Origin of the sequence: Aeromonas veronii (genome assembly GCF_040215105.1) — a bacterium.
Lineage (GTDB): Bacteria > Pseudomonadota > Gammaproteobacteria > Enterobacterales > Aeromonadaceae > Aeromonas > Aeromonas veronii_G.
The window spans coordinates 3,367,100-3,480,607 of sequence record NZ_CP157875.1 but is presented as its reverse complement, the minus strand read 5'-3'; the positions used below and the strand labels follow the sequence as shown (position 1 = coordinate 3,480,607).

Here is a 113,508-nt window from a genome sequence, read left to right as displayed (position 1 = left end):
CTGGACTACCTGAAGCGTAAAGACGTTCAGCGTTACGCTGCTCTGATCGCCAAGCTGGGTCTGCGTCGTTAATCGACCATCAGATTTCGCGAAAAAGGGGAACCTCAGGGTTCCCCTTTTTTCTTGCCTGATTTTCAGGTGCCGCAAGCCGTTGCCTGCCTCACAGAATTTGTCTCTCCGCTTACCTTTTGATTCGAATCAAGTATACTTGCACGCGAATTTAAAGCGCCAAATTGTAAAAAGGAAATTCACGTGAATCCTATTGTAAAGTCATTCCAGTACGGTCAACACACCGTTACCCTGGAAACCGGTGTGATGGCCCGTCAAGCCACTGCGGCCGTCATGGTCAGCATGGACGATACCTGCGTATTTGTGACCGTTGTCGGCAAGAAAGAGGCCGACCACGGCCGTGATTTCTTCCCGCTGACCGTCAACTATCAGGAGCGTACCTATGCTGCTGGTCGTATCCCGGGTGGTTTCTTCCGTCGTGAAGGTCGTCCGAGTGAAGGCGAGACCCTGATCTCCCGTCTGATCGACCGTCCTATTCGCCCGCTGTTCCCGGAAGGCTTCCTCAATGAGGTTCAGGTGGTTGCCACCGTCATGTCCGTGAATCCGCTGGTTTCCCCGGACATCGTCGCCATGATCGGTGCCTCCGCGGCCCTGGCCATCTCCGGCATCCCGTTCGGCGGTCCCATCGGCGCAGCCCGCGTGGGTTACATGAACGGTCAGTATGTGCTGAACCCGACCACCAAGGAACTGCCAGAGAGCGATCTGGATCTGGTGGTTGCCGGTACCGCCAATGCGGTGCTGATGGTGGAATCCGAAGCGGCCATCCTGTCTGAAGAGACCATGCTGGGCGCCGTTGTCTACGGTCACGATCAGATGCAGACCGTCATCAACGCCATCAACGAATTCGCCGCCGAAGTCGGCACCAAGCCCTGGGCCTGGACTGCGCCTGCCGTCAACGAAGCCCTGAAAGCCAAGGTGGCCGAACTGGCCTCTGCCGAGCTGGGCGAAGCCTACCGCATCACCGAGAAGGCCGTGCGCTACGAAGCCATCGGTGCCATCAAGGCCCGTGTGGTCGAGCAAGTCATCGCCTCCGGCGTGGAAGAAGATGCCAAGAAGATCGGCGAAGAGTTCCACAGCCTGGAAAGCCGCATCGTCCGTGGCCGTGTGGTCCGTGGCGAGCCGCGCATCGATGGCCGCGATCCGGAGATGATCCGCGCCCTGTCCGTTGGTACCGGCATCCTGCCGCGCGCCCACGGTTCCGCCCTGTTCACCCGTGGTGAGACTCAGGCCATCGTGGTTGCGACCCTGGGTACCGAGCGTGACGCCCAGAACATCGACGAGCTGTCCGGCCACCGTGCCGACCGCTTCATGCTGCACTACAACTTCCCGCCGTACTGTGTCGGTGAGACCGGCATGATGGGCAGCCCCAAGCGTCGCGAAATCGGTCACGGCCGTCTGGCCAAGCGCGGCGTTGCTGCCGTAATGCCGAGCGCCGCCGAGTTCCCGTACGTGGTGCGTGTGGTTTCTGAAATCACCGAATCCAACGGTTCCTCCTCCATGGCTTCTGTCTGTGGTTCCTCCCTGGCGCTGATGGATGCCGGTGTGCCGATCAAGGCCTCCGTCGCCGGTATCGCCATGGGTCTGGTGAAGGAAGAAGAGGGCTTCGTCGTGCTGTCCGACATCCTGGGTGACGAAGACCACCTGGGTGACATGGACTTCAAGGTTGCCGGTACCACCGAGGGTGTGACCGCCCTGCAGATGGATATCAAGATCGAAGGCATCACCAAAGAGATCATGGAGATTGCCCTCAAGCAAGCCCGTGGCGCTCGCCTGCACATCCTGAAGGTGATGGACGAAGCCATCCAGGCGCCGCGTGCCGAGATCTCCGATTTCGCCCCGCGCATCCACACCATCAAGATCAATCCTGAGAAGATCAAGGACGTGATCGGCAAGGGTGGTTCCGTGATCCGCGCCCTGACCGAAGAGACCGGCACCAACATCGAGCTGGATGATGACGGTACCGTCCGCATCTCCGCCGTTGACAACGATGCCGCCAAGGAAGCAATCCGTCGCATCGAGGCCATCACCGCCGAGATCGAAGTGAACCGCATCTACGAAGGCAAGGTCGTGCGTCTAGCCGACTTCGGCGCCTTCGTCAACATCCTGCCGGGTAAAGACGGTCTGGTACACATCTCCCAGATCACCGATGCCCGCGTGCAGAACGTGGCCGACTTCCTGAAGATCGGTGACGTGGTGAAGGTGAAGGTACTGGAAGTGGATCGTCAGGGCCGCGTGCGCCTCTCCATCAAGGAAGCGAACGCACCGACCGAAGCCGCCGCACCGGCAGCCGAAGCCGTCGAGGCACCTGCCGCCGAATAAGGCCGCAGCAGAATGAAAAAGCCGACCCCTGGGTCGGCTTTTTTTATGCGTCATGGCATCGCAGTGATGTTCCGTCGACAAAGGGCATTGTTCCTTTCGGCGCCACTTGTTATAAGGGACGATTCCCCGCCTCGCTGTCAAAAGGAATTGCAGTATGTCATGGGCCTATCTCAGGCAATTTACTCCTCTGGTCTGGATCGTCATCCTGGGCACCTTCATGGTGCGCACCACCTTCTTCATGGTCTGGCCCTTCCTCTCCATCCTGCTCTACCGTGACTACGGCCTCTCGGCGACCCTGATCGGCCTCATCCTGGGGGCGACGGCGGCGCTCTCCACCCTGGTCAGCTTCTATGGCGGCTGGCTGTCGGACAAATGGGGACGGCGCAACATCCTGCTGTTCGGCTGTCTGGTCTCCGCCCTGAGCGTCGCGCTGCTCGGGCTCTCCCATCAGGTATTCTGGCTGGCGTTCGGGGTGATCGGCAGCGGTCTCTCCTATGGTCTCATCGACTCGCCGGGCAAGGCCTTGATGGCCGATAGCCTGGCCGAGCCCAAGGCGCGGGAACTGGCGTTGCATCTGCGCTATTTCCTGCTGAACCTGGGGGCGGCCATCGGTCCCTTGCTCGGGGTCAGCTATGGCCTGAGTGCGCGCCAGGAGACCTTCCTGCTGCTCAGCGCCAGCTATCTGCTGCTCGGTCTCATCTTCATCGTCGGCTTCCGGTTGGCGGGGTGTCAGGCGAGCCGCGCCGCCGGCCCCGACATGCGTGCCGTACTGCGGGTGCTCTGGCTGGATCGGGGCTTTCTGTTGCTGACCCTGGCCAACCTGCTGCTGATGCTGGTCTATGCCCAGTTCGAGTCACCCCTCATCCAGTACCTGACGCGGGCGGGGACCCCGGAGGTGGAACACCTCATCGGCTGGCTGGTCGCGACCAATGCGCTGACCATAGTGATACTGCAATTCCCCCTGCTGCACCTGACGGCCAGCTGGTCCATCAAGCGGCGGTTGCAGCTCGGGGTGGCCTTCTTCCTCGGTGCCCAGCTGCAATTCGCCCTCGGGGATACCGCCATCTGGTGGCACTGGATTGTCGCGGTGATCCTGCTCAGCATCGGCGAGTGCATTCTTTTCCCGCTGCTCAACGTGCTGGTCGATCAGATGGCACCGGAGCACCTCAAGGGCAGTTACTTCGGGGCGGCCTCCATGTCCGGACTCGGGATCGCCATCGGGGCCCTGCTGGGGGGCTGGATCCTGACCCACTGGGGAGGCAGCTTGCTTTACGGTGTGATGGCCCTGCTGTGTCTGGCCATCCTGCAACTCTATGGATGGGGCACCCGGGCGCCGCGAGCGGCCCGGATCCGGGCCGAGACCTAGAAGTTAGAAGGTCAGCACCTTGTCGGCTGCCAGGGTCCACTGGGCCAGCAGGGGCAGAGTGCCTATCTCGATGCCCTCGATGAGGGGGAGGGGGCTGATGCCACGGGCATCGGTGCAGGTCTTGCACAGCCGGATGAGGGTACCCTGTGCCAACAGGATCTCCAGCATCTGGCGCAGGTTGTAACCTTCGGCCGGTGCCTGGCCTGCCAGCGCCGCGCTGACGGCATCGGACATCAGGAACAGCTTCAACACGACACCGCCTTGTTCGTTGAGGGCGATCCCCAGGCGCAGGGCGTTGAACAGGGATTCGCTGCCGTAGGGGGCGCCGTTGGCGATGATGACGACTTGCTGCTTCATGGGTCTCTCCACAGGGAAAAGCCTCATTGTAGCGCCAGACGGATTCGCTCAGCATGACCTGGTGCAAAACTCTGTCGTAACCCAGAGGGGGTTGACTTGACCTGGTGGCATGAGTGAGGTCTCATGGGCGGCCATCCAGTATGAAAGCACTATGAGGTTGTTATGTTGAAAGTTGCCGGGATTGGCATATTACTGTTGGCCGGACAGGCCTATGGCAGTGAAAACATCGGTTGCAAGGCCAAGCATCAGGCGGTGTCGGAGCAACTCGTGATCGCCAAGGCCCACAACAATGCCGATCAGGTGGCCGGGCTTGAGCAGGCCCTGCGCAATATTGAGGCCCACTGCACCGATGCCAAGCTTGTCGAGGAGCAGCAGCGGAAGGTCGCGGATCAGAAAGAAGAAGTGGAAGAGCGGCTGGCGGATCTGCAGAGTGCGCGGGTATCTGGCAAGCCGGACAAGATCGCCAAGAAGCAGGTCAAGCTGGAAGAATCCCAGGCTGAGCTGCTGGAAGGCCAGCGTGAACTCGAGGCGTTGCAGAAATTGATCAAGCCCTGAGGGTGAGCAGCGCAATAGAAAAAGCCGGGCATGCCCGGCTTTTTCTATGGTGACACTGCAGATCCTGGTGAGGAGTGCCAGAACATCCTGTCTAGGATGCCCGGCAGCGGATCTGCCGCCTCGTTACTGCCTGTGCATCCGGACGAACTTGTCCAGCAACTGATCTTCCGTCTCCACATGGGCGGGATCCCAGATGATGCAGTCGATGGGGCAGACGCTGATGCAGGTCGGCTTCTCATAGTGACCGACGCATTCGGTGCAGCGATCCGGATCTATCTCGTAGATCTTGGCCCCCAGGGTGATGGCCTGGTTCGGGCACTCGGGATCGCACATGTCACAGTTGATGCATTTGCTGGTGATGAGCAGGGCCATCTCAGGCAGCCGAGTGGGGCTGACGGGTGTCCTGGCGCTCGCCGAGGTTGCGCAGCAGGATGCCGTAGTTGATGTCGACCTCTTTGGGCACCGGCACATAGACCACGTGACCGTTGCCCGGCGCTGTATCGATGAGCTCGCCCTTGCGGTTCTGCATCTGCTCCAGGTTGAAGCTGAGGTTGCCCTGCGGGGTCATCAGCTCCAGGCTGTTGCCCACCAGGAACTTGTTCTTCACCTCCACTTCCACCATGTCGCCGTTGCGACCGGTGATCTCGCCGACAAACTGCTGGGTGTCGGAGACGGAGTAGCCGTAGTCGTAGTTCTGGTACTCGCTGTGGTTGTGGCGACGCAGGAAGCCCTCGGTGTAGCCGCGGTGGGCCAGGTTCTCGAGGGTGCCCATCAGGGTCGGATCGAACGGACGACCGGCAACGGCATCATCGATGGCCTTGCGATAGACCTGGGCGGTGCGGGCGCAGTAGTAGAAGGATTTGGTCCGGCCTTCGATCTTGAGCGAATGCACGCCCATCTTGGTCAGGCGCTCCACGTGCTCGACGGCGCGCAAGTCCTTGGAGTTCATGATGTAGGTGCCGTGCTCGTCCTCGAACGCGGTCATGAACTCACCGGGGCGGTTGGACTCCTCCAGCAGCACCAGGGCGTCGGTGGGCTTGCCGGCGCCCAGGGTCGGGTCGACCTTCTGCACGGCAATAGGCTCCTGACGGTGAACGATCTGGCCCACTTCGTCCTCTTTGCCCTCGTGCACCTTGTACTCCCAGCGGCAGGAGTTGGTGCAGGTACCCTGGTTGGGGTCGCGCTTGTTGATGTAGCCGGAGAGCAGGCAGCGACCGGAGTAGGCCATGCACAGGGCGCCGTGGACGAAGACTTCCAGTTCCATCTCCGGCACCTGCATGCGGATCTCCTCGATCTCGTCCAGGGAGAGCTCGCGGGAGAGGATGGCGCGGGTCAGCCCCATCTGATGCCAGAATTTCACCGTGGCCCAGTTGACCGCGTTGGCCTGCACCGACAGGTGAATGGGCATGTCCGGGAAGGCTTCGCGCATCATCATGATGAGACCGGGGTCGGACATGATCAGCGCATCCGGCTTCATGTCCACCACGGGGCGCATGTCGCGGATGAAGGTCTTCAACTTGGAGTTGTGGGGCTGGATGTTGGCCACCACGTAGAACTGCTTGCCGAGGGCGTGGGCCTCGTTGATGCCAAGCTGCAGGTTTTCGTGATCGAATTCGTTGTTGCGTACCCGCAGGCTGTAGCGCGGCTGGCCCGCATAGACGGCGTCGGCACCATAGGCGTAGGCGTAACGCATATTCTTGAGGGTCCCGGCGGGGGAGAGCAATTCTGGTTTGAACATGTTGGACTCTTCGTATCTGATTGCAAATCAGGACGGCGCCACCTGATGGCGTCGTATAGGTTCATCGGCACTGCGCGACCAGACTCGACGCACAGCCTCCGACGACGGTTCACCCGGAGCACGAAATGGTTCGATACTCCCGATATAAAGGGTGCGAGATTGTACTCGCCACCGGCCCATCATGCAATTTGAGCGGGTATTTCAAGGTCACATTGCTGTTCATTTTACGCTCAGACTGGCGATGTTAGGGTATCGAAGGCGCTGCGTAACCGAGAGTTGACTGGAGAATGGATCTTTTCCGTGAAAAAGCCACCGCTTCAAGTTGAAATTTTGGCCGACTCGGGAAAGAATGCGCGCTCGGTGATTGGTCTCGAGCGCAGGCAACGCGCAGCCAGGCCCACCGAGGACAACATGGTCTCAGGCCCACAGGTACAGGAACTACACAGGAATTTTATGAATCCCCTTCGCATTGCCGCTTCGGCCCTTTTTTGTACTCTGACCCTGGTCAGCCAGCAGGCCGCCGCCGTTGAATACGTGCTGCCCGCCGCCAACAGCCGCCTGATCGGAGAAAACCAGGAGTACGTGGTGCCTGCGGACAACCGTCCGCTGGAGCAGATCGCCTCCGACTTCCAGCTGGGCCTGACCAACATCATGGAAGCCAACCCGGGCGTGGATCCCTATCTGCCGACCCCGGGCAGCAAGCTGATCATCCCCCATCAGCTGATCCTGCCGAATGCGCCCCGCGAAGGGATCGTCATCAACGTGGCCGAGATGCGTCTCTACTACTACCCGAAAGGTCAGAACGTGGTGCAGGTGCTGCCCATCGGTATCGGCCAGTTGGGGGTGAATACCCCGGAGAACTGGATCACCAAGGTGGAGCGCAAGCGCGCCAACCCGACCTGGACCCCGACCGAGAACATTCGTCGCCGTTACGCCGCCCAGGGCAAGACCCTGCCCGCGGTCTGGCCGGCCGGCCCGGACAACCCCATGGGTCTGCACGCCCTCTACATCGGCAACCTGTACGCCATCCACGGCACCAACGCCACCTTCGGCATCGGTCTGCGGGTGAGCAGCGGCTGCGTGCGTCTGCGCGCCGATGACATCAAGTACCTGTTCGACAAGGTACCGGTCGGTACCCGTGTCCAGTTCGTGAACCAGCCGGTCAAATCCACCGTCGAGCCGGATGGCGGTCGTTACATGGAAGTGCATGAGCCCCTGTCCCGTACCGAGGCGGAGTTCAACTCCACCGCCTCCGTGCCGCTCCCCATGACCCCGGCCATCACCCGCTTCATCGCTCACGCCGACAGCGACTCCAACCTGGTCAAACAGGTACTGGAACAGCGCAGCGGCTTGCCGACCCGCCTCAATCCCGAGGCCTGATCCGGCAAGGCAGTTAACACAACAACGGCGACCCCAGGGTCGCCGTTGTTGTTTTCAGCCATGGCTGACGGTCGTTTAGTTGTGGTTGAGGGTGATGATGGCTCTGGTGTGTTGTGGGTCAATCCATTGGTGGATGAGTTGCACCCGGGTCAGGTCGCGGGAGGGCTCCTGCGCCAGTTGTGTCAGGTTGACCGACTGTGTGCCCGAGTCGCAGGTGACTTGCATGCTCTCTCTTTGCTGACTGGCGTCGCAGCTTGCTGCCACGATGGCGCCCCTGATCGTCAGCTGACCACCGTTGGCCGCCGAGGCCGACAGTGTTGGCAAGCCTCCCAATGCGACAAGGGTGAGGGTCATGGTGGTGGCTTTCATGGTGATCTCCCGATCTCTTGCCTGTTTGTAGGACGCTGCGCATTGCAGTGTCATCAAGGTCGTTATCGACCACCTGGGGGGATGACAAGAGCACAATTTTTCTGGATGGCTTTCGGGTTGCCAGTGCCGAGGGCCGTCTGGCGTCAGTCGCCTGAGCAGAGGAAATAAAGGGGGGGAGGGGTCATGATGCCGACATTGCAATACGCAAGGGGCCGGGTTGCGTGTTGTGGGCAGAAAATGGTTCATGAAAAGCGGCGCCTGATGGCGCCGCATTCATATCGGGGAGGGGATGCGAAGGTCGTCCAGGCAGGCCGATAGCGACGCGCAACAGCACCTCTTCCCGGGTCATTTGCCTGCGATGCTGAGGCCGCCGAAGCGGATCAGGGGAGCATAGAAGCCCTTGCCATCATCGTGATGGAGCACATCGTCGACCGCCTCCAGATCGCCCAGCAGGCGGTAGAAGTTGCCCGCCACCGTGATGCCCCGCACTGGCTGTATCCGCTCACCGTCCCGGCACAGGAAGCCAGAGGCACCAAACGAGAAGTCGCCGCTCACCGCATCGGCGCCGGAGTGCAGACCATCCAGCTTGACCAGTTCCAGGTATTCACCTGCCTTGACCTCGGCCTGCGTGTGGGGGCCGAGACCGAATACCAGATGGCGAGGGGCCACATCCAGTGCGCCGCGAGCACTGCGGGCCGCCGCGCCATTGCTGGCCACGCCGAAGTGGTGGGCGCTGGCGCTGTTGTGCAGCAGGGTCTTGAGTTCCCCCTCACCGATGAGCAGCACGTCCTGGGTCGGCGTGCCTTCTCCGTCGAAGCCCTTGATCCGCATGCCTTCCGGCATATGGACCCGGCTCTCCAGGGTGAGCCAGCGGGAGGCCACGCTCTGGCCGAGCTTGCCACGCCAGGGGTTGATCCCCTGCTGGGCCCACTTGCCCGAGAGCGCCGCCTGGAAGCAGCCAAACAGGCTGGCCAGGCAGTCGAGCGTGAAGATCGCGCTGTAGCGACCGCTTGGCACGGCTTCACCGGGCAGAAGGTCAGCGGCCATGGCATGGATCTGGGTGACGAGGGCACCCGGGTTCAGCTCATCGAAGCGGCGGGCCTGCTGCCCCTGATAGTGCATCGAGTGGCGGCCATCGCGCTCGATCAGGGCCGAGCTGTAGCAGCCGACGCTGAACTCCTTGTGCTGGCAGAGGGTGCCCAGGCTGTTGGCGAGCCAGAGCTGGCTCTCCCCTTCATAGACGCTGTTGTAAGGGGCGCCGGTCACATCCGGCAGGGCCAGGATGTCTGACTCGAGGCGCAGGGCCAGGGCAATCTTCTCTTCCACCGGGGTGTTGTCTGGTTGATAAATCTCGGGACAATCCGTGCTAAGACGGCTTCCCTGCACCGAGATGCGCTGATCCGGATCTACCTTGGCGAAACGGCAGGCATCGAGGGCATCCTGCACCATGGCATCCAGCGCCGATTCATCCAGAGATTCGGAGTAGGCGAGGCCGACCCGACCATCTTTGATGAGACGAATGCCGAGTTGCTGGCTGCTGGTGACCTTGTATTCGCTGAGCTCACCTTTGTCCGCCTTGAGGGAGAAGGCTTTGTCCTGATTGGCGATGATGTCTGCCTCGGCGCCAAGGTCTGCGACCTTGTCCAGCAGGCGGTGGAGCAATGGTGTCATGTCGATGGTGCTCATCAGGCGTTACCTCCCACCAGAATGTTGTCGACCTTGAGCGGCGGCTGGCCGACGGAGGCGGGGATGGAGCCCGAGACGGAACCGCACATGCCGGCCGAGATGGCCAAATCCCGGCCCACCATGGAGATCTCCTGCAGAACTTGCGGGCCCGTGCCGATCAGGGTCGCCGACTTGAGGGGACGGGTGACCTTGCCCTTCTCGATGAGGTAGGCCTCCTGAACGTTGAAGTTGAATTCGCCGGTGCCCGGTTGCACCGAACCGCCTCCCATGCGTCTGGCATAGATGCCGTGCTCCACGCTCGCCAGCATCTCATCCAGGCTGTGGTGGCCCGCCTCTATGTAGGTGTTGCGCATGCGCGACGCCGGCGCGAAGCGGTAGGACTCGCGCCGACCTGAGCCGGTGCGGGCATAGCCGGTCTTGAGGGCCCCCATTCTGTCCACCAGAAAACCGGTGAGCACGCCGTCCTTGATGAGCTGGGTATGCTGAACCGCCATCCCCTCGTCATCGACGTTGATGGAGCCCCAGGCGTTGCCCTGCAGCCCTTCATCCACCGCGTTGACCACGGGGTTGGCGATGAGTTGGCCCATCTTGTCGTGGAATACAGAGGCCTTCTTGGCCACCGAGGTGGTCTCCAGCAGGTGACCGCACGCTTCATGGAAGATGACGCCGCCAAAGCCGCTCTCCAGAATGACCGGCAGGTTGCCGCTCGGGCAGGGCGCCGCGCCAAGTTTCACCAGCGCCTGGCGGGTGGAAGAGAGGGCCAGTTCCCGGGGATCGATGAGGGCGGCATGCTCCCAGCCCATCATGGCGCCAGGGGCTTCATAGCCCACGCTCTGCTCACCGCCATCCAGGGCGATGGTCTGGGCGGTGATGCGGTTGTAGTGGCGACGATCGCTCACCTGCAAGCCTTCGCTGTTGAAGATCTCCACCTCCTGCTCCCAGCCAAGGGTGCTGCCGGAGAACTGGCTCACCTTAGCACTCTCGGCGCGGGCGGCGGCATCCATGGCATGGAGGTAGGCGATCTTCTGCTCCAGCTGCTTGTCGGCCGACAGGGGCAGGGCCACCGGATTACGATCATTCAGACGGATGAAATCAAAGGCGGTGGCGGTCACCACGGGATCCCGCCTGTCCTTGGCCGCCAGGAGGCTGACGATGCGCAGCAGTTCGCTGCGATCGGCCAGGTTGGTGTAGCCATAGAGCACCTTGTGGCCGTAACACAGGCGCACCCCGATACCGAAATCGAGGCCACCGCTGATGGCTTCGATCTGGCTGGAGAGCAGGCTGAGCTGGCTGCGGCGCTTGCGCTCCACGAACAGCTCGGCGAAGTCGGCACCCAGCGCCAGGGCGTGATCGAGCACGTCACGGGCGATGGCGGGGGCCAACAGGGAGAATGGCGTCATAGAATATCCTTTTCTGGTCTGTTTCCTGTTTGCTTCCGACGCTCTGGTTGGGATTGTTATGGAGCGTCGCCTGCATTGTTGCAGACCAGCATGAAATTGTCGCTACTCGGCAGGCGATGAGCCCGATTGAAAAAACAGGTGTGCCATATACGTCCGAGCCGCCAGCTGGCCGCTCGGAACGGGGGAATTCTGGGGTCAGGCAGGGGACGAGGTGATGCTCACTGCCGGGCGCTGCGCTGGATTACAGCAGCTCGTGGATCTCACCCAGGATCTGGTCGACCCACTGCTCGATGCGGGAATCCGTCTGGTCGTACTGGTTGGCATCGTCGAGGGCGAGGCCGACGAAGTGACGGCCATCGTCGATCAGTGCCTTGGAGGCGTCGAACTCGTAGCCTTCATTGGGCCAGTAGCCCACCAGCTTGACCCCCTTGGGCAGCAGCTGATCGTGCAGCATGCCGAGGGCATCCTGATACCACTCCCCATAGCCGAGCTGATCCCCCATGCCGAACAGGGCGATGATGCGACCCTCCAGTTCGAGGTCCTGGATGTCTTCCCAGCGGGATTCCCAGTCTTCCTGCAGCTCGCCGAAATCCCAGGTGGAGATACCGAGGATCAGGATGTCGTACTCCTGCATGCGGGCCAGCGGCACATCCTTGATGTTATGGAGATCGACCAGCTCCGGGCCGATGAGGGCACGGATCTTCTCGGCAGCCATCTCGGTGTAGCAGGTGGTGGAGCCGTAAAACAAACCTATCTTCATCGTACTTCTCTTGAACGCTGTAGGCCGCCGGTGGGGCTGCCGGTGCCGGGACCCTGAGGGTGGCCCGGGGGAAGAGCGCCAGTCTAGCAGATTGCCGGCCGCCCTTCATCGGGCAAGAGGCGTCTGTCATGACCTGTGCCTAGGGCGGCGGGTCGCGCTACAATGGCCCCTCGTTTGCCAAAGACAGTAGCCCCATGACCAAGCCAGCCCCCGCCCAGCACGATCACCCCCTGATAGAGCCGTTCCTCGACGCCCTCTGGCTGGAGCGTGGACTGTCGGACAACACGGTCAGCTCCTATCGCACCGATCTGGAGAAGTTTGCGCTCTGGCTCGACAAGGCGGGCAGCTCCCTGCTGCTGGCGAACATCGACGATATCCAGCACTACCTCGCCTGGCGGGTAGATCAGCAGTTTGCCCCGAGCTCTACGGCCCGTTTCTTGTCGGCCCTGCGCCGTTTTTATCAGTACCTCAATCGGGAGAAACTGAGAACCGACGATCCCACCGTGCTGCTGGAGGGGCCCAAGCTGCCCAAGAAGCTGCCCGCCGACTTGAGCGAGGCCGAGGTGGAGGCCCTGTTGCAATCCCCCCTGGTGGACGACCCGCTGGAGCTGCGGGACAGGGCCATGCTGGAGCTGCTCTACGCCACCGGCCTGCGGGTCTCCGAGCTGGTGGGGCTCACCGCCGAACACGTCAGCCTGCGCCAGGGGCTGGTGCGGGTCGTCGGCAAGGGCAACAAGGAGCGGCTGGTGCCCATGGGAGAGGAGGCCATTCACTGGCTAGAGCGCTACTTCAGGGAGGGGCGCACCCTGCTGCTCGGCGGCACCAGCTCGGATGTGGTTTTCCCCTCCAAGCAGGCGAGGATGATGACCCGTCAGACCTTCTGGCACCGCATCAAGATCTATGCCCAGCGCGCCGGGATCCGGGGTGAGCTCTCCCCCCATACCCTGCGTCACGCCTTCGCCACTCACCTGCTCAATCACGGCGCCGACCTGCGGGTGGTGCAGATGCTGCTGGGGCACGCGGATCTCTCCACCACCCAGATCTACACCCATGTGGCCAATGAGCGGCTCAAGGCGTTGCACGGTGAGCACCATCCCAGGGCCTGAGCACCAGGGTTATGCCCATAAAAAAACCGCCAGCAGGCGGTTTTTTCAATGCACGACAGGAGGCGGGCTTACTTGCCCTGCTGGGATTTGAGCAGATCCCGGATCTCGGTCAGCAGCTCCTGATCCTTGGTGGGACCGGCGGGGGCCGCGGCCTCTTCCTGCTTCTTCTTCAGGGTATTGATGGCCTTGAGCCCCATGAAGATGGCGAAGGAGATGATCAGGAAGTCGATGATGGTCTGGATGAACTTGCCGTAGGCGATCACCACGGCGGGCACATCCCCTTCGGCGGCTTTCAGGGTCACGGCGAGATCGCTGAAATCCACCCCGCCCAGGATGAGGCCGATGGGGGGCATGATGACGTCTCCCACGAAGGAGGAGACTATCTTGCCGAAGGCGGCACCTATGATGATACCGACCGCCATATCGATGACGTTACCTCTGGCCGCAAAGGCCTTGAACTCTTGAATCAGACTCATGTTCCCCTCCAAAAATGGGATGTGGGCGGCCGCTACCGCCCCTCGATTTGAATAATAAAGCATCAGGAAAACAGAGGGATGACCATCGTGTTTCCTGTCGTCCCGATAAGCTTGCGGGGCCTCGGTCCAATTGGCAACCTTCCTGAATAGGAATTTTTAACATCCGGCATTATTAACTCATTGCTGATTAACCATTTGCACACAGTTCGCCTGTCGGGGGAATGGGTCACCGCAGAGGAGATTGTTGGCCCCTGTCGGGTTGCACTGTGGCGGCCGATGATGCGATCCTCTCTCTCCTATGTGTCGGCCCGAGCCAGGGCTCGGCCTCAAGGCAGGCTCGGGGAGGTCTTCCCCTCATGCTGCCCTGAACCATTGCTCACGCTACTGGATGTTATCGATGCCCCTGCAAATTCGTCGTCGTCCCCGGGTGGATGACTCCCACCTTCCCGCCAACCTGCATCCGTTGCTGCGCCAGATCTTCGCGAGTCGCGGGGTCGTGGATCCCGCTCTGCTGGAGCGCCGTGCCAGCCATCTGCTGCCCCCCCAGCGCCTGTTTGGCATGGCGCAGGCGGTGCCCCTGCTGGCGGCGGCGCTGACGGCCCAAAAGCGGATCCTGATCGTCGGCGATTTCGACTGTGACGGCGCCACCAGCTCGGCTCTCTGCGTATTGGCGCTGCGGGCCATGGGCGCGGAACATGTCGACTTTCTGGTCCCCAACCGCTTTGAATTCGGCTATGGCCTCACGCCAGAGATAGTTGAACTGGCAATAGCTCGCCGGGCAGAGTTTCTTGTTACGGTGGACAACGGTATCTCCAGCATCGCCGGGGTCGCGGCGGCCAAGGCCGCCGGCATGCAGGTTCTGGTCACCGATCATCACCTGCCGGGTCAGGATCTGCCGGATGCCGACGCCATCGTGAACCCCAACCAGCGTGGCTGCGACTTCCCTTCGAAATCCCTGGCCGGGGTCGGCGTTGCCTTCTACCTGATGGCGGCCCTCAACACCCACCTGCGGCAGAGCGGCTGGTACGAGCGTCTGGGCATTCGCCCTCCCAATGTGGCGGATTACCTGGATCTGGTGGCCCTTGGCACCGTCGCCGACGTGGTGGCGCTCGATGGCAACAACCGCATCCTAGTGCATCAGGGTCTGCAGCGGATCCGGGCCGGTCGCTGTCGCCCCGGCATCCAGGCGCTGGTGGACGTGTCGGGCCGGGATGGCCGGCGCCTCTGTGCCGCCGATCTCGGCTTTGCACTCGGGCCGCGCCTCAATGCGGTGGGTCGCCTCGATGACATGTCCCTCGGGGTCGCCTGTTTGCTGTGCGATGACATCAATCTGGCGCGCCAGCTTGCCGCCGAGATGGACAGTCTCAACCAGGAGCGCAAGGAGATAGAGCAGGGCATGCAGCAGGAGGCCCTCGCCACCCTGGAACAGATCCGTTTCCGGGATGGCGAGGTGCCAAACGGCATAGTGCTGCACCGGGACGAATGGCATCAGGGGGTGGTGGGGCTGGTGGCGTCCAAGATCAAGGAGAAGTACTACCGACCGGTGATCGCCTTCGCCGAGAGCAGCGATAGCGAGCTCAAGGGGTCGGGGCGCTCCATCCCGGGTGTGCACCTGCGCGACGCGCTGGAGCTGCTCGATACTCGCCATCCCGGCCTGATGGGCAAGTTCGGCGGCCACGCCATGGCGGCGGGGCTGACCCTGCCCAAGGCCAATGTCGAGGCCTTTGGCCGCGCCTTCGAGGCCATCATCGGCGAGCTGGTGACCCCGGAGCTGCTGACCGGGGTACTGCTCACCGATGGCGAGCTGCTCTCCGATGAACTGAGCCTGGAGCTGGCGGAGCTCATCCGTGCCTCCGGCCCCTGGGGACAGGCCTTCCCCGAACCGTTGTTCGACGGTGAATTCGTGCTGGTACAGCAGCGGCTGGTGGGGGAGAAGCACCTCAAGATGATGCTGACCACGGACTCCGGCCACGCGGTGGATGCCATCGCCTTCGGGGTCGATCTCAAACGCTGGCCCGATGCGTCGGTGAAGCGGGTGCGGCTGGTCTATCGCCTCGATGTGAACGAGTGGCGGGGCAATCGCAGCGTGCAACTGCTGGTGGAGCATCTGGAAGCCGCCGGCAGCTAGTCGTCGTCAGTTCAATGCACTTCTCGCAAAACGGCCACCCCTGGGTGGCCGTTTTGTTATGGGAAATGGCTAGACCGGGCTGACCTGTCTATCCGTGGCGGGGCTGATGTCGCTGGGCTTCACGTCTTTGACTGGGTCTCGCTGTGAGCGTCGGCTCACCATGACATGACGAAAGAGAGTGGATGGCGGGGGCCATCAACTCAGAGTCTTGGCCATGTTGTAACCCGTGATGTGAAAGCCAATCTCCTGGTAGAGCGCCCTGGCTCTGGGGTTGTCATAAGCGACCCTCAGCTTGATCAGGCTGATGCCAAGGCGCTTCAACTCGGCCTCCAGTGCCGCCATGGCGGCCTTGCCATACCCCAGTTTGCGATGAGTTGGCAGTATGTAGAAGTCATAGATAAAGGTGGTGTGAGCGGCGGTGTCGATGCGGTGCCAGAGATAGCCGGCGATGGTCGCTGTCGATGCGATAGCGCTCTCGGCACTGTCACTGACAGGGATGATGCAGAGCAGGCTCTCGCCCGGCGTGGCGGCACCTTGCGGCAGGTACTGTTGCAAAGCGTCCCCGGCCTGCTGATGGGCTTCTGCGAGGGACAACCTGTGATTGCTGGCGAGATCCTGGGCGTAGTCGTCGATGAAGTAGTCGCGATAGGCGGGGAAATCCGCCTCACTCATGGGGATCAGATGAACGATAGGGATGGGCATCCTGTGCCTCGCTCAAAGAAAAGGAGTCGCTACCTTAACCCCGGAACCCGGCACCCGCCAAGGGGGACGGGAGTGCCAAGTCCGAAGTCCTCAATGAAAAAGAGCGCCATAAGGCGCTCTTTTTTATCATGGGGAGTGCTCCCCTGGCGTGAGAGGTTATTTGACCTCTTCGCCCTTGGCTTGCAGATCCGCGTGATAGGAGGAGCGCACGAAGGGGCCACAGGCGGCGTGGGAGAAGCCCAGCCCCATGGCGACCTCTTTGAGCTCGTCGAACTCTGCGGGCGGCACGTAGCGCTTGACCGGCAGGTGGTGACGGCTCGGCTGCAGATACTGGCCCAGGGTCAGCATATTGACGCCGTGCTCGCGCAGGTCGGTCAGCACCTGCACTATCTCCTCGTTGGTCTCACCCAGACCCATCATGACGCCGGACTTGGTCGGCACATGGGGGTGCATCTCCTTGATGCGACGCAAGAGCTCCAGGGACCACTTGTAGTCGGCGCCCGGGCGGGCGACCCGGTACATGCGCGGGGCGGTTTCCAGGTTGTGGTTGAAGACGTCCGGCGGGGTCTCGCGGAATACCTCCAGCGCCTGCTCCATCCGGCCACGGAAGTCCGGGGTCAGGATCTCGATGCGGGTCTGGGGGCTGTGCTCGCGGATCTGCTTGATGCAGTCGGCGAAGTGCTGGGCACCGCCGTCACGCAAGTCATCGCGGTCCACCGAGGTGATCACCACGTACTTGAGGCCCATCTCCTTGATGGTCAGTGCCAGCTTCTTCGGCTCATCGGGATCCAGCGCCAGCGGGCGACCGTGGGCGACGTCGCAGAAGGGGCAGCGACGGGTACAGATGGCGCCCATGATCATGAAGGTGGCGGTGCCGTGGTTGAAGCACTCCGCCAGGTTGGGGCAGGAGGCCTCTTCACACACCGAGTGCAGCTTGTTCTTGCGCAGGGTGCTCTTGATGTGCTCGATTTTCTGGCTGGACGGCGGCAGCTTGATCCGCATCCAGTCCGGCTTGCGCAGCACTTCTTCGTCGGGATCCGGCATGAATTTCACCGGGATCAGGGCCATCTTGTCGCCATCGCGCAGCTTGACGCCCGGCTCCATACGAACGGGTTTGCTCATGATTCACTCTCGGTGTTTGTTATTGTCTGATTGATGGTCATCGGGCCCAGGCCCTCATGACCGCGCAGCATGGGTCTGTTCATGCCGCCGCTTCGGTATTGGTGATCGTCTGGTAGCCGATCAGCCTGGCCAGCTCCACCACCAGCAGGGATTGCGCCTCGGCTACGCTCTTCGGGCCGCCGAGGGCACTGGTCTGGGTCATGCTCATGCCCGCATAGCCGCACGGGTTGATGCGCAGGAAGGGGGTCATGTCCATGTCAACGTTCAGTGCCAGCCCGTGGAAGGAGCAGCCCTTGCGAATACGCAGCCCCAGGGAGGCCAGCTTGGCTTCCATCCCCTGTGCATTCTTCACATAGACACCCGGCGCATCCGGTTTGGCATAGGCCGAAATATCGCTCTTGGCCAGGGTATTGATGATGGCGGTCTCGAGGCAGGTGACCAGCTCGCGTACCGTCAGCTTGCTGCGACGCACGTCCACCAGCACGTAGAGCACCAGCTGGCCCGGGCCGTGATAGGTCACCTGGCCCCCGCGATCGCTCTGCACCACGGGAATGTCACCGGGGGCGAGCAGATGCTCGGCCTTGCCGGCCTGCCCCTGGGTGTAGACGGGATCGTGCTCCACCACCCAGAACTCGTCCGGGGTATCGGGGGTGCGACTGTCGGTGAAAGCCTTCATGGCATCCCACACCGGCTGGTAGGGGCGGCGACCAAGCTGTCTGACGAGCAGCGCTGGCTGAGCAGGCGTTTGAAGTGACATCTTTCCTCACTGACGGGCGCTTTAACCGGAAAACCGGACACGCAATAATCACTCGCCCCTGGGCGGGGCGAGAGAGGCGATTTACAGGACGTAGCGAACCAGCTCAATCTTGCCAAGGGCGGCGTACATGGTCTCGATGTGTTCCTTGCTCTGGGCGGTAACGGTCACCCGGACCGAGTGATAGTTGCCCTTGGAGCTGGGTTGAACGGTCGGGCTGTAGGTGCCGGGAGCGTGCTGCTGCAGCACTTCGACCACCATGTCTGGCAGGGCAGGGTCGGCCACGCCGAGCACCTTGAACGGGAACTTGCAGGGGAACTCCAGCAGTTCATCAAACTTGGTATTCATTTGCTCACCTTTTTCGTCGTCCACGAGGCGACGTTATCTTTGATCTTGCATGGCCCCTTGGGGCCGCCAGTTCCTGTCAATATGGGCACGGCCCACGCCGGGATCAAGGCCCGGGGGAGGTGACAAGTCGTGGAAGTGCTGCTTTTTACCACAAATCCCTTGTCGGCGGAACCTGCAGTTTGCAGGGTTATTGACTGGTTGGACAGGCCAAAGGCAGCAGCGGCGCCTGTTGGCGCCGCTGTTTGGTCAATATTGTGCGTGGATCACTTGAACCAGCTGGAAACCAGCAACACCACGTAATCCCACAGGCGACTCATCAGGCCACCTTCCTGTACCTCTTCCAGGGCGACCAGGGGAACCTGCTTGATCTCCTTGTCACCCTGCTTGAGGAAGACGGTACCGACGCGTTGACCCTTGGCCAGCGGTGCCTTCAGCTCGCTCTCGAGCTGGAAGTCGGCCTTGAGGTTGTTGCCCTGACCACGGGTCACCAGTACGGAGACGTCCTGATCCACACCGAGTTTCACCTCGGACTTGTCACCCATCCAGATCTTCTGGGTCACCAGCTCGGTGCCGGCCTTGTACGGGGTCAGGCTCTGGAAGAAGCGGAAACCGTAGGTGAGCAGCTTCTTGCTCTCGGCGGCGCGGGTGGCTTCGCTGCCGGCGCCCAGCACCACGGCGATCAGGCGCATGCCTTCATTGTTGGTGGCGGAGGAGACCAGGTTGTAGCCGACCTGGCTGACGTGACCGGTCTTGATGCCATCCACCTGCAGGGATTGATCCCACAGCAGACGGTTGCGGTTGTGCTGGGTGATGCCATTGAAGACGAAGGACTTCTGGGCGTAGATCTTGTACTCCTCCGGCAGATCGCGGATGAGGGCCTGACCCAGGCGCGCCATGTCGTGGGCGGTACTGTAGTGCCCTTCGGCATCCAGGCCGTGGGGGTTCATGAAGTGGCTGTCGTTCATGCCGAGCTTGGCGGCCCAGCTGTTCATCAGGCTGGCGAAGGAGTCGGTGCTGCCTGCCAGGTATTCGGCCATGGCGACGCAGGCGTCGTTGCCGGACTGGATGATGATGCCCTTGTTGAGATCATCGACGGAGACCTGCTTGCCCACCTCGATGAACATCTTGGAGGAGTCGGAGTAGTTCTTGGACCAGGCGTTCTGGCTGATGGTCACCATGTCGGTACGCTTGATGTTCCCCTTGGCCAGCTCCTGGCCAATGATGTAGGAGGTCATCATCTTGGTCAGACTGGCGGGCGGCAGACGCTCTTCGGCGTTCTGCTCGGCCAGTACCTGACCGGAGTAGTAGTCGATCAGGATGTGAGCCTTGGCGGCGATTTCCGGCGCGGCAGGCACGACCATGGGGGCGGAGTTCAGGGTCGGGACCGGCTGGGCAGACGGCAGAGCTGAATCCGGTGTCGGCACTGGCTGATTGGCCTGGGCGGTGGCGCTTAACAGGGAGGCCAGAATGACGGAGCGGGCAAATTTGGACATCTTGAAATTCCTGGTGCCTGGATGGGGTAGACCCAATGTTAAAAAAAGCGGGCTTCACTATACCAGATGTGCCCGTCGGTCATAGCCCGACATGCGATCTGGCCGGGATTTTCTGGCCCGATGGGCGGCATCACGCCGGGATACGACGTGATGCCGCGCTCATCAGGGAACGATAAAGGCCTGCTCCAGCCCACCCTGGCGGATCTGCTCAAGCAGGGCGGCTTGCTGGTCGCTGGCAACCGGCCCCAGCAGGACCCGGAAGATGGCGTCATGGGCCACCACCTGATAGGGCACCCCGTAGCGCTGGGTCATCACCTTGCCCATGGCCTCGGCTCTGGGCTGGGAGCCGCTCGCCAGCACCTGGATCATCTTGCCCTGACCGCCGGTGGCCTGAGTCGCCGTGACCGAGGTGGTCGCCGTGGCGACCGGCTTGATGGTCGCGGCAGGCACGGCCTTGGGGGCGGGCGCCGGTGCGGCAGGTGTGGGTTCCAGGAGTGCATTGTCGGCCTGCGCGGCCGGTTGCATGGGCTGCATCGGCGTCATGGGCACCATCTCCACCATCTGATCCGGGGTGTCGCTGATGAGCTCAAGTCGCACCCGGGCCTCTCCCCCTTCCACCATGTCGAGCTGCTTGGCGGCGGCGTGGGAGAGGTCGATGAGGCGATCGCTGCCGAAGGGGCCGCGATCGTTGATGCGCACGATCGTCTCCAGCCCGTTGCCGAGGTTGGTGACCCGCACATAGCTCGGCAGCGGCAGGTTGCGATGGGCGGCGCTGAACAGTTTGCTGTCTTGCAAATCGCCGTTGGCGGTCTTCTGGCCATCCAGATCCTGGGAGAGCCAGCTGGCTGTCCCCTCTTCCTGATAGTGCTTGATGTCGCGCCACACCTCGTACTTCTGCTTGCCGATCCAGTAGTCACGGTTGCCGCTCGCACTCAGGGGCTCGGGGCGCGGGATGGCGCCGGTGGCCTGGGGGATCTCGATGACTTGCGGCTTTTCCTGCTGGACGGGCGCTTCGGGAAGGGGCTGTGGCTCTGGCTGGCTGCTACAGGCGGCCAGCAACAAGGTCAGGCTGAGGGGAAGAAGTCTGTGGCTGTAATGCATAAGCGTCCTGGATTGCTTGGCTGAGTTGATGCACCGCCATCGCATAGAGAGGGCTGCGGTTATAGCGGGTGATCACATAAAAATTGTGGCGCGCGACCCAGTATTCGGGCCCGTCCGCCTGCTCCAATGCCAGCAGCTTGACTGGCGTGTCCGGGGCCGGTGGGGCGGCGAGTTCGATGCCGGCGGCGGCAAGCTCCTGCCACTGCTGGCTGAACTCGGGGCCGGGTGTCAGCAGAGTACTCACAGGCGCCAGCCCGATCAAGGCGGGTTCGACCACGGGTTCTCCCCAGCGCCATTTATGTTCGGCAAAGTAGTTGGCCACGCTGCCGATGGCGTCAGCCGGATTGGCAAACAGGTCCCGCTTGCCATCCCCGTCAAAATCGACGGCGTAGTGGCGATAGCTGGAGGGCATGAACTGCCCCATGCCCATGGCCCCGGCGTAGGAGCCCTTCAATGAGGTGAGCGGCCACTTCTCTTCCCGCGCCAGCAAAACCAGCTGGGCAAACTCCTTGGCAAAGAAATCGCTGCGCTCCGGGTAGTGAAAACCCAGGGTATAGAGGCTGTCGAGCACCGAGTGGCGGCCCATCTGGCGGCCATAGAAGGTCTCGATACCGATGATGGCGACGATGACCGGTGCCGGTACCCTGTAAGTCTGCTCCGCCTGGGTCAGCAGGGCGGCGTGGCGCTGCCAGAACGCGAGCCCGTCCCGGATCCGTTCGGGGGTGACGAACAGCGGCCGGTAGCGATGCCAGGGTTTGGCCTCCCAGGGGCGGGCTATGGTATCGAGGATCTCCTGACGCAGCTGGGCCTTGGCGGTGGCATCCTGCAGTGCCGCGAGGGGGACCTGCTGCTGGCTGGCCAGCTCGGCCAGCCGCTCGGGAGAGACGTTCGCCCCTGCCGCGAGCGAAAAGAGGCAGAGCGCCAGCCAGCAGGTTCTCATCAGGCGAGCAATCGTCTGTGGGTCTGGATGGACATCAGGATGCCGAAGCCCGCCATCAGGGTCACCATTGAGGTACCGCCGTAACTCACCAGAGGCAGGGGTACCCCCACCACCGGCAGGATGCCGCTCACCATGCCCATGTTGACGAACACATAGACGAAGAAGGTGAGGGTCAGGGCGCCGCCGAGCAGGCGTTCGAAGCTGTTCTGGGCCTGCATGGAGATGAACAGGCAACGGCTGATGATGTAGAGATAGATCACCAGCAGCAGGGCAACCCCCACCAGGCCAAACTCCTCGCTGAATACCGCGAAGATAAAGTCGGTGTGACGCTCAGGCAGAAATTCCAGCTGGGACTGGGTGCCCTGCAGCCAGCCCTTGCCGAATACGCCGCCGGAGCCGATGGCTATCTTGGACTGGATGATGTGATAGCCGCGGCCGAGGGGGTCTTTCTCCGGATCCAGCAGCATCAGCACCCGCTGGCGCTGGTAGTCGTGCATCAGGAAGAACCAGAGTACCGGCATGAAGGCGGCGATGAGCACGGCCGCCAGTCCGATGAGCCACCAGCTGATCCCTGCCAGGAAGATGACGAAGAAGCCGGAAGCGGCCACCAGGATGGAGGTGCCGAGATCGGGCTGGGCCGCGATGAGCAGGGTGGGCAGCAACACCATCACCAGAGCGATCAACACGTGGCTGAATTTGGGAGGCAGGGAGTGACGACTGAGCCAGGCGGCCACCATGATGGGCATGGAGAGCTTCATCACCTCGGAGGGCTGGAACTTCATGAAGCCGAGATCGAGCCAGCGCTGCGCCCCCTTGCCGATGTGGCCGAATACGTCCACCGCGATGAGCAGCACCACCACCACGACGAACAGCGGCACGGACCAGCGCGCATAGAGGGACGGCGGCAACTGGGCCAGGCCTATCATCAGGGCGAACGCCAGGCCACCGCGCACCAGCTGGCGCACGATGGAATCAAAATCCTGACCCGAGGCGGAGTAGAGCACCACCATGGAGAGGGTCATCAGGGCCAGCAGGCCGAGCAGCAGCGGCAGGTCGATATGCAGCCGGTACCAGATGCTCTGCTGGCGGGCGGAGTTACTCATGGGAGGAGACCTCGTTCTGCATCAATGAGGGGGTGAGAAGAGCCAGTGGCAAGCTGATCTGCCACTGGGGGTCAAGGCGTTGTCCCTGCATTGTCTTACTCACTGGGGGTTGCTCCGCTGGGGGCCGCGCCAGGGGCTGACGGCTGGGGAGCCGGTGGCAACTGGGGCTCGGGCGGCAGCAGGTAGGCGTCCAGCATGTGGCGGGCGACCGGCGCCCCCATGGCGCTGCCGCCACCGGCGTTCTCCAGCACCAGGGCGACCACGGCCTTGGGAGCATCGAAGGGGGCGAAGGCGACGAACAGGGCGTTGTCACGGTGCTCCACCTTGGTGGTGGCCGCGTTGTAGACCTGATTCTCTTTCAGCCCCACGACCTGGGCGGTGCCTGACTTGCCCGCCGCCACATAGGGGGTGTTGGCAAAGGCGCGCCGACCCGTCCCCTCGTGGCCGTTGATGACGCGCCACATACCGTCCTTGGCCACTTGCCAGTAGGTGTCGCTCTTGGCCTTGATCGCGATGTTCGGATTGATGGGGGCATTGACCACGCCCTCTGCCGAGGCGGTGCTCTTGAGCAGGTGCGGTGTCACGTCGTGGCCGTTCTGGGTCAATATGCTGATCGCCTTGGCCAGCTGGATCGGGGTCGAGCTCCAGTAGCCCTGACCGATGCCGATGGAGATGGTGTCCCCCTGATACCAGGGTTGACGCCAGCGTGCCATCTTCCAGTCACGGGACGGCATGACCCCCTTGGTCTCTTCGTAGAGATCGACACCGCTGTATTGACCGAAGCCGAACTTGGTCATGTAGCTGTTGATCTTGTCGATGCCGACCCGGTAGGCGAGATCGTAGAAGTAAGTGTCCGCTGACACCTCGATGGCGCGATAGACATCGAGCCAGCCGTGACCCCAGCGCCGCCAGTCCCGGAACTTCTTGGTGGTGCCCGGGATGGAGAAACTGGGTCCGCCGAAGTAGCGGTAGTTCGGGGTGATGGCCCCCTCGTTGAGCCCCATCACCGCCATCATGGGTTTGACGGTGGAGGCGGGGGCGTAGATCCCCTGGGTGGTACGGTTCACCAGCGGACGAGCGGGGTCATTGAGCAGCGCCGAGTAGTTGGTGCTGGAGATACCGGTCACGAACAGGTTGGGGTCATAGCTCGGGCTCGACTCCATGGCCAGAATGGCGCCGGTGTTCGGCTCCATCATGACGATGGCGCCACGGCGACCGGCCAAGAGCTCCTGGGCCTTCAACTGCAGGCGGATATCGATGTTGAGGTAGATGTCCTTGCCGGGCTCGGGAGGCTGGAACTTGAGGGTGCGCACCACCCGGCCGCGGTTGTTGACCTCGACCTCCTGATAACCCGCCACGCCGTGCAGCTGATCCTCATAGAATTTCTCCACCCCCTGCTTGCCGATGTCCTTGGTGGCGGCATAGTTGGCGAGCTTGTCCTCCTTCTCGAGGCGCTCCACATCGCGGGTGTTGATCTTGGCCACATAACCGAGGGCGTGGGTGAGGGTATCCCCAAACGGATAGTAACGCTTGAGGTAGGCCTCGATGCTGGCCCCCGGATAGTTGTGCTGATTGACCGAGAAGAGGGCGACCTGATACTCGGTCAGCTTCTCGAACAGGGGCACCGGCTTGAAGCGGCGCTGGCGCTTGACCTCGGCCAGGAACTTCTCCTTGGTTCCTTCCGGCAGCTTCAGCAGCTCGATGAGGGCGTCCGCGGTCTTCTCCAGATCGTCGGTCTCTTCTGGCACTATTTCCAGGCTGTAGACGGGGCGGTTCTCCGCCAGTAGCACGCCGTTGGCGTCATAGATGAGGCCCCGCGGCGGCGCCACGGGTACGACCCGGATCCGGTTGTCGTTGGAACGGGTCTGATAGGTATCGTAAGACTCTACTTGCAGGTAATAGAGGTTGCCGAGCAGCACCAGCATGAGTACCACCATGCCGATGTAGGCGACCAGGGTGCGCCGGAAGAACAGCCGTCCTTCGGCGCTGTGATCGCGCATCTCGATGCGATTCTTCATCTTCAGCATGCCGCTACCTTATGAGCGATGGCACCAGACCGGAGTCTGGTGCCATGAATACAACGGGAGAGGCGGTGCAGGGAAAACATGCTTCACTCTCTGTGATATGGATGACATGGTAGGGTGATGCGCCAGCTGTACATGCTTCATTCCCTGTGATACGGATGGTTGGTGGTGATGCTCCAGGCGCGATAGAGACTCTCGGCCACCAGCACCCGCACCAGCGGGTGGGGCAGGGTGAGCGGCGACAGGGACCAGCTCTGCTCGGCAGCGGCCTTGCATTCGGGCGAAAGCCCCTCGGGGCCTCCCACCAGCAAGGCCACATCGCGACCATCCAGTTTCCAGGCCTCCAGTTGCACGGCCAGCTGCTCCGTGGTCCAGGGCTTGCCGGGAATGTCCAGGGTCACGATGCGGGAGCGGCCTGCGGCGGCCAGCATGGCTTCCCCTTCCTTCTGCAGGATGCGGGGAATGTCGGCATTCTTGCCCCGTTTGCCCGCTCCGATCTCGACGAGTTCAAACGGCATGTCTTTGGGGAAACGGCGGCGATACTCTTCGAAGCCATGCTCTACCCAGGCGGGCATCTTGGTGCCCACCGCAATCAACTGGATCTTCATCGTTCTTTACACTTGCACCCTTATTGCACCTGTACTTGGGCACCGCCCCAGAGCTTTTCCAGTTGGTAGAAATCGCGAAATTCATCCTGCATCACGTGCACGATGACGGATCCCATGTCCACCAGTACCCACTCACCGGTGAGTTCTCCTTCCACACTGAGCAGATCCAGCCCGGCGTGGCGTGCTTCGCTTGCCAGGTTATGGGCGATGGCGGTGACGTGGCGATTGGAGTTGCCGGAGCAGATGATCATGGTGTCCGTGATGCTGGACTTGCCGCGCACATCCAGGGTGATGATGTCGCGACCCTTCATGTCATCGATCTTGTCGACGATAAAGGCGAGTAATTCTTGGCCTTGCAATGTCTTCTCCTACTCTGTCCGGCGCGCTGCGTAACTGCAGGGCGGCGGATTATATCATGGTCATTCCCGTTTCCCAGTCCGGCAAAGGGGATGGCATCTTGGGCTGCCTCAAGGGAGGCGGGCCCTGTTGATCACTATAGTGCGCAACCTGCGTGGGCAATAGTCGCCCAGGCTCTCGCTGCGCCTCAGGGTGTCGGCTGATAGAGCCCGTGCTTGGCGATATGACTCGCAACCGAGGCCGGCAGCAGATACCTGGGATCCCGCCCTTCTGCCAGCAAGGTCCGCAGCCGGGTGGCTGAGAGCTCGATGGGCAGGTTGTCGCAAAGCCAGACTCGGCCATGGCGATGGCGATGGAAATCCTGTTTGTCCCGGCTTAGGCGGCGGCGGAGCAGATCCTCTATTTCGGCCGGGTAATCCGGCTGCCAGCCTGGACGGACGCTGACTACCAGATGGGCGTAAGCGAGCAGCTCCTGCCAGCGATGCCAGCTCGGCAGGCCGAGCAGGGAATCCATGCCCATCAGGAAGCAGAGCGGGGTATCAGGCAGTTCCTTTCGCAGCGCGATGAGGGTGTCGATGGTGTATGAGGGCTTGTCTCGTCCAAGCTCCCGCTCATCCACCACGAATCCCGGCGTCTCTGCCGCCGCCAGCCTGACCATGGCGAGGCGCTGTTCACTCGAGCAGAGAGGGCTGGCCCTGTGGGGCGGAATATGATTCGGCAGCAGGCGCACTTCGGCCAGATCCAGTGCCTCGCGGGCCTCGATGGCCGGGCGCAGATGACCGATATGGATGGGATCGAAGGTGCCTCCCAACAGGCCGATGGGGGGGGTCAGCACGATTGCGGCTCCAGCATCGGGAGCGGTGCGCCATCGCGAAAACCCAGTGCCAGGGTTTGCAGCATCAACCAGGCCTGTTCGGTGTCGAAGCGGCGCTGGGCGTCGTCGAGCCGGGCCATCAGTTGCCACAGCTGCTGTATTTTGGCGAAGGGCAACCGGGTCAGGGCCTGTTGAATCAGCTGCTGACGACTCTGCCAGATGCGCAGGCGGGAGAAGTGCTCCACCAGAGGCTGTCCCGCCCGAGCGGCCAGCGCCAGCTCGGTCAGCTGCTCGAGCTCGCGGCACAGGGTCCAGGCCAGCATGCCGGGTTCGGTGCCTTCGGCCCGCAGGGCCAGCAGGATGCGCTGGGCCCGGTTCACCTTGCCCTCCAGCAGGCAGTCGATGAGCTGGAAGGGGGTGAAGTGGGCATGACGGATGATGGTCTCCTGCAGATAGGCAACGCTGATGGGTTGGGGTGGGGAGAGCAGGGTCAGCTTCTCGATCTCCTGGCTCGCGGCCAGCAGGTTGCCTTCGTAGGCGTGGCACATGAAGTTGATCGCATCCGGCAGAGCCTTGAGGCCGAAGCGCTGGAAGCGGGCGCTCATCCAGCGCGGAAAGAAGCGGGGCTCGGGGTGATTGACCGGTACATAGGTGCCGAGCTGGCTCAGCTTGTCAAACCAGGCGGCCTTCATCTGGGTCTGGTTGAGGCGGTTGCCCGAGAGCACCAGCAGGAGATCGGGGTGCAACTGTTTGCCAATCTCGGTGATGCGGGCGGCGAGATCCTTGTCGACCTTGGCAGGCAGCTCAAGCTCGATGATCTGGCGGGCCGAGAAGAGGCTCATGGCCTGGCAGGCGTCGTAGACCTGATTCCAGTCCAGACCAGCCTCGACCACGAAGCTGTGGCGTTCATCGAAGCTCTGCTTGACGGCCACCTGACGAATGGCGTCAACGGCTTCCAGCTTGAGCAGTGGCTCGTCACCAAAAACGAGATAGCAGGGCTTTAGCCCTGCTTTGAGATGGTCTGCAAACTGCTCCGGATAGACTCTCATCAGGATGCTCGCATCAGAACTTGACCTGGCTGAGCTGGCGGATCACCAGATTTGCGGCCTGTTCCTGCATCTCCTTGCCGAGCTGCTCCTGCTCGCGGGAGGAGGCGAGGGCGGCATCCGGCTTGTTCAGGAAGCTGCGGTTGAAGGTGATGGGGAAGACCTGGGTTGGCTTGCCCGGTACAGTCACGGTGAACTGGGTGCTGTAGCCCAGCAGATATTCCCGATCCTGGCCGATGGAGTCGACGGAGGCGACCTGACTGCTGCTGCGCACGCCAGCCAGGGTCAGTACCGGAATGCCTTCCTTGTCAGCCAGTTCGACTCCGGCCGCCTTGAGACGAGTGGTCACCAGACGATAGAAGTCGCTCTTGTTGTCACCGACCACCTTCATGGTCATCAGCTCGGGGGGGATGGCGGTGCTGCGCATCTGAAAACCGCAGGCCTGCAGCAGCAGCCCCGCCAAGATGATGGCAATCCAGCGAGTAAAGGGCATGCCCATGAAAAATCCTCTTTGAAATCTTTGAACAACGGCGGGCGTCAGCCCGCCGTCATCATTCATGGATGTGCAGTGACCGAGGTTCGGTCCGCAATCATCAGTTTGCGACTATGTTGAGCAGCTTGCCCGGTACGTAGATCACCTTGCGTACGGTCAGGCCTTCGGTGAATTTCTGCACCGAGGCATCTGCCATGGCCAGCTTCTCGATGTCGGCCTGGTTGATCTCGGCCGGCACGGTCAGCTCACCACGCTTCTTGCCGTTGATCTGTACCACCACCAGCTTCTCGGTCTCGACCATGGCCGCTTCATCGGCCACCGGCCAACCGGTCACGTCGATGTCCCCTTCCTGGCCCAGCATCTTCCACAGCTCGAAGCCGATGTGCGGGGTGATGGGGTAGAGCATGACCACCACAGCCTCCAGCGCTTCCTGCATCAGGGCGCGGTCCTGCTCGTCGCTGCCGAGTCTGGCCAGGTTGTTCATCAGCTCCATGATGGCGGCGATGGCGGTGTTGAAGGTCTGACGGCGACCCACATCATCGCTCACCTTGGCGATGGTCTTGTGCAGCTCGCGGCGTACGGCCTTCTGCTCGCTGCTGAGCGCGGCCACATTCAGGGCCGGGGCTGCGCCAGCGCTGACGTGTTCGAAGGTAATGCGCCACAGGCGACGCAGGAAGCGCTGGGCACCCTCCACGCCGGAGTCGGACCACTCCAGGGTCATGTCGGCCGGGGAGGCGAACATCATGAACAGACGCACGGTATCGGCGCCGTAACGCTCCACCATCAGCTGGGGATCGATGCCGTTGTTCTTGGACTTGGACATCTTGGTCATGCCGGAGTGGATCACCTCGCGGCCTTCCAGATCGACGGCCTTGGTGATGCGGCCCTTGTCGTCACGCTCGATCTTGACGTCGAGGGGACTGACCCAGACGTTGCCGCCCTTCTCGTCCTTGTAGTAGAAGGCATCCGCCAGCACCATGCCCTGACAGAGCAGACGCTTGAACGGCTCGTCGCTGTTCACGAGACCCGCGTCGCGCAGCAGCTTGTGGAAGAAGCGGGCGTAGAGCAGGTGCATACAGGCGTGCTCGATGCCGCCGATGTACTGATCCACCGGCAGCCAGTGGTTGGCGGCCGCCGGATCCAGCATGCCCTTGTCGTAGTCCGGGGAGCAGTAGCGGGCGTAATACCAGGAGGACTCCATGAAGGTGTCGAAAGTATCGGTCTCGCGGAACGCTTCCTGGCCGTTGTAAGTGGTCTTGGCCCACTCGAGGTCGGCCTTGATGGGGCTCTGGATGCCGTCCATCACCACATCTTCCGGCAGCAGCACCGGCAGTTGATCTTCCGGGGTCGGCACCACGCTGCCGTCAGCCAGGGTCAGCATCGGGATGGGGGCACCCCAGTAGCGCTGACGGGAGACACCCCAGTCGCGCAGGCGGTAGTTGACGGTGCGCTTGCCACAACCCAGGCTCTCCAGCTTGGTGGCGATGGCATCGAAGGCGGCCTGGAACTCGAGGCCGTCGAACTCGCCGGAGTTGAACAGCACACCCTTGTCGGTGTAGGCGGCGGCGATGACGTCCGGGACGTCCCCCTCGGCGGGCTTGATGACGGGCTTGATCTCGAGGCTGTATTTGGTGGCGAACTCGTGGTCACGCAAGTCGTGGCCAGGTACCGCCATCACGGCGCCGGTGCCGTAGTTCATCAGCACGAAGTTGGCGACCCAGACCGGTACCTTGCGACCATCCAGGGGGTGAATGGCATAGAGGCCGGTGGCCATGCCCTTCTTCTCCATGGTCGCCATGTCCGCTTCGGCCACCTTGGTGTGCTTGCACTCTTCGATGAAGGCGGCAAGCGCCGGGTTGCCTTCGGCCGCCAGGGCTGCCAGAGGATGACCGGCGGCGATACCCACATAGGTCACGCCCATGAAGGTGTCGGGACGAGTGGTGTAAACCTCCAGGCTGTCAGCCTGACCGTCGACCTTGAAGCTGATGTTGACCCCTTCGGAGCGGCCAATCCAGTTGCGCTGCATGGTCTTGACCATCTCGGGCCAACCATCCAGGTTGTCGATATCGCTGAGCAACTCTTCGGCGTAGTCGGTGATCTTGATGAACCACTGGGGGATCTCCTTTTGCTCAACCGGGGTGTCACAACGCCAGCAGCAGTTGTCGATCACCTGCTCGTTGGCCAGCACCGTCATGTCGTTCGGGCACCAGTTGACGGAGGAGGTCTTCTTGTAGACCAGACCCTTCTCGTAGAGCTTGGTGAAGAACCACTGCTCCCAGCGGTAGTAATCCGGCTTGCAGGTGGCCAGTTCCCGATCCCAGTCATAGCCCAGACCCAGCATTTTCAGCTGGTTCTTCATGTATTCGATGTTTTCGTAGGTCCAGGGTGCCGGCGCGGTGTTGTTCTTGATGGCGGCGTTCTCGGCCGGCAGACCGAAGGCATCCCAGCCGATGGGTTGCAGCACGTTCTTGCCATTGAGGCGTTGATAACGGGAGATCACATCACCTATGGTGTAGTTGCGCACGTGCCCCATGTGTAGACGACCAGACGGATAGGGGAACATGGAAAGGCAGTAGAATTTCTCTTTGTCTACTTTTTCCACGGCCTTGAAGGTTTTCTTGGCATCCCAGTGCTGCTGCACTGCTGGTTCTATGGATTGGGGAACGTATTGCTCTTGCATTGGTGACATCCGGATCTGTGAAATGAATAGATAAATCAGCTGGGAAATCCCGATAGAATACCCATATCCTGCGGCGGCAACAACCGCCAGCATCCGCCGGATCTCGGGCCGGCCATGATCAGCGTGCAGCAGAGGAGTAACGGCCATGGACAAACAGCAAAAAGGGTACGAAGCCTTCATCGCCCAGCTCAAGAAGCAGTGGGAGGAGACGGAGGAGTTTCAGGGGGAACGCCTGAACCGGATGATCGCCAAGGTGCAGGCCTATCTGGAGGCAGCCAGCGATCTGACCCAGGATGAGCTGGCGCTGATCGCCGAGTACGTGAAACGCGATCTCGGCAACTATGACGAAGGCCGGGCCGAGGCCCCGGAATCTGCCTTCATGCTGGCGCTCAAGGACACCGCCTGGTCCTGGCTCGCGGATGTGACGGACCGTGCCCAGGTGGAGTGGCGCGAGCTCGCCGACGAGCTGGAGCACAAGGGCATCTACCGGGCCGGTGACTGGGTCGGGCTCGGCGTGCTGGTGTGCGATCACTGCGAGTGGCGCCACACCGTGCTGCACCCCGAGCGGCTCGGCACCTGTCCGGAGTGCGGGGCCAACGAGTATCACCGTGAACCGCTCTCTCCCTGAGCCATTATTGGCTGAGCCGATAGAAAAGAGGCGCCCATTGGGCGCCTCTTTTTATGGCTGGTTATCGGCCGGTTGGTACTCAGCCCTTGCGGGCCCAGGGGTGGGCGCGGGGGCGCAGGGCCAGGCCAAGGCCCAGCAGCAGGGCGGCGATGCCATACATGGGCCAGCTGCCAAAGCGCAGATAAGGAGTCTGGCCATGGGCCGGGCGCACCTCGGTTCTCAATACACCGGATTCGAACTGTGGGATCTGGGCGATGATGCTGCCGTCGATTTCGGTGACGATGGTGATGCCGGTGTTGGTGTCGCGCAGCAGCGGGCGGGCCAGCTCCAGGGCGCGCATGCGGGCGATCTCCATGTGCTGCCAGGGGCCGATGCTGGTGCCGAACCAGGCGTCGTTGGAGACGGTCAGCAGGAAGTCGGTGTCCGGCTGCACGTTGCGGCGCACCTCGTCCGGGAAGATGATCTCGTAGCAGATGGCAGCGGCGAACTTGAGCCCCTTGGCGATGAGGTTCGGCTGCATCTCGTCACCCCGGCTGAAGGAGGACATGGGCAGGTTGAAGAAGGGGGCGATGGGGCGCAGCAGATCTTCAAACGGCACGAACTCGCCGATGGGCAGCAGGTGGTACTTGTAGTAGCGGTTCTTGTGCTCGTAGTGGTAGGACTCCTTGCCTTCTGCATCCTGCACCCCCATGCCGAGCACGGTGTTGTAGAAGCGCTGCTGCTGCAGATCGTAGTGGATGATCCCTGCCAGCAGGCCGGTGTCATTGACCTTCATCGCCTTGTCCAGGCTCTCCAGATAGGTGCCCATCTCCTTCTCGATGGCGGGGATGGCGGACTCCGGCCAGACGATGATGTCGGCATCCTGATTCTCGCGGCTCAGATCCTGATAGGTGCGCACCGTGGGGATCAGCGCCTCTGGATCCCACTTGAGGGACTGGGCGATGTTGCCCTGCACCAGGGCCACCTTGACCGGCTCGCCCCGGGTTACCCAGTTCAGTTGCATCAGGGCGTGGGCGGTGCCCACCAGGGCGACGGGGAGCAGTAACCAGGCCGGTTTGCGGCTCTGCCATACCAGCCAGAGGGCGGAGGTGCACAGCAGCAGGGCCAGGGTGATGCCCTGCACCCCCAGGATGGGGGCGAAGCCCTTGAGGGGGCCGTCAATCTGGGTGTAGCCGAACCAGAGCCAGGGATAGCCGGTCATCACCCAGCCCCGCAGCCAGTCGGCCCCGAGCCAGAGCGCCGGGAAGGCGAGCAGCCAGCGGTTCCAGTGACGACCGCTGAAAAACCGCGCAAACAACCAGCAGGCCAGAGTCGGGTAGAGAGAAAGATAGGCACAAAGCCCGGCAAGCAGCACAAACGCTGCCGGCAGCGGGATACCGCCGAATTCCGTCATGCTGACGTGGATCCACCACTGGCCCGGCAGGAAGAGGCCCATGGCATAGCCGAAACCGCGCCAGGCCGCCTGGCGGGGACTGGCTTTGTCCAGCAGGGCATAGAGGCCGAGCAGCGAGAGGATCACCAGGGGCCAGTAGCCGAACGGGGAGAAGGCCAGGACGGCGATGGCACCGGAGGCCAGGGCGAAGAGGCTGGTCAGAAATTTGGATTTCACTGGGCTAGGGGCTCGAATTGGACTGAAAAAAGTTAAGTGGCCGACATCTTAACCGCAAACGCTGCCAACGGCGAGCCTCCCGGCGAGCGGCGCATCACAGGCAAGTGACGGGTGCGTGCTGAGGGAAAAGGAGGCCGGTCAGCATGACAAACGCCCCTTGGCAGGGGCGTTGAACATGCGATGCGCGGAGGGTGAATCAGGACTCCGGCTGGGCAGCCGCGTGATTCTCCGGGATCTTCACCTGCAACTGCTGCAGGCGACGCCGGTCCGCGTGCATCACCTTGAACAGGTAGCCGTCGAGTTCGATCTCCTCGCCCTTCTTCGGCAAGTGGCTGAAGGCGTGCATCACCAGACCGCCCACGGTATCGACCTCTTCGTCGCTGAACTGGGTGCCGAAGAAGTCGTTGAAGTCCTCGATCTCGGTGAGGGCACTGACGGAGAAGACCCGCTTGCTGATGCGGCGGATCTCTTCCGGCTCGTCCTCGATGTCATCGAACTCGTCGTCAATCTCGCCGACGATGAGTTCGAGGATGTCCTCGATGGTCACCAGACCGGAGACACCGCCAAATTCGTCCACCACGATGGCCATGTGGTAGCGCTCTTCCCGGAACTCCTTGAGCAGGCGATCGACCCGCTTGCTCTCCGGCACGATCACGGTGGGGCGCAGGATCTTCTCGAGCTGCAGGGGCTCGCTGGCATGCTGGCCACCGAAACCGAACGGCAACAGGTCCTTGGCGAGCAGTATGCCCTCCACATGATCCTTGTCTTCGTTGATCACCGGGAAGCGGGAGTGACCGGATTCGATGATGACCGGCAGGAACTCGTCCACCGGTTGGGACTTCTCGATGGTCACCATCTGGGAGCGGGGGATCATGATGTCGCGTACGCGCAGCTCGGCAATTTCGAGCACGCCCTCGATCATGTCCTTGGTGTCTTGATCGATGAGGTCTCGCTCTTCGGCATCGGCGATGACTTCCACCAGATCGTTGCGGTCTTTTGGCTCGCCCTGGAAGAGTTGGCTGAGCTTGTCGAGCCAGGTTTTCTTCGGCGAGCCGGTACTAGGGTGATCGTCGGTCATTTTCTCTCTTGGTTACTCGTGTGAACACAGGATCGTTGTCTTGGCACTATATGAGGATGGCAACAGCCTGTTTCAATCAGGTGACCATCCCCATGGCCTTACTCTTCGTCGTCGAGGTAGGGATCGGGGATGCCCATCTCCTGCAGAATGTCGCGCTCGAGCTGCTCCATCTCCTCGGCCTCCTCGTCCTCGATATGGTCATAACCTAGCAGATGCAGACTGCCGTGCACAACCATATGGGCCCAGTGTGACATGAGGGGTTTGTTCTGCTCGATCGCCTCGGCTTCCACCACCTGGCGACAGATCACCAGATCCCCGAGCAGGGGCAGTTCCAGGCCTGGAGGGGCCTCGAACGGGAAGGAGAGCACGTTGGTGGGCTTGTCCTTGCCGCGATAGGTGTGGTTGAGCTCACGGCTCTCCGCCTCGTCCACCAGCCGCACCGTCACCTCGGCCTCGTCCTGGAAACCCAGGATGGTGCTCTCGAGCCAGCCTTGCAACTGGGCTTCGGTGGGCAATCCTTCGGCGTTGGCACAGGCCAGTTGCAGATCCAGGGTCAGGCTCATTGGGCATTCTCTTGCTTGATGTGGGTGGCGGCCTTGTCGGCTGCCTGTTGGGCGTCGAACGCCTCGTAGGCCTGCACGATGCGGGCCACTACGGGGTGACGCACCACGTCTTTGGACTCGAAGAAGTTGAAGGAGAGGCCATCGACCCCCTGCAGCACTTCCAGGGCGTGGCGAAGACCGGACTTGGTGCTGCGGGGCAGATCCACCTGGGTGATGTCGCCGGTGACCACCGCCTTGGAGTTGAAGCCGATGCGGGTCAGGAACATCTTCATCTGTTCCGTGGTGGTGTTCTGAGCCTCATCCAGAATGATGAAGGCATCGTTCAGGGTGCGACCGCGCATGTAGGCAAGCGGCGCCACCTCGATGATGTTGCGCTCCATCAGCTTCTCCACCCGCTCGAAGCCCAGCATCTCGAACAGGGCGTCGTAGAGGGGGCGCAGGTAAGGATCCACCTTCTGGGAGAGATCGCCCGGCAGGAAGCCGAGCTTTTCGCCCGCTTCCACCGCCGGACGGGTCAGCAGAATGCGGCGGATCTCCTGGCGCTCCAGGGCGTCCACCGCGGCGGCCACCGCCAGATAGGTCTTGCCGGTACCGGCCGGGCCGATGCCGAAGCTGATGTCGTGACGCACTATATTGGCGATGTACTGGGCCTGGTTCGGGCTCCTCGGCTTGATGAGGCCACGCTTGGTCTTGACGGTGACCTCCTTGCCATAGGGCAGGCTGGGGGCCTCTTCCTCGTTCTGCTCCAATACCCGGGACTCCTGCACCGCCAGGTGCACCATCTCCGGGGTGATGTCGCTCACCTTGCCGCCCTTGAGGGGCTGGGTTTCCACATAGAGATGCTTGAGGATGACGGCGGCGGCATCGATCTGCGCCTGCTTGCCGAGCAGCTGGAAGTGGTTGTCACGGTAGCTGATCTCGACGCCGAGGCGACGCTCCAGCTGCTTGAGATTGTCGTCGAAGGGTCCGCACAGGCTGGCCAGCCGCTGGTTGTCGGCGGGTTCAAGGTGCAGGTTCAGGGTCGCGATATGTCGGCTCAAGTTGACCTCGTCTCAAGGCGCTTCCCCCGCAGGGGAAGGGCGATTAATGGGGAGTGAAGGCCGCAACGCCCAGGGGATCGGGGACGTTGTCGGGGCGACGGGCCAGGATCTCGCTCGGCGCCGTGGCGATGCGCAGGTTCATCTCGTCCTCGCCGCGGATGAAACGGCCGCGCAGGGAGAAGGGGCGCACGTCGGTGATCTCCACGTCGGCGAAGCCGCCGATGAGGCGGTGGGAGCCCTCGAAGTTGACCACCCGGTTGTTCTCGGTGCGGCCAGAGAGCTGCATGGGATCCATCTTGGAGGGCCCTTCCACCAGGATGCGCTGCACCGAACCCAGCATGGCGCGGCCGATGAGCATGGACTGGTGGTTGATCTGGTTCTGCAGCCGGGTGAGGCGAGCCTTCTTCACCTCCATGTCCACATCGTCCGGCAGATCCGCGGCCGGAGTGCCGGGGCGCGGGCTGTAGATGAAGCTGAAGCTCATGTCGAAGTTGATCTCCTCGATAAGCTTCATGGTGGCCTCGAAGTCCTCGTCGGTCTCGTTCGGGAAGCCGACGATGAAGTCCGAGCTCATGGTGATGTCGGGGCGCACGCGACGCAGGCGACGGATCTTGGACTTGTACTCCAACACGGTGTGGGGACGCTTCATCATGGTCAGGATGCGATCCGAGCCGCTTTGCACCGGCAGGTGCAGGAAGCTGACCACCTCGGGGGTATCCCGATAGACCTCGATGATGTCGTCGGTGAACTCGATGGGGTGGCTGGTGGTGTAGCGAATGCGGTCGATGCCGTCGATGGCGGCCACCAGTCTGAGCAGCTCGGCGAAGGTGCAGTCATCCCCCTCGAAGGTCGGGCCGCGATAGGCGTTGACGTTCTGGCCGAGCAGGTTGACCTCGCGCACCCCCTGCTGGGCGAGCTGGGCGATTTCGTAGAGCACGTCGTCCAGCGGCCGGCTCACCTCTTCACCACGGGTGTAAGGCACCACGCAGAAGGAGCAGTACTTGGAGCAGCCCTCCATGATGGAGACGAAGGCGGTGGCCCCCTCGGCGCGCGGTTCCGGCAGGTTGTCGAACTTCTCTATCTCGGGGAAGGCGATGTCCACCTGGGCGCCATGGCCCTCCTGCACCTGCTTGATCATGGCGGGCAGGCGATGGAGAGTCTGGGGGCCAAACACGATGTCCACGTAGGGGGCGCGTTTTCTCAGGTTATCCCCTTCCTGGGAGGCGACGCAGCCGCCAACCCCGATCACCAGACCCGGTTTCTTGGCCTTGAGCTTCTTCCAGCGACCGAGCAGGTGGAACACCTTCTCCTGGGCCTTCTCGCGGATGGAACAGGTGTTCAGCAGCAGGACGTCCGCCTCTGCGGGCTCCTCGGTCAGCTGATAACCATGGCTGGCGTCCAACAGGTCCGCCATCTTGGACGAGTCGTACTCGTTCATCTGGCAGCCCCAGGTCTTGATATGAAGTTTCTTGCTCATCGCTACTCTTGACTGTTTTTGCTATCGACGGGGTCAAAGGACCGGGCATTTTACTCCGCAATGGCGGGGCTGACTAGTTAATATCCGGCAGGCCCATGGGCTGGCTGGCCGCGCCAACAGTGGCTTTGTCTCTGATTGGGCACGGCAATTCGCCGCTTCTCTCACTGTTTATCCCCCCTCCTTGCGCTATCATGCCTCCATTCGGTTTAGCCCCGCCGTGGGTTTGCGGGGCGCCCATTTCAGGAAGTACGTCATGGAACATTGCGATATCGCCATCGTCGGCGCGGGCATGGTGGGGGCCGCCACCGCCTGCCTGCTGGCGGCAGAGGGGCTCTCCGTTCGGGTCATCGAGACCCGGTTGCCCGAGCCCTATGCCCCCGAGCAGCCGCTGGATCTGCGGGTCTCCGCCATCAGTCAGGCCTCGGTGGGCCTGCTGGCCCAGGCGGGGGCCTGGCAGGCATTGCAGCAGATGCGGCTGTGCCCCTATCGCCGGCTGGAGACCTGGGAGCTGGACGGCTTTGCCACCCGCTTCGATGCCGCCACCCTGGGGCTGCCCCAGCTTGGCTACATCATCGAGAATCGACTGGTGCAGCTCGCCCTGCTCAACAGAATGGACGATTTTCCCAACATCCAGACCCATACCCCGGCGGCGGTGCAGCGCCTCACCCAGGAGAGTGAGCACGCGACCCTGCTGCTGGATGATGGCACCGAGTTGCGGGCGCGCTGGGTGCTGGCCTGTGACGGTGCTGAATCCCACACCCGTCGGCTCGCCGGCATCGGCGTGTCACGCTTCGAGTACCGCCAGCACTGCATGCTGATCAATATCGACACCGACTTTGCGCAAGAAGACATCACCTGGCAGCAGTTCACCCCGAGCGGCCCGCGTGCCTTCCTGCCGCTGCCCGGCCAGCACGGCTCCCTGGTGTGGTACGACAGTCCGGCCCGGATCCGCGCCCTCTCGGCCATGAGCAACGAGGCACTGACCGCCGAGGTGCGTCGCCACTTCCCGGCCCGGCTCGGCGGCTTCACCGTCACCGGTAAAGGCAGTTTTCCCCTGGTGCGCCGCCACGCCAACGACTATCACGCCGGCCGGGTGGTGCTGCTCGGGGATGCGGCCCACACCATCAATCCCCTGGCGGGGCAGGGGGTCAACCTCGGTTTCAAGGATGTGGCCTGCTGGGTGGAACTGCTCGCCAGGGCGGGAAGCGACTGGCATGAGATGGCGCTGGCCGAACGCTACGCGCGTCGCCGTCGTCCGGACAACCTGCTGATGCAGTCGGGGATGGATCTCTTCTACGGGGTCTTCAGCAACGAGATTGGGCCGCTGCGCTTTGCTCGCAACCTGGCGCTCAGTCTGGCGGACAAGGCGGGCCCCCTCAAGGAGATGGCGCTGCGCTATGCGCTGGGGCTGGTCTAGATGGCAGTGAGTTCCACTGTTTTATTTGCATTTGGTGAATTATAAGTCTTAAGGATTGATGGATTTAGTGTTTTATATGGCTGCAGGCCGCGCCGCTGATGATGTCAGCAGACGCGAGGGCTGAACGATATCTCACCATACGGGAGCACATCATGAACAAGGCACTGCTGGTCATCGACTTTATCAACGACATCGCGCACCCGGACGGGCGCATCGCCGCCTCGGCGGCCCATGTGGTGGAGCAGGATGCCATCGCTCACGCCAATCAGGCGCTGGCCCATGCTCGGGCCCAGGGCTGGCTGGTGATCCTCATCAAGGTGGGCTTCGACGCCGGTTACCAGTTGCAGCCGAAGGACTCCCCCATGTTCGGGCGGGCCAAGCAGTTTGGCGCCCTGTCGCTGGCGGGCAGCGGCACCGACTTTCACCCCGAGCTGGATGTGCAGCCCGGCGATCTGGTGCTGACCAAGCCGAGGGTCAGCCCCTTCTACGGCACGGCGCTGGAGCCTGCCCTGCGGGCCAACCGGATCGATCACCTCTATCTGTGCGGGGTCAGCACCAGCTGGGCCATCCAGGCCGCCACCCGGGATGGACACGACAGGGATTACGCCATCACCATTCTGGAGGACGCCTGCGCCGCCGCCGATGCCATGGATCATCACGGCTCCTTGCGCCAGCTTGGGCGCATCGCCGAGATCATCAAGGTGGATCAGCTGAGCTGAGGCCGCCCCTGTCCCGCCCTGTTGGTCTGAAACGGCACGGCGGCTATTGATACCGCGCGCATTTCGGGCAACATGGTGACACACCGCTGACCACAAGGATGAGGACATGCGTTATCAGGGCAGGATAGTGAGTTGGAACGCGTCGCGGGGCTTTGGCTTTATCAAGCCGGAGTCGGGGGCCCAGGGGGTGGGCAGCGAGGCGCAAGGGACGCCGGATCTCTTCGTGCACGCCTCGGCGCTCAACCATGATGGCGGGCCCCCCAAGGTGGGGGAGCGAGTCTCTTATCTGCTCGGGACCGGCAAGGACGGCAAGCCCTGCGCCCAGCAGGTGTTCTTCCCCGAGCGGCCCCTGTCCCTTGCCGATGGCTTCACCCCCGCCCCAGAACGATCGGCGCCGCGGCGCAACGAGTCGGTCAGGGTCACTGCACCAGCGACGGCGCGGCCCCGTCCCACCTACAGGCGCAAGAGCAACTGGCGGGGCAAGCTGATCCCCCTGCTGGTGCTGGCGGGCCTGTTTTCCCTCTATTCCCGCTTCTCGGTCGAGTCACCCTCCCCCCTGCCGGCTTCCTCGCCCATGAGTGCTGAGGTCAATGCTTTCGATAGCGCCCCGTCGGCTCCCACCTTTATCAAACAATGCGACGGCAGGCAGTACTGCTCCCAGATGACCTCGTGCGAGGAGGCCACCTGGTTTTTGCAAAATTGCCCCAATACCAAGATGGATGGCCACGGCAGAGGCAACGGCATTCCCTGCGAAAGCCAGTGGTGTGGCCACTGAGCGACCCAGGCTCGCGGGAGAAACGGTCAGCCGACCTGGGCTGACTGACCTGTTTGATTGACGAGAGTGGCCGCAATGGCAGAGTCCTCATGCCTCATGCCTCATGCCTCATGCCTCAGGTGGCAGATCTGATCTGCGGGTGGGCCGCCTTGACCAGCGCCAGAAACTGATCCCGGATGGGATCGGCGAAGGTCGAATTCCACACCAGGCTGATTCCCCACTGTGAATAGGGGCCGAAGAGGGGGTAGAGGGTGACGTCAGGCCCGGCGATAAAGCTGACGCTGCGGGGCAGGATGGCGTTGCCGATCCCGGCGGCGACCAGGGCCACCAGGGTCTGGATGTCCTCCGCCTCCTGAATGACGCCGGTCAGCCGGTTGGCGCCGAGGTAGTTGGCGATCTGCTGGGTGAGGCCGGGGCAACGATGGCCCACCATCTGCAGCAGGGGTTGCTCTACCAGCGCCTTCTCCACCTCGAAGGCGGCGGGATCCGGCCCTATCAGCTGGGTGGGGACCGCCAGCACCAGGCTGTCCGTCAGCAACCTGTGTTCGTGCAGCTGTGGCGCCTGCGGCCTTCGCATGAAACCGACCTGCAACTGGCCGGAGAGCAGCATCTCGTGCTGGATGGCGGAGGGCATGTCCTGCAGATGTACCATCACCTCGGGAACCTGCTGCTTGAAGCGGGCCACCAGGGAGGGCGCCAGCACGAAGCTCGACAGGCCGAATCCCATCTTGAGCCGTCCGGCGAGGCCGCTCGCCAGCGCCAGGGCATGGCGTTCGAACTCCCTGCCATGATCGACCAAGGCGAGGGCCTGGCTGAGCAGCTGCACGCCGATGGCGGTCAGCTCGGCGCCGTGGCGACCCCGGTTGAACAAGGTGCTACCAAGGGCCAGCTCCAGTCCCTGGATCTGCTTGGTGAGCGCCGGCTGGGTGATGAACAGCCGGTTGGCGGCCTCCCGGTAGTTGGCCGTCTCCGCCAGGGTCACGAATGCGTGCAACTGCCTCAGATCGAATTTCATTCCGTTTGGTTATCCATTCCGTTTGATTATCAAATGTGGCGATTTAGTGATTATAAATTATCTATTTGCCTTGTTCTAATGGTGTCGCAGCGGGCCGGAGGTCGGCCTGAACGGGGAACGAGGAGTCACACCATGCAAAGCGAACGCTATCTGTTTTTAATCAAGGGCAGCCTCATCATGGCCCAGCCGCTGGCGGCGGCCGAGACGGGGGAGCTGTTGACCAGCCTGTTGTCGCAAGGCTTCGTGGTCGCTCCCCTACTGGTGTGGGCGAGCGACACCGAGCAGGCCCTGGCCTGTTACGAGGGGAGGGCCCAGCGGCAGGCGTTGGTCACTTCGCTGTCCGGTGTCGACCCCGTGCTGGCGGGGGCGACGACATGAGTGTCATCGTGCTGCGGGCCAAGGCCCTGCTGCTGGACATGGATGGCACCCTGATCAAGTCGACCGCAGGCGTGGAGACCGTATGGCGACAGTGGTGCCAGCACCACGGGCTGGCGCCCGAGCCCGTGCTCGCCATGTGCCACGGCGTGCGGGCCAGGGAGATCATCGAGGCGCTGGCGCCCTGGCTGGACATGGAGCAGGAGATGGCGCGGCTGGATGAGCTGGAGTTGCGACACGGGGGCGTGGCCGAACCCATCGAGGGAGTGAGCGCCCTGCTCCATGGCCTGCCCGCCGCTCGCTGGGCCCTGGTCACCTCCGCCAGCAAGCGGGTGGCTCGGGGTCGACTCACCGATGCCGGCCTGCCGCAGCCGGGGTTGATGGTGGGTGGGGATGACGTGGTGCGGGGCAAACCGGATCCCGAGCCCTATCTGCTGGCAGCCACCCGCCTTGGTCTGGATCCCGCCGATTGCCTGGTGTTCGAGGACGCACCGGCGGGCATCGCCAGCGCTTTGCAGGCCGGTTGCCGGGTGGTGCAGGTCGGGGGAACTCGCCTGCACCATGACCGGGCGAGCGGCTGGATCCCTGACTGGCGGCGAGTGCAGGTCACGGATGAGGTCGAGGGCCTGCGGTTGATGCTGTCTGAGCAGTGTGAACCGCTGCCCAGTTGAATTGCGGCAGATGATGCTGTGGTAAAGGAGGCCATCAACCGAATGGATCAGAGGCTGAGTGGCCGGGTAGGCACGGGATTATCCTGCTCGTCATCGGGATGTTGCTCCACCCGGTTGCGGCCGTTGCGCTTGGCCTGATAAAGCGCCTTGTCCGCCCCTGAGAGCAGTCTGTCGAGGCTATAGGGGCCGCCCTGCTGGCAGATGATGCCGATGCTGACGGTGGCGCTGACCCCCTGCTGGTCCTCATCCCTGACGCTCAGTGCGGCCACCTGCTCACGCAGCCGCTCGACCACCTCCAGCGCCTGGGGCCGGGTGGTCGCCGGCAGCAACACCACAAACTCCTCCCCCCCGAGGCGGGCGAACAGATCCCCCTTGCGCAAGTGCTGGCGAACGGTATCGCTGAAGGCCTTGAGCAAGGCATCACCCGCTTCGTGGCCATGGTTGTCGTTGATGCGCTTGAAGTTGTCCAGATCCAGCATGCAGACCGCGACGGATTGCTGTCGCAGCGCCTGGTGCGCCAGCATGGTCTGGGCCTGGGGCCAGAAGCCGGTGCGGTTGAGGGCGCCGGTCAGGTGATCGTGATGGGCCAGATATTCCATCTTGCTCAGCAGGGCGTTGCGGGCGGCCATGATGCTGGCGGCGGTGAGGGGGGTGAGGGCGATCAGCATGAGGCCGATGCGGACCGAGAACATCCAGTACTGGGTCTGGGCGTCGTGATTGATGGTCAGATAGCCGCTGGAGAGCGCGATCAGGGTCAGGGTGCTGAAGCACAGGGAGAGCAGGGTGGTGCTGAACAACGAATAGCTGACGGCGCACCAGAGCAGGGCGGGCACCGGGAAGACGATGGAGCCGGGCCCCTCGATCAGCAGGGCCAGCAGCAGGGTGGCCAAGAAGCTCAGCAGCGGCAGCAGCTTGCTCCACGAGATGTCTGGCCGATAGAAGTCGGTGCGCCACCGGGTCATGACGGCGAGCGAGGGCAGGGCCAGGATGACTGGCAAGATGGCCATGTAGTTGACCAGCTCGCTGGCAAACCAGAAGCCGAGTCCGTAGAGGATGTCACCGCTGAACAGGACTGGGTTGATGAAGGCGCCGACCAGGCCGGCGGCGAGGGAGGCGGCAATGGTGATCAGCAGCAAATAGACGATGGAGGTCGGGCGTCTGAGGCGGATATCCTCGTGATCAAGGCGGCGAAACAGCAGATAACCGACGCCGACCCCCGCCAGGTTGCCCAGGGTCAACAGGGCCGTCTTGATGGCACTGTCATCGGTGAAGAGGGCGGCGATGAGGTAGCCTGCGATCCCGCCGAGCCAGCCTGCCGGTGAGGCCAGCCGCGGGTAGCGCAACATGATGCCGAGCAGAACCGCATTGGCAGGCCAGAAGGCGGCCAGCAGCTCGGGGGGGCGGGTGAAGATGCCGATGAGGGAAAACAGGCAGACCAGGGCGGTGACCCAGAGCAGGGCGTAGAGTGGGAAGAGTCTGGATGGCACACTCTGTGGGCGGCTCTCTTTCATGAGACTCTCCTCATCTTGGTCGGGTGTCATGAGTATGGGGGCAAGTCAGAGGCGACGGGGGTAAATCAGTGGAAAGCCTCCCCCGAGGGGGAGGCTTGAGTCAATCAACCGAATACGCGGAAGCGAACGTCGTCACCGATAAAGGTCTTGTCACCGGCCGCCTGCTTGATGCTGCCAAAGGGCATCTGGGCGCGCAGTTTCCAGCTGGCTGGCAGGTCCCATTGCTGGCGTACCGCATCGTCGATCAGCGGGTTGTAGTGTTGCAGGGTGGCACCAATCCCTTCCTGGGCCAGGGCGGTCCAGACGGTGAACTGGGCGATACCGGTGGAGTGTTCGGACCAGACGGGGAAGTTGTCGGCATAGAGCGCAAACTGCTCTTGCAGCCCCTTGACGACATCGGTGTCTTCAAAGAAGAGCACGGTACCAAAGCCGGCGCGGAAGCAGCCGTCGACCTTGCCTTCACTCTGGGCATAGGCTTCGGGCGGCACAATCTTTTTCAGCTCGGCCTTGACGAGATCCCACACCTTGTGGTGCTGCTCGCCGAACAGGATGACGGCGCGTGAGCTTTGGGAGTTGAAGGCGGAAGGGCTCTGCTTGATGGCCTCCTGGATCAGGGCGGTCAGCTGGGCCGGGGTTTGAGAAACCTGGTCACCCAGGGCATAGATGGAACGACGTACCTTGATCTGTTCGATAAATGGACTGCTCATAACATCTCCTTTGTTTGATAAACCATCAAACCAGTGGCGGCCAAAGAGGCCGTCTGGCTCCGATTTCTCGAGTGATCGACTATAACACCTTCCGCACAATAAGCCGTCAACGCTGGGTAATGACTGTTTCTACTTTTTATGAATATTCACATGACAAAACCGGAAATTGCGGCCGGGATAAACAATGTCGCTTTTATCAATAAACGGAGACGTTAATGATTTCAATCAATTAATTGGAAGCATATTTCACCATAGAATCGAGCCAGTATCATATTTTATAGAGGGCGGCATGGCTGGCGGGATCATCAAAAAACGTTACTACATACTGACCCCGCTCTCCTTCTTCCTCGGTGCTCTGGTGCTCATCTCCACCTTGCTGCTGGCCATGGCCAGCTACCTGCGCAGCATCGACAAGACGGTGGCTGGCTATGAGCAGATGCTCGCCTCCATCGATGCCACCCTGATCCAGGAGATGGTGCTGGACAACCAGCGTCAGCTCGCCGTGCTGGAGGCGTCACTGGACAAACAGGCCATCGCTAGGGGCGAGTCGGCCGTTAATCCTATCTGGGCCATCGCCCACCAGTTCAAGCACGACGCTCACTATCTCTACTTCTACAACGCCCGCTTTGGCGAGATCAGCAGCTACCCCGCCAGGGCCTTGCCCATGTATTACGATCCGCGACAACGACCCTGGTACCAAGCCATGAACAGCGACAGCGACGAGCTGATCTGGTTTGGCCCTTATCAGGACTTCAACTCCGACAATCAGAGTCTGACTCTGATCAAGCGAGTCGAAGGGGATGGCAAGCTACTGGGCCTGCTGATGGTGGACCTATCGTTTGACAGCTTGCAAAAAGCGCTGCACCGGGCCATGGGGGATGAGCAGGTCGCCATCTACCTCACGGCGCGCAAGACTGGCCAGGTCATAGTGGGGGACAACTTGGGTTTGATTCCGGCAGTGCAGGACGAAAACGCGGAGCCGGGGGCCCTCGGGCTGAACGTTATCCGACATGGCCGTCACCTCAAGACCGAGCTGGCCGATGTGGGCTGGGACCTCAATATCTACCTGCCACCGGCCCAGTTTCACGATAGCTTGCGGGAGACATTGCTGATGGTGGTGCTGCCCCTGCTGGCACTGCTCGTTCTCTGGCTCTGCAGCCTGATCTTCCTGGTGCGGATATTCCGCCAGGAGCAGGCGCTGGTGGAAGGCTCGCTGCAAGGCATCATGCAAAACACGGCCATGGCGAACACTCCTGGCCGGCCCAGAACCTGGTTCGTGCACGATAGCCTGGGCGGCCTCGATGAGGTCAGAACCAGCTTGCTGCAAGGGCAGGATGCCCTGTTGCACGATCCTCTCACCGGCATCATGAACCGGCGCGCCTTCGATGAGTACAGGTGCAAGCTCGAGCAGGCGGGCACGCCCTACTGGCTGGTGTTGATCGACGTGGATCGCTTCAAGCGGATCAATGACAACTGGGGACATGGCGTCGGGGATGCTGTGCTTTACCGCATCGCTACCATATTGGCCCGGACTCTTGGGGATGAGCAGGTATACCGTATCGGCGGTGATGAGTTTGCCGCTATTTTGCTCTGGGATCGCCACGAGGTTGAATCCCGGCTGACCCACCTCCTCGCTAGGGTGCGAGGGCTGAAGTGGCGCGAGTTCAAGGAGTCCATCACCCTGAGCGCGGGAGGGGCGCACTACCCGGACACAGAGGGTTGCCTGTTTGAACGGGCCGACGAGTATCTGTATCGGAGCAAGCATCAAGGAAGAGACTGCTGGCACCTGCCTGCCGCGCGGGATCAGCCCCTCGAGGGAGGGGTCGTGACAGTATCTGTCCGAGCGTGATGAAGCAAAAATAGGCAGTGGCAAATGGAAAGTGGGTCACAGGGGGGATAATTTCCACTGTGACCTTTTTTTTTAATGAATTTTCAAATGGTTAACCTGTTTAATTTAACAGCGTCGCAGAGCAGAGACAGTCTGTTGGCCGATGGCATGCTGCTTGTCCCAGTAGCGGAGCGTCCGGCGCTTTGTATAGTGCAGGAAAATAATCAATCAGGTTTGACAGGAGTACTCCATGGACGCGAAAAAACACGGCATGGGCGCGATGGCGCTGTTGGGAGCACTGATGCTGGCCAGCGGTGCGGCGCAGGCTTCGGAAACCCTCAATACCATACTCGGCGGCGGGGCCGGCGGGGTGGCGGGCACCATGATAGGCAAGCAGCTCGGTGGTGACACCGGTGCCCTGGTGGGGGCCGCCCTCGGTGGTGCGGCTGGTGGCGCGGCGACCGCCGACAGAGGCAACAAGAACGAGGCCGCCCTTGGCGGTGCGGTCGGTGCCCTGGGTGGCGCCGCCATCGGCAAGAGCGTGGGGGGGGATACCGGCCGCCTGATCGGGGCCGGCATCGGCGGTGCCGGTGGCTCCGCCATCGGTGCCCGTACCGGTGACGGTCACGAGAGCAAGAACGATCGCTATTACGACGACAGGCGCTATCACAAGCACCACAAGAAGTACAAGAAACACCGCAAGCACAGATGGCATGACGATGACTGATTGCATCTGCACATGAAAAAAGGGGCCCTTGGCCCCTTTTTTGATCCCGGCCCTCAGACCAGGCGGTGCTGACGGCGCCCCAGAGAGAAGGCGTTGATATTGTCGATCAGCTGATCCGCGAGGCGCTGCATCGACTCATCGCTGGCCCAGGCCACGTGGGGGGTCAGGATGAAGTTCGGGTATTGCAGGGCCCGCATCAGGGGATGATCCGGCGGGGGCGGCTCCTGACTCACCACATCGAAGCCGGCGCCACCGAGCCGACCGTTGGCCAGCGCCATCAGCAATGCCTGTTCATCCACCAGGCCACCGCGCCCCACGTTGATGAGCAGGGCGCCCGGTTTCATCATGGCCAGCTCCCGCTCACCGATGAGGTGACGGGTATAGGGGGTCAGCGGACAGTGCAGGCTGATGACATCCGAACTCTGCAGCAGGGTCTCAAGGGGCAGGCGGTCATCGTCTCCGGGCGCCCCGACCTGGCTCTGGGCGTAGAAGACCTCCATGCCGATGGCGCTGGCCCGTTGACCCAGGGCCTGGCCCAGGGTGCCCTTGCCGATGATGCCAAGACGCTTGCCGTGAAGATCCGAGATGGGGTGATCGAAGAAACAGAACTGGCCGCTCTGCTGCCAGCGGCCTTCCAGCAGGGACTGGCGCCAGGCGAACAGATTGCGCGACAGGGCCAGCATCAGCGCCATGGCATGTTCGGGCACCGAGGGGCCCGAGTAGTTGCGAATGTTGCACACCGCGACCTGAGCCGCGCGGCAGGCGTCCAGATCCAGGTTGTCGCTGCCGGTGGCCGCCAGGGCGATCAACTTTAAATCCGGCAGCCTGGCCAGCTCGGCGGCGCCGATGCGCACCTTGTTGATGATGGCGATGCTGGCGCACTGGAGTCGCTCCACCACCTGATCCGGCGCAGTGCGGGGGTAGCTTTGCCAGTGATGGGGAAAATCTGGGCGACCCAGCTTGATGCCGGCGTCCAGGGTGTCGCTGTCGAGAAACACGATTTGCTGCATGAAGCCTCCTGCCATTGATGAGGCCATGATGCCAAAAAGGGGGGCAGGCTGACCAGTGCAGCCTGTGGCCGCCGTCGCTGTGTCTCAGATCCAGCCGAGATGGGTCAACCAGCCCTGGATGCGACCTGGGGTCTCGTCGAGCGCCATCAGGGCGTAGGGGCGGTAGTTGAGTTTGTGGCTGCGCCGACTCTCGCTGCGCCTGGCCTCGGCCGCCAGTAGGGGCCAGCGGGCCCCCTCCTCCTGATAGAGATCCAGAGTCGGGATGCTGACCTGGGCCACCTGCTTGGCCAGGGTCTGATTGCTCTGCGGGTTGGGGAAGAAACCATCCAGCAGCACCAGGGCGTCAGGGGCGGGTAGTTGCTCGCTGGTGATGAGGTTGGCGGCCCAGGCCGCGCTGGTGCCCTGGGCCAACAACAACTTGAAGCCCCCCTCCTGCAACTTGGCGTCGCTGAGCTTGACGATCCGCTCGGCAAATTGCTGGCGGAAGCTGTCGATGGATGCCTGTTTCTTCTCGGCCGCCGGATCCAGTTCGAACTGCTGGGGGGAGGGGAGCAGCAAGAGGGTATCGAAGCCGAGCCGGCCCAGATCCCGGGTCAGCTGCCAGAGCTGGCCGCTGCGTTGCCAGTCCGGCAACAGGATGGCGAGCCCCAGGTAGTTGTCGCTGCTGTGTCTGGCGAACAAGACCCGCTGCTTGTCCACCTGGGTGCTGTCCGGCAGACCCTGCCAGTCCCCCGATTGCCAGTGATCGAGGGGGGCTGGGGGCGTGATCTCGCTGGCCGGCACGGTGGTGCTTGCCAGCAGGCTCAACAACAGCAGTAAGGATGATTTGACCATAGGCGCTCCCCGGTTCACTGGGTTAGCGGCGGCGGGCCCGTTTTCTGAAGGGAAACGTGCGATGACGCGACAGGATCGTGCTGACAGGGGAAGGGCCATCCCTTCCCCTCAGCCCTCAGCAAGTGAGTCTGGCGAGCTGCCTGTCGTGCAGGGGAGTCAGGAGCAGCAGGGCGCTGATGGCGCCAACGAGGGCACAGAACATGTCGGACTGGGTGTCCCAGGGATCCCCCTGGGTGCCGAGGAACTCGTCGGCTCCCTGACCGAGCGCGAGGGCCGCTCCCCACTCGATCAGCTCATAACTGGCACTGATGGCCAGCACCACGCAGATGACGAGGAACGCCAGCATGCGCTTGCCCTGCACATGGTGACCTCGCAGCAGTATCTCCCGGCAGGCGAGGGCGGGGACGAAACCCTGGAAGAAGTGGCCAATCTTGTCATAGGGGTTGCGGCTGAGTTCAAACCACTGTTGCAGGTCGAAACCCAGCGGCACCCTGGCATAGGTATAGGTCCCCCCCAGCATCAGCACGGCGGCGTGCACGGTGATCCCGAGATAGAGCAGGGTGGTGAGGGGGAAGTGCTTGTGGGTGAGGATCAGCAGCGGCATGACGATGAGTACGGGGACGATTTCCAGCAGCCAGGTCAGCCGGTCATAGGGTTGCCAGCCGGAGAGCGCCAGCAGGATCAGGGTGAGCAACAGCAGCAGGATTTTTTGAGAAGATGTCATAGGGCGCCTGTGATGAAGAAGAAACCTGATGTCATGATGTAGCCGCAATTGTGGCCAATGAAAAGGGGCAATGGCATTTTCTCTGATCCTGGGCCTAGGGTCATTGACCGGGGCTGAACCAGCCGCGAACCTAGGGCAGATAAAGAAAAAGCGAGCCTTGGGCTCGCTTTTTGTCCGAACTGGCTTCGCAGTCAACTTAGTTGACGCGACGCTTGAACTCGCCGGTACGGGTATCGATTTCGATCTTGTCGCCGATCTCTACGAAGGCGGCAACGGCCAGCTCGTAGGTGGTGCCCTTCAGGCGGGCCGGCTTGGTCACTTTACCGGAGGTGTCGCCACGGGCGGCCGGCTCGGTGTACTCAACTTCGCGAACGATGGTGGTCGGCAGTTCTACGGAGATGGCTTTCTCGTTGTAGAAAGTCACTTCACACAGATCTTCCATGCCGTCTACCAGGTAGTTCAGCGCGTCACCCAGGTTGTCTTTCTCGACGTCGTACTGGTTGTACTCGGTATCCATGAAGACATACAGGGGGTCGGAGAAGTAGGAGTAGGTGCACTCTTTACGCTCCAGTTGAACGACTTCCAGCTTGTCGTCAGCCTTGAATACGGTCTCGGTGGCGCTGCCGTTCAGCAGGCCTTTCAGCTTCATCTTGACCACGGCGGAGTTACGGCCGGATTTGTTGAATTCGGCTTTCTGGACCACCATCGGCTCGGTACCGATCATGACGACGTTACCAGCGCGGATTTCCTGTGCGGTTTTCATGTAAAAATTCCTGTTCGTATACGGGCAGATAAAAACTGCCAGATTATATACGGCTTTCTAAAAATTTCACCAGCCGAGTGACGAGATCCCCGTCGACGAGCAGCTTCTGTGACCAGGCTCGCGCATGTTGTTGCCAAACTGTGGCGTATTGTGGCCATTGTGCCCAGAGTTCGCCGACATCGTGCCCGTGATTGAGGGCGTGGCTGACATCGCGCAGCCACTGGACCGCATCTGCGGGCAACGCCGCCAGATAGTGCGTGAGGAAGTCGTCCAGCTTGGCGATGTGGGCCTCATCGTCTTGGGGATAGATGTGCCACAGGAAGGGGTGGGCGGCCCACTGGGCCCGTATGAAGGAGTCCTCCCCGCGTACCAGGTTGAGATCGCAGCTCCAGAGCAGTCGATCGTAACCGGCCTGATCCGTCATCGGCAGCAGCTTGATACAAAGGTTACCCGCTTGCAGCCGATCTCCCGCGCTGGCTGTCGTGATGGCCTCCTCCAGCCCGGCGCCGGTGAGTACGTCATTGAGGGAGCGCCCGAGCGGCAGCAGCAGGGTGACCGGAGTAGTGCTCTGGCACCAGCTTTGCACCAGGCTTCCAAGTGCCGCGCTCTCGTAGGTAAAGAGGCTTATTCTCAGCTCATCTTGTGCCTTGGGGGCTAATCCCAGGCTGGCCCAGTAGGCATCGAGCCCCGCCTCATCTTGTTGCCACTGCTCTCGCGCCGCAATCAGCCCCTGTTCGCACAAGAGCCCCCCGGTCCTGGCGGTGAAGCCCGGGAAGAAGAAGTATTTGTCGAGACTCTGATTGCCGACCCGCTGGGGGGAGGCGAGGGCGTGGCACTCCTCGACCCAGGACTCGGCCGACAGGTACTCCAGGTTGATCCAGCAGGGCGGGGGGCTCTGCTGGGCCATGCGCTCGATGAAGGGGGTGGGCAGCGTGCAGGCAAAGGCCTCTATCACCACCCTGGCAGGTATGGTATCGGCGGGCAGGACATCGTGCCAGTGCTGGACATGGATGCCCTCCACCCATTGGCTGTCCTGGGCCGGATCCAGTCCGGGGCAGATGCGGGCGAAGCTCGCCAGATCGTCCACCCAGAGCCTGACGAGGCCATGATTCTCCTGCTGCAACTGACGGGCGAGCCGCCAGGTGACGCCGATGTCGCCGAAATTATCCACGACGGTGCAGAAGATATCCCAGTCAAACGGGGGGAGGGAGGGGGTCATGTCAGGGCATCCAGATGCAAAAAACCGGTGCGCAGGGTAGCACACCGGTGGCTTGGCTTCTAACGGTCGACGGCGGGGTCTAAGCGGGCGTTACTCCTTGCCGTAGATGTTGTTCTCCTGCTCCCACATGTGCACTGAGTTCAGCTCTTTGAGCTGTAGGCACAGGATCGCGGATTTATTCCTTGCCGTAGACGTTGTTTTCCTGCTCACGCACCCGGATGAAGGTAGTTCGCTTGGTCAGCTCTTTCAGCTGGCTGGCACCGACATAGGTACAGGTGGAGCGCACACCGCCGAGGATATCGCGCACGGTATTTTCCACCGGGCCGCGGTAGGGCAGCAGTACCGTCTTGCCCTCGGAGGAGCGATAGTCGGCGACGCCACCTGCGTGCTTGTCCATGGCGCTGGACGAGCTCATGCCGTAGAACTTCATGAAGGGGGATCCATCGACCTCCACCAGTTCGCCGCCGCACTCCTCGTGGGCCGCCAGCATGCCGCCCAGCATCACGAAGTCAGCACCGCCGCCAAAGGCCTTGGCCACATCCCCCGGGCAGGTGCAGCCGCCGTCACCGACGATCTGGCCGCCAAGGCCGTGGGCCGCATCGGCGCACTCGATGATGGCGGAAAGCTGGGGGTAGCCGACCCCGGTCTTGACGCGGGTGGTGCAGACCGAGCCCGGGCCTATGCCCACCTTGACGATGTCGGCACCGGAGAGGATCAGCTCCTCCACCATCTCGCCGGTGACCACGTTGCCTGCCAGGATGACGTGGTTCGGGCAGGCTTCGCGAATTTTGCGCAGGAACTCGACGAAGTGCTGGGAGTAGCCATTGGCGACATCCACGCAGATGAAGCGCAAGGCGTCGGACATGGCCAGGATCTGGCGGGTCTTGGTGAAGTCCTCCTCCGAGGTGCCGGTGGAGACCATCACGTGGCCGAGCAGGGCCGGGTCGGTGTCGTTCACGAAGGCTTGCCACTGCGCGAGGCTGTAGTGCTTGTGCACCGCCGTCATCATCTCGAAGCTGGCCAGAGTTTTTGCCATGGCGAAACTGCCCACGGTATCCATGTTGGCGGCGATGACGGGTACCCCCTGCCACTGGGTCTGGGTGTGCTTGAAGGTGAATTGACGGGTCAGGCTGACTTGGGAACGGCTCTTGAGAGTAGAGCGCTTGGGGCGGAACAGTACATCCTTGAAACCGAGCTTCAAGTCTTCTTCGATACGCATTGAGAATTCCTTTTTGAGCCTTGTTGGTGCGTCACTTTGCAGTGGCAAATTATCGGCAGGCACAAAAAAACCGCAGGTTTTCAAGGCCTCCGGTTTACAACAGTCTAGGCAAAAATCCCGTCAGAACAAGACTGATAATTTGCAAATCCTTGTGGTAGCCTTTGGCGTCACAACCTGAGCTCAGCGACGGGTGTCATCCAGCGCCACGTCAGGGACTCATCTCATCTCCTCGTTGCCCATTTTTTCTCCCCGGAGTCAGCCGCTGTCGCGGGACTTGGCCAAACCCTCGCCCATTGCTCACCCCTGACTGCTGCGGGGATCTTGCCAGTTGACACTCCCCTTGCGTCTGCTCACTCTGACAGGGCGAGCCACCAGAGGCCGAGCCCGATGAGGAAAAGATCATGCCCGGATCACACAAGGCCAGTTGGCTGTTATTGACCCTGCTTTGCCTGCCTGTGGCAGCCCAGGCCGCCCCCACCGTCTACGGCTGGGTCGAGAAGGGGTTGATCATGCCGGATACCCGTGCGAACAAGGGGGTGGCGGTGAAAATGAAGCTCGACACCGGCGCTCTCACCTCCTCGATGGATGCGCGCTCGCTGCAACACTTCAAACGCGATGGCAAGCCCTGGGTACGCTTCTCTCTGGTGCTGACCGATGCCAATACCGACAAGGAGGTGCGCCAGACGCTGGAGCGACCGGTTGAGCGCACCGTCACCGTGCGCGGCGCAGGGGGTATGGAGGAGCGGCCCACGGTGACCATATCCATCTGTCTCGGTTACAAGGTCTACAAGGAGTGGTTCACCCTGCGGGATCGCAGCGACATGAACTATCCGGTATTGCTGGGGCGGCGCCTGCTGGCCGAGTTGGGACCGGTGGACTCCAGCCGCACCTTCACCGTGCAGCCGAGCTGCGACTGATCCCTTCGCTTTTTGTGAATGAAAACGGCCCCGCGGGGCCGTTTTCTATTGGGGCTGACGGGCTGGGGCGGTGGCAGCGTGGGGGATGGGAAGCCAGATACTGACCTCCAGACCGCCGTGGGGGCGGTTGTGCACGTCCAGATCCGCGCCATGGAGCTCGGCGATGCGCGAGACGATGGCCATGCCGAGGCCCACCCCGTCCCCTTGCTGGGGATTGACCCGGAAGAAGCGTTCGCACAGGCGGGAGAGGGCGGCGGCCGGGATGCCGGGGCCGCTGTCCCTGACGTCGACTCTGACCCGGTTCCCCTCAGCTGTGACCACGACCGCTATCTCGCCATCGGCCGGCGTATAGCGCAGGGCGTTGTCGATGAGGTTGCTGAACATCAGGTCCATCAACACGCTCTGGCCCATGACCTGCAGGTGCTCTTCCCCCTCAAGGGATAGCTGCTGCCCCTTCTTGAGCGCCAGGGGGGCGAGGGCGGCGAGGGCCCCCTGCAGCAGGGTGCTGAGATCGAGGGGGGTGAGGGCCAGGGACTGCTGATTGTCGATGCGGGCCTGGGTCAGCAACTGGCGGATCAGCCGATCGCTGCGATCCAACGCCAGCAGCATCTTGTGCAGGGCCTGGTCGCGTTCCTGCTGATCCTCGGCGGCCATCAGGTTCTCACTGTGAATGCGCAGTACCGCGAGCGGCGTGCGCAGCTCATGGGCCGCCTCGTTGGTGAACTGCTTCTCCCGCGCTATGGTGTCCGCCAGGGTGTGCATCAGGCGGTTTATCTCGTTGACGATGGGCGTCAGCTCCCTGGCCTTGATGGTCAAGTTGAGGGGGCTCAGGTTGGCGGGGTGACGCTCGCTGATGGCCTGGGCCACCTGGCGCAGCGGAGAGAGACCGGTGGAGATGAGCCACCAGAGCAGGCCGAGCAGGAAGGGCAGGGTGATGAACAGGGGCAGCATGGTCAGGGTGGCCATGGTACTGGCCAGTTCGCCACGCTCGTCATCCCGCTCGGCGGCGATGAGCCAAGTGCCTTCCTCCTCGTTGTAGAGGGTGAAGGTACGCCATTCGTGATGATCCTTGGTCTCGCTGTTGAAACCGCGCTCCAGGGTGGTCAATGGTTGGGTCGGCGCGCTGGGGGAGCGCACCAGGATCTCCCCCTGCTCGTTGAGCAACTGGAAATAGAGATTGCGCTCAAACTCATGGCCATAGGGGGTGAACTCCCGATCCCGCGCCAGCAGATTGAGGCTGGTGTCCTTCTGGTAGGGCTCGGGGGCGTTCTGTTCCCACTCCTGATAGATGGCGCCGCCCTCGGGCAAGCGGCTGTGCTGGGCCATGTAGCCCTTGAGCAGCTGGTTGGTGATGCGGGCAGACTGGGCGAGACGGGCATCAAACAGCTCTTCCATCTCGTGGTTGGCCTCCAGATAACCGATGAAACCGCTGACGGCGAGACTGACGCTGACCAGGGCCAGAATGCCCGAGAGCAGGAAGCGGCGGATGGAGCGGACCCGGGTCATGACTGGGCGCCCGTTACTGGATTATCCAGGGGCGGCACTATGTAGCCGACGCCACGAATGTTGCGGATAAGCTCGGGGTAGAATTTCTTGCGCAGGTGATGGATGTGCACCTCCACCGCATTGCTCTCGGCCCCCTCGTCCCAGCCATAGAGGCTCTGCTGCAACTGCTCCTTGCTCAGCACCCGGCCAGAATGGCTTACCAGTTCCAGCAGGATCTTGTATTCATGGGGGGTGAGCCTGACGATCTCGCCCCGGTAGCTGGCCTGCTGGGCGTCCGGCTGGATCAGGATCTCGCCGTAGCTGATCATGGCCTGGGCCTGTCCCTTGCTGCGGCGCACCAGGGCCCGCAGGCGGGCATTGAGCTCCTGCAGGGCGAAGGGTTTGACCATGTAGTCATCGGAACCGGCGTCCAGCCCGATCACCCTGTCGTCCAGGGCATCGCGGGCGGTGAGGATCAACACCGGCAACTGATGGCCTTCCCGGCGCAGTTTGCGCAGCAGGCTGAGGCCGTCGATGTCCGGCAGGTTGAGATCCAGGATCATGGCGGCAAACTCATCGCTCTTGAGGGCCGCCAGGGTCGGCAACCCCAGTTGCAGCCAGTCCACCGTATAGCCGCTGTGGCGCAGGGCATCCTGCATGCCATCCCCCAGCATTACATCATCCTCCACCAGCAGGATCCGCATCGTCGTTTTTCTCCATAGGTCGGGCCGCCACAGCGGTGGGCGGCCTCAGTTTACATCATAAGGGGTGACAGGTGGCGACCCTTACCTGGCGTTGTGCTCCGTATCGCCAGCGGGCCCATGGCGGGCATAACGCTCGATGAGTGGTGCCTTGCGGGCCATCTGCCAGTCGATGAGCCAGGGGCAGAGGGCATTGAGGCGAACCATCAGTCCCTCTGGCCAGCCCAGCCAGCGGCGACGAGTCTCGCTGCACAGGGCGATGATGGCCTGCTCGGCCACGTCATAGGGGCTGTCGATGGGGGTGTCGATGGCCAGGTGCATGGCGTAGGCGGCCTCGGAGTCCAGCCGGGTACGGGTGGTGCGCGGGGCGAAATGGAGCACTCGGATGCCGGCCCCCGCCAGCTCACGGCCCAGGGCTTCGCTGAATCCGCGCAGGGCAAACTTGCTGGCGCAGTAGACGCTGTACCCCGGATAACCGACGCCACCGAGATTGGCCCCGATGTTCATGATGATGGCGGGCTTGCGCAGCCGGGGCAGCAGGGCGCGGGTTAGCTGGATGGGGGCCTCCACGTTGAGACGCAACTGGCGCTCCACCTGCTCCATGCTCTGATCTTCCAGCCAGGCAAACTGGAGGGTGGCGGCATTGTTGATGAGCACGTCCAGCCCCTCGTCCAGCGCCGGATGTTGCAACAGCTGGGACCGTTCGCCGGGCAGGGCGAGGTTGGCGATTGCTATCTGATGGCGCTCAGGATGGGGGAGCTCCCGGCGCAGGCGCTCCAGCGCGCTACCCTTGCGCCCTTGCAGCAACAGGTTTGCTCCTTGCGCTGCCAGCTCCTGGGCCAGCGCCTCCCCTATGCCGCCACTGGCGCCGGTGAGCAGCACGGTTTTTCCTTGCAGGTTCATGGTGAGGTGTCCATCGATAAGCCAGCCGAAGGGGCGAGTAGGCAGGGGCGATCATCGGGGGATCGCTGCCTTGCCCATGATGCCCAAGGTTAACGGGCGAGACTTAAGAGAGGATTAAGGGCTTGATAAGAGAGGAGCTTGGTTCTTCCGGGGAAGACTCTGGGTAAAAAACCTTGTCAGCGCCGCCCGGGGCAGGCAACCTGCGGGCCATCAACACCGAGCTCACCCACAGCGAGAACCCACGATGTCTGCCTCCCCCTCCTGCCCGCTCTGCGAGCATCCCCACAGCTACCCCTTGCCCGTGGCGGGCAAGCGTTACCATCGCTGCCAGGGCTGCGAACTGGTCTGGCTGGAGGCGGCGGATCATCTGGATGCCGGGGCGGAGAAGGCGGTCTATGACGGTCACGACAACCGGGTGGACGATCCCGGCTATCGCGGGTTTCTGATGCGCGCCTTCGGGGAGGTGCTGTCCCGGGTATCGCCCCCTGCCAGCGGCCTGGACTTTGGCTGTGGCCCAGGGCCTGCTCTCATCGCCATGGGGCGGGAAGCGGGTTACCAGATGGCGGGTTACGACAAGTTCTATGCCGACGAACCCGAGTTGCTCAACCGCCAGTATGATTTCATCACCAGCACCGAGGTGATCGAGCACCTGGCCGACCCCAGGGCCGTGCTGGACGGGCTCTGGCACTGCCTGAAATCCGGCGGCGTGCTGGTACTGCAGACCCAGCGGGTGCTGGGGGACGATCGCTTCAAAACCTGGCGCTATCGCCACGATCCCACCCACATCACCTTCTTCGCCGAGGCGTCGTTTCACACCCTGGGGAGCCGTTGGCAGGCCGGGGTCGCGTTCCCCCATTCGGATGTGGTGGTCTTCACCAAACCCTGAGGCCGCCGTTTCCATTTGCCGCCGAGTTGGGCATGCTGATGACCTGCTACCAAGGAGCCGGTTTCGCCATGTCCATCCCCCATCTCTCGCTGCAAGATGCCCGCCACCTGCAACTCGCCGCTCAAGGCTTGTTGACGCCCCCCAGACGCAAGGCAACCTCGGCCGATGTACTGGCCTGCATCCGCCGCATGGCGCTGCTGCAGATAGACACCATCCAGGTGGTAGCTCGCAGCCCCTATCTGGTGCTGTTCAGCCGTCTCGGTCACTACGAGCCGAGCTGGCTGGACAGCCTGCTGGCGCGAGGGGAGATCTTCGAATACTGGGCCCATGAGGCCTGCTTCGTACCTCGTGAGGACTATCGGCTGCTGCGCCACCGCATGCTGGATCCCGCCGCCATGGGCTGGAAGTTCTCCGCCCAGTGGCTCGAGACCCACCAAGACGAGATAACGCAGATCCTCGAGCGGGTGCGTGCGAGCGGGCCGGTGCGGGCCAGCGACTTCGAGCGCAAGGCGGGCAAGGGCAATGGCTGGTGGGACTGGAAACCCGAGAAGCGCCACCTGGAGGTGCTGTTCACCGCCGGCCAGCTGATGGTAAAGGAGCGCCACAACTTCCAGCGCATCTACGATCTCGCCGAGCGGGTGCGCCCGGACTGGGACGACGGCCGGGACTTGCCGAGCAAGGAGCGCGTGCAGCGAGACATGGTGCGCGCCAGTTGCCGGGCACTGGGGCTGGTCAAGACCGGCTGGGTGGCGGACTACTATCGACTGCGCCGGGGCAAGTACGATGAGCTGCTCCATCGACTGGCGGACGAGGGGGAGCTGTCGCCGGTGCGGGTGGAAGGCTGGCAGCACGGCGCCTTCGTGCACGCCGCATTGGCAGACGAGCTGGCGCGGGCGCAGGCAGGGACCCTCAAGGCGACCCACAGCGCCGTGCTGTCGCCCTTCGATCCCCTGGTGTGGGATCGCAAGCGGGCCAGCGAGCTGTTCGGGTTCGACTATCGCATCGAGTGCTACACCCCGGCCCCCAAGCGCCAGTACGGCTACTTCGTATTGCCCCTGCTGCGTCGCGGCAAGCTGGTGGGCAGGATGGACGCCAAGGCCCATCGCAAGGAAGGTGTGTTCGAGGTCAAGAGCCTCTATCTGGAGGACGGGGTCAAGGTGAGCCAGAGTCTGGCCCAGGATCTCCTCAACGCTATCCAGAAGCTGGCGGACTGGCACCAGACCCCGAGCCTGCGCCTTGGCGCCATTCCGGCACCCCTGCTGGCCCTGTGGCAGGCGTAGACCTCACCTCGTCTCAATGACAAAAGCCAGCCGTTATCCGCGGCTGGCTTTTTTGTTGGGCGGGGGCGCGTCAGAGGATCAGGTTCATCACCAGCATGGCGCCGAAGGCGTTGAGCACCGAGATGGCGATCATGATGGGGATGTAGCGTCCCTCGGTACCGATGCAGCCGAGGATGCGGCCCACGTACTGCACCTGGGAGCCCATCAGGTAGATGGCGGGGGCTAGGATGGCGATGTGGGTGCCGGTCAGTATGCCCTGGTCGAACAGGGTGATGACCACGCCGACGGCACCGCCCATGGACATCCAGGCGCCGATCAGCACGGCGGCCGCCTCGCCGGGCAGGCCGAAGACGGCCATGATGGGGGCGAAAATCGTGACCATGGCGCCGAGGGCACCGGTGATCTGCAGCGCCTTGATGATGACGAAGGCCATCAGCACGTTGGGCACGGTGGAGGTGGTGGCGATGACCCAGCCCTTCTTGGCCCCTTCCACGAAGATGTCGGTGACGATGGGTTTCTTGACGTTGGCCTGGCTCATTTGGCTTGCTCCTGGGCTGAAGTGGGGGCGTTCTCGCTGGACTTACCCTCGGTCAGGTTGAGGTAGAAGCGGAACAGATTGGCGCCGACGAACTTGAAGGCGAACATCACGATCACCGCGAGGCCGATGGAGGAGGCCACCGCCGGGGTGCCGTCCGCCAGGGTCAGGGTGAAGAGCACGGCGCCGGAGGAGAAGAAGTTCACTATGGTGGCGCCGGCGGAGAACTGGAACATGGTGAAGACGTCGGTCTCGCGCTGGGTGATGAGCTTTTCATCCTTAAGCTGACGGGTCATGGCGGCGCCGGCGTCCGTGCTCTGCAGGGAGGCGATGAGGGCGAGGCCGGTATTGCCCGGTACTCCCATCAAGGGGCGCAGCAACGGGGTCAGCAGCTTGCGGGCAGCCTCTAGGGCGCCGTAGTGCTCCAGCACGTTGATCATGCCGAGGGCGAACATCACGGTGGGGATCAGGGTCAGGGCGAACAGGAAGCCGTCCCGGGCGCCGTTGCCCCCCTTGCCCCGCATGTCGGTCATGGCGGTCTTGATGCCGTCACCACTGTCGCTGACGCTGTGCACCATGGTGCCGAACGATCCGTTGAGGGTGGTGAAATCGAACACCCCGTACCACTGATTGGACTGCAATAGCCCCGAGAAGAAGACGATGGCGAAGGCCAGTGCCAGGTAACTGCCCAGGGTCACCGAGCGTTTCTTGTTAGTCATGATTTGGCTCCATATGGAAAGAGTTTGGCTCGGGGTTGATTATGTTGGAGCCATTGACTGCCATGTTGATAATTATCAATTCACATCACTGCAAATGATGTATTTATCAGTGTTTTGTGGTGTGGATCTTTTGTTATTTGGAATATTGATTTGCAGGAGGTTGTCAGGGAGGGGCGAGTCCGGATGGCGGGAGCGTTGGGCATAAAAAAACCGGGCTCTGGGCCCGGTTTTTCAAGTGGTCAGCATCGGTTTACTGGAATACCAGCACCATCAGCAGACCGACGGTGATGGCGGACACCAGGAAAGCGAAGCCATAGAACACATAGTGGTGCAGCTTGGTGGTGTGGATCCCCAGATCGTGCAGACCGTGGTAGATCCGGTGCATGCCGTGCCAGATGGGCAGGGCGATGACCACCAGCAGGATGCAGGCACCCCACCAGGAGCTGGCGAAGGCGAGCACGCGCTCGTAGCTCATGGTCTCCACGTCCATGATGCCCATGGGCACCAGCAGACCTGTGATGAGGACCAGCACCGGCAGCAGCATGGCAACGACCATGCCACCGGCACCAAACAGACCCCAGTAGATGGGTTCGTCAGAACGTCTCATGATTTTCTCCTCAGGCCACGATGATCAGAACAAGCAGGGATACCACCGCCAGTGCCAGGTACTGGGCGATGACGATCGGCTTCTCCGGCACCAGGTCTTCACCACGGAAGATGCGCATGGCCTTGGGGGCCAGGGCGAACCAGGTCTTGGCGTGGAACAGGCAGGCTGCCAGCGCGATGACGTGGAACAGGATGGCGATCGGGCTTTGCAGGGATTCCAGCCAGCCGTTGAACGCTTCCTGACCCTGAACCAGTCGCATCAGACCCCACATCAGCACCACGGCGTAGATGGAGACGAAGATACTGGTGCCTTCGCGGATCATGTAACCGGTGTAGAAGGCGTTCTTCAGCCACCAGTCTTTCTTCATTTCGCGCACGTAGGGCTTACGTTTGCTCTGGGTGTTGTTCATGGTCTCACTCCTCAATCCGGCTTGAACATGGCGATCATGTAGTCCTTGGCGCTCTCGACCTTGCCAAGCTGGATGGCGGCGGCCGGATCCACACCCTTCGGACAGACATCAGAGCAGTAACCCACGAAGGTACAGCCCCAGACGCCCTCGTCCTGGCTCAGGATTTTCATCCGTTCCTTGGACGCGCTGTCGCGGTTGTCGGCGTTGTAGCGATAGGCCAGTGCCAGTGCAGCCGGACCGGTGAACTTCTTGTTGATGCCGTACTGCGGGCAGGCCGCGTAGCACAGACCGCAGTTGATGCACATGGAGAACTGGTGATACTTCGCCATGTCTGCCGGGGTCTGGGTGTACTCACCGTCGCACAGGCTGCGCGGTTCGCTTGGGATGATGTAGGGCTTGATGCTCTCCAGCTTCTCGATGAAGTCGGACATGTCCACCACCAGATCGCGCTCGATGGGGAAGTTGTTGAGCGGCTCTATGGTCATCTTGCCCGGCAGGTAGTCCCGCAGGAAGGTCTTGCAGCCGAGTTTGGGAATGCCGTTGACCATCATGCCGCAGGAGCCGCAGATCGCCATCCGGCAAGACCAACGGAAGCTCAAGGTGGAGTCCAGCTGATCCTTGATGTACTGCAGGGCGTCCAGCAGGGACATCTCTTTCAGGTAGGGCACCTGGAAGGTCTGCATCCAGGGCTCGTTGTCCTGCTCCGGTCGGTAGCGCAGGATCTCAATTTCGATCATCTCAGCCATTCTTCTTAGCCTCGTCTTGTTTCTCACCCTCGGAACCGTACACACGTTTTGCCGGTTGGGATTTAGTGATCTTCACATCGGAGTAATCGATGGTCGGGGCCCCTTCATCGTTGTAGAAGGAGAGAGTGTGCTTGAGGAAGTTCACGTCATCGCGCTCCTCATAACCGTCCAGACGCTGGTGGGAACCACGGGACTCTTTACGGTTGATGGCGGAGTGAGCCATGGCTTCGGCCACGTCCAGCATGTAGCCCAGTTCGATGGCGTACAGCAGGTCGGTGTTGAAGACAGAGGACTTGTCGTTGATCTTGATCTTCTTGTAGCGGGCCTTGAGCTCGTTGATCTTGTCGATGGTGCCCTGCATCAGCTCTTCGGTACGGTAGATACCGACCCCGGCTTCCATGGACATGCCAAGCTCGTTGCGGATATCGGCCGGGTTCTCGGTGCCGTCGATGTCCAGCAGGGCGAGATGCTGCTTGATGAGCGCTTCTGCCTTGGCGGCCAGAGCCTGGGTGTTGCCGTGATCCTGGGTCTTGGCGAATTCAGCGGCGTGCTCACCGGCCACCTTGCCGAACACCACGATCTCGGACAGGGAGTTGGAACCCAGACGGTTCGCGCCGTGCAGACCGACGGAGGCACACTCGCCCAGGGCATACAGACCCGGCATGCGGGTCGCGCACTGACCGTTGGTCTCGATGCCACCCATGGTGTAGTGGGCGGTCGGGCGTACCGGGATCGGCTCTTTCACCGGATCCACACCCACGTAGGCCTTGGCCAGCTCGCAGATGAAGGGCAGACGCTCTTTGAGGTACTTCTCGCCGAGGTGACGCAGGTCCAGGTGAACCACATCCCCCATGGGGCCCTGGATCACGCGGCCTTTTTGCTGCTCTTGCCAGAATGCCTGGGAGAGGCGATCGCGCGGACCCAGTTCCATGTGCTTGTTCTTCGGCTGGCCGACCGGCGTTTCCGGGCCCAGACCGTAGTCTTGCAGGTAGCGGTAGCCATCCTTGTTGACCAGGATGCCACCCTCACCACGACAACCTTCGGTCATCAGGATGCCGGTACCGGGCAGGCCGGTCGGGTGATACTGCACGAATTCCATGTCGCGCAGGGGCACGCCGTGGCGGTAGGCCAGCGCCATGCCGTCACCGGTGACGATGCCGCCGTTGGTGTTGTAGCGATAGACACGGCCGGCGCCGCCGGTGGCCAGAATGACGGATTTGGCCTGGATGAAGCGGGTGATGCCGTTCTGGATGTCGAAGGTCAGGACACCTTGCACGCGGCCATCTTCCACGATCAAGTCCATGCAGAAGTGCTCGTCGAAGCGCTTGATGCTCGGATACTTGATAGAGGTCTGGAACAGGGTGTGCAGGATGTGGAAACCGGATTTGTCGGCGGCAAACCAGGTGCGGGGGATCTTCATCCCGCCGAAGCGGCGCACGTTCGCCTTGCCGTCCGGCTTGCGGCTCCAGGGGCAGCCCCAGTGCTCCAGCTGGATCATCTCGTTGGTGGCGTTGTGGACGAAGTAATCGACCACGTCCTGCTCACACAACCAGTCGCCACCGGATACGGTGTCGTTGAAGTGGTTCTCGAGGGAGTCATCGTCACGGACGACACCGGCGGCGCCGCCTTCTGCGGCCACTGTGTGGCTGCGCATCGGGTAAACCTTGGAAATCAGGGCGATATCCAGTTCCGGGTGAGCTTCCGCGATGGCGATAGCGGCACGCAGGCCACCACCACCGGCACCGATGATGGCGACATCGGTCTTGATAATATCCACATCTGCCTCCTTAGGGATAGATTTGCTAGGCACGATTTTGCTCTATGAAAAAAATTCAGGCTTGATGCAAGTCAAACTGCTTTGTTTTAGTGCGTGGCAATGGTGGTTTTCGTTGAAACCACCCCATTCCTTGGAGAAAAATGCCGTCGTTATCGCCATCCATCGCTGTTCCGGATCGGCCGCAGCCATTGCCTTCATTGCTTTAACCCCAAGATTGTACGTATTTTTCTTTCAGTAAAATGAGAAATACCTCTCTTTTTAGGTATTACCCATAAAGTTTTTAAGTTTTTTATCAAGAAAATTTAATAATAATTATTCACATCTTGTTTGTGGCCAAAAGGCTTCGAAAAAGTAATGCGAATATAGCCGCGATGGGATTCTAATGCGTCATCTCATTGGCCGAAGGGGGAGGCAGATCACAGCATAGCGGTGGTGAAGGACAATTATAACCATTGAAATGAAAAGGGTTTTACTAAAAAAGAGGGCCCATCAGGCCCTCTCTGTCATCTTGTCGGAATGAGATCAAATCCGGAACATGCCCACCTGATTGTTCAGCTCGCCTGAGATATTTTTGAGCTGGGCCGACAGGTTGCGGGAGCTGTCCGCATCCACCGCCAGCTCGTCCGAGACATCCTTGACCGCCTGGATATTGCGGCTGACCTCGTCGGTGACCGCCCGCTGCTCCTCGGCGGCGCTGGAGATCTGGGTCGCCATGTCGGAGATCTGGTTGATGGAGGTGGTGATCTGCTCCAGCGCCTGGGTGGCATCGTTCGCATCTTCCACGCTGTTCTGAGCCAGCAACTGGCCTTCGTGCATGGTGCTGACCGCCCCCTGAGTGTTGCGCTGCAGGGTCTCTATCATGCTGCGGATCTCGACGGTGGAGCTGTGGGTGCGCTGGGACAGCACCCGCACCTCGTCGGCCACCACGGCGAAGCCACGGCCCTGTTCGCCGGCCCGGGCCGCCTCGATGGCGGCGTTCAGCGCCAACAGGTTGGTCTGTTCGGCGATGCCCTGGATGGTGGAGAGGATGGTGTTGATCTCCTGCGCATTTTTCTCCAGCTCCTGGATGATGCCGGAGGCCTGCTTGACCTGGGTCGCCAGATCCGTGATGGAGCGCTGGTTGCGGGCGATCACCTGCTTGCCGTGTTCACAGCTGCTGGAGCTGCTGCGGGCGGCCTCGGCGGTCTGCTCGGCGTTGCTGGCCACCTCCACCGCGGTGGCGGACATCTCGTGTACCGCGGTCGCAATCTGGGAGATCTCGTTCTGCTGGCGCGCCAACCCCTGATTGGACTTCTCCGCCATGTCGTGGGAGGACCTGGCCTGCTGGTTCAACTGACCGGAGGAGTTGGAAATGTCCTGCACCATCATGTGGATGCGTTCGATGAAGGTGTTGACGTGGCTGGCGACGGCGCCCACCTCGTCCTGGCGCTCGATCTTGATGCGGCGGGTCAGATCGCCGTTGCCACGGGAGAGATCCGCGATGGCCTCGCCCAGGGTTTTCAGCGGCGCCAGGGAGCCGTTGATGGCGACGTAGGAGAAGCCCGCCACGATGAGGATGGTGAACAGCCCCTGCAGCAAGGCCGAGGTCACCATGCGGGAGACGGACTGATAGGCGACCGCCTCATCTACGACGATACCGAAATACCAGTTGGTGTTGGGGATCTCGGTCAAGTCGAACACGCTCGCCTTGCCGCTGATCTCCATCTCGGAGATGGTGTTGTCGTGGGCCAGTTCGTTGACCTTGGCGGGGGTCAGGTCCGGGGAGAGGGCGGTGGCCTGTTTCAGGGTCAGCGAGGTGTCCGGGTGGGCGATGATGGTGCCGTTGCTGTCCAGCAGGATGGCGTAGGTGCCCTCCGAGTTTGTGGCCAGCACGTCTTTCACCAGACCGTCGATGGAGACGTCACCGGCGATCACCCCCTGGGTGTTGCCGCGAGTGAAGGGCTCGGCGATGGTGATGATGAGGTTGCCCGAGGCGGCGTCGGCGTAGGGGGCCGTGATGGCGAGCTTGCCGGCCGCGGTGGCGTCCTTGTACCAGGGGCGCTGGCGCGGATCATAGCCGGCGGGCAGGTCGGTGGGCTTGCTCTGGATCATGCGGCCATCCTGGGTGCCCGCATAGACCAGATCGAAGTTGCCCGCGTGCATGGACTGGGCCAGGTGGCTGATGGGCTCATCCTCCTTGGCAAACGCCTCCTTGGTGGAGGTCACCATGCTGATGCGGGCGTCGAGCCAGCGGGAGATCCCCTTGACGTTGGCGGCGGAGCTGTCGTCGATAAAGCTCCAGATCAGGCGCTGGGTCTCGCTGCGCAGTTGGGTGGTGTTGTACCAGACCTGCAGGCCGGTGATGAGCAAAATGATGATCCCGATGGCCAGGACCAGCTTGTTCTTGATCGATAGATTCATGGTTACATCCTTGTGAGCGTCAGTCTGAGATCTGCGGTGCTTTTATTGTTATTGGCCAAATTTGTATCGGCCTGCCGTGCATTTTATGTATCCCGATGCGCACTTATTTTCAGTTTTTTTCACCTCCCATGGCCCGCCAGGGCGCGTAAATACTCACTTGAATCGATCTGGTCGGTTGGTAAAGATGCCATCGACACCCATGGCTGCGAGTGTGTCTCTGTCACTCACCTCATCGACCGTATAGACCAGGACCTTTAGCCCTCGTTGGTGGGCGTCCGCCACCAGCTCCGCATCCACGAAGTCCACGTCGCAGTTGAGGGACCAGGCCCCGAGTCGCTCGGCGAACTCGGCCAGCTGGAGCGGCAGGTTGGCGGTCAGGGCGCCGATCCTGAGTTCGGGCCGCACTGCCTTGAAGAGGGCGAGCTCCGGATGGTGGAAGGAGGAGATGACCCAGTGGGCCGGGGTGAAGCCGAGCTCCGCCTCGGCGCGCTGGGTCAGGGCGGCCACCGCCTCTGCGGTGTGGGCTCCCTTGAGCTCGATATGCAGCTCGCAGCGCCCCGCAATCAGGGTCATCACCTGCCACAGGGTCGGGATCGATTCCCCCTGACCCGCATCCAGGTTCATCAGATAGGCGGTCGACTGTTCGGTGAGCACCCCGTGACCATCGGTGCAGCGCTCCAACCGCCGGTCATGGAACACCCAGAGCTCGCCATCTGCCCACTGTACGTCCAGCTCGATGGCCCCGGCGCCAAGCTCGATGGCGACTGCCATAGCCTTGAGGGTATTCTCCGGCGCCAGTCCGCTGGCACCTCTATGGGCAATGATCTGCATGGATGTCACTCCTCTCTCTGGGTCGGGCCCACTGTTATCCCCGGCTCATCCTGATATCGATCTGCTGGTGAGGCAGATGCATGCCGAGCCGGGTCAGCTTGTCCAGGATCAACGAGTGGACCTCGTGAGTGATCGGCATGCGGTGATCCATGTTGTTGACGTAGAGCCGGATCTCGTAGATGAGGGCCGAGTCGGTGAACTCGATGAGGAACACCTCCGGGGTCGGGGTATCCAGCACCAGGGTGGACTCCTGCACGCACTGCTCCAGCAACTGTTGCACCCGCTTGGGATCCTGGGTCAGACCGATGCGGATGCGCAGCTTGACCCGGGTGATGGCGTCAGACAGGGACCAGTTGATGAACTGCTCGGTGATGAAGGCCTTGTTGGGAACGATGATCTCCTTTCGGTCCCAATCCACGATAGTGGTGGCGCGGGTCTTGATCTTGGTGACGGTGCCGGTCAGGTCGCGGATGGTGACGGTGTCGCCGAGGCGGATCGGTTTCTCGAACAGGATGATGAGGCCGGAGACGAAGTTCGCGAAGATCTCCTGCAGGCCGAAGCCCAGGCCCACCGAGAGGGCCGCCACCAGCCACTGGGTCTTGGACCAGTCGATGCCCAGCATGGAGAAGCCGGTGAGGGCACCAATCAGGATCACCAGATACTTGCTGACCGTAGTGAGGGCGAAGCCGGTGCCCGGGGAGAGGCTCAAGTGCTGGAGCAGGGTGAGCTCCATCAGCCCCGGCAGATTGCGGGCGGTGACCACGGTCAGGATGAAGACGAAGGCGGTCAGCATCAGATCCTGCAAGGTGATGGCGGAGAGCTGTTCGATGCCCGCCACCTTGCTGCTCACCTGCCACACCTCGATGCTGCTGAGGAAACTGAACGCCGAATTGAGATCCGCCCACTGCACCACCAGCAGCATGGTGAAGCCCAGCATCAGCAGGGTACGGACCAGGCCGAGGGACTGGGCGCTGATGGTGTCCAGGTCCAGCTCGGGCTCGTCGATCACGTCAGGGATCTCCGAGCTCAAGTCATCCTCATCCCGCCCCCGTTGGGCCAGGATCTCCGCCCGCTTCTGCTTGGCGCGGTCGAAGGCGAGCCGACGACGCTGGATCAGCATCCAGCGATGGGCCAGATAGTAGAAGAGCAGGCAGCCGAGTCCGGTGAGCAGGCTCAGCTCCAGTTGGCGCAGCAGGGTGCGGGAGGTGTAGAAGTAGCCGAACAGGGAACCCAGCACCGCCAGCAGCGGAGCCAGCATCAGGCTGTTCCAGACGAAGTGGTGCAGCAGGTGCGGTTTGCTCATGTCGGCCTGGCCCCAGGTGAGCGGCAACCGCTCCCGGTTGAGGCGGGCGAAGAACAGCAACAGCCAGAGCGCCCCGATGATGAAGGAGAGGCGACCGAGGGAGTCGTAGAAGGCGTGCTCCTGATAGCTGCTGGCCATGCCCTGCACGAAGAAGCAGGGGATCAGTACCAGCAGCAGGGTGCGGAACTGGCCCCAGACCCGCTGTACCCGCTCTTTCTGCCAGCGGAAATGGAGGATCAGTATCCCCTTGTCCAGGGTGAGGTGGCGGGCCACCAGCAGCGCCAGCAGCAGGAACCAGATCTCGCCGAGGCCCCGGGCCACCGCGACGGCAAACGGATACTGCCAGGCGCCATCCAGCAGACCGTGGAGCATCAGCACCATGGCAGGCAGGGGCAGGGCCGCCAGCAGGGAGCGGATCAGCAGCCGGTTGGTGAGGCTGAACTTGTCCTGGGTCACCTTGCCGATGCGGGGGGCTATGTACTGGCAATACTCCGTCAGGTGGCGTGCGAGCTTCACCCAGCACCAGAGCAGGCCCAGCAGGCCGAGACCCGCCAGGGTCAGGCTCATGGGGCTGTTGTCGGCGATGGCTTTGGGCAGTTGCAGCCAGTTGACCGGATCCAGCGCCAGCCCCAGGGCTGCGGGCACGCCGAGCAGCACGGCGGGGCTCAGGGGACGTACGTCCGGCATCCAGAACAGGTGGCTGGCACTGAGTTCGCGCACCTCGTCGATCTTGCTGTTCTGGCGGCTGTAGATGAGCTTGAGGCGAGTCTGCTCCTGAATGAGGGTATCGGAGGCATCGTTGAGACGGGTCAGCAGCTGCCGCCTGGCCTTGAGCAGATTGTCCAGCACCGATCGCTGGGCCCGGTCCAAGCTCACGCCGTCCAGCAACTGGTTGCGCACCAGGGCGGGATCCTTGAGGGCATCCTGCTCCGTCTCATATTGGTACTTGGCCATGCGGGCCTTGACGATGGCGGACTCCAGCTTGTCCAGCGGGAAGTAGGCGGGCAGATCGGCGAGCTTGCTGCGCAGGTTCTCCCCATAGGCGTTGCTGATCTGCAGCCATTCCAGCTGTTCGCGCACCGAATTGACCAGGTCGTTCAGGCCGGAGAGGGACTTGTCGACCCCGCGCTGCTCATCCTGCACCCGCTCAATCTGATCCTCCAGAGCACCAAGCTGGATGGAGAGCGCCTGGTTCTGTTGCTGCTGCTCCTGCAACAGGGGCAGATCCGAGGTGAGCTGCCTGCGCAGGCGCTCGCTCTCGGCCAGCGCCAGTTCCGTCTTCTCCCGCCGCAGCAGGTTCTGCTGGGCGAGCAGGCTGGCCTGCCACTCATCCTCGTCGGTGATGGCGAGGTTGAGTTCTTGGAGCTTCAGCTTGCCGAGATCGTTGCGCTGCTGGGCGGAGAGTTGCTCCAGTTCCAGCATCTGGATCCGGTCGGAGAGGCTCTGCTCCTTGAGCCGGGTCGCCAGTTGCTGGGCCTCCTGCAACCGATCCGAGCCATTGCTAAAGCTCAGCCGGTCGAGCTGGGCGCGGGTCTGCTGCAACTGTTTGCGCAGTTCGTCGACCCGCTGGTGATACTCCTGGCCCGTGCTTTCCAGCTGGTTGAGGGCATCGGTCACCCCCTGGCGTTCCTTGCGCAGGTTGAGCTGCCGGTTGCTGCTGAGGCTGATGGCCTGGCGCAGGGCATCTTCCTTGAGGGAGGAGAGGGACGGGCGAGACTGGGGCTGGTAGTTGTGCAGACTCTCCTTGAGGCGAGCGGACTCCTTGGGGTAGTCGATGAGGATCTGCTGATAAGCCTTGCCCTGTTCCCGGTAGCGCTCGGCATCACGGGCGTATTGCAGCGCCTGCTGGTAGCTCTCCCTCAGTTGCTGGTTTTCCGGGCTATCGGTCTTGGGAACGTTTTGCAACAGCTCCTCTACCTGGGTGATGGCATCGTCGGCCTTGGCGAAAAAGGGGAGCAGGCTGAGACAAAGCATCAGACAGAGCAGGCGTTGCAACATGGCGCACGTTTCCGTTCATGAGAGTTGGCCCTAGCCTAAAGCAGGGGAGGGGGTGGGTAAAGTTTTCCATATTAATGATTCCCAACATAAATAACGGGTGAAAAGGGTTTTGTTTGGCTATTATCCTGCGCGTTTCCCCCTGTTGCTGAGCATCTGAATGTCCACCCTTGATCTGGGCACGGCGCCCCTTTCCCGTCTTTTCCTTCGCTACGTCACGCCGACGGTGGCGGCCATGCTGGTCACCGGCATCTATGTCACCATAGATGGCATCTTCATCGGTCATATCCTGGGGCAGGATGGCCTGGCGGGCATGATGCTGGCCTACCCCATCTGCGCCGTGCTCTATGCGGTGGGAGCGCTGATTGGCATGGGCTCTTCCTCCCTGGCCTCCTTCTATCTGGGCAAGGGGGAGCAAGCCAGGGCTCGCCATATCGTAGGCAATGCGCTGGTGATGGTGCTCATCGCCTCGGCTCTGCTCACCTTTGTCGGCATTCGCTATGGCGGCGCCATGCTGGCCTGGATGGGGGCTGAGGGGGTCATCTTCGAGGCCGGCCTCGCCTATCTGAAGTGGTACGCCTGGCTCGGGGTCTTCGCCGTGCTCTCCATGGCGTTCAGTGCCTTGCTGCGCAACGACGGTCGCCCCGGACTCACCACCTGGATCCTGGTGGGGGGCGGCGTGCTCAACGTGCTGCTCGACTACCTGTTGATGGCGGTGATCCCCTGGGGGCTGGCGGGGGCAGCCATCGCCACCATGCTCTCTCAGGCGGTCACCGGCGGCCTCTGTCTGTGGCACTTCTTCACCCCTCGCAGCCAACTGCGCATCCGCTGGGACACGCTGATACCGGATTGGCGGCTGATGGGGGAAACCCTGCGACTCGGGGTGTCGAGCTTCCTGATGTATCTCTATCTCTCCGTGGTGCTGGCACTGCACAACAAGGCGTTGCTGGCGGTGGGCAGCTCGCTGCACGTGGCGGCGTACGGGGTGCTCAGCTACAGCGAGGCCTTCTTCTATCTCATCTTCGAGGGGATCGCCATGGGCATCCAGCCCATCGCCAGCTTCAATGCGGGGGCCGGCCACTGGCAGCGGGTGCTGCGGGTACGCAATCTGGCACTGGGAGTGACTGTGGTGGTAGCACTCTGTGGCATGATCCCGCTGTATATCTGGCCTGAGGCAGTGGTTTATCTGTTTGCGGGAGACAATGCGGCCCTGTTGCCGGTGGCCACCCTCGGCATCTGGCTCTACTTCTGGGGATTGCCCATGGAGGGCTTGTTGCTGGTGGGGGCCGTCTACTTCCAGGCCATCAACCGGGCCAGGATCGCCTCCCTGCTCACCGGCGGCAAGCTGGTGTTGATCGGCGGCTTCTTGTGGGGCTTCTCCTCGCTGTGGGGAGTTGCCGGGGTCTGGCTGGCGTTGCCGACCTGCAGCACAGTGCTGGCCTTGCTGATGTGGCGGGCCATGAACAAGGAGGCGGCTCTGCATGCGGGCCTGCCCAGAGGGGAGTGATCGGAGCGAGCGAGTCTATCGCCAGAACAGAAGAGGCAGCCTGGGGCTGCCTCTTCTGTTTTTGATGGCCCTCAGGGCTTGAAGGCGCCGATGAAGATGGCGGGATCGACGCGAGTGTCGTTCAGGCTGACGTTCCAGTGCATGTGAGGCCCGGTGGCGCGGCCGGTGGCCCCGACCCGGCCGACGATGCCGCCCCGGGGTAGGCTCTGCCCCAGCTTCACGTCCACCTTGGACATGTGGCAGAACATGCTGATGAGCCCCTGGCCATGATCGACGAACACGGTCTTGCCGTTGAAGAAGTAGTCGCCAATCAGGATCACCCGGCCTGCCGCCGGAGACTTGATGGGGGTACCGGCGCCGACGGCGAAGTCGAGGCCCGAGTGAGGGTTGCGTTCCTCACCATTGAAGAAACGGCGCAGGCCGAAGGGGCTGGAGAGGGGGCCGTTGACCGGTTTGTCGAACATCAGGTTGCTGGGCTGGACCGGGCTGAAGGTCTGATAGGCCTTGGTCTGTTCCGCCAGTTCCCGGTTGATGCGCGCCATGTCTTCGGCCAGCGGGTTGACCTGGCGCGTGTTCTTCAGCTTGATGTGCTGTTCCCGGTAGTGCTTGGTACCCACCGTGAAGCCGAGCGTGCGGCCATCACTCAGGGTCAATTGCTGGGCACCGGTGGCACCCTTGAGAGGGATGCCGACGATGGCTATCCAGCGGCGCCCCTCTTCTCGCACCACCAGCACGGGTTTGTCCTGATAGCGGACGCCGGGCGCCTTTTCTCCCTCACCCAGCGGCACCACGGCCACGCCACCAGGAACGGGATGGTTGAGCAGGCGAGTGATGAAGCCGGGCTCGGCATAGAGCTGGGTGCTGCCGAGCAGCAGGACAAGGAACAAGAGGCGGCGCATGAGGGCTCCATGGAAAAGACGGATGAAATCGGAGGGGAAAATGATGCCACATTCCCGCCGGGCTGTCCGTCGCTCTGGACAATGACGCCGGATAAAGATGTGGCCTTGCTTCGGGCAGGCTGTGGAATCTTGTGCTATTTACTAATGAGTCACTAATGATTGGTGTTTGAATGACACCCATGATGACATGGAAAACCGCACTGGCAGGGGAAACGGCAGTCGCCAGCGACATCCAGATGAATGGAGGTTGTGATGAAGACTAACGCTCGCTTTACGATACTTGCACTCGCCGTGGGCGGGCTGCTCTCCCTGCCCGCTGACGCCTTCAATGGCACCATTACCATCAACGGCGAAGTGACCGCTGGCACCTGCGCCATCGCCGTCAATGGCGGCAACGCATCGGCCATTGTGACCCTGCCCACGGTGAGTACCAACGCCCTGACCAGCATTGGCCAGACCGCCGGGGCGACGGGCTTCAATCTGGCGCTTACCGGCTGCCCGGTGACGGGATCGGTGCGGGCCTACTTCGAGAATGTCGGTGTGGCCCAGGCCACGGGCAATCTGACCAACAAAGCCGTGGCCGCCGGTGGCAAGAACCCGGCCCAGAATGTGGAGGTACAGATCCTCTCTGCCAACAGCAGTCCCATCGATCTTCGCACCAACACCAACAACTCGCTGGTCAATTTCAGCGGCACCGGCACGGCAACCCTCTATTACAGCGCCCAGTATGTGGCGACCGGCGCCGTGGTTGCCGGTCTGGTCTCATCGGATCTCATCTACTCCCTCGACTATCACTGAGACTCGTCCCATGAGGCTGCCTGATTGGGTGAAACATGCGGCCTTGCTAGGGGGGCTGCTGCTGCCCTGGCAAGCCTGGGGCTATGTCCAGATCTCCGGTTCCCGGGTCATCTATCCGGCCGCCGCTCGGGAAGTGACGCTGGAGCTGCTCAACAAGGGCAACTTGCCATCACTGGTGCAAGTCTGGATCGATGCAGGCGATCGTTCTATCCGCCCTGGTGCCGATGCGGTTCCCTTCCTTGTTACCCCACCCATCACCCGTATCGAGGCCTTACGTGGCCAATCCCTGCGCCTTGCGTATGTCGGGCAGGGGTTGCCGAAGGACAGGGAGTCGGTGTTCTGGCTGAATGTGCTGGAGGTGCCTCCCAGCGCCAAGTCTACCGGGGCTGACAATAATCAGGTCAAACTCGCCTTTCGCTCGCGCATCAAACTGTTCTACCGACCGGAGGGACTGGCTGGCAATGTGGAACGTTCCGCCCAGCAGTTGACCTGGCGCCTCGTCAAGCTGGGGCAGGGTTATGCCCTGCGCGCCAGCAATCCCAGTCTCTACCATGTCAGCATCAGCAACCTGGATCTGCAGACGGCCGAGGCCAGACAGTACAGCAATCAGAGCGGTGGCATGGTGGCGCCAGGGGGGTATTTCGATTTCCCCGTGGACAGGCTGCCAAACCAGGCTCATGCCAAGGCGGTGACCTTCTATTGGCTCAATGACTATGGTGCCCGGGAGGTGGGTCAATTCGTCTTCAACTGATCCCTAATCATGATGGGAACGCAACCGGGTGGCTCCTTCCCGTCTGGAACTTCTGTCGGTGATGAGGGGGGAGCGTCATGATTGCCAGTATACCCCCAGACTCCACCGTCTTGAGCAAGCGACCCGTTGTGAAGGGACTGAAAGTCGCCATGGGATGCTGGTGGCTGCCATGTTTCTGGGGATCCGTTGTCATGGCGCAAACGGCGGTTCCCCTGACTGATACCCAGGCCACAGCGCCTGCCTATGACGTGGAGTTCGACAGCCGTCTGCTCGATAGTCTGGGGGTCAACATCGATCTCGCCCGCTTCACACGCGCCGACTTCATTCCTCCTGGTCTTTATCAGCTCGACATCACCCTCAATGGCAAGGTCTCCCTGAGCCAGCAGGTAGAGGTGCGGGCAGGGCCGGATCCCAAGATCCCCCTGTTTTGCTTCAAGCAGGATCAGCTCAAGCAGTGGGGGCTGCTGGTGGACAAGCTGCCAAACCAGGCTTCGGTGAAGCAGCAGTTGCAAAGTGACTGCATCAGGGCGGAACAACTGGTGCCGGGGGCCAGCTTCAGTTTCGAACTGGCGAGTTTGAGCGGGACGCTCAGCCTGCCCCAGGCGTACCTTGGTCGAGTCAGGCGTGATTATGTCGGGCCGGAGCAGTGGGTTCAGGGGATCAACGCGGCGTTTATCGGCTACAACGCCAACGTTTACTACAGCGAGCAGGCGGGGGGGGACGAGGGATTCAGCAACAGCGTCAATCTCAATGCTGGCATCAACCTGGGGTCATGGCGACTGCGTCACAACGGTTCCTGGCAAGGCAGTGACGGGAGGAGTTATCAGGTGCTCAACAGCTATGCCCAGCGGGATGTCACCGCCCAAACCGCCCAGCTCACGCTGGGGGAGTATTTTACCCCTGGGGACAGCTTTGACAGCGTGCCTTTTACCGGTGTGCAACTGGCCAGCGATGACGCCATGCTGCCGGATTTCGAACGGGGCTTTGCCCCCGTGGTGCGCGGGGTGGCCCAGAGCAATGCCAGGGTCAGCATCCGCCAGGGCAGTACCCTCATCTATGAGACCCAGGTTGCCCCCGGAGCTTTCGCCATCGACGATCTCTATGCCACCAGCTTCGCCGGGGATCTGGACGTCACCATCACGGAGGCGGATGGCAGTTCACGCAGCTTCACCTTGCCGTTCTCCTCCGTGGTGCAGATGCTGCGTGACGACAGCTCCCGTTTCAGTCTGACACTCGGGCGCTATCGCAACGATGCCGGCCCTGACGGTCCGAATTTCCTGCAAGGCACCTACAGGCGCGGCTTCTCCAATACCCTGACCCTGTATGGCGGCACCATCGCCGCCGAAGACTATGGCGCCCTGCTGGGAGGGGCGGCGATGGGGACAGATTTTGGCGCCCTGGCGCTCGATGTCACCGGCTCCTGGGCGCGGAGTCTGCCTGCCGACTCGGGGCTACCCTCCTCCCTCACCGGCCAGAGTTATCGGCTCACCTACAGCAAGCAGATGGACATCACCCAGACCTACTTCACCCTGGCGGCCTACCGTTTCTCCAGCGAAGGGTATCTGGATCTGGCCGATGTGGCGGCGGCCCAGTCACAGACCTTCGATCAGTTGCAGCGGGAGCGCAACCGCTTCCAGCTCAACATCAATCAGCCGATTGGAGACTGGGGGGATATCTACTTCAATGGCATCCGCCGTGACTATTGGGGAGGACAGACCGAGAGCAGCAGTTTCCAGCTCGGGTATAGCCGGGGATTTGACTGGGGCAACCTGACGCTTTCTGCCAGCCACTCTCTGGACGATGGGGTGGGGGATCAATACATGCTGAGTCTCAGCGTCCCCATCGGCAACAGGCTGGGGTCGCCCCGTTTGAGCAGTACCCTTTCCTATCAGGAGGGGCAAGGTTACAGCGCCAGGCTGGATCTCAACGGGGGCACTCAGGATGGCCGCCTCTACTACGGTGTCTACGGCAGCCAGGGCCAGGGCAACGGGGCCGGCAATCAGGGCTATGGTGCGAATCTGCAATATCAGGCGGCGGCGACCCAGCTCGGCCTCAGCACCAGCCAGGGAGAGGGGTATTCCCAGTATGTGGCCTCGGCCAAGGGAACCCTGCTGGTGCATGAGAATGGCTGGGTGCTGGGACAGAGCCAGGGGGAGACGATGGCACTGGTTGAAGCAAAAGGGGCTCAGGGTGCCAAGATAAGCCAGGGCATGGGCAGTGAGATCGATGGGGATGGTTACGCCGTGCTGGCGGGGCTTAACCCCTATCGTACCAATGTGATCAGCCTGGATCCGAGTGGCTTGCCGCTGGACGTAGAGATAGAGGGCAGCGCCCAGATGGTGGCACCTCGCCGCGGTGCCATCGTCAAGCTGGCCTATGAGACCCACCTCGGTCAGCCGTTGCTGCTCAAGGTGCGCTTGCAGGATGGCACAAGTCCCCCCTTCGGTGCCGAGGTGGTCGATGGTGATGGCGGTTCGGTGGCCGTGGTGGGGCAGGGGGGGCTCGTCTTCGCGCGCGGGGAGCAGGGAACGCTTTATGTCCAGTGGGGAGGGGAGTCGAACCAGCAGTGCAAGCTGGACTACCGGATGCCAAAGCCGGATCCGGCGGTGCCCTACCAGCAGGTGGCGGCGCGCTGCATCGGCTCGGGGGGCGGCTCATGACCCTCTGTTTGCGTGGAGCACTCTGTCTGGTGGCCCTGTTATGGGGACACGCAGGGGAGGCGGCACTCAACCTGACCCGCACCCGGCTTATCTATCAGGGGGGAGAAGCCAACTTGTTGGTGCGCAACGACGGGACCGAGCCCAGCCTGTTGCAGGCCTGGGTCGATGGGGGAGATGAACAGCAGGGGCCGGCCGAGGTTTCGACTCCTTTTTTGGTCGCCCCCCCCATGATGCGGCTGGGGCCGCAGAAGGGGCAGAGCCTGCGCATTCTGGGGGCCGATGATCTGACGCACTTGCCCCAGGACAGGGAATCCCTGTTCTGGCTCAATGTGCTGGGGCTGCCGCCCAAGGCGAGCCTCTCGGAGGCCAGCATTCAGCTCGCCTATCGTACCCGGATCAAGTTGTTCTACCGCCCCCCCGGCGTGCAAGGGGCGCTGGCGGATGCCGTTGCCCGGCTCGACTGGCGGATGCAGGCCGATGGATTGAGTGTTCGCAACGGGAGCCCTTTCTATATCAGCCTGAGCGAGGTGTGGCTCGAGGCAGGGTCGCGCAGGCAGAGTTGGCAGCAGGCTGGCCTCATCTCGCCATACGGTATGCTGACAATTCCTGTTCACCTGGTGGGAAGCACTGCCATCAAGGGGCGTGTCCGCTGGATTGACGACGATGGCACCTACCATGAGCAGGGATTTGTGCCAGGCAAGGGGGGCATCCATGACTAAACAGAGAAAACATGGCCTGAGGCCCATCATCTGGGGAGTCTTGCTGCTGGCTGGCTTGTTATGGTTACCCGGGGCCCAGGCCGTCGACGGTCAATGCACCAGCCCCTTTGTGGCAACCGGCCCCATCACAGCTACCAATACCCTTTATCAACCCGGCGATACTGGCAGTGCCACCACTTTTTCAACGACCACTACGGCCGCCTGCAACTGCACCGGGATCTCGCTGGGATTATTGGTGACGGTCAACTATCAGGCTACCACTGGCCTGCCCACCATCTCGGATCCCCTGGGAACCCTCATCAAGCTCAATGATTATTTTGGCCTCAAGGTGGAGTTCAACGCAGCGGGTAGCTATCGGACTCTGCCCTTCAGTGCAACCTCCAGCAGCCTGCTCACCGTGTGCGTGCTCAATGTGCTCGATCTGGCGCTGGGGGGGATCCAGGTCAGCGGTGGGCGCTATACCCTCAAGCTGCTTAAAGGGGTCACGGGGACCCAGACCTTCAATGGCACCGTCGCTTATCTGTTCGTGCGACGCTCCAGCACGCCGGATACCAGTCCGGCCAATGCCTTCAGCACCCTGGCGATGAATATCAGCGTCACTTCGACCCCGACCTGCCAATTCCCGGCGGGCACCAGTATTCCCATCGATCTCGGCGCCGTGACCCAGAGCGCCTTCGTCGAGGGGGAGGTGCCGAAGGGCTATGCCCCCCGAACCGTCAATGTGAGTGTCACCTGCAGCCAGATCCCGAGTGATTACGTGGTGCCGCTCAACTACAGCTTCGGCGGGGCGCTTACCAGCCAGAACCGCTTCATTACCACCAGTCTGGCGGGGGTCGGTGTCGGCATGCTGGCGCAGAGCAGCCAGACGCCTATTCCATTCGCCACTGCTATCCCTGTACCCTATTCGGCAGCCACCCATAACACCGATTACAAGGTGAGGCTCTACCCGACCCGGTTGCCGGGTCAGGTGGTACGTACCGGCGCCTATACCGGTACCATCATGGTCACGGTGACAGTGCCCTGATGGACTTTCCGTTGTTTCTTCTGCGAGGTCGATGATGAACAGTGAACCCAGCCTGCGACGCGAACCCAAGCGCCACCCCATTGGGCGGGGTTGGATCTGGATCCGCACCGGCTTTGATATCTTCAACCGGGGCATGGGGGCCAGCGTGGCCATGATAGTACTCTGGTTCGTGGTGGGGATGGTACTGGAGCAGCTCCCTGCGGGTGGCCTCATCTCGCAGCTGCTCTACATGGTGTGGGGCGCTGGTTGGGTCGCCGTGGCCCGGCGTGGCTTTGCGGGACACCCTCTCCAGTTTGGGGACTTCTTCACCGGTTTTCGCCATCGCTTGACTCCCCTGGTGCTGGGGGGGCTGCTGGTGCTTGCCATGCTCGGCCTGATCCTGCTCATCTGCTTTGCGCTGTTGCACCTCTGGGATCTGACCGGATTGCTGGCCCAGGATCCGGAAACGCTGACCCTGACCCCGGGGCAGGCGCAAGGCTTCCTGCTTTGTCTGCTGCTGGGGATGGCCCTGGTGATCCCCATGTTGATGGCCATCACCTTCGCCCCGGCTCTTATTCTCTTCCACGGCGTCGGGGTCCTGCAGGCGGCCAGGCTCAGCTTCAAGGGCTGTCTGCGCAACCTATGGCCCTTCCTCTGGTGGGGGCTGATCGGCGCCCTGTTGCTCCTGCTTGGCGCGGCGCTCTTCCTGGTTGGTCTGCTGGTGGTGCTGCCCGCCATCAACTACTCCATCTATGTGGCCTACAGAGACATCTATCTGGAGGAGCAGGCAGTCACCGAAGAGGAGCCCGTTACCCGGGAGTTTGGCTTCGAGGCATAAACGTGCAGCCGATGACAGGATGCATGAAAACGGGGCCCGCTGGCCCCGTTTTGCTGCTCATGATCCGGCTTGCCAGAGGGGATCCTGTGCCATGCGCTCGATCAGAAAATCGAGAAAGCTGCGTAGCAGGGGAGACATCTGCTTGCGGGTGCCATAGATGCCATAGACGCCGAGCCGCTTGGGTTGCCACTGGGTGAGCAGAGGCACCAGGGCGCCGCTTGCCAGTGCGGTTTGCACCGAGTAGTGGGGCTGCAGGCTGATGCCGGCCCCCTCCAGGGTCGCCTGCAGCAGCAGGTTGGAGATGTTGGCACTGAGGTTGCCGCTCACCGGCACCGAGGCCGGGCCATCTTCCCCCTCGAACTCCCACAGACTCTTGCCGAAATAGGTATAGGTGAGGCAATTGTGCAGGGCGAGATCCTGCAGCCGCTGCGGGGTTCCGTGACGAGCCAGATAAGCCGGGCTGGCGCAGACCACGGAGTGACAAGTGCCGAGGCGGCGCGCCACCAGATTGGGATCCAGATCGTTGGTGATGCGCACGGCGAGATCGATGCGCTCCTCCACCAGGTTGACGGTTCTGTCCAGCAACAGGATGTCGATGGCCGTGCCGGGGTAGCGGGCCAGGTAGTCGTTGGCGGCCCGCACCAGCAGGGCATCCGAGATGGAGTAGCTGCTGGTGATGCGCAGCTGTCCCTTGGGGGCCTCGTCGCTGCGCACGGCCAGCTGCTCCATCTCTTCCCCCAGCGCCAGCATGGCTCTGGCACGATTCAGAGCCTCTTCCCCCGGCCCGGTGAGGCTGAGACGACGGGTGGTTCGGTGCAGCAAACGCGCTCCCATCCACTGCTCCAGTTCCGCCAGATAGCGCGAGACCATGGCGCGGGACATCTCCAGCCGCTCACCCGCGCCGCTCAGGCTGCCCTGTTCCACCACGCAGACGAAGACCCGCAACGCGGTCAGTCGATCCATTCCTGCCTCTATATGTTCGATTCATGCAACAGTGATGCGCTCATTATGCGGTATTTGCTCGGATAAGGTTTAAATAAACTACAGCTACTCGATGAACAAACACCCAATGAGGCATTTTGATGAACACAGTACTGCGCACCTTGACCCTGGCTACCACCTTGCTCAGCGGCGCCGCCCTGGCAGGCCCCCTGACCGTGACCGTTTACAATCCGGGCGAGAAGGCCATCTTCCCCGTCTCCTCCGAGCTGGTGAGCGGCGACAAGGAGGCCATCCTCATCGATGCCCAATTCGGGGTCAACGATGGCAAGGCGCTGGTGGATCTCATCAAGCAGAGCGGCAAGAAGCTGACCACCGTCTACATCAGCGGCGGGGATCCGGACTACTACTTCGGGCTCGAACCCATCAAGGCGGCTTTCCCCGAGGTGAAGATCCTCGCCAGCCAGCACGTGGTGGATCACATCAACAAGACCAAGGATGCCAAGCTGGCCTACTGGGGGCCCATCATGGCCGAGCAGGCGCCCAAGCAGCTGATCGTGCCCGAGGTGTTGACCTCCTCCCAACTGACCCTGGAAGGCAAGACGATTGAGATCAAGGCCATGAATACCCCGAGCGCCTACCTGTGGGTGCCCTCCATCAAGACGGTCCTGGGCGGTGTGCCCGTCTATGCCGGGACGCACGTGTGGATGGCCGACAGCCAGACCAAGGCGGCGCGAGCCCAGTGGGTGCAGACGCTGAACGAGATGCTGGCACTCAAACCCGAGCGCGTCGTGCCCGGTCATTACCTCGGAGCCGAGCCCGCGGGCGTCGATGCCGTGACCTTTACCCGCGACTATGTGCAGCGCTTCGAGCAGGCACTGGCCAAGGCAAAAGGGTCGGCCGAGCTGGTGGCCGAGTTGAAGCAGGCCTACCCCGAATTGCCCATGGATGACGGGGTGGAGATTGGGGCCAAGGTCGCGACCGGAGAGATGACGTGGTAATTGCCTGAGTCTGTTCCCTGTGTTTTTTGCCGGGCAGTGACTGCCCGGTTTTTTGATTTTATGGAGTGAGCCCATGAACGAGATGACCCTGCATTATGTCTACGACCCCCTCTGTGGCTGGTGTTATGGCGCCGCCCCCCTGCTCGAGGCTGCGGCCCGGATCCCGGGTCTGCAGATTGCCCTCCATGCCGGTGGCCTCTGGCTCGGCGAGCGCCGTCAGCCCATGGGGGCGGCGCTGTGCGACTATGTGCGGCCTCACGACGAGCGCATTCAGGCCCTGACCGGCCAGCCGTTTGGGCCGCGCTATTTCGATGAACTGTTGCTGAGCGAGGGCCTGTTGCTCGACTCCGAGCCCCCCATTCGCGCCATCCTGGCGGTGAGTGCCCTGGGGAGGGATGGCTTGGCAATGCTGCATCGCATCCAGCAGTCCCACTATCGCGACGGTCAATGGGTGGGTTCCCTTGCTCATCTGGCGGCACTCGCGAAGGAGCAGGGGATCACGACTGCGGCGTTCGAGCAGGCCTATCAGAACGTGAACCTGAGCGAACACCTGACCGAGAGCCAGGGCTGGCTGCGTCGCCTCGGCGGCCAGGGCTACCCGACTCTGGGACTGGAGCACGCAGATAAGCTGCGGGCTCTGGAGATCTCCTCCTGGCTCGGGGATACGGAGGGATTCATTACCCGACTTCGACACCTGCTGGGGTAGTGTTATCTGCTGCCATCCGTCAGATGGGTAGTTAAAATGAAATGCTTTTTTACTTTTAATTGATTCATGTCTCCGATCAAGGCAAAAACGACCGCCAATTGTAAAACTACTCAACTATTGAGGATTTTCTCTGCGTGGAGTCGTAGAGCAGTTCATGTTTGCCAAGGGGACATTAATGCTGAAAAAAATAACAATCAGTCAAAAAATAAGCGGTGGATTTGCCATGTTGGCGGTGCTGGTCATCGGCGTCGGGTGGTCTTCCATCAACAATCTGTCGGGGCTCTTTCTCGATAGCACGCTGGTGACAGGCAATCTGATCCCGAGTCTGCAGGCGGCCAACCAGATGGAGACCGCCTTGCTCAATGCCAGACGGGCAGAATTGAACATGATAGTCGCCAATGGATCGCCGCAGGAGCAGGTGTCCCATCAGCAGGGGTATCAGGCCGCCCGGCAGGAATTTGAGCGAAGTGCCGAAGCATACGAGTCTATGCCTTTCACCTCCAGCGAGGAGAAGGCGGAATTCATGGCGCTCAAAGAGGCGGCCGCCCAGTACTTCATCTCCCATGACAAGCTGGCTGCCGCGCTCAATGACGGGCACAGGGAAGAGGTGATGGCCCTGCTCAAGGGAGAGACCATGACGCTGCTGGAGCGTGTCAGCCACAAGGCGCTGTTGCTGCGGGATATCAACAGCAAGACGGCTCAGCAGATGACCGATTCCATCGCCGACGTGTATGCGTCCTCCAAGCTTTTGAACCTGCTGGTGGTGATCTTCACCGTCTGTTATGTCTCCATCATGGCCCTCTGGTTGACCCGCCAGATCCGCAATCCCGTACTGCAGTTGCTGGCCCAGACCAGGCGGGTGTCCGGTGGCGATCTGGCCAGCCGGCTTGCCCTTGGCAGCTTCAACCAGGATGAGCTGGGGCAGCTGGCGCGGGGGTTTGACGACATGCAGGTCCAGTTGCACCAGTTGGTGAGCGAAGTCTCGGGCTCTGTCGTGCAACTGAGCGCCGCCACCGAAGAAATTGACAGGGTGGCCCAGGCATCGGCGGCCAACATGAGTCAGCAGCAGAGCGAGCTGGATCAGCTGGCGACCGCCATGCACGAGATGCAGGCCACGGTGCAGGAGGTCTCTCGCAATACCAGCGATGCCGCCGATGCGGCGACGCAGACAAGCAACATGGCGGATCAGGGGGCCAACACGGTCAATGACGCCATCGAGCAGGTCGATCAGGTGGCTACGGCCATAGAGGAGACGGCCCTGGTCATCACCCAGCTGGGGGAAGACAGCCACAATATCGGCATGGTGCTGGAGGTGATCCGCAGCATTGCCGATCAGACCAACTTGCTGGCCCTGAATGCCGCCATCGAAGCCGCCAGGGCCGGTGAGCAGGGGCGTGGGTTTGCGGTGGTGGCGGATGAAGTCCGCACCCTGGCCATGCGGACCCAGGAATCGACCGAGCAGATCCACGCCATCATCTCCGAGTTGCAGCAACGGGCAGCGCAGGCGGGGGCGACTATGCTCCAGAGCCAGTCCTTGATGGCCTCGACCGTGGACAGCGCCCGCGGCGCCGGTGTGGTGATCGCGGATATCAGCAACTCGGTGGAGAGCATTTCGCACATGAACATCCAGATCGCCACCGCCACCGAAGAGCAGGGGGCCGTCGGCGAGGAGCTCAATCGCAACGTGGTCAACATCAGCTCGGCCTCGGAAGTGGTGGTGTCCGGCGCCGCCCGGATAGCCAGTACCAGCAACGACATCCATCAGCTGACCGATCAGCTGCACGGCATGGTACGGCGCTTCAAGGTCTGATCCTCGCAATCTCTCTCTCCCTGCCAAACGGGGAGTCCGGGTAAGGCCTGGACTCCCCGCCGTGTTCTCTCCCTTGTCCCATCACCCGTTCTTGGGCATGCTAGCGGACTCATTGATTTGGCCGGATGCAGTTGTATGAACCTTCGCGATCTCGAATACCTGGTAGCGCTGGAAGAGGAAAAGCACTTTCGCAAGGCGGCGGAGCGCTGCTTCGTCAGCCAGCCGACTCTGAGCGGTCAGCTGCGCAAGCTGGAAGACGAGCTGGGGGTCATCCTCATCGAACGCACCTCCCGCAAGGTGCTGTTCACCCCGGCCGGTGACGCCATGGCCCAGCAGGCCCGCAAGGTGCTCAAGGAGGTGCGCGAGCTGAAAAGCATCGGCCAGCACTTCGCCGAGCCCATGTCCGGCGAGATCCACATCGGCTTCATTCCGACCGTCGGTCCCTACCTGCTGCCCCACATCATCCAGGATCTGCGGGAGCACTTCCCCAAGCTGGAGTTCTACCTCTATGAGGAGCAGACCCAGGTGCTACTGAAGCGGCTGGAGGAGGGGGAGCTCGACTGCGTGGTATTGGCAGAACTGGATGGCATGGATGGCTTTGGTGCCATCCCGCTCTATCAGGAACCCATGTGGCTGGCGGTGCCCCAGCAGCACCCCGAGGCCCAGGCCAGGGCAGTGCCGCTGCACAACCTCAAGGGCAAGAAGCTGCTGATGCTGGCAGATGGTCACTGCCTGCGGGATCAGGCCATGGGATTCTGTTTTGCCGCCGGTATTGGAGAAGATCAGCGCTTCAAGGGGACCAGCCTCGAGACCCTGCGCAACATGGTGGCGGCGGGCAGCGGCCTGACCCTGATCCCCCGTCTCGCTGTGCCGGCCAACCGGGAGGAAGGGGGCGTCAGCTACCGACCGGTGATCGACCCCATTCCTGGGAGAACGGTCTCACTGCTCTATCGCCATTATTCGGTGAGAAGACCTTGTTTCAATGAGCTGGCGTCGCGTATCTCTCTGCTCATGAAATCATTGTTGGCATGATGTGCTGATGGGGAAATAAAAAAACCGGCGCCAAGGCGCCGGTTTTTGCATGTCTGCGAACCTAGAAGATGTCGTCGGTGGAGACGGGGCCATCGCTGCCCGTGTCATCGCCGCCGTAGACCTGGTTGCCATCGGAGATCTGGCTCGCGTAGCGGGTCGGTTCAGTCCCCTCCTTGAAGAACTCGGTCATGGTGCTGCCATCGGTGCGGTTGGTCAGCAGACCGGTCTCGCGATCGATGCGTACCTGCATCACCCCTTCCGGCACGGACATCTTGCGCTCAGGCACCTGCTGCAGGGCCGTCTTCATGAAGTCGATCCAGATGGGCTGGGCGGCACCACCACCGAACTCGGCACGACCGAGGCCACGCTGGTGGTTGTCAAATCCGATCCAGGAGGTAGCCACCAGGTTGGGGGTATAGCCGGAGAACCAGGCATCCCGTGATTCGTTGGTGGTCCCGGTCTTGCCCGAGATGTCGTGACGCTTGAGGTCACGAGCCGCCCGCCAGCCGGTACCGCGCCAACCGTTGCCACCCCAGATGGCGGTGGTCAGGGTATCGGTGATGAGGAAGGCACTCTGGGCACTGATGGTCTGGGGCGCCATGTTGTTGGGCACCACGGGGTCGATCGGGCACTGGGCCTTCCAGTCCGGCTCGGTATTGAGGTAGGCATCGGCACTGTCGAGGCCGGCGGCGGCCAGCACGCCACAGTCGCGGCAGGCGGCGGCCGGATTGGCCTGATACAGGGGCTGGCCGAAGCTGTCGGTCACCTCGGTGATGAAGTAGGGACTGACCTGGAAGCCGCCGTTGGCCAGCACGGAGTAGCCGCGCACCACTTCCAGCGGCGTGAACTCGGCAGCGCCGAGCGCCAGGGATTCGTTGGCGGAGATGTGATCCCGGGCGAAGCCGAAGCGGGTCAGGCCGTCGATATAGGTATCGAGACCAATGGCGCGCATCAGCCGCACCGACATCACGTTCTTGGACTTGGCGAGGCCGAGACGCAGGGTGGTGGGGCCTTCATAGATGGCCGGGGAGTTCTTGGGCTGCCACATGGGGCCCTTGGCCGGATCCCACTGGTTGATAGGGGCGTCGTTGATGAGAGAGGCCAGGGTGTAGCCCTGCTCCAGCGCGGTGGCATAGAGGAAGGGCTTGATGTTGGAGCCGACCTGGCGACGGGCCTGCTCCACCCGGTTGAACTTGGATATCTCGAAGCTGAAGCCACCGACCAGGGCCTCGATGCCCCCATCCTGCGGATTCATGGCTACCAGAGCGGCGTTGACCTCGGGGACTTGGGAGAGCTGCAGCTCCTCACCCTTCTCTCGCACCCAGATCTGGGCACCGACCTTGAGTACATCCCGCGCCGATTTCGGGGAGAAGCCCTGACGGTCATCGGTGATGAAGGCCCGTGCCCATTTGATGCCATTCCAGCCGAGTTCGGCCTGCTTGCCATTCTTGAGCACCAGAGTCGCGCTCTTGTCACCGAGCTTGGTGACCACGGCCGGCATCAGCGGCTGGTAGGTCGGCTGCTTGACGAGATGAGCCACAATCTGCTCGTAGTCCCAGGCCGGTTCGCCGGCCTTCCACAGCAGGGCGGTCGGGCCGCGATAGCCGTGGCGGGTGTCGTAGTCGAAGACGCCGTCCAGCAGGGCGCGATGGGCGGCACGCTGACGCTTGGCGGTGACGGTTGTGTAGACGTGCAGGCCCATGGTGTAGGCATCTTCACCGAACTGCTCCACCATCTTCTGGCGCACCATCTCGCTCAGGTAAGGGGCATTGAGCGTCGTTTCGGCGCCGTGATAGCGGGCCTTGACCGGCATCTTGGACGCCTCGTCAAACTGGGCCTGGGTGATCTTGCCGGTCTCCAGCATGCGGCCGAGCACCACGTTGCGACGGGCGTAGGCACGTTCGGGGGAGCGGATGGGGTTGAGCATGGAGGGCGCCTTGGGCAGGCCCGCGATGATGGCGATCTCGTCCAGGGTCAGATCCTTCACATCCTTGCCGAAGTAAACCTGGGCGGCGGCGCCGACCCCGAATGCCCGGTAGCCGAGGGGGATCTTGTTGAGATAGAGAGTGAGGATCTCGTCCTTGGTGAGGTTCTGTTCGATGCGCCAAGCCAGGAAGACTTCTTTGATCTTGCGCACCAAGGTCTTCTCGTTGCTCAGGAAGAAGTTGCGCGCCACCTGCTGGGTGATGGTACTGGCGCCTTGACGGGCCTGACCCGAAACGGCCCAGACGGTGGCCGCCCGGATGATGCCGATGGGATCAATGCCTGGGTGCTCGTAGAAGCGGGCATCCTCGGTGGCGAGCACGGCGTCGATCATGGACTGGGGGATCTCGTCCAGACGCAGCGGGATGCGACGGATCTCGCCAAATTGGGAGATCAACTCACCGTCCCGGCTGTAGACCTTCATGGGCGTAGCCAGTTTGACATCGCGCAGTGCGCTCACATCCGGCAACTGGGGCTTGATGTAGAAGTAGACGCCGATGAGGCTGGCAACACCCAGCACAGCACCCAGCATCATCACAATAAAGAGGCGAACGAGCCATTTCAGCATGGAAGAACTACCAATCGTCTTAAAATTAGCCAACGGGCGCAGAGTATAGCCTTTTTAGCCCTGCAGATTCGAGGTTTTCCTGTCCGAAGAGCCGGACCCCGAGAAGAGGCGCGAGGGTAGCACTTCATGGCGCAATTACCAAGGCGAGGGGGAGAAGTGGAGGAGAGGGTTCACGCGTCATTTTTTGACAGAAACTTTATGACGTTGATAGATCTAGCATTATATTGAGTTGAGTCATCACCTCGTGATGAGCTGTCCTACAATAAGTCCTAAAACCCAATAACGCATGGATGTGTATATGTTTGGGCTATTAAGCAAAGGATCCCTCCTCTCCTTGGCGGGCATTGATTTTGGTAGTCAAACCATCAAGGCCGTCACTCTCAGCGGGCGTCCCGGCAAGGTGCATCTCGAATCGGTCGCCGAGATTGCCATGCCCAAGGGCACCCTGGTCGATTATCAACTGCAGGATATTGAACGGGTCAGTCAGTCCCTCAAGTCCCTCAAGCGGCTCATTCAGGGCGATTGTCAGCAGGTGGCTACCGCAGTCACCGGCTCCAATGTCATCACCAAGGTCATTCAGGTCGATGCGCGGATCAACGACAACGAACTGGAGAGCCAGGTGCAGCTGGAGGCCGAGCAGCTCATCCCCTTCCCCTTGGATGAAGTCAGCCTGGATTTCGAGATCCTGGGAATGACGGCCGATGAGAGCCGCCAGGAGGTGCTGCTGAGCGCAGCCCGCACCGAAAGTGTCAGCGGCCGGGTCAGTGCCTTGGCAGAAGCCGGCATGAATACCAAGGTGGTCGATGTCGGCGCCCATGCCCTCGGCCGTGCCGTGCTGGCCTGTTTACCGGAGCTGCAGACATGGGAAAAGCCGGTCGGGATCGTCGACATCGGAGCCAGTGCCATGACCTTTGCCGCCTTAATCAAGGGGCAAGTGATTTACTCCCGCCTGCAAAACTTCGGTGGTGACCAATACAGCCAGGCGCTGGCCTCTTTTTACAGCATGAGTCTGGACGAGGCCGAACTTGCCAAGACACAGGGCACTTTGCCTGCCGACCATGAGAGCGAGGTACTGCAGCCTCACCTCAATACCCTGGCGCTGCAGGTGAGGCGCAATGTACAGCTGTTTTGCAGCTCATCGGGCAACAAGGAGCTTTCCCGGTTGGTGCTGACAGGGGGGGGGAGCTTGCTGCCCGGCCTTGTCAAACAGATCGGCAGCGAACTGGGCTGTGAGGTGTCTCACCCTGATCCCTTTGCGCTCTTTGGCAAACCCAAGGGAGAGGGGGGGCTCGTTCATGGGGCCAAATACATGGCTGCCCTGGGATTGGCGCTGCGGAGCTTCACACCATGTCAAATATAAACTTGCTGCCTTGGCGTGTCGCCAGGGCACAACGCCAGAAGAAGCAGTTTGGTGTCTTGCTGGGGGTGTTTCTGGCGGCGACAGCGTCGCTGGCTTTCATGATCGATTGGTTGGTGGTCCAGCAGATCTCCCATCAGCAGCAGCGCAACCAGCGGTTAGTGCAGGAGATGACACTGCTCGATGCCCAGCTCGGCGAGATCCGTCTGCTCAAGGAGCGGCGCAAGGAGCTGATCGACCGAATGGAACTCATCGAGAAACTGCAGATGAGGCGCAACATCCCGGTTCGCCTGTTCAACCAGCTACCCGTGCTGGTGCCCAACGGGGTGTATCTCAATACCCTTGCACTGCAGAACGATCGCATCGACGTCAATGGCAAGGCCGAAGCCTATGGCCGGGTAGCCAGCATGATGCGGCGCATAGACGGCTCTGACTGGTTGGGAGAATCCCAGATCAGCACCATCTTTACCGCCGAGGTGGCCCCCATTGCATTGAGTCAGTTCTCCATGATGTTCCAGATTGCCAGCACAAGCCTGAATAAGGCTAAGGGGCAGCCATGAACCTGCAGCAGCTCAACGAACTCGATCTCAATGACATTGCCCGTTGGCCCAAGGTGGCCAAGGGGATCTTCATCGCTATCTGCTGTGCCTTGCTGGGAGGGGGCATCTATTACTACGTGATCGCGAGTTCCCTGACGGCACTGCGACAGGAGGCCGCCAAAGAGGTGGAGTTGAAAGGGCAGTTTGAGACCAAGGCTATGCTGGCGGCCAATCTGGGGGCATACAAGCAACAGATGGTGCAGCTGGAGCATCTGGTCGATAACCAGCTCAAACAGTTGCCTAATACCCATGAGGTCGCGGGGTTGCTCGATGACATCAGCTTCATTGCGACGGACAACGGCCTCAAGCTCAATCGCATCAACTGGGAACCCGAGGTCCAGCGCGAGTTTTCCACCGAGCTGCCTATGCGCATCGAGGTGGTCGGGACCTATCACGAGCTTGGCAAGTTTGCGGCTGACATGGCGGCCTTGCCGCGGATCGTGATCCTGGAGTCTTTCACCCTGAACCAGGGCAAGGATAGGAGCGACATGATCGGCATGTCGATGCTGGCCAAGACCTACAAGTACAACGGCAAGACAGTGGAGCAGAAACCATGAAGCTGAACGCGTTCTGCCTCCTGTTATCCGCTTTGCTGCTCACTGCCTGTGGGGGGCAGGAAGACATGGATGAATATGTGCAGCAGACCAAGGCGAGGCCCCCCGTTCCCATCGAACCTCTACCGGAGATCAAGCCATTCTCCCCCATGGCCTATCAACGCAACGATCAGCGCAGCCCCTTCATCGAGCCTCAGCCGGAGAACAGCTCCAGAGTGGATGCCAAGGTCAAGCCGGATTGTGCCCAGATAGTGGCCAACCGTGAGAAAGAAGTACTGGAGCGCTATTCACTGGCCAGTCTGAGCATGAAGGGTTCCATCGGCAAGCAGGGACAGCTATGGGCCTTGATCAATACGCCCGATGGACAGGCTGTACGGGTTGGATTGAATCAACATATGGGGCTGGATCAGGGAAGAGTCATCAAGATAACGAACACCCATGTTGACTTGATGGAGACGGTACCGGATGGCAAAGGATGCTGGGTCACCAGAGAAACCCAGTTGGCCATGGCCAATCTCGACGCAAAACTATGATCAGGGATGAGCAGAGATGAGAACAACAATAAGCAGGATGACCGGCGTGGCGCTGCTGTGGTTTGGGGCCTGCCATCAAGCATGGGCAGTGCCGACGCTGCAAGAGGTCAAGGTGAACCCCTTGTTGGCAGACCAGCTGTTGCTGGAGCTGAGCTTCAGTGAGCCGGTGAGTGGCTTTAGCGACAGATTGTCCTATGAACCCAATCAGTTGCTGCTCCATGTGCCCGGAGCCGTTGGTGCGCTAACGGCCAATCCGCTGCCCATCAAGCAACAGGGGGTGGACAATCTCAAGGTGGAAGGCAAGGGGGAGGGGCTAGACATCAAGATAGCCCTCGACCAGCTGACCCCTTATCAGGTGCATCAACAGGGCAACAAGTTGCTGGTGTCATTGGGGGAAAAGGTGGGCCAAACGACGGCAGCGGCGCCTGCAGTCACCCAGTCGGCGCTGGTCAGGAGTCAGCCAGTCACTCAGTCAGCGCTGATCGATACCCAGCGGGTTGCTCAAAATCAATCCATGCCCGTCCCCCAGCCAGTATCGGCTCCCACTCCTGCCGCGGCCTACAAACCTGTGTTGCCTACCCAGCAGGCCAGCAGTGGGGCCTATTTCAACTCGGTCAAAGGGGCGGACTTCAGGCGTGGCAAGGAGGGGCAGGGGGAGTTTCTGGTGACCCTGGACAACAGTTCGGCGGCGGTGGATGTCAGCAGCCGCGGTCAGAAGGTATTGGCCAAGTTCCATGGCACACGGATCCCGGATGATCAGCTCAACCTCATCAACGTGCAGGACTTCGCGACCCCGGTTTCTCAGGTGGAAGTTTTCCGCCAAGGCAATGACACCCTGTTTGAACTGTCAGTCAACGGCCAATTCGACTATCGCTACGATCAGGCCGACAAGATGTTCATCATAGAGGTGAAGAAGCGCGTCACCACCACGGCGGCCAAGCAGTATCAGGGCAAGCCAATCTCCTTGAACTTCCAGGATATTCCTGTGCGGACCGTGCTGCAGATCATCGCCGACTTCAACAATCTGAACCTGGTCACCACGGACTCCGTCGCCGGCAATATCACCCTGCGCCTCGATGGCGTGCCCTGGGAGCAGGCACTGGACATCATCCTCAAAGTCAGGGGGCTGGATAAACGCCTGGACAACAACATCTTGCTGGTGGCGCCGGCAGAAGAGATTGCCGCTCGTGAGAAGCAGCAGATGGAGAGTCGCAACCAGGTGGCGGACCTGGCGCCGCTTTATACCGAGTACATGCAGATCAACTATGCCAAGGCGGCGGAGGTGGCGGCATTGCTCTCCTCGGAGAGTACCAAGCTGCTCTCCCCCAGGGGGGCAGTGAGCGTGGATGAGCGTACCAACGTGCTGGTGGTCAAGGACACGGCGGATGTCATCAGTAGCGTCAAACGGATGCTGGATATCCTCGACATCCCGGTCAAGCAGGTGGTGATTGAGGCTCGCATGGTGACCATTGACGATGGCTTCGACGAAGCGCTAGGGGTGCGCTGGGGGGTGACCAAGACGGATGGGCACGGCAACGGAACCTCGGGGACCATAGAAGGCAATGATGGTTCGGGCAACAATGATGGATCCTCAGCCATTACTCGTCCCAACGTCGAGGACAGACTCAACGTCAACCTGCCAGTGACCAATGCAGCAGGGACCCTCGCCTTCCAGGTGGCCCGTCTCGCCAATGGCACCCTGCTGGATCTGGAACTGTCGGCGCTGGAGAAGGAAAGCAAGGCCGAAATCATCGCGAGCCCCCGGGTGACGACGGCGAACCAGAAGCCGGCGTTGATTGAGCAGGGTACCGAAATTCCCTATGTGGAGTCCTCTTCCAGCGGGGCGACTTCGGTCACCTTCAAGAAGGCGGTACTGAGCCTCAAGGTCACCCCCCAGATCACTCCGGACAACCGGGTGATCCTGGACTTGACCGTGACTCAGGATACCAAGGGGGAGACGGTGCCGACCGGTACCGGGGATGCGGTCTCCATCAACGCCCAGTCCATTACCACCCAGGTGCTGGTGAACAACGGCGAGACCCTGGTGCTCGGTGGCATTTATCAGCAGACCATCAAGAGCGATGTCAGCAAGGTGCCCCTGCTCGGGGATATCCCGGGCCTTGGCTATCTGTTCAAGAAAACCACCAGCGAGAACAAGAAGCGGGAATTGCTGATCTTCGTCACCCCGCGGATCGTGACCGACGCCCTCTGAATGCTTTACATGTGAGGGTAAAACACATATAACCTTACGCCCCAATGAGGCTGGGGCGTAAGGGCTGCGGTTGCCAGTCCCGATTTCTATTGAGATAATCCCCCTCCTGATCCATCGCAAGATAAGGTTCATAGGTACCCCGGTCGAGAGTTTACCGGGGCCATACAGTTTGTAATTACTAACGAAAAGACATGGCTGAGAAACGCAATATTTTCCTGATAGGTCCCATGGGTGCGGGCAAGAGCACCATAGGTAGACATCTGGCAGAACAACTGCACATGGAGTTTTTCGACTCGGATCATGAGATTGAGCGCCGCAGTGGTGCCGATATCGGCTGGGTGTTCGATGTTGAAGGCGAAGAGGGTTTCCGGATCCGCGAAGAGAAAGTGATCGGCGAACTCGCCGAGCAGCAGGGCATCGTGCTGGCAACGGGTGGCGGTGCCATCAAGAGCCGCGAGACTCGCAACAAGCTTTCCGCCCGTGGCATCGTTGTCTACCTCGAAACCACCATTGAGAAGCAGCTGGCGCGAACCCAGAGAGACAAGCGTCGTCCCCTGTTGCAAACCGAGGAGCCGCCCCGTGAAGTACTGGAGCGTCTGGCTCTGGAGCGCAACGCCCTGTATGAAGAAGTCGCCGACTTTGTCATCCACACCGATGAGCAAAGTGCAAAAGTTGTTGCCAATCAAATCGTCAAGTTGATCGGCATGTAATCGATAGAGGACGTCCATGGAAAGGTTGAAGGTCGAACTGGGTGAGCGCAGCTACCCGATTGAGATAGCTGCGGGTCTGTTGCAACGCCCCGAGGTGTTGGCTGAGACGATCAAGGGCAAGCGGGTCATGATAGTGACCAACACCGTGGTCGCCCCCTTGTATCTTGAGCAGGTCATTCAGTTGCTTTCCGGTTTTCAGGTTGAACACCTGATCCTGCCGGATGGCGAGGCCTACAAAACTCTGGCGACCTTCGAGCAGATCATGTCTGCTCTGCTTGAGACCAACCATGGTCGTGACACTACCCTCATCGCCCTGGGGGGCGGCGTGATAGGTGACGTTGTCGGCTTCGCTGCGGCAAGCTATCAACGTGGCATTCCGTTCATTCAAGTGCCTACCACGCTGCTCTCCCAGGTTGACTCTTCCGTTGGCGGCAAGACCGCCGTCAATCATCCCCTCGGCAAGAACATGGTGGGCGCCTTCTACCAGCCCAAACATGTGATCATCGATACCGATTGCCTCAAGACTCTGCCCGCGCGCGAATTTGCCGCTGGCATGGCCGAGGTGATCAAGTACGGCATTATCTGGGATGCCGAGTTTTTCTCCTGGCTCGAAACGAATATGGAGCGCCTGCAGAGCCTCGACACCGACGCGCTCTCCTATGCCATTCGCCGTTGCTGCGAGATCAAGGCTGAAGTGGTGGCCGAAGATGAGACCGAACACGGGGTGCGCGCCTTGTTGAACCTGGGGCATACCTTCGGCCATGCCATCGAGGCTGAAAAAGGCTATGGCAACTGGCTGCACGGGGAGGCTGTTGCGGCCGGCATTATGCTGGCGGCGGATACGGCCCTGGCTCGCGGCGATCTGACCGGGCAGGAGGTTGCGCGGATCCGTGCCCTGCTGCTGGCCGCGGATCTGCCGGTGAAGGCTCCTCCCGAGATGGATTTCGATGCCTTCATTCGCCATATGCGCCGCGACAAGAAGGTGCTGCAAGGCAAGCTGCGGCTGGTACTGCCGGTCGGGATCGGGCGTGCCCAGGTCGTCGGTGATGTGACTGATGCCCAATTGATGGTGGTAATCGAGTCTGGTCGTGACTAACAGCAAACTGCTAAAACTTCCCTCCCAGCGGCAGCTGGTTGACCGGCTGCTGCATCTGATTGAATTCAATCATCCTTTCATCTTTCTCTCCGGCAAACCCGGTAGCGGTCGCGGCACTCTGTGTGAGAGCCTGCTAAACAACCTGCCCGATACGGTGCGGGTGGTGAGCCTGATCGGCAGCGCCGCCATGAAGATGGCGGATGTGCGCCAGCTCTTGCTCCAGCAGGTGGTGGCGAGACCGCTGTTCAATCCGCAGGATGCCCTGGCTGACAGCTTCTTCCGGATGCTGGATGGCAAGCCCGCGAATCTGCTGCTGCTCATCGAACGGACCGACGAATTGCCTGCGGATCTGGTGGGGGAGCTGTGGGCTCTCTGCCGTCACAACGATACGCTGGCCAGCCCTCACAAGCTGGCGATCATGGTCTGTGGCAATGACGTCTGGTGTCGCAGCCAGAAGGAGGCGCTCAAGGGGCGTGCCATGCCCGCGCTCGAGCTGGAAGTCGCGCCACTGAGCCCGCCGGAGCAACGTATCTTCTTGTATGAGAAGGCCAAAGAGCTCAAGATCCCGACTGCCCTCTTGCCCAAGCCCAAGGTAGAAGAGATCCTGAATGGCGCAAACGGACATCCGTCCGCCATCATGCAGTCACTGGAGGATATCATGACCGACAGAAGGCCCAAGAAACGTCAGGCCGAGTTGCCCGTGAAGAAGATTGCGATAGTGCTAGCCCTGGTTGTGGCTGGCCTGCTGGGTTTGAGCTATCTGCCCCTGTTCGATGGCATGGGCAAGGAAGAGGCCAGGGAGCAGCCGCAAGAGGGAGCCCTGCCGGCACCGATTGGCAGCGATGCTCTTGAAACAAACGCGGCGAGCGGCGCGCAAGCCAGCGGCTCGGCGATGAATGGCGATCAGGTGGCACGAGACTGGCAATCCGATGCCAAGACGTTGCCCAAGAAGGTCGAGAGCGAGACCGTCACCACGGAGTCGACCAACTATGAGGGGCGCCGGGTGGTCATCTCCGACGAGGTGGTCGAGAAGCTGATGACGCAGCCCAATGTCAGCGGTGCACTGCCCACCGAGGTGGTGAACGAGCTGACTGGCGTGAGCTCTGCGGGAGCCACCCAGAAGAGCGCTCCTGCTACCCCGTCTGCGGCGCAGCATGCCCAGCCGAGTGCGCCGACAGCCCAGGCTGCGCCCAAAGCGGCGGTGCCGGTTGCCGTGGCGGCGCCCAAGGTGGCATTGACGCCTGTTTCGACCCTGAACAAAAAACCGAAGAATCACTACAGCATTCAGTTGATGGGCGCCAGCAATACCCAGGCGGTCGACAGCTTTGTGGCCGAGCATGCCCTGGCGGGCAAGGTGTGGGTCTACAAGACCCGCTTCCGCGGCAGCCCCTGGTATGTGGTCGTGCAGGGTGACTATGCCAGCAGCGCCCAGGCCAAGACGGCCATTCGCAAGCTCTCTCCGGCTCTGCTCAAGGGACAACCCTGGCCCAAGTCATTTGCCCAGATACAAAAAGAGTTGAAGCAATAGCCATGCTGCCCGTGAAGGGGGTAGAATCTCCCCCCTTTTTTGGGCGTTGCCTTCTTAACACCGGATTTCCATGAAAAAAACACGCGCGTTTTTAAAATGGGCCGGGGGAAAATACTCCCTGGTCGAAGAGATTGCCGAGCGGTTGCCGGCCGGGCGTGTGTTGCTGGAGCCCTTCGTCGGGGCGGGCTCGGTCTTTCTCAACACCGATTACGATGCCTATGTGCTCAATGACATCAATCCGGATCTGATCGGTCTTTACAATCATCTCAAGCAGCGGCCGGACAACTTCATCAGCGAGGCGCGCAAACTGTTTGTGGCCGAGCACAACCACAAGACTGCCTATTACCGCCTGCGCAGCCAGTTCAACCAGACCGAGGCCGGTTTTGAGCGGGCCCAGCTGTTCCTGTTCCTGAATCGCCATGGCTTCAACGGCCTGTGCCGTTACAACAAGAAAGGGGGCTTCAACGTTCCCTTCGGTTCCTACAAGAAGCCCTATTTCCCGGAGAAAGAGCTGTGGGCCTTCGCCGAGAAGGCGCAGAAGGCGACCTTCATCTGCGAGAGCTATGCCGACGCTATGGCGAGGGCGCAGTCCGACTGGGTCATCTACTGTGATCCACCCTATGCGCCACTTTCCACCACGGCGAGCTTCACCACTTACTCGGCCGGTGGCTTCACTCTGGACGATCAGGCGCTGCTGGCGCGTCTTGCGCGGCACACCGCCGCGCACAAGCGGGTGCCCGTGCTCATCAGCAATCACGATATCGAGCTGACCCGCGAGTTGTATCGGGGCGCCCGTCTGGACGAGATCCTGGTCAAGCGCACCATCAGCCGCAACGGCGGGGGACGCAACAAGGTGGCCGAGCTGCTGGCGCTCTACCCACCGGGCATAGAGCCCGAGCAGGGCTATTACCCCAGCGACGCCGTACTGGCCGAGCTCGGCTAGTCTGCTGGCGGCACCTTCGGGTGCCGCCGTCATTTCAGGCTGGCGATACTGGCCAGGTCTTCTTCCCCTTGTCCTGATCACCGGCAGGCCGTTCCCAGCGGAACACGGCGATAAAGCGAACCTCTGGGTCTACTCCGCTTGCGGGTCGTTTTCGGCTGACATTTGCGGTAAAATCACGCCGTTTTTTCCGCCTAGCTGCCAATGGATGACGCTGATGAAAGATTTTCTGATTGCTCCCTCTATCCTCTCCGCCGACTTCGCCCGTCTGGGTGAGGATGTTGCCAAGGTGCTGGCCGCCGGGGCCGACGTGGTGCACTTCGACGTGATGGACAACCATTATGTCCCGAACCTGACCATAGGCCCCATGGTCTGTCAGGCGCTGCGTGATTACGGCATCAAGGCGCTCATCGACGTGCACCTCATGGTCAAGCCGGTGGATCGCATCGTGCCCGACTTCGCCAAGGCGGGCGCCAATCTGATCACCTTCCACCCGGAAGCCTCCGACCATGTGGATCGCACCCTGGGACTCATCAAGGAGCAGGGCTGCCAGGCTGGTCTGGTGCTGAATCCGGCCACACCGCTCTCCTGCCTCGAATACGTGATGGACAAGCTGGATGTGATCCTGCTGATGTCGGTCAACCCTGGCTTCGGTGGCCAGAGCTTCATCCCCGGTACCCTGGCCAAGCTGCGCCAGGTGCGTCGCCTGATCGACGAGAGCGGTCGTGACATTCGTCTCGAGATCGACGGTGGCGTCAAGGTGGACAACATCCGCGAGATCGCCGAGGCCGGTGCCGACATGTTCGTGGCCGGTTCTGCCATCTTCGGCAAGCCGGACTACAAGGCGGTGATCGACCAGATGCGTGCGGAGTTGGCTCATGTCCGTTGAACGTCCCTTCGATCTGGTGCTGTTTGACCTGGACGGCACCCTAATTGACAGCGCCTCACAGCTGGCTCTGGCGGTCAACCGCACGCTCGTCGAGCTGGGCCTGGCCGAGGCCGACGAGTCCGTGGTCCGGACCTGGGTTGGCAATGGTGCCGACAAGCTGATCCAGCGTGCACTGGATTACTGCGGCGCGCCGGATCTCTTTGCCAAGGCGCGGCCCCTGTTCGACGGTCACTATCGTGCCTGTCTGCTGGAAGGGCTGACCATGTATGACGGGGTGGAGCAGAGTCTGCGCCGCCTGCAGCGCCTCGGCTACCAGCAGGCCGTAGTAACCAATAAGCCGAGCCACTTCGTGCAACCCATCCTGGATGCCCTCGGCATCGGTGATTGCTTCGCGCTCTGGCTCGGCGGCAACTGCGTGCCCGAGAAGAAACCGAGCCCTGCCCCCCTGCTGCACGCCTGCCACGAGCTCGGCATAGACCCGTCCCGTACCCTGATGGTGGGGGATTCCGAGAATGACGTGCTGGCCGCCCAGGCCGCCGGCATGAAGGTGGCAGGCCTGACCTACGGCTACAACTATGGCCGTCCCATCGCAGACTCCCATCCGGATTGGGTCTGCGAGCAGTTTGCCGAACTCGATGCCCTGCTGGCTTAACAACAAGGACTCACACTTCATGACCAAACCAATCGTACTGAGCGGTGCCCAACCCTCTGGCCAGCTGACCATAGGCAACTACATGGGCGCCCTGCGTCAGTGGGTCAACATGCAGGATGACTTCGATTGCCTCTACTGCATCGTCGATCTGCATGCCATCACCACCCGCCAGGATCCGGCCGCCCTGCGCAAGGCTTGCCTCGATGCCGCCGCCCTCTATCTGGCGGTGGGGATCGATCCCGCCAAGAGCACCGTCTTTATCCAGTCCCATGTACCGCAGCACGCGGAGCTTGGCTGGATCCTGAACTGCTACACCCAGATGGGCGAGCTGTCACGCATGACCCAGTTCAAGGACAAGTCCGCCCGCTTCGAGAACAACGTCAACGTTGGTCTGTTCGGCTATCCGGTGCTGATGGCGGCCGACATTCTGCTCTATCAAGCCAACCAGGTGCCGGTCGGCAATGATCAAAAGCAGCATCTGGAGCTGACCCGTGACATCTGCACCCGTTTCAACAACCTGCATGGCGAGGTGTTCACCCTGCCTGAGCCCTTCATTCCTACCGAGGGTGCCCGGGTGATGAGCCTGCAGGATCCGACCAAGAAGATGTCCAAGTCGGATGACAACGAGGCCAACTTCATCGGCCTGCTGGAAGATCCCAAGCAGATCGTCAAGAAGATCAAGCGGGCGATGACCGACTCCGACGAGCCGGCCGTGGTGCGCTTCGATCCGGAGAACAAGCCGGGGGTCTCCAACTTGCTGACCCTGATGTCCGGGGTAACCGGTCGCTCCATTGCAGAACTCGAGCAGCATTTCGAGGGTAAAATGTACGGCCACCTCAAGGGTGAGACCGCCGATGCCGTGGTCGCCCTGCTGGAGCCCATCCAGGCGCGTTTCCGCGAGCTGCGTCAGGATGAGACTCATCTACAGGCCGTTTTGGCCGCCGGTGCACAAAAAGCGCGGGAAAGGGCTGAAAAAACACTGGCCAGCGTTTATGATGTAGTCGGCTTCGTTCCTCGAGCCTGACATACTGGGAAGGTGTAGTTGAAGAGAGCTGGGTATCTGCCTGGCTTTCTTTGTTTTACCAGCCTGGTATTCGAGCATTCACCTTCCCGTTGCCAATGCGGGTTTTTACCCCAAGAGAAAGCATGTCCGTCGAATCACATTCCGTCATTGAAGAACTGAGTGACAAGGGTCACTGGCTGCGCAAGTTTCGCAAGGCCAAGAATCTCAATACCCTGCAGCTGATGGTCTCCAACGCCATCGACAAGCATTACAAGACGCCCGCCATCGCGGCAGCCATCTATCTGGCCGAGTGCCAGCGTGAGCGTGAGCTGGAGCAAGGTCGTCTGCTGGATCGCTGATCCCCCTTCGCCGCTGTGGCGGCGCCTGCCAGTTGGCGTTGCTGTTTCCATCTCTTTTCTCTATCAACTCTCCGTAAGGCTTGCGCAAGTCGCCCGGCGGGGTTTTCGTCTGTCCGCTCTTCTATTGCACATTCCCCATAAGAAAGCCCCGGATGATCCGATCATCCGGGGCTGATGCCTGACTTGTCTTTGGCAAGTCGATACTGCTGCTTTCCTATGCCGGGATCAGTTGACCAGTCCCATGGCTTGCGGCAGGGCCATGGAGATGGCCGGTACATAGGTGACCAGCATCAGGACCAGGGCGATGACGGCGAAGAAGGGCAGCAGCGGCTTGATGACTCCCTCTATCTTTATCTCCCCGATCTTGCAGCCGGTGAACAGTATGGGACCCACGGGCGGCGTGATGGTGCCGAGGGAGAGGTTGAAGATCATCATGATGCCGAACTGCACCGGATCCATGCCGAACTGGGTGCAGATGGGCAGGAAGATGGGAGTGAAGATCAGCACCGCCGGGGTGGGATCCATGAAGGTGCCCACCAGCAGCAGCACCAGGTTCATGATCAGCAGGATGAGCAGGAAGCTGTCGGTGAAGGAGAGCAGACCCGAGGCGATCAGGGCCGGGATCTTGGTGAAGGCCATCACCCAGGACATGATGGAGGAGGCGGCCAGCATCAGGATCACGATGGCGGTCATCTTGGCGGTGGCCAGGAAGATGGCAGGCAGATCGATGGCCTTGATGTTCCGGTAGCAGACGCCGAGCACCAGGGAGTAGACCACGGCGATGGCCGAGGCTTCGGTGGCGGTAAAGATGCCGCCGAGGATGCCGCCTATCACCACCACTATCATCATCAGGCTGGGGATGGCATCGAGCAGCAGCTTGAGGTGCTGACCCTTGAGAGAGCCCTTGTCGGCCACATAACCACGGCGCTTGGCGATGAAGCCGGCCACCAGCATGACACCCAGACCCCAGAGGATGCCGGGAAGGTAGCCGCCCATGAACAGGGCCGTGATGGATACGCTGCCGGCCACGGTGGCATAGACGATCAGGGAGTTGCTCGGCGGGATCAGCATGCCGGTCGGGGCCGAGGCGATGTTGACCGCGGCGCTGAAGGCGGGATCGTATTTGTCCTTCTTCTGGATGGGGGACATGATGCCGCCGATGGCGGCGGCCGAGGCGACACCAGAGCCGCTGATGGAACCAAACAGCATGTTGGCTACCACGTTGGTCTGGGCCAGGGGGCCTGGCAGGAAGTTACTGATGATCTTGGCGCAGTTGATCAGACGGATGGCGATGCCACCGTTGTTCATCAGGTTGCCGGCCAGGATGAAGAAAGGGATGGCCAGCAGGGCAAAGGAGTCCAGTCCGACGAAAACCCGCTGGGCCGAGGTCAGAATGGCCCCGTCGAAGGGCAGGATGAGCGCCATGGCCAGGAAGGACGAAAGCCCGATGCTGATACTGATGGGGGTGCCGATAAACAGCAGGAAAAAGGCACCGATGAACATCACCAGCGCGACAACAACCGCAATATCCATGGTTATACCTTTTGCTTGAAGGAGAGTTGTCTGGCCAACCCGTATTGGTTGTACAGGCAATAGAAGACGGTCAGCACGCCACACAGCGGAATGGCGGCATAGATGACACCGATGGGGATCTGCAGCGCAGAGTCGAGCTGTCCCATCTGGCGACTCATGCCAATGTAACCCCCCACGCTCAGGACCAGCAGGGCGAAGGCGGTGGTCGCCAGTTCACCGAGCATCTCCATCACAATGCGTACATTGTGGGACATGCGATCGCGCATGAAGGTGATCGCCATGTGTTCGCGCAGGCCGAAGACATAGGCGCTGCCGATGAGCACCAGCCAGATGAAGAGGTAGCGGGAGAGCACCTCGCTCACGGCGCTCGGGCTGTTGAACAGGTACCGGGTCGCCACCTGATAGGTCACCAGCACGGTCATGGTGGCCACGATGGCGATGCAGAGATAGGAAACAACCAAATCCACTCGTTGTTTGAACCCGGTCAGTGCGGCATAGAAGCCGTGCTGAACGGGTGGCTCGGGTGGGGCTGAGAAGGTTGCGGCTTGTTGAGTGGATTTCATAGAAGAGCCTCATGAGAGGGGCTGCGATGGCAGCCCCTGGCGGCAGCGGCGATCAGTTGGCCAGCGCGCGGATCTTGGTGAAGATGTCTTTCTGCTCCGGGGTGGTCAGCAGTGTCTCTTGCAGTGGCTTGCAGCGGGCCTGGAAGGGGGCGATATCCACTTCGGTGAAGGTGGCTCCCTGGCTGGTGGCGGTCTGCTTGGCGGCTTCCAGCGCCTGGGCAAAGAGGTCGAACTCGGTCTCCGTGCTCTCTTTTGCCAGTTTGCGGAAGGTCGCCTGATCGGCGGCATCCATCTTCGCCAGGAACGACTCGCTGGCAACCAGCAGGTCGGCCACCATCACATGGCGGGTGTAGGAGAAGTGAGGCGCCACTTCGTACTGCTTGAGATCCGCATAGGTGATTTCGTTGTTCTCGGCTCCATCAAGCACCCCTTGCTGGATGGCGGAGTAGACCTCCCCCTGGCCCATGGGCACGCCGGTGCCGCCCATGCAGGTCAGCATCTTGACCATGGTGTCGGACTGCATGACCCGGATCTTCTTCCCTTTCATGTCTTCCGGCGTCTTGATGGGGGCCCCTTTGACATACATGCTGCGGGCGCCAGCGGTATAGGCGGTCAGCACCTCAAAGCCATTGCCCTTGCTGGAGGCGAACAGGGCGTCCAGGGTGTCGCCGGTGAACACTTTGCGCTGGTGCTCCGGGTTGTCGTAGATGTACGGCATGGCCAGCACGGAGAAGTTCTTGTTGAAGTTTTCGACCAGGGGGTTGGCGACGACCGCCAGCTGGATGGCGCCGGATTGGACCAATTCCAGGGCAGCCCGTTGATCACCGAGCAGCTCATTGGGGTGGATTTCCAGCTTGTATTTGCCACCGGTGGCCGCTTCCAGCTTCTGGCTGAAATCTTCGAGAGCCTTGAACTGGGGATTGTGTTCGGACTGGTTGAAGGCGGTCTTCAGGATGATGGGGCCAGCAGCCTTGCTGTCTTCACCACATCCAGCCAACAACAGACTTGCGGCGACAACTGTTCCAATCAGAGACAGCTTGGGCAGAGCATTCATTGTACGCATGTGTAACCCCTCATGGGTCTGGTTATTTTGATGGTGTTCATGCTACGCGAATCCGGCGCTATTTCAGTGATCAAACTCAAGGTAATGAAATGGCGTTCCGAATTTGCGGGAATCAAAAGTCAAATTTTGTGACGGCGGTTAAATGCATTCTGCTGATGGTGCCGCGTCTGGCTCCATCGGGTGTTTCGCGGGGCAAAAGGGGGAGCCTGAGCTCCCAAAAGGGCCACGAGAAGAGAGCGTGAAGAGGGGATGTCGGACCGGTTTATCGATCCTGGCCTTGCTGAAGGCGAGAGCGCCGGGCTGGCGTGCAGCCTCGCGCAAGGATGAAGAGGGCGCCAGGGGAAGCGGCTGGGGAGGGCTGGCTTGTCAGGAAAGGGTCGGGCGCGGATCGCTGGTAGAGGAGTGAGGGCCCGGGAGACGGGCCCTGCTGACTCAGAGTGCGATCATGGCTTCCTTGGCGAGCGCGCCAATCTTGCTCCAGTCGCGGTTGTCGATGAGGTTGGCGGGCACCATCCAGGTGCCCCCGCAGGCGAAGACGCTCGGCAGGGCCAGGTAATCCTTCACATTGCTCGGGCTGATGCCGCCGGTTGGCATGAAGGAGACCGGGTAGACGGCGCTCATGGCCTTGAGCATGCCGAGGCCGCCGGAAGGCTCTGCGGGGAAGAACTTGAGGGTGGTCAGCCCGAGCTCCATGGCCTGTTCGACCAGGCTGGGGTTGTTCACGCCGGGGATGATGGGCACGCCGCGAGCCTGGCAGTACTGCACGATGCGCGGATTGAGGCCCGGGCTCACGATGAAGTCCACGCCCGCCTCGATGGCCTGATCGACCTGGGCCGTGGTCAGCACGGTACCGGCGCCGATGATCATCTGGGGGAAGGACTGGCGCAGCCGGCGAATGGCCTCCGCCGCTGCCGGGGTGCGGAAGGTGATCTCGGCGCTGGGCATGCCGTTCTCCATCAGGGTTCGGCCGAGGGCGACGGCGTCGTCAGCATCCTTGATGGCGATGACCGGGATGATCTTCAGCAGGGCGAGTTGTTCAAGCAGTGTGGACATGGGAAACCTCGTTGGAGTGATGAGCGGTGTTGATGGGGCTCGGCATCGCCGTCAGGGGGATGATGGCACCACGGTGTTGAATGACGGTGCTGGCGAGCAGATGGGCGTAGTGAGCCGATCCGGCCACGGTGCCACCGGCCAGCCGGCTGGCGAGATAGCCCGCGCTGAAGGAGTCGCCGGCGGCCGTGGTGTCGACGATGCGCTCGCCAGGCAGGCTGACCGCCGGCACTTCAGTGTGACTGCTCGGCTGCACGATGAGGCAGGGCTCGGCGCCACGCTTGACCACGATTTCGTTCACGCCGAGGGTGTGGGTGCGGGCCAGACATTGGGTCTCGTCACTGTCATCCCAGAGCGCCAGTTCGTCATCCAGGGTCAGGAAGGCGAGATCGGTCAGCGCCAGCATGGCGGCATAGGCTTGTCTGGCGGCGTCTTTGCTCTCCCACAGGCGGGGGCGGTAGTTGTTGTCAAAGGCGATTTTTGCTCCGGCGGCGCGGCAATCCCCCAGCACCTGCAGCAGGGTGAGGCGGTCGGCCGGGGAGAGGATGGCGAGGCTGATCCCGCTCAGATAGATATAGTCAAAACCCTTGAGCTGTTGACATATTTCACTGGCTTGCTGGGTTTGCAGCCAGTAACGGGCTGCCGCATCGCTGCGCCAATAGTGGAAGGTTCGCTCCCCCCGTTCGTCGGTCTCGATGAGGTAGAGTCCGGGCAACTTGTGGCCAAGGCGCTGCACCAGATCCGTGTTCACCCCCTCCTGTTGCCACAGCGCCAGCATGGCGCCGCTCATGGGATCCGTGCCGAGAGCACTCACATAGTGCACGGCGACGTCCGGGTTTGCCCGCGTCAGGTAGACGGCGGTGTTGAGGGTATCCCCTCCAAAATGACGCACTATGTTCGTCTTGTTTTCGGACAATTCGATCATGCACTCGCCGATGACGGCTACCTTGACTGACATTATGCCTCCCGCGTTTGCCGCGTTGCTGATGGCGCTATTCTATTTAATTCGCGAGACATAAAAAACAATTGAAACGTGATTTCATTAAAGTTGTGACGTTGGTCTTGTGTTGATGGTGGTGTGACACCTACCTTGGCTCTGTCGTGGTCAGGCGAGGGATGCGGGGCTGGGCGTGAAAGCGGGCCGGTCAGATAGATGAAGAGGCTGGTCAGTGCCAGCGTGAGCGGCACCACATTATCCATCTATTAGTGGATGATTTGACTGGATAATCGTCTCGTCCACTATGACGGCCAATTCATTTCAAATACAATGAAACAATCAGTCATTTTTTTTGGAAGTAGAACATGTCGATGATAGACAACTCACCCGAATCGGTCTCTTCTGTCCTCAAGGTGTTTGGCATATTGCAGGCCCTGGGGGAGCAGAAGGAGATCGGGGTGACCGAGCTGTCCCAGCGGATCATGATGTCCAAGAGTACCGTCTACCGTTTCCTGCAGACCATGAAGACCCTGGGTTATGTCTCCCAGGAAGGGGAAACCGACAAGTACGCCCTCAGCCTCAAGCTGTTTGAACTGGGCGCCAAGGCCCTGGAGCATCAGGATCTGATCCAGATTGCCGACGAGCAGATGTACCGGCTCGGCAAGCAGACCAAGGAGACCCTGCACCTCGGGATGCTGGATGAAGACAGCATCGTCTACCTGCACAAGATAGATTCCGAATACAACCTGCGGATGTACTCCCGCATCGGCCGCCGCCGCCCGCTCTACAGCACCGGCCTTGGCAAGGTGATGATGGCCTGGCTGCCGGAAACGGAAGTGCGTGCCATGCTGGCTGGCGTGACGTTCGAGCGATTCACCGAGCATACCCTTGCCGATGTGGATGCCCTGCTGGCGGAACTGGCCCAGGTGCGCGAACAAGGCTATGCGGAAGACAGAGAAGAGATGGAGCACGGCCTGCGCTGCTTTGCGGTACCCATCTACAGCCGCATGGGGCGGATCATCGCGGGGCTCTCCCTGTCGCTGCCGCTGGTGCGTTTCCACCCGGAGGACCAGGCGAACCTGGTGGCCCAATTGCACGAGGCGGCAGCCAATATCTCCGCCGGGCTGGGGTTCCACGATTACCCCTTCGGCACGCGCAGCTAGGCAAGACGCCTCGCTCATCCCATAAAAAAAGCAGGCCTTGCCTGCTTTTTTTATGGGCGGCTTCTTCGACTAGAGCGGCTGGGGGTCGGCGCGGTAGAGCTTGAAGATGGTGTGGCTGTTGATGACGAAGAAAATGCTCTCCTGCAAGATACCCCCAATGGATCCAGCCCAGATATTGTGAGTCAGCCAGCAGATCGTACTGCTCAGCATGCACAGTCTCAGCGCAATGCCGTTGAGTCTGAACAGGGCATAGGTGCTGAGGGTGGTGCCCACCAGGGTCAGGATCTGCACCGGATGGGAGAGCTGGGGGATGACCAGGGCCCAGGCCAGGGCGAGGAAGGTCAGCATGACGCCGAGCCCGCGGTAGTAACCGGAGACCCAGTTGCGCACGGCACACAGCAGGCAGTTGATGGCGGCGACGGAGGAGCCCAGCAGCAGGAAGTGCAGGCCCATCAGGGTGCCGTTGAGGGTGAGGTGAAGCCGGAGTTTTTGATCCTGGCGCTGCATGAAGGCCGTGGCCCCGACGAGGCAGGCCAGCAGACCGACGGATTGGGCAAACCAGAGATTATCGAGCAGCATGGGGCCTTCCTGTCTGGGGACAACGACAAAAGGCGCCTTGCGGCGCCTTGTCAAACTGGGCGGGATTAGCGGGCCAGCCAGCCGCCATCGACGGCGATGGTGTAGCCATTGATGTAGTCGGAGGCAGAGGACGCCAGGAATACCACCGGGCCCATCATGTCATCCGGTACACCCCAGCGACCGGCCGGGATCCGCTCCAGGATGGCGGCGTTGCGGTCATCGTCGGCACGCAGGGCTGCGGTGTTGTTGGTGGCCATGTAACCCGGGGCGATGGCGTTGACGTTGATGCCCTTGCTCGCCCATTCGTTGGCCAGCAGGCGGGTGATGCCCATGACGCCGCTCTTGGAGGCGGTGTAGGAGGGCACGCGGATGCCACCCTGATAGGAGAGCATGGAGGCGATGTTGACGATCTTGCCGCCTTCCCCCTGGGCGATGAACTGCTTGGCCACCGCCTGGGACATGAAGAAGACACTCTTGATGTTGATGTTCATCACATCGTCCCAGTCCTTCTCGCTGAACTTGATGGCGTCTTCCCGGCGGATGATGCCGGCATTGTTCACCAGCACGTCGACGCGGCCGAAGTGGGAGACGGCCTGATCCACCAGGGCCGGCAGGGTATCGACCTTGCTGACATCCGCCTTCAGGCTCAGGAAACGACGACCGATGGCTTCGACCTTGGCAATGGTATCCGTGGGTTCGACGATGTTGATGCCGACGATGTCACAGCCCGCCTCGGCGAGACCCAGTGCCATGCCCTGGCCCAGACCGGTGTCACAACCGGTGACGATGGCGACCTTACCTTTCAGATCGAATGCATTAAGAATCATGTTGTTACCTCTAAGCCACGGGAAGGTGTGGAATTAAGTGTCTGCAGGAGCCGCCGCGCTGGCGGCTCGCAACGGGAAGTTGATTAGCGCATGTCCTTGACGGCCACATGGTCCATGTCGCCGAACACCTGGTTCTCGCCGACCATGCCCCAGATGAAGGTGTAGGCCTGGGTGCCGACGCCGGAGTGGATGGACCAGCTCGGGGAGATGACGGCCTGCTCGTTGTGGACCAGCAGGTGACGGGTCTCGTCCGGCTTGCCCATCATGTGGAAGACGGCGGCGTCATCCTTCATGTTGAAGTAGAAGTAGACCTCCATGCGGCGCTCGTGGGTGTGGCAAGGCATGGTGTTCCACAGGCTGCCTTCTTCGAGCTGGGTCATGCCCATGACGAGCTGGCAGGTCGGCAGTACGTCCGGCACCAGATACTTGTAGATGGTGCGACGGTTGCTGGTGGAGGCATCCCCCAGGGTGGCCGGCGAGGCCTGGGCCTGGGTGACGACGCGGGTCGGGTAGCTGGTGTGAGCCGGCGCGCTATTGTAGTAGAACTTGGCAGGCTGGGCGGCACTGACGCTGGCAAAGCTCAGCTCGCGGGCACCCTGGCCGACGTAGAGGGCCTCGGCCTTGCCCACTTCATAGGTCTTGCCATCCACGACCACCACACCCGGGCCACCGATGTTGATGAGGCCGAGCTCGCGGCGCTCGAGGAAATAGGTGACCCCGAAGGCCTTGCCCAGTTCATCGGAGAAGGTGAGCGGCGCGTCCACCGGCATGATGCCGCCGAACACGATGCGATCGATGTGGCTGTAAGTCATGGTGAGCTGGTTTTGGGTGAAGACCTCCTCTACCAGGAACTCACGGCGCAGGCCCTGGGTGTCGAGCTGTTTGGCATGATCGCTGTGGATGCTTTGACGAGTTTGCATAGTGAACCTCAATTCCGGGCCGCACGCGGCATCAATGACAATGTGTCGGTAAATCCTGTCGTTGAAGCTACGATAGCAAAATGAAAAACCGTGATCAATTTAATATGAAACTTCGTTTTGAAATTTGCGATTCAGTTTGCATTTTTGATGTCTGACGGGGGCGGGCAAGCCCATCCCTCGCCATATCGTGGTGAGGGAGTGCGGGCCTAACCCGGCAGGGGAGGCGCCAGTGGGCGTGGTTGTCGCGGGGGTGAGGGCCGGGCGAGTGGAGATGGCAGAGTCTGGATTGCCCTATATAAGGCATATGAAGACGCTGGCTGACCCCAGGCGCCGCTGGGCTGCCAGGAGACGTGCTCCCGGGCGCTGGGTGAGGATGGTTGCGATGATGGGGCGGGGCCCGCTCGCCGGATACGGTCGGCCGGCGTTTATTAACCGGGGCAGACGTGCCAGAATGCCCGTCGCCGCGGCCTGCCAACGGGCGGGCCATCCTCTTTTCGCGTTCAATACCCGGGTTTTTGCATGCTGCTACTCATCGACAATTACGACTCCTTCACCTGGAACCTGGTGCAATACTTCGGCACCCTGGGGCAGGAGGTGCGGGTGAAGCGCAACGATGAGCTGACGCTGGAGGAGATAGCCCGCCTCGCCCCCAGCCATCTGGTGATCTCCCCCGGCCCCTGCACGCCGAACGAGGCGGGCATCTCCCTGGCGGCCATCCGCCATTTTGCGGGCCGACTGCCCATCCTTGGCGTCTGCCTCGGTCATCAGTCCCTGGCCCAGGCCTTCGGCGGCCAGGTGGTGCGCGCCCGCCAGGTCATGCACGGCAAGACCTCCCTCATCCGCCACAATGGGCAGGGGGTATTCGCAGGATTGCAGGATCCGCTGCGGGTCACCCGCTATCACTCTCTCATCGTGGATCGCGGCTCCCTGCCGGACTGCTTCGAGGTCACCGCCTGGAGCGAACACGCCGATGGCGCCGTCGACGAGATCATGGGGTTGCGGCATAAAACACTGGCACTGGAGGGGGTACAGTTCCACCCGGAGAGCATTCTGAGCGAGCAGGGCCATCAGTTGCTGGCCAATTTTTTGGCCTTTTCCTGAAAAAATCGTGATCCTGGTCTCAGAATCGACATGAGGCCAAAAATAATCTCCCTGAGACTTTATTCACCTCTCCGCCAGCCCAAATTATCTCTTGCCAACACCCCCTGAGCCGTTATGCAATGCGGTTGCCTAAAATCTCACGGGCAATCGAATAATGTTCCTCATAGGCCGGGATGTTGCAGACTTTTTGCTTTTTTTCTGTGATAATTCCGCCACGTTTACACGGATTTAACTTTTGAGTGGTGGATTATTCTGCCGCCAATCAGCAGGAGAGCAAGATGTCAGAGTTGTTGGCAGTGACACGTGAAGTGTTTGATGAAGTGATGGTGCCGAACTATGCCCCCGCCAAGATCATTCCGGTGCGCGGTGAAGGTTCACGTGTCTGGGATCAGGCGGGTCGCGAGTATGTCGACTTCGCCGGCGGGATCGCGGTCAATGGCCTGGGTCATTGCCATCCCAAGCTGGTCGAGGCCCTGAAAACCCAGGGCGAGAAGTTGTGGCACCTCTCCAACGTCATGACCAACGAGCCGGCCCTGCGCCTGGCCAAGAAGCTGGTGGACGCCACCTTCGCCGAGAAGGTCTACTTCTGCAACTCGGGCGCCGAAGCGAACGAAGCCGCCCTGAAGCTGGCCCGCCGCTATGCCATCGACAAGTTTGGCGCCCACAAGACCCAGATCATCGCCTTCCATCAGGGCTTCCACGGCCGCACCTTCTTCACCGTCAGCGTCGGTGGCCAGGCGGCCTACTCCGATGGTTTCGGTCCGAAACCTGCCGACATCACCCATGTGACCTACAACGACCTGGCCGAGCTGGCTGCGGCCATCTCCGACAACACCTGCGCCGTGGTGATGGAGCCGCTGCAAGGAGAGGGCGGCATCATTCGTCCCACCGACGAGTTTGCCAAGGGCGTGCGCGAGCTGTGCGACAAGCACAATGCCCTGCTCATCTATGACGAGGTGCAATCCGGCGTGGGCCGCACCGGCGAGCTGTACGCCTACATGGGGCTGGGCGTCACCCCGGACATCCTCACCAGCGCCAAGGCGCTCGGCGGCGGCTTCCCCATCGGTGCCATGCTGACCACCAGCGAGATCGCGGCTCACCTGAAAGTGGGTACTCACGGTTCCACCTACGGCGGCAACCCGCTGGCCTGCGCCGTGGCCGAGGCCGTGCTGGATGTGGTCAACACCCCGGAAGTGCTCAGCGGCATCAAGCAGCGTGAGCAGCTGTTCCGCGACGGCCTCGAGGCCATCAACGCCAAGTATCACTGCTTCAGCGAAGTGCGTGGTCAGGGTCTGCTGCTCGGTGCCGTGCTAAACGATGACTTCAAGGGCCGTTCCCGCGACTTCCTGCTGGCCTCCATCGATCAGGGGCTGATGGCCCTGGTGGCCGGTACCAACGTGGTGCGTTTCGCCCCCTCGCTGGTGATCCCGGAAGCGGATATCAAGGAAGGTCTGGCCCGGTTCGAAAAAGCGGTCGCTCAGGTCATCAACGCCTGATCCGCAGTTGAGGTGGGGAGCCCTCCCGGCAGGAGCCGGGACCCCACCTGTCGTCAATGAAAGGGAGTTGTCATTATGTTGGTTATCCGTCCTATCGAGCAGCGCGACTTCGCCGGCCTCAAAACCTGTGCCATCGAATCCGGCACCGGCATGACTTCATTGCCGGTCAACGACGAGTTGCTGCAACGCAAGATCGATGCATCCACCCAGACCTTCCTAGACAAGCCCGCCGGCAAGGGAGACTGCCTCTATTTCTTCGTGGCCGAAGACATGGAGACCGGCGAGATGGTCGGCACCTGCGCCATCGACGCCGCCGTCGGCCTGTCCCAACCGTTTTACAACTATCACATCGGCAAGGTGGTGCACTCTTCCCCCAAGCTCGGCATCTACAACGTGGTGGAGACGCTGACCCTCTCCAACGACTACACCGGCAACTCCGAGCTGTGCACCCTGTTTCTGCGCGAATGCGCCCGGGAAGGGCTCAACGGCCGGCTGCTCTCCAAGCACCGTTTCCTGTTCATGGCCGAACACCCCGAGCTGTTTGATACCACCGTCTTTGCCGAGATGCGCGGCGTCTCCGATGGCAACGGTCACAGCCCGTTTTATGAGTGGCTGCAAAAGCACTTCTTCTCGATGGATTTTCCCACCGTCGACTATCTCACCGGCATCGGCAAGAAGCGCTTCATCGCCGAGCTGATGCCCAAGTACCCCATCTACGTCAACCTGCTAAGCAACGAGGCGCGCGCCGTCATCGGCCAGACCCACGAGAAGACCCGTCCGGCCATCAAGATGCTGCAGGACGAGGGCTTCGTGAATCGCGGTTACGTGGACATCTTCGATGCGGGTCCCACCGTCGAGTGCGACGTGAAGCACATCCGCAGCGTGCGCCGCAGCCAGAAGCTGGCGGTGCTAGTGGGGGAGCCCATCGGCGGCCACACCTATCTCATCTGCAATACCCGTTTCGAGCAGTACCGCGCCTGTTACGGCAACATCCGGGTCGATCTGGACAAGCACGAAGCCATCATCCCCCCCAAGATGGCGGCCGCCCTCAAGGTGGAAAATGGCGACATGGTGCGCGTCGTCGATCTGGAATAAGCGGCCCGATACCACAGCACATGCAGCAGGCAGCCTCGGCTGCCTGTGAACCACAGGGAGTGAATCTGTTATGTCTTTAGTTCAGCTTATCGATGGTCAGTGGCTTGCCGGTGAAGGCAAGGCATTCGCGTCAAAAGACCCGGCCAAGAATGAAGTGATCTGGCAAGGGGGGGCAGCCAGCGCCGCCCAAGTGGAGGCTGCCGTCAAGGCTGCCCGTCGCGCCTTCTATCACTGGTCCGATGCCAGCCTTGAGGATCGACTCGCCATCGTGCGCCGCTACGCCGACCTGCTGGGTGAACACAAGGAAGCCCTGGCGCTCACCATCGCCCGGGAGACCGGCAAGCCGCTGTGGGAGACCCGTACCGAGGTCGCCGCCATGCAGGGCAAGATTGCCATCTCCATCCGCGCCCATGAGGAGCGCACCGGCACGGTGGAAAATCCCATGCCCGGCGCCAAGGCGTTCGTGCGCCACAAGCCCCACGGCGTGGTGGCGGTGTTCGGCCCCTACAACTTCCCGGGCCATCTGCCCAACGGTCACATAGTGCCGGCACTGATTGCCGGCAATACCGTGGTGTTCAAGCCCTCCGAGCTGACCCCCATGGTGGCCGAAGCCATGCTCAAGATCTGGATCGACGCCGGCCTGCCCAAGGGGGTGCTGAACCTGGTACAGGGCGAGGTAGAAACCGGCAAGGCGCTGGCCGGCAACCCGGACATCGACGGCCTCTTCTTCACCGGTTCATCGCGCACCGGCCACTTCCTGCATCAGCAGTTCGCCGGTCAGCCGGGCAAGATCCTGGCCCTGGAGATGGGGGGCAACAACCCGCTGATCGTCAAGGAT

At 61.6% G+C, this 113,508-nt stretch carries 107 protein-coding genes (2 of these 107 only partly in view); 47 read left to right on the top strand and 60 right to left on the bottom strand.

The genetic code is table 11. From position 1 onward, the window contains the following. The 3 genes from rpsO to ABNP46_RS16000 form a co-directional block, all read left to right on the top strand. Positions 1-72, top strand: the 3' end of a protein-coding gene (gene rpsO, locus ABNP46_RS16010) for a 30S ribosomal protein S15 (protein ID WP_100861224.1). It extends 198 nt beyond the left edge of the window; only the last 72 of its 270 coding nucleotides appear in the window; its start codon lies off the left edge, out of view; it ends in the stop codon at positions 70-72. 180 nt (positions 73-252) lie between these two features. Then, on the top strand, positions 253-2,388 hold the full coding sequence (gene pnp, locus ABNP46_RS16005) for a polyribonucleotide nucleotidyltransferase (RefSeq protein WP_349919161.1): 2,136 nt from the start codon (positions 253-255) through the stop codon (positions 2,386-2,388). 154 nt (positions 2,389-2,542) lie between these two features. Next, the gene (locus tag ABNP46_RS16000) at positions 2,543-3,754 is read left to right on the top strand and encodes an MDR family MFS transporter (protein ID WP_349919160.1); all 1,212 of its coding nucleotides are present in this window, start codon (positions 2,543-2,545) and stop codon (positions 3,752-3,754) included. A 3-nt stretch (positions 3,755-3,757) separates the two neighbouring features. Here ABNP46_RS16000 and ABNP46_RS15995 read toward each other — a convergent pair whose 3' ends face one another. Continuing rightward, the gene (locus ABNP46_RS15995) at positions 3,758-4,111 is read right to left on the bottom strand and encodes a DsrE/DsrF/TusD sulfur relay family protein (protein WP_349919159.1); all 354 of its coding nucleotides are present in this window, start codon (positions 4,109-4,111) and stop codon (positions 3,758-3,760) included. A 162-nt stretch (positions 4,112-4,273) separates the two neighbouring features. Between ABNP46_RS15995 and ABNP46_RS15990 the strand changes: the two genes are divergently transcribed. After that, on the top strand, positions 4,274-4,666 hold the full coding sequence (locus tag ABNP46_RS15990; protein WP_349919158.1) for a DUF1090 domain-containing protein: 393 nt from the start codon (positions 4,274-4,276) through the stop codon (positions 4,664-4,666). A gap of 123 nt (positions 4,667-4,789) precedes the next feature. Here ABNP46_RS15990 and ABNP46_RS15985 read toward each other — a convergent pair whose 3' ends face one another. Together ABNP46_RS15985 and yegQ are read right to left on the bottom strand one after the other, a co-directional pair. Next, positions 4,790-5,038 carry a YfhL family 4Fe-4S dicluster ferredoxin gene (locus ABNP46_RS15985; protein ID WP_349919157.1) on the bottom strand — a complete coding sequence of 83 codons (249 nt, stop codon included), beginning with the start codon at positions 5,036-5,038 and terminating at the stop codon, positions 4,790-4,792. Position 5,039: 1 nt separating this feature from the next. Next, a complete protein-coding gene (gene yegQ / locus ABNP46_RS15980; RefSeq protein ID WP_349919156.1) occupies positions 5,040-6,404 on the bottom strand; it encodes a tRNA 5-hydroxyuridine modification protein YegQ in 1,365 nt (454 codons plus the stop codon). 453 nt (positions 6,405-6,857) lie between these two features. Between yegQ and ABNP46_RS15975 the strand changes: the two genes are divergently transcribed. After that, positions 6,858-7,784 (top strand): L,D-transpeptidase family protein, encoded by a 927-nt coding sequence (locus tag ABNP46_RS15975; RefSeq protein WP_349919155.1) that lies wholly within the window; start codon positions 6,858-6,860, stop codon positions 7,782-7,784. A 75-nt stretch (positions 7,785-7,859) separates the two neighbouring features. On the opposite strand, the gene ABNP46_RS15970 is transcribed toward ABNP46_RS15975, so the two are convergent. The 4 genes from ABNP46_RS15970 to fldB form a co-directional block, all read right to left on the bottom strand. Further along, the gene (locus tag ABNP46_RS15970) at positions 7,860-8,153 is read right to left on the bottom strand and encodes a type 1 fimbrial protein (protein ID WP_349919154.1); all 294 of its coding nucleotides are present in this window, start codon (positions 8,151-8,153) and stop codon (positions 7,860-7,862) included. Between the two features lie 345 nt (positions 8,154-8,498). After that, the gene (locus ABNP46_RS15965) at positions 8,499-9,839 is read right to left on the bottom strand and encodes a TldD/PmbA family protein (protein ID WP_349919152.1); all 1,341 of its coding nucleotides are present in this window, start codon (positions 9,837-9,839) and stop codon (positions 8,499-8,501) included. Continuing rightward, the gene (locus ABNP46_RS15960; protein WP_349919150.1) at positions 9,839-11,239 is read right to left on the bottom strand and encodes a TldD/PmbA family protein; all 1,401 of its coding nucleotides are present in this window, start codon (positions 11,237-11,239) and stop codon (positions 9,839-9,841) included. The genes ABNP46_RS15965 and ABNP46_RS15960 overlap by 1 nt, the downstream gene beginning before the upstream one ends. A 241-nt stretch (positions 11,240-11,480) precedes the next feature. Beyond that, positions 11,481-11,999 (bottom strand): flavodoxin FldB, encoded by a 519-nt coding sequence (fldB, locus tag ABNP46_RS15955; RefSeq protein ID WP_349919148.1) that lies wholly within the window; start codon positions 11,997-11,999, stop codon positions 11,481-11,483. Positions 12,000-12,193: 194 nt separating this feature from the next. Here fldB and xerD point away from each other — a divergent pair, with 194 nt between their 5' ends. Then, positions 12,194-13,105, top strand: a complete 912-nt coding sequence (gene xerD, locus ABNP46_RS15950; protein ID WP_349919147.1) for a site-specific tyrosine recombinase XerD — start codon at positions 12,194-12,196, stop codon at positions 13,103-13,105. A 68-nt stretch (positions 13,106-13,173) separates the two neighbouring features. Here xerD and mscL read toward each other — a convergent pair whose 3' ends face one another. Continuing rightward, positions 13,174-13,581, bottom strand: coding sequence for a large-conductance mechanosensitive channel protein MscL (gene mscL, locus ABNP46_RS15945; RefSeq protein WP_349919145.1), 408 nt, complete (start codon positions 13,579-13,581; stop codon positions 13,174-13,176). 397 nt (positions 13,582-13,978) lie between these two features. Here mscL and recJ point away from each other — a divergent pair, with 397 nt between their 5' ends. Beyond that, positions 13,979-15,709 carry a single-stranded-DNA-specific exonuclease RecJ gene (recJ, locus tag ABNP46_RS15940; protein ID WP_349919143.1) on the top strand — a complete coding sequence of 577 codons (1,731 nt, stop codon included), beginning with the start codon at positions 13,979-13,981 and terminating at the stop codon, positions 15,707-15,709. A gap of 195 nt (positions 15,710-15,904) precedes the next feature. On the opposite strand, the gene ABNP46_RS15935 is transcribed toward recJ, so the two are convergent. The 15 genes from ABNP46_RS15935 to leuS all read right to left on the bottom strand — a co-directional run bounded on the left by ABNP46_RS15935 (position 15,905) and on the right by leuS (position 31,294). Next, on the bottom strand, positions 15,905-16,411 hold the full coding sequence (locus ABNP46_RS15935; RefSeq protein ID WP_349919141.1) for a GNAT family N-acetyltransferase: 507 nt from the start codon (positions 16,409-16,411) through the stop codon (positions 15,905-15,907). A gap of 156 nt (positions 16,412-16,567) precedes the next feature. Next, positions 16,568-17,533, bottom strand: a complete 966-nt coding sequence (lipA, locus tag ABNP46_RS15930; protein ID WP_349919140.1) for a lipoyl synthase — start codon at positions 17,531-17,533, stop codon at positions 16,568-16,570. Positions 17,534-17,612: 79 nt separating this feature from the next. Beyond that, on the bottom strand, positions 17,613-18,290 hold the full coding sequence (gene lipB, locus ABNP46_RS15925) for a lipoyl(octanoyl) transferase LipB (RefSeq protein ID WP_349919138.1): 678 nt from the start codon (positions 18,288-18,290) through the stop codon (positions 17,613-17,615). An 81-nt stretch (positions 18,291-18,371) separates the two neighbouring features. After that, positions 18,372-18,635 carry a DUF493 family protein YbeD gene (gene ybeD, locus ABNP46_RS15920; protein ID WP_349919136.1) on the bottom strand — a complete coding sequence of 88 codons (264 nt, stop codon included), beginning with the start codon at positions 18,633-18,635 and terminating at the stop codon, positions 18,372-18,374. Between the two features lie 263 nt (positions 18,636-18,898). Next, a complete protein-coding gene (locus tag ABNP46_RS15915; protein WP_349919134.1) occupies positions 18,899-20,128 on the bottom strand; it encodes a D-alanyl-D-alanine carboxypeptidase family protein in 1,230 nt (409 codons plus the stop codon). Between the two features lie 162 nt (positions 20,129-20,290). Next, entirely contained in the window at positions 20,291-21,229 is a 939-nt protein-coding gene (locus tag ABNP46_RS15910) for a septal ring lytic transglycosylase RlpA family protein (RefSeq protein ID WP_349919132.1), read from the bottom strand. Beyond that, positions 21,171-22,169 carry a lytic murein transglycosylase B gene (gene mltB, locus ABNP46_RS15905; protein WP_349919130.1) on the bottom strand — a complete coding sequence of 333 codons (999 nt, stop codon included), beginning with the start codon at positions 22,167-22,169 and terminating at the stop codon, positions 21,171-21,173. Before mltB ends, ABNP46_RS15910 begins: the two co-directional genes overlap by 59 nt. Beyond that, entirely contained in the window at positions 22,169-23,272 is a 1,104-nt protein-coding gene (gene rodA, locus ABNP46_RS15900) for a rod shape-determining protein RodA (protein ID WP_349919128.1), read from the bottom strand. The genes mltB and rodA overlap by 1 nt, the downstream gene beginning before the upstream one ends. A 95-nt stretch (positions 23,273-23,367) precedes the next feature. Further along, positions 23,368-25,290: a penicillin-binding protein 2 gene (gene mrdA, locus ABNP46_RS15895; RefSeq protein ID WP_349922519.1), complete on the bottom strand. Its 1,923-nt coding sequence runs from the start codon at positions 25,288-25,290 to the stop codon at positions 23,368-23,370. Positions 25,291-25,436: 146 nt separating this feature from the next. After that, positions 25,437-25,904, bottom strand: coding sequence for a 23S rRNA (pseudouridine(1915)-N(3))-methyltransferase RlmH (rlmH, locus tag ABNP46_RS15890; RefSeq protein ID WP_005298242.1), 468 nt, complete (start codon positions 25,902-25,904; stop codon positions 25,437-25,439). A 20-nt stretch (positions 25,905-25,924) separates the two neighbouring features. Beyond that, positions 25,925-26,263, bottom strand: coding sequence for a ribosome silencing factor (gene rsfS, locus ABNP46_RS15885; protein ID WP_349919125.1), 339 nt, complete (start codon positions 26,261-26,263; stop codon positions 25,925-25,927). Positions 26,264-26,448: 185 nt separating this feature from the next. Further along, entirely contained in the window at positions 26,449-27,096 is a 648-nt protein-coding gene (nadD, locus tag ABNP46_RS15880) for a nicotinate-nucleotide adenylyltransferase (protein ID WP_349919123.1), read from the bottom strand. Further along, positions 27,090-28,124, bottom strand: coding sequence for a DNA polymerase III subunit delta (holA, locus tag ABNP46_RS15875; RefSeq protein WP_349919121.1), 1,035 nt, complete (start codon positions 28,122-28,124; stop codon positions 27,090-27,092). The genes nadD and holA overlap by 7 nt, the downstream gene beginning before the upstream one ends. Positions 28,125-28,137: 13 nt before the next feature. Then, positions 28,138-28,620, bottom strand: a complete 483-nt coding sequence (gene lptE, locus ABNP46_RS15870; protein WP_349919119.1) for an LPS assembly lipoprotein LptE — start codon at positions 28,618-28,620, stop codon at positions 28,138-28,140. Positions 28,621-28,714: 94 nt separating this feature from the next. Further along, positions 28,715-31,294 carry a leucine--tRNA ligase gene (leuS, locus tag ABNP46_RS15865; RefSeq protein ID WP_349919117.1) on the bottom strand — a complete coding sequence of 860 codons (2,580 nt, stop codon included), beginning with the start codon at positions 31,292-31,294 and terminating at the stop codon, positions 28,715-28,717. Between the two features lie 145 nt (positions 31,295-31,439). Between leuS and ABNP46_RS15860 the strand changes: the two genes are divergently transcribed. Beyond that, positions 31,440-31,922, top strand: coding sequence for a zinc ribbon-containing protein (locus ABNP46_RS15860; RefSeq protein WP_349919115.1), 483 nt, complete (start codon positions 31,440-31,442; stop codon positions 31,920-31,922). Positions 31,923-32,001: 79 nt separating this feature from the next. On the opposite strand, the gene lnt is transcribed toward ABNP46_RS15860, so the two are convergent. The 5 genes from lnt to miaB form a co-directional block, all read right to left on the bottom strand. Continuing rightward, the gene (lnt, locus tag ABNP46_RS15855; RefSeq protein ID WP_349919113.1) at positions 32,002-33,531 is read right to left on the bottom strand and encodes an apolipoprotein N-acyltransferase; all 1,530 of its coding nucleotides are present in this window, start codon (positions 33,529-33,531) and stop codon (positions 32,002-32,004) included. Positions 33,532-33,727: 196 nt separating this feature from the next. Then, the gene (corC, locus tag ABNP46_RS15850) at positions 33,728-34,609 is read right to left on the bottom strand and encodes a CNNM family magnesium/cobalt transport protein CorC (RefSeq protein ID WP_349919112.1); all 882 of its coding nucleotides are present in this window, start codon (positions 34,607-34,609) and stop codon (positions 33,728-33,730) included. A gap of 98 nt (positions 34,610-34,707) precedes the next feature. Beyond that, on the bottom strand, positions 34,708-35,172 hold the full coding sequence (gene ybeY, locus ABNP46_RS15845) for an rRNA maturation RNase YbeY (protein WP_349919110.1): 465 nt from the start codon (positions 35,170-35,172) through the stop codon (positions 34,708-34,710). Then, positions 35,169-36,212: a PhoH family protein gene (locus ABNP46_RS15840; protein WP_349919108.1), complete on the bottom strand. Its 1,044-nt coding sequence runs from the start codon at positions 36,210-36,212 to the stop codon at positions 35,169-35,171. Before ABNP46_RS15840 ends, ybeY begins: the two co-directional genes overlap by 4 nt. 43 nt (positions 36,213-36,255) lie before the next feature. Beyond that, on the bottom strand, positions 36,256-37,689 hold the full coding sequence (miaB, locus tag ABNP46_RS15835) for a tRNA (N6-isopentenyl adenosine(37)-C2)-methylthiotransferase MiaB (RefSeq protein ID WP_349919106.1): 1,434 nt from the start codon (positions 37,687-37,689) through the stop codon (positions 36,256-36,258). A gap of 253 nt (positions 37,690-37,942) precedes the next feature. On the opposite strand from miaB, the gene ABNP46_RS15830 reads away from it, so the two are divergent. The 3 genes from ABNP46_RS15830 to ABNP46_RS15820 all read left to right on the top strand — a co-directional run bounded on the left by ABNP46_RS15830 (position 37,943) and on the right by ABNP46_RS15820 (position 40,600). Further along, positions 37,943-39,106 carry an FAD-dependent monooxygenase gene (locus ABNP46_RS15830; RefSeq protein ID WP_349919104.1) on the top strand — a complete coding sequence of 388 codons (1,164 nt, stop codon included), beginning with the start codon at positions 37,943-37,945 and terminating at the stop codon, positions 39,104-39,106. Positions 39,107-39,258: 152 nt separating this feature from the next. After that, a complete protein-coding gene (locus ABNP46_RS15825) occupies positions 39,259-39,825 on the top strand; it encodes a cysteine hydrolase family protein (protein WP_349919102.1) in 567 nt (188 codons plus the stop codon). Between the two features lie 106 nt (positions 39,826-39,931). Next, positions 39,932-40,600, top strand: coding sequence for a cold-shock protein (locus ABNP46_RS15820; RefSeq protein ID WP_349919100.1), 669 nt, complete (start codon positions 39,932-39,934; stop codon positions 40,598-40,600). 115 nt (positions 40,601-40,715) lie between these two features. On the opposite strand, the gene ABNP46_RS15815 is transcribed toward ABNP46_RS15820, so the two are convergent. Then, positions 40,716-41,615 (bottom strand): LysR family transcriptional regulator, encoded by a 900-nt coding sequence (locus ABNP46_RS15815; protein WP_349919098.1) that lies wholly within the window; start codon positions 41,613-41,615, stop codon positions 40,716-40,718. Positions 41,616-41,747: 132 nt separating this feature from the next. On the opposite strand from ABNP46_RS15815, the gene ABNP46_RS15810 reads away from it, so the two are divergent. After that, positions 41,748-41,993 (top strand): hypothetical protein, encoded by a 246-nt coding sequence (locus ABNP46_RS15810; protein WP_349919096.1) that lies wholly within the window; start codon positions 41,748-41,750, stop codon positions 41,991-41,993. Beyond that, positions 41,990-42,661: an HAD-IA family hydrolase gene (locus ABNP46_RS15805; RefSeq protein WP_349919094.1), complete on the top strand. Its 672-nt coding sequence runs from the start codon at positions 41,990-41,992 to the stop codon at positions 42,659-42,661. Before ABNP46_RS15810 ends, ABNP46_RS15805 begins: the two co-directional genes overlap by 4 nt. A 47-nt stretch (positions 42,662-42,708) precedes the next feature. On the opposite strand, the gene ABNP46_RS15800 is transcribed toward ABNP46_RS15805, so the two are convergent. Both ABNP46_RS15800 and ABNP46_RS15795 read right to left on the bottom strand, forming a co-directional pair. After that, the gene (locus ABNP46_RS15800) at positions 42,709-44,172 is read right to left on the bottom strand and encodes a GGDEF domain-containing protein (RefSeq protein ID WP_349919093.1); all 1,464 of its coding nucleotides are present in this window, start codon (positions 44,170-44,172) and stop codon (positions 42,709-42,711) included. A gap of 104 nt (positions 44,173-44,276) precedes the next feature. Beyond that, positions 44,277-44,879 carry a nitroreductase family protein gene (locus tag ABNP46_RS15795; RefSeq protein WP_349919091.1) on the bottom strand — a complete coding sequence of 201 codons (603 nt, stop codon included), beginning with the start codon at positions 44,877-44,879 and terminating at the stop codon, positions 44,277-44,279. 289 nt (positions 44,880-45,168) lie between these two features. Between ABNP46_RS15795 and ABNP46_RS15790 the strand changes: the two genes are divergently transcribed. Then, positions 45,169-46,728, top strand: coding sequence for a sensor domain-containing diguanylate cyclase (locus ABNP46_RS15790; RefSeq protein ID WP_349919090.1), 1,560 nt, complete (start codon positions 45,169-45,171; stop codon positions 46,726-46,728). Between the two features lie 229 nt (positions 46,729-46,957). Beyond that, positions 46,958-47,434 carry a glycine zipper domain-containing protein gene (locus ABNP46_RS15785; protein WP_349919089.1) on the top strand — a complete coding sequence of 159 codons (477 nt, stop codon included), beginning with the start codon at positions 46,958-46,960 and terminating at the stop codon, positions 47,432-47,434. Between the two features lie 53 nt (positions 47,435-47,487). On the opposite strand, the gene ABNP46_RS15780 is transcribed toward ABNP46_RS15785, so the two are convergent. The 6 genes from ABNP46_RS15780 to ABNP46_RS15755 all read right to left on the bottom strand — a co-directional run bounded on the left by ABNP46_RS15780 (position 47,488) and on the right by ABNP46_RS15755 (position 53,203). After that, positions 47,488-48,444 carry a D-2-hydroxyacid dehydrogenase gene (locus tag ABNP46_RS15780; RefSeq protein WP_349919087.1) on the bottom strand — a complete coding sequence of 319 codons (957 nt, stop codon included), beginning with the start codon at positions 48,442-48,444 and terminating at the stop codon, positions 47,488-47,490. An 84-nt stretch (positions 48,445-48,528) separates the two neighbouring features. Next, the gene (locus ABNP46_RS15775; protein ID WP_349919085.1) at positions 48,529-49,278 is read right to left on the bottom strand and encodes a DUF3530 family protein; all 750 of its coding nucleotides are present in this window, start codon (positions 49,276-49,278) and stop codon (positions 48,529-48,531) included. Between the two features lie 115 nt (positions 49,279-49,393). Then, on the bottom strand, positions 49,394-50,002 hold the full coding sequence (locus ABNP46_RS15770; protein WP_349919083.1) for a DUF2238 domain-containing protein: 609 nt from the start codon (positions 50,000-50,002) through the stop codon (positions 49,394-49,396). A gap of 196 nt (positions 50,003-50,198) precedes the next feature. Then, entirely contained in the window at positions 50,199-50,765 is a 567-nt protein-coding gene (gene efp, locus ABNP46_RS15765; RefSeq protein ID WP_349919081.1) for an elongation factor P, read from the bottom strand. A gap of 43 nt (positions 50,766-50,808) precedes the next feature. Next, entirely contained in the window at positions 50,809-51,984 is a 1,176-nt protein-coding gene (gene earP / locus ABNP46_RS15760; RefSeq protein WP_349919079.1) for an elongation factor P maturation arginine rhamnosyltransferase EarP, read from the bottom strand. Positions 51,985-52,159: 175 nt separating this feature from the next. Next, the gene (locus ABNP46_RS15755) at positions 52,160-53,203 is read right to left on the bottom strand and encodes a GMP reductase (protein ID WP_349919077.1); all 1,044 of its coding nucleotides are present in this window, start codon (positions 53,201-53,203) and stop codon (positions 52,160-52,162) included. 401 nt (positions 53,204-53,604) lie between these two features. On the opposite strand from ABNP46_RS15755, the gene ABNP46_RS15750 reads away from it, so the two are divergent. Continuing rightward, a complete protein-coding gene (locus ABNP46_RS15750) occupies positions 53,605-54,120 on the top strand; it encodes an ATP-dependent zinc protease family protein (protein ID WP_349919076.1) in 516 nt (171 codons plus the stop codon). Between the two features lie 45 nt (positions 54,121-54,165). On the opposite strand, the gene ABNP46_RS15745 is transcribed toward ABNP46_RS15750, so the two are convergent. The 3 genes from ABNP46_RS15745 to ABNP46_RS15735 form a co-directional block, all read right to left on the bottom strand. Continuing rightward, on the bottom strand, positions 54,166-55,626 hold the full coding sequence (locus ABNP46_RS15745; RefSeq protein WP_349919074.1) for an ATP-binding protein: 1,461 nt from the start codon (positions 55,624-55,626) through the stop codon (positions 54,166-54,168). Beyond that, a complete protein-coding gene (locus tag ABNP46_RS15740; RefSeq protein ID WP_349919072.1) occupies positions 55,623-56,309 on the bottom strand; it encodes a response regulator in 687 nt (228 codons plus the stop codon). Before ABNP46_RS15740 ends, ABNP46_RS15745 begins: the two co-directional genes overlap by 4 nt. Before the next feature lie 81 nt (positions 56,310-56,390). Continuing rightward, positions 56,391-57,209, bottom strand: coding sequence for an SDR family oxidoreductase (locus ABNP46_RS15735; protein WP_349919070.1), 819 nt, complete (start codon positions 57,207-57,209; stop codon positions 56,391-56,393). Positions 57,210-57,453: 244 nt separating this feature from the next. Here ABNP46_RS15735 and ABNP46_RS15730 point away from each other — a divergent pair, with 244 nt between their 5' ends. Continuing rightward, entirely contained in the window at positions 57,454-58,095 is a 642-nt protein-coding gene (locus ABNP46_RS15730; RefSeq protein WP_349919068.1) for a class I SAM-dependent methyltransferase, read from the top strand. Between the two features lie 68 nt (positions 58,096-58,163). After that, positions 58,164-59,375 carry a winged helix-turn-helix domain-containing protein gene (locus ABNP46_RS15725; RefSeq protein WP_349922518.1) on the top strand — a complete coding sequence of 404 codons (1,212 nt, stop codon included), beginning with the start codon at positions 58,164-58,166 and terminating at the stop codon, positions 59,373-59,375. A 70-nt stretch (positions 59,376-59,445) separates the two neighbouring features. On the opposite strand, the gene ABNP46_RS15720 is transcribed toward ABNP46_RS15725, so the two are convergent. The 9 genes from ABNP46_RS15720 to mscM form a co-directional block, all read right to left on the bottom strand. After that, the gene (locus ABNP46_RS15720; RefSeq protein ID WP_349919066.1) at positions 59,446-59,913 is read right to left on the bottom strand and encodes a YjiG family protein; all 468 of its coding nucleotides are present in this window, start codon (positions 59,911-59,913) and stop codon (positions 59,446-59,448) included. Beyond that, positions 59,910-60,629 carry a nucleoside recognition domain-containing protein gene (locus ABNP46_RS15715; RefSeq protein ID WP_349919065.1) on the bottom strand — a complete coding sequence of 240 codons (720 nt, stop codon included), beginning with the start codon at positions 60,627-60,629 and terminating at the stop codon, positions 59,910-59,912. The genes ABNP46_RS15720 and ABNP46_RS15715 overlap by 4 nt, the downstream gene beginning before the upstream one ends. Positions 60,630-60,879: 250 nt before the next feature. After that, positions 60,880-61,236, bottom strand: a complete 357-nt coding sequence (gene frdD, locus ABNP46_RS15710; protein WP_100861283.1) for a fumarate reductase subunit FrdD — start codon at positions 61,234-61,236, stop codon at positions 60,880-60,882. Between the two features lie 10 nt (positions 61,237-61,246). Beyond that, positions 61,247-61,645 carry a fumarate reductase subunit C gene (locus tag ABNP46_RS15705; RefSeq protein ID WP_349919063.1) on the bottom strand — a complete coding sequence of 133 codons (399 nt, stop codon included), beginning with the start codon at positions 61,643-61,645 and terminating at the stop codon, positions 61,247-61,249. A gap of 11 nt (positions 61,646-61,656) precedes the next feature. Continuing rightward, the gene (locus ABNP46_RS15700; RefSeq protein WP_349919062.1) at positions 61,657-62,391 is read right to left on the bottom strand and encodes a succinate dehydrogenase/fumarate reductase iron-sulfur subunit; all 735 of its coding nucleotides are present in this window, start codon (positions 62,389-62,391) and stop codon (positions 61,657-61,659) included. Continuing rightward, positions 62,384-64,168: a fumarate reductase (quinol) flavoprotein subunit gene (frdA, locus tag ABNP46_RS15695; protein WP_349919061.1), complete on the bottom strand. Its 1,785-nt coding sequence runs from the start codon at positions 64,166-64,168 to the stop codon at positions 62,384-62,386. The genes ABNP46_RS15700 and frdA overlap by 8 nt, the downstream gene beginning before the upstream one ends. A 522-nt stretch (positions 64,169-64,690) precedes the next feature. Further along, positions 64,691-66,568: a methyl-accepting chemotaxis protein gene (locus ABNP46_RS15690; RefSeq protein ID WP_349919059.1), complete on the bottom strand. Its 1,878-nt coding sequence runs from the start codon at positions 66,566-66,568 to the stop codon at positions 64,691-64,693. A 153-nt stretch (positions 66,569-66,721) separates the two neighbouring features. Next, on the bottom strand, positions 66,722-67,399 hold the full coding sequence (locus ABNP46_RS15685) for a glycerophosphodiester phosphodiesterase (RefSeq protein WP_349919058.1): 678 nt from the start codon (positions 67,397-67,399) through the stop codon (positions 66,722-66,724). 34 nt (positions 67,400-67,433) lie between these two features. Further along, on the bottom strand, positions 67,434-70,700 hold the full coding sequence (mscM, locus tag ABNP46_RS15680; RefSeq protein ID WP_349919056.1) for a miniconductance mechanosensitive channel MscM: 3,267 nt from the start codon (positions 70,698-70,700) through the stop codon (positions 67,434-67,436). 157 nt (positions 70,701-70,857) lie between these two features. On the opposite strand from mscM, the gene ABNP46_RS15675 reads away from it, so the two are divergent. Beyond that, positions 70,858-72,204: an MATE family efflux transporter gene (locus ABNP46_RS15675; protein WP_349919054.1), complete on the top strand. Its 1,347-nt coding sequence runs from the start codon at positions 70,858-70,860 to the stop codon at positions 72,202-72,204. A 71-nt stretch (positions 72,205-72,275) separates the two neighbouring features. On the opposite strand, the gene ABNP46_RS15670 is transcribed toward ABNP46_RS15675, so the two are convergent. Further along, entirely contained in the window at positions 72,276-73,103 is an 828-nt protein-coding gene (locus ABNP46_RS15670) for a peptidoglycan DD-metalloendopeptidase family protein (RefSeq protein ID WP_349919053.1), read from the bottom strand. Between the two features lie 252 nt (positions 73,104-73,355). Between ABNP46_RS15670 and ABNP46_RS15665 the strand changes: the two genes are divergently transcribed. From ABNP46_RS15665 to ABNP46_RS15640, 6 genes are all read left to right on the top strand, one after another. Further along, positions 73,356-73,901, top strand: coding sequence for a fimbrial protein (locus ABNP46_RS15665; protein WP_349919052.1), 546 nt, complete (start codon positions 73,356-73,358; stop codon positions 73,899-73,901). A 10-nt stretch (positions 73,902-73,911) separates the two neighbouring features. Then, positions 73,912-74,652 (top strand): fimbria/pilus periplasmic chaperone, encoded by a 741-nt coding sequence (locus ABNP46_RS15660; protein WP_349919050.1) that lies wholly within the window; start codon positions 73,912-73,914, stop codon positions 74,650-74,652. Positions 74,653-74,843: 191 nt separating this feature from the next. Beyond that, positions 74,844-77,312, top strand: a complete 2,469-nt coding sequence (locus ABNP46_RS15655; RefSeq protein ID WP_349919049.1) for a fimbria/pilus outer membrane usher protein — start codon at positions 74,844-74,846, stop codon at positions 77,310-77,312. After that, positions 77,309-78,031: a fimbrial biogenesis chaperone gene (locus ABNP46_RS15650; protein ID WP_349919048.1), complete on the top strand. Its 723-nt coding sequence runs from the start codon at positions 77,309-77,311 to the stop codon at positions 78,029-78,031. Before ABNP46_RS15655 ends, ABNP46_RS15650 begins: the two co-directional genes overlap by 4 nt. Continuing rightward, a complete protein-coding gene (locus tag ABNP46_RS15645; protein WP_349919047.1) occupies positions 78,024-79,055 on the top strand; it encodes a fimbrial protein in 1,032 nt (343 codons plus the stop codon). Before ABNP46_RS15650 ends, ABNP46_RS15645 begins: the two co-directional genes overlap by 8 nt. A 34-nt stretch (positions 79,056-79,089) precedes the next feature. Further along, complete coding sequence (locus ABNP46_RS15640; protein ID WP_349919045.1) at positions 79,090-79,872, top strand: BPSS1780 family membrane protein; 783 nt, start codon at positions 79,090-79,092, stop codon at positions 79,870-79,872. A 57-nt stretch (positions 79,873-79,929) separates the two neighbouring features. Here ABNP46_RS15640 and ABNP46_RS15635 read toward each other — a convergent pair whose 3' ends face one another. Beyond that, positions 79,930-80,835, bottom strand: a complete 906-nt coding sequence (locus ABNP46_RS15635; RefSeq protein WP_349919044.1) for a LysR family transcriptional regulator — start codon at positions 80,833-80,835, stop codon at positions 79,930-79,932. Positions 80,836-80,951: 116 nt separating this feature from the next. On the opposite strand from ABNP46_RS15635, the gene ABNP46_RS15630 reads away from it, so the two are divergent. The 4 genes from ABNP46_RS15630 (at position 80,952) to oxyR (ending at position 85,360) form a co-directional block, all read left to right on the top strand. Continuing rightward, on the top strand, positions 80,952-81,812 hold the full coding sequence (locus tag ABNP46_RS15630) for a Vmh family MBL fold metallo-hydrolase (RefSeq protein ID WP_349919043.1): 861 nt from the start codon (positions 80,952-80,954) through the stop codon (positions 81,810-81,812). 73 nt (positions 81,813-81,885) lie between these two features. After that, a complete protein-coding gene (locus tag ABNP46_RS15625) occupies positions 81,886-82,518 on the top strand; it encodes a DsbA family protein (protein WP_349919041.1) in 633 nt (210 codons plus the stop codon). 175 nt (positions 82,519-82,693) lie between these two features. Beyond that, positions 82,694-84,328, top strand: coding sequence for a methyl-accepting chemotaxis protein (locus tag ABNP46_RS15620; protein ID WP_349919040.1), 1,635 nt, complete (start codon positions 82,694-82,696; stop codon positions 84,326-84,328). Between the two features lie 135 nt (positions 84,329-84,463). Continuing rightward, complete coding sequence (gene oxyR / locus ABNP46_RS15615; protein WP_349919038.1) at positions 84,464-85,360, top strand: DNA-binding transcriptional regulator OxyR; 897 nt, start codon at positions 84,464-84,466, stop codon at positions 85,358-85,360. A gap of 61 nt (positions 85,361-85,421) precedes the next feature. On the opposite strand, the gene ABNP46_RS15610 is transcribed toward oxyR, so the two are convergent. Further along, positions 85,422-87,911, bottom strand: coding sequence for a penicillin-binding protein 1A (locus ABNP46_RS15610; RefSeq protein WP_349919036.1), 2,490 nt, complete (start codon positions 87,909-87,911; stop codon positions 85,422-85,424). 298 nt (positions 87,912-88,209) lie between these two features. On the opposite strand from ABNP46_RS15610, the gene tapM reads away from it, so the two are divergent. The 13 genes from tapM to ABNP46_RS15545 all read left to right on the top strand — a co-directional run bounded on the left by tapM (position 88,210) and on the right by ABNP46_RS15545 (position 100,343). Next, entirely contained in the window at positions 88,210-89,271 is a 1,062-nt protein-coding gene (gene tapM, locus ABNP46_RS15605) for a PilM family type IVa pilus assembly protein TapM (RefSeq protein ID WP_349919034.1), read from the top strand. Further along, positions 89,259-89,828, top strand: a complete 570-nt coding sequence (gene tapN / locus ABNP46_RS15600) for a PilN family type IV pilus biogenesis protein TapN (protein ID WP_349919032.1) — start codon at positions 89,259-89,261, stop codon at positions 89,826-89,828. The genes tapM and tapN overlap by 13 nt, the downstream gene beginning before the upstream one ends. After that, entirely contained in the window at positions 89,825-90,424 is a 600-nt protein-coding gene (gene tapO / locus ABNP46_RS15595; protein WP_349919031.1) for a PilO family type IV pilus biogenesis protein TapO, read from the top strand. The genes tapN and tapO overlap by 4 nt, the downstream gene beginning before the upstream one ends. Then, on the top strand, positions 90,421-90,954 hold the full coding sequence (locus ABNP46_RS15590) for a pilus assembly protein PilP (protein ID WP_434476155.1): 534 nt from the start codon (positions 90,421-90,423) through the stop codon (positions 90,952-90,954). Before tapO ends, ABNP46_RS15590 begins: the two co-directional genes overlap by 4 nt. Before the next feature lie 16 nt (positions 90,955-90,970). Further along, the gene (gene pilQ / locus ABNP46_RS15585; RefSeq protein WP_349919030.1) at positions 90,971-93,166 is read left to right on the top strand and encodes a type IV pilus secretin PilQ; all 2,196 of its coding nucleotides are present in this window, start codon (positions 90,971-90,973) and stop codon (positions 93,164-93,166) included. 191 nt (positions 93,167-93,357) lie between these two features. Continuing rightward, positions 93,358-93,876, top strand: a complete 519-nt coding sequence (aroK, locus tag ABNP46_RS15580; RefSeq protein WP_349919028.1) for a shikimate kinase AroK — start codon at positions 93,358-93,360, stop codon at positions 93,874-93,876. A 16-nt stretch (positions 93,877-93,892) separates the two neighbouring features. Continuing rightward, positions 93,893-94,972 (top strand): 3-dehydroquinate synthase, encoded by a 1,080-nt coding sequence (gene aroB, locus ABNP46_RS15575; protein WP_349919026.1) that lies wholly within the window; start codon positions 93,893-93,895, stop codon positions 94,970-94,972. Then, positions 94,965-96,500 carry an SPOR domain-containing protein gene (locus ABNP46_RS15570; RefSeq protein ID WP_349919024.1) on the top strand — a complete coding sequence of 512 codons (1,536 nt, stop codon included), beginning with the start codon at positions 94,965-94,967 and terminating at the stop codon, positions 96,498-96,500. The genes aroB and ABNP46_RS15570 overlap by 8 nt, the downstream gene beginning before the upstream one ends. A gap of 70 nt (positions 96,501-96,570) precedes the next feature. Then, positions 96,571-97,443 carry a Dam family site-specific DNA-(adenine-N6)-methyltransferase gene (locus tag ABNP46_RS15565; RefSeq protein WP_349919022.1) on the top strand — a complete coding sequence of 291 codons (873 nt, stop codon included), beginning with the start codon at positions 96,571-96,573 and terminating at the stop codon, positions 97,441-97,443. A 214-nt stretch (positions 97,444-97,657) separates the two neighbouring features. Then, positions 97,658-98,329 (top strand): ribulose-phosphate 3-epimerase, encoded by a 672-nt coding sequence (gene rpe / locus ABNP46_RS15560; RefSeq protein ID WP_349919020.1) that lies wholly within the window; start codon positions 97,658-97,660, stop codon positions 98,327-98,329. After that, complete coding sequence (locus ABNP46_RS15555) at positions 98,319-98,981, top strand: phosphoglycolate phosphatase (RefSeq protein WP_349919018.1); 663 nt, start codon at positions 98,319-98,321, stop codon at positions 98,979-98,981. The genes rpe and ABNP46_RS15555 overlap by 11 nt, the downstream gene beginning before the upstream one ends. Before the next feature lie 19 nt (positions 98,982-99,000). Beyond that, positions 99,001-100,005, top strand: a complete 1,005-nt coding sequence (gene trpS, locus ABNP46_RS15550; RefSeq protein WP_349919016.1) for a tryptophan--tRNA ligase — start codon at positions 99,001-99,003, stop codon at positions 100,003-100,005. 122 nt (positions 100,006-100,127) lie between these two features. Next, entirely contained in the window at positions 100,128-100,343 is a 216-nt protein-coding gene (locus ABNP46_RS15545) for a hypothetical protein (protein ID WP_349919014.1), read from the top strand. Between the two features lie 225 nt (positions 100,344-100,568). Here ABNP46_RS15545 and ABNP46_RS15540 read toward each other — a convergent pair whose 3' ends face one another. The 5 genes from ABNP46_RS15540 to ABNP46_RS15520 form a co-directional block, all read right to left on the bottom strand. Then, positions 100,569-101,876 carry a TRAP transporter large permease gene (locus ABNP46_RS15540; protein WP_349919013.1) on the bottom strand — a complete coding sequence of 436 codons (1,308 nt, stop codon included), beginning with the start codon at positions 101,874-101,876 and terminating at the stop codon, positions 100,569-100,571. A gap of 2 nt (positions 101,877-101,878) precedes the next feature. Beyond that, a complete protein-coding gene (locus tag ABNP46_RS15535) occupies positions 101,879-102,343 on the bottom strand; it encodes a TRAP transporter small permease (protein WP_349922513.1) in 465 nt (154 codons plus the stop codon). A 148-nt stretch (positions 102,344-102,491) separates the two neighbouring features. Continuing rightward, complete coding sequence (locus tag ABNP46_RS15530) at positions 102,492-103,502, bottom strand: TRAP transporter substrate-binding protein (protein ID WP_349919011.1); 1,011 nt, start codon at positions 103,500-103,502, stop codon at positions 102,492-102,494. Between the two features lie 432 nt (positions 103,503-103,934). After that, positions 103,935-104,555, bottom strand: coding sequence for a bifunctional 4-hydroxy-2-oxoglutarate aldolase/2-dehydro-3-deoxy-phosphogluconate aldolase (locus ABNP46_RS15525; protein ID WP_349919010.1), 621 nt, complete (start codon positions 104,553-104,555; stop codon positions 103,935-103,937). After that, positions 104,539-105,510, bottom strand: a complete 972-nt coding sequence (locus ABNP46_RS15520; RefSeq protein WP_349919008.1) for a sugar kinase — start codon at positions 105,508-105,510, stop codon at positions 104,539-104,541. The genes ABNP46_RS15525 and ABNP46_RS15520 overlap by 17 nt, the downstream gene beginning before the upstream one ends. Positions 105,511-105,854: 344 nt before the next feature. On the opposite strand from ABNP46_RS15520, the gene kdgR reads away from it, so the two are divergent. Continuing rightward, entirely contained in the window at positions 105,855-106,652 is a 798-nt protein-coding gene (gene kdgR / locus ABNP46_RS15515; protein WP_349919006.1) for a DNA-binding transcriptional regulator KdgR, read from the top strand. A gap of 69 nt (positions 106,653-106,721) precedes the next feature. On the opposite strand, the gene ABNP46_RS15510 is transcribed toward kdgR, so the two are convergent. The 3 genes from ABNP46_RS15510 to kduI all read right to left on the bottom strand — a co-directional run bounded on the left by ABNP46_RS15510 (position 106,722) and on the right by kduI (position 108,978). After that, positions 106,722-107,231, bottom strand: a complete 510-nt coding sequence (locus tag ABNP46_RS15510; RefSeq protein WP_349919004.1) for a YgjV family protein — start codon at positions 107,229-107,231, stop codon at positions 106,722-106,724. 65 nt (positions 107,232-107,296) lie between these two features. After that, the gene (kduD, locus tag ABNP46_RS15505; RefSeq protein WP_349919002.1) at positions 107,297-108,058 is read right to left on the bottom strand and encodes a 2-dehydro-3-deoxy-D-gluconate 5-dehydrogenase KduD; all 762 of its coding nucleotides are present in this window, start codon (positions 108,056-108,058) and stop codon (positions 107,297-107,299) included. Between the two features lie 83 nt (positions 108,059-108,141). Continuing rightward, positions 108,142-108,978, bottom strand: coding sequence for a 5-dehydro-4-deoxy-D-glucuronate isomerase (kduI, locus tag ABNP46_RS15500; protein ID WP_349919001.1), 837 nt, complete (start codon positions 108,976-108,978; stop codon positions 108,142-108,144). A 519-nt stretch (positions 108,979-109,497) separates the two neighbouring features. Here kduI and ABNP46_RS15495 point away from each other — a divergent pair. From ABNP46_RS15495 to astD, 4 genes are all read left to right on the top strand, one after another. Next, entirely contained in the window at positions 109,498-110,079 is a 582-nt protein-coding gene (locus ABNP46_RS15495; protein ID WP_349918999.1) for an aminodeoxychorismate synthase component II, read from the top strand. Between the two features lie 278 nt (positions 110,080-110,357). Then, positions 110,358-111,575, top strand: coding sequence for an aspartate aminotransferase family protein (locus ABNP46_RS15490; protein WP_349918997.1), 1,218 nt, complete (start codon positions 110,358-110,360; stop codon positions 111,573-111,575). Positions 111,576-111,650: 75 nt separating this feature from the next. Further along, positions 111,651-112,670, top strand: a complete 1,020-nt coding sequence (gene astA, locus ABNP46_RS15485) for an arginine N-succinyltransferase (protein ID WP_349918996.1) — start codon at positions 111,651-111,653, stop codon at positions 112,668-112,670. A gap of 70 nt (positions 112,671-112,740) precedes the next feature. Next, positions 112,741-113,508, top strand: the 5' portion of a protein-coding gene (gene astD, locus ABNP46_RS15480; protein WP_349918994.1) for a succinylglutamate-semialdehyde dehydrogenase. It continues 699 nt past the right edge of the window; the window shows 768 of its 1,467 coding nt (coding positions 1-768); it begins with the start codon at positions 112,741-112,743; its stop codon lies off the right edge, out of view.

Coding starts and splice junctions, on each gene's coding strand:
- ABNP46_RS15965 (WP_349919152.1), bottom strand. CDS start 9,839: ATGAGCACCATCGACATGACACCATTGCTCCACCGCCTGCTGGACAAG.
- ABNP46_RS15650 (WP_349919048.1), top strand. CDS start 77,309: ATGACCCTCTGTTTGCGTGGAGCACTCTGTCTGGTGGCCCTGTTATGG.
- ABNP46_RS15780 (WP_349919087.1), bottom strand. CDS start 48,444: ATGCAGCAAATCGTGTTTCTCGACAGCGACACCCTGGACGCCGGCATC.
- kduI (WP_349919001.1), bottom strand. CDS start 108,978: ATGCAAACTCGTCAAAGCATCCACAGCGATCATGCCAAACAGCTCGAC.
- ABNP46_RS15785 (WP_349919089.1), top strand. CDS start 46,958: ATGGACGCGAAAAAACACGGCATGGGCGCGATGGCGCTGTTGGGAGCA.
- ABNP46_RS15730 (WP_349919068.1), top strand. CDS start 57,454: ATGTCTGCCTCCCCCTCCTGCCCGCTCTGCGAGCATCCCCACAGCTAC.
- ABNP46_RS15675 (WP_349919054.1), top strand. CDS start 70,858: ATGTCCACCCTTGATCTGGGCACGGCGCCCCTTTCCCGTCTTTTCCTT.
- mrdA (WP_349922519.1), bottom strand. CDS start 25,290: ATGAAGAATCGCATCGAGATGCGCGATCACAGCGCCGAAGGACGGCTG.
- ABNP46_RS15530 (WP_349919011.1), bottom strand. CDS start 103,502: ATGCGTACAATGAATGCTCTGCCCAAGCTGTCTCTGATTGGAACAGTT.
- mltB (WP_349919130.1), bottom strand. CDS start 22,169: ATGAGAACCTGCTGGCTGGCGCTCTGCCTCTTTTCGCTCGCGGCAGGG.
- ABNP46_RS15740 (WP_349919072.1), bottom strand. CDS start 56,309: ATGCGGATCCTGCTGGTGGAGGATGATGTAATGCTGGGGGATGGCATG.
- ABNP46_RS15995 (WP_349919159.1), bottom strand. CDS start 4,111: ATGAAGCAGCAAGTCGTCATCATCGCCAACGGCGCCCCCTACGGCAGC.
- lptE (WP_349919119.1), bottom strand. CDS start 28,620: ATGGGCATGCCCTTTACTCGCTGGATTGCCATCATCTTGGCGGGGCTG.
- fldB (WP_349919148.1), bottom strand. CDS start 11,999: ATGAAGATAGGTTTGTTTTACGGCTCCACCACCTGCTACACCGAGATG.
- ABNP46_RS15790 (WP_349919090.1), top strand. CDS start 45,169: ATGGCTGGCGGGATCATCAAAAAACGTTACTACATACTGACCCCGCTC.
- ABNP46_RS15510 (WP_349919004.1), bottom strand. CDS start 107,231: ATGCTGCTCGATAATCTCTGGTTTGCCCAATCCGTCGGTCTGCTGGCC.
- ybeY (WP_349919110.1), bottom strand. CDS start 35,172: ATGAGCCTGACCCTGGATCTGCAACTGGCCTGTGCCAACGCCGAAGGA.
- astA (WP_349918996.1), top strand. CDS start 111,651: ATGTTGGTTATCCGTCCTATCGAGCAGCGCGACTTCGCCGGCCTCAAA.
- trpS (WP_349919016.1), top strand. CDS start 99,001: ATGACCAAACCAATCGTACTGAGCGGTGCCCAACCCTCTGGCCAGCTG.
- ABNP46_RS15750 (WP_349919076.1), top strand. CDS start 53,605: ATGCCCGGATCACACAAGGCCAGTTGGCTGTTATTGACCCTGCTTTGC.
- ABNP46_RS15720 (WP_349919066.1), bottom strand. CDS start 59,913: ATGAGCCAGGCCAACGTCAAGAAACCCATCGTCACCGACATCTTCGTG.
- ABNP46_RS15625 (WP_349919041.1), top strand. CDS start 81,886: ATGAACGAGATGACCCTGCATTATGTCTACGACCCCCTCTGTGGCTGG.
- ABNP46_RS15640 (WP_349919045.1), top strand. CDS start 79,090: ATGAACAGTGAACCCAGCCTGCGACGCGAACCCAAGCGCCACCCCATT.
- tapN (WP_349919032.1), top strand. CDS start 89,259: ATGTCAAATATAAACTTGCTGCCTTGGCGTGTCGCCAGGGCACAACGC.
- xerD (WP_349919147.1), top strand. CDS start 12,194: ATGACCAAGCCAGCCCCCGCCCAGCACGATCACCCCCTGATAGAGCCG.
- ABNP46_RS15715 (WP_349919065.1), bottom strand. CDS start 60,629: ATGACTAACAAGAAACGCTCGGTGACCCTGGGCAGTTACCTGGCACTG.
- ABNP46_RS15800 (WP_349919093.1), bottom strand. CDS start 44,172: ATGAAAGAGAGCCGCCCACAGAGTGTGCCATCCAGACTCTTCCCACTC.
- ABNP46_RS15545 (WP_349919014.1), top strand. CDS start 100,128: ATGTCCGTCGAATCACATTCCGTCATTGAAGAACTGAGTGACAAGGGT.
- lipB (WP_349919138.1), bottom strand. CDS start 18,290: ATGTCACTTCAAACGCCTGCTCAGCCAGCGCTGCTCGTCAGACAGCTT.
- miaB (WP_349919106.1), bottom strand. CDS start 37,689: ATGAGCAAGAAACTTCATATCAAGACCTGGGGCTGCCAGATGAACGAG.
- lipA (WP_349919140.1), bottom strand. CDS start 17,533: ATGAGCAAACCCGTTCGTATGGAGCCGGGCGTCAAGCTGCGCGATGGC.
- ABNP46_RS15610 (WP_349919036.1), bottom strand. CDS start 87,911: ATGCTGAAATGGCTCGTTCGCCTCTTTATTGTGATGATGCTGGGTGCT.
- ABNP46_RS15935 (WP_349919141.1), bottom strand. CDS start 16,411: ATGCCCATCCCTATCGTTCATCTGATCCCCATGAGTGAGGCGGATTTC.
- recJ (WP_349919143.1), top strand. CDS start 13,979: ATGCCCCTGCAAATTCGTCGTCGTCCCCGGGTGGATGACTCCCACCTT.
- ABNP46_RS15810 (WP_349919096.1), top strand. CDS start 41,748: ATGCAAAGCGAACGCTATCTGTTTTTAATCAAGGGCAGCCTCATCATG.
- leuS (WP_349919117.1), bottom strand. CDS start 31,294: ATGCAAGAGCAATACGTTCCCCAATCCATAGAACCAGCAGTGCAGCAG.
- ABNP46_RS15655 (WP_349919049.1), top strand. CDS start 74,844: ATGGCGCAAACGGCGGTTCCCCTGACTGATACCCAGGCCACAGCGCCT.
- ABNP46_RS15685 (WP_349919058.1), bottom strand. CDS start 67,399: ATGCAGATCATTGCCCATAGAGGTGCCAGCGGACTGGCGCCGGAGAAT.
- ABNP46_RS15830 (WP_349919104.1), top strand. CDS start 37,943: ATGGAACATTGCGATATCGCCATCGTCGGCGCGGGCATGGTGGGGGCC.
- tapM (WP_349919034.1), top strand. CDS start 88,210: ATGTTTGGGCTATTAAGCAAAGGATCCCTCCTCTCCTTGGCGGGCATT.
- pilQ (WP_349919030.1), top strand. CDS start 90,971: ATGAGAACAACAATAAGCAGGATGACCGGCGTGGCGCTGCTGTGGTTT.
- ABNP46_RS15700 (WP_349919062.1), bottom strand. CDS start 62,391: ATGGCTGAGATGATCGAAATTGAGATCCTGCGCTACCGACCGGAGCAG.
- ABNP46_RS15705 (WP_349919063.1), bottom strand. CDS start 61,645: ATGAACAACACCCAGAGCAAACGTAAGCCCTACGTGCGCGAAATGAAG.
- ABNP46_RS15725 (WP_349922518.1), top strand. CDS start 58,164: ATGTCCATCCCCCATCTCTCGCTGCAAGATGCCCGCCACCTGCAACTC.
- ABNP46_RS15635 (WP_349919044.1), bottom strand. CDS start 80,835: ATGGATCGACTGACCGCGTTGCGGGTCTTCGTCTGCGTGGTGGAACAG.
- ABNP46_RS15690 (WP_349919059.1), bottom strand. CDS start 66,568: ATGAATCTATCGATCAAGAACAAGCTGGTCCTGGCCATCGGGATCATC.
- earP (WP_349919079.1), bottom strand. CDS start 51,984: ATGACCCCCTCCCTCCCCCCGTTTGACTGGGATATCTTCTGCACCGTC.
- ABNP46_RS15670 (WP_349919053.1), bottom strand. CDS start 73,103: ATGCGCCGCCTCTTGTTCCTTGTCCTGCTGCTCGGCAGCACCCAGCTC.
- mscL (WP_349919145.1), bottom strand. CDS start 13,581: ATGAGTCTGATTCAAGAGTTCAAGGCCTTTGCGGCCAGAGGTAACGTC.
- ABNP46_RS15590 (WP_434476155.1), top strand. CDS start 90,421: ATGAAGCTGAACGCGTTCTGCCTCCTGTTATCCGCTTTGCTGCTCACT.
- ABNP46_RS15555 (WP_349919018.1), top strand. CDS start 98,319: ATGTCCGTTGAACGTCCCTTCGATCTGGTGCTGTTTGACCTGGACGGC.
- mscM (WP_349919056.1), bottom strand. CDS start 70,700: ATGTTGCAACGCCTGCTCTGTCTGATGCTTTGTCTCAGCCTGCTCCCC.
- ybeD (WP_349919136.1), bottom strand. CDS start 18,635: ATGAATACCAAGTTTGATGAACTGCTGGAGTTCCCCTGCAAGTTCCCG.
- rodA (WP_349919128.1), bottom strand. CDS start 23,272: ATGAGTAACTCCGCCCGCCAGCAGAGCATCTGGTACCGGCTGCATATC.
- aroK (WP_349919028.1), top strand. CDS start 93,358: ATGGCTGAGAAACGCAATATTTTCCTGATAGGTCCCATGGGTGCGGGC.
- kdgR (WP_349919006.1), top strand. CDS start 105,855: ATGTCGATGATAGACAACTCACCCGAATCGGTCTCTTCTGTCCTCAAG.
- ABNP46_RS15805 (WP_349919094.1), top strand. CDS start 41,990: ATGAGTGTCATCGTGCTGCGGGCCAAGGCCCTGCTGCTGGACATGGAT.
- ABNP46_RS15620 (WP_349919040.1), top strand. CDS start 82,694: ATGCTGAAAAAAATAACAATCAGTCAAAAAATAAGCGGTGGATTTGCC.
- ABNP46_RS15490 (WP_349918997.1), top strand. CDS start 110,358: ATGTCAGAGTTGTTGGCAGTGACACGTGAAGTGTTTGATGAAGTGATG.
- kduD (WP_349919002.1), bottom strand. CDS start 108,058: ATGATTCTTAATGCATTCGATCTGAAAGGTAAGGTCGCCATCGTCACC.
- ABNP46_RS15770 (WP_349919083.1), bottom strand. CDS start 50,002: ATGACATCTTCTCAAAAAATCCTGCTGCTGTTGCTCACCCTGATCCTG.
- ABNP46_RS15915 (WP_349919134.1), bottom strand. CDS start 20,128: ATGTCCAAATTTGCCCGCTCCGTCATTCTGGCCTCCCTGTTAAGCGCC.
- ABNP46_RS15495 (WP_349918999.1), top strand. CDS start 109,498: ATGCTGCTACTCATCGACAATTACGACTCCTTCACCTGGAACCTGGTG.
- ABNP46_RS15775 (WP_349919085.1), bottom strand. CDS start 49,278: ATGGTCAAATCATCCTTACTGCTGTTGTTGAGCCTGCTGGCAAGCACC.
- tapO (WP_349919031.1), top strand. CDS start 89,825: ATGAACCTGCAGCAGCTCAACGAACTCGATCTCAATGACATTGCCCGT.
- ABNP46_RS15860 (WP_349919115.1), top strand. CDS start 31,440: ATGGACAAACAGCAAAAAGGGTACGAAGCCTTCATCGCCCAGCTCAAG.
- ABNP46_RS15735 (WP_349919070.1), bottom strand. CDS start 57,209: ATGAACCTGCAAGGAAAAACCGTGCTGCTCACCGGCGCCAGTGGCGGC.
- yegQ (WP_349919156.1), bottom strand. CDS start 6,404: ATGTTCAAACCAGAATTGCTCTCCCCCGCCGGGACCCTCAAGAATATG.
- ABNP46_RS15990 (WP_349919158.1), top strand. CDS start 4,274: ATGTTGAAAGTTGCCGGGATTGGCATATTACTGTTGGCCGGACAGGCC.
- ABNP46_RS15985 (WP_349919157.1), bottom strand. CDS start 5,038: ATGGCCCTGCTCATCACCAGCAAATGCATCAACTGTGACATGTGCGAT.
- ABNP46_RS15660 (WP_349919050.1), top strand. CDS start 73,912: ATGAGGCTGCCTGATTGGGTGAAACATGCGGCCTTGCTAGGGGGGCTG.
- ABNP46_RS15540 (WP_349919013.1), bottom strand. CDS start 101,876: ATGGATATTGCGGTTGTTGTCGCGCTGGTGATGTTCATCGGTGCCTTT.
- rlmH (WP_005298242.1), bottom strand. CDS start 25,904: ATGAAGATCCAGTTGATTGCGGTGGGCACCAAGATGCCCGCCTGGGTA.
- ABNP46_RS15910 (WP_349919132.1), bottom strand. CDS start 21,229: ATGCATTACAGCCACAGACTTCTTCCCCTCAGCCTGACCTTGTTGCTG.
- ABNP46_RS15565 (WP_349919022.1), top strand. CDS start 96,571: ATGAAAAAAACACGCGCGTTTTTAAAATGGGCCGGGGGAAAATACTCC.
- frdD (WP_100861283.1), bottom strand. CDS start 61,236: ATGAGACGTTCTGACGAACCCATCTACTGGGGTCTGTTTGGTGCCGGT.
- ABNP46_RS15815 (WP_349919098.1), bottom strand. CDS start 41,615: ATGAAATTCGATCTGAGGCAGTTGCACGCATTCGTGACCCTGGCGGAG.
- oxyR (WP_349919038.1), top strand. CDS start 84,464: ATGAACCTTCGCGATCTCGAATACCTGGTAGCGCTGGAAGAGGAAAAG.
- ABNP46_RS15970 (WP_349919154.1), bottom strand. CDS start 8,153: ATGAAAGCCACCACCATGACCCTCACCCTTGTCGCATTGGGAGGCTTG.
- ABNP46_RS15975 (WP_349919155.1), top strand. CDS start 6,858: ATGAATCCCCTTCGCATTGCCGCTTCGGCCCTTTTTTGTACTCTGACC.
- ABNP46_RS15755 (WP_349919077.1), bottom strand. CDS start 53,203: ATGCGTATCGAAGAAGACTTGAAGCTCGGTTTCAAGGATGTACTGTTC.
- ABNP46_RS15825 (WP_349919102.1), top strand. CDS start 39,259: ATGAACAAGGCACTGCTGGTCATCGACTTTATCAACGACATCGCGCAC.
- ABNP46_RS15525 (WP_349919010.1), bottom strand. CDS start 104,555: ATGTCCACACTGCTTGAACAACTCGCCCTGCTGAAGATCATCCCGGTC.
- ABNP46_RS15820 (WP_349919100.1), top strand. CDS start 39,932: ATGCGTTATCAGGGCAGGATAGTGAGTTGGAACGCGTCGCGGGGCTTT.
- efp (WP_349919081.1), bottom strand. CDS start 50,765: ATGAAAACCGCACAGGAAATCCGCGCTGGTAACGTCGTCATGATCGGT.
- corC (WP_349919112.1), bottom strand. CDS start 34,609: ATGACCGACGATCACCCTAGTACCGGCTCGCCGAAGAAAACCTGGCTC.
- holA (WP_349919121.1), bottom strand. CDS start 28,124: ATGAGAGTCTATCCGGAGCAGTTTGCAGACCATCTCAAAGCAGGGCTA.
- ABNP46_RS15520 (WP_349919008.1), bottom strand. CDS start 105,510: ATGTCAGTCAAGGTAGCCGTCATCGGCGAGTGCATGATCGAATTGTCC.
- ABNP46_RS15665 (WP_349919052.1), top strand. CDS start 73,356: ATGAAGACTAACGCTCGCTTTACGATACTTGCACTCGCCGTGGGCGGG.
- rpe (WP_349919020.1), top strand. CDS start 97,658: ATGAAAGATTTTCTGATTGCTCCCTCTATCCTCTCCGCCGACTTCGCC.
- aroB (WP_349919026.1), top strand. CDS start 93,893: ATGGAAAGGTTGAAGGTCGAACTGGGTGAGCGCAGCTACCCGATTGAG.
- ABNP46_RS15745 (WP_349919074.1), bottom strand. CDS start 55,626: ATGACCCGGGTCCGCTCCATCCGCCGCTTCCTGCTCTCGGGCATTCTG.
- ABNP46_RS15645 (WP_349919047.1), top strand. CDS start 78,024: ATGACTAAACAGAGAAAACATGGCCTGAGGCCCATCATCTGGGGAGTC.
- ABNP46_RS15795 (WP_349919091.1), bottom strand. CDS start 44,879: ATGAGCAGTCCATTTATCGAACAGATCAAGGTACGTCGTTCCATCTAT.
- ABNP46_RS16000 (WP_349919160.1), top strand. CDS start 2,543: ATGTCATGGGCCTATCTCAGGCAATTTACTCCTCTGGTCTGGATCGTC.
- ABNP46_RS15960 (WP_349919150.1), bottom strand. CDS start 11,239: ATGACGCCATTCTCCCTGTTGGCCCCCGCCATCGCCCGTGACGTGCTC.